Annotated in this window: 105 protein-coding genes and 1 pseudogene (2 of these 106 running past the window's edge); 39 read left to right on the top strand and 67 right to left on the bottom strand. The window is 71.1% G+C overall.

Going from position 1 to position 113,779, the window contains the following annotated elements; all coding sequences use genetic code 11:
• The 9 genes from ACFZAM_RS24705 to ACFZAM_RS24665 all read left to right on the top strand — a co-directional run.
• A protein-coding gene (locus ACFZAM_RS24705; protein ID WP_391049364.1) for a hypothetical protein crosses the window boundary here: on the top strand, positions 1-288 show its 3' portion. Its footprint begins 69 nt before the window's first position; 288 of the gene's 357 nt are visible here — the last part of the coding sequence; the start codon falls outside the window, past its left edge; it ends in the stop codon at positions 286-288.
• Between the two features lie 82 nt (positions 289-370).
• Complete coding sequence (locus tag ACFZAM_RS24700) at positions 371-1,234, top strand: DNA ligase (RefSeq protein ID WP_391049362.1); 864 nt, start codon at positions 371-373, stop codon at positions 1,232-1,234.
• A 446-nt stretch (positions 1,235-1,680) separates the two neighbouring features.
• On the top strand, positions 1,681-2,289 hold the full coding sequence (locus tag ACFZAM_RS24695; RefSeq protein WP_391049360.1) for a sigma-70 family RNA polymerase sigma factor: 609 nt from the start codon (positions 1,681-1,683) through the stop codon (positions 2,287-2,289).
• Positions 2,286-3,002, top strand: coding sequence for a hypothetical protein (locus ACFZAM_RS24690; protein ID WP_391049358.1), 717 nt, complete (start codon positions 2,286-2,288; stop codon positions 3,000-3,002). The genes ACFZAM_RS24695 and ACFZAM_RS24690 overlap by 4 nt, the downstream gene beginning before the upstream one ends.
• A gap of 744 nt (positions 3,003-3,746) precedes the next feature.
• The gene (locus ACFZAM_RS24685; protein WP_391049356.1) at positions 3,747-4,058 is read left to right on the top strand and encodes a hypothetical protein; all 312 of its coding nucleotides are present in this window, start codon (positions 3,747-3,749) and stop codon (positions 4,056-4,058) included.
• Entirely contained in the window at positions 4,055-4,741 is a 687-nt protein-coding gene (locus ACFZAM_RS24680; RefSeq protein WP_391049354.1) for a hypothetical protein, read from the top strand. The genes ACFZAM_RS24685 and ACFZAM_RS24680 overlap by 4 nt, the downstream gene beginning before the upstream one ends.
• A 564-nt stretch (positions 4,742-5,305) precedes the next feature.
• Entirely contained in the window at positions 5,306-5,722 is a 417-nt protein-coding gene (locus ACFZAM_RS24675; RefSeq protein ID WP_391049352.1) for a hypothetical protein, read from the top strand.
• Between the two features lie 660 nt (positions 5,723-6,382).
• A complete protein-coding gene (locus ACFZAM_RS24670) occupies positions 6,383-7,531 on the top strand; it encodes an AAA family ATPase (protein ID WP_391049350.1) in 1,149 nt (382 codons plus the stop codon).
• Positions 7,528-8,541, top strand: a complete 1,014-nt coding sequence (locus ACFZAM_RS24665) for a ParB/RepB/Spo0J family partition protein (RefSeq protein WP_391049348.1) — start codon at positions 7,528-7,530, stop codon at positions 8,539-8,541. Before ACFZAM_RS24670 ends, ACFZAM_RS24665 begins: the two co-directional genes overlap by 4 nt.
• A gap of 520 nt (positions 8,542-9,061) precedes the next feature.
• Here ACFZAM_RS24665 and ACFZAM_RS24660 read toward each other — a convergent pair.
• The 22 genes from ACFZAM_RS24660 to sigE all read right to left on the bottom strand — a co-directional run bounded on the left by ACFZAM_RS24660 (position 9,062) and on the right by sigE (position 22,665).
• Positions 9,062-9,250 (bottom strand): hypothetical protein, encoded by a 189-nt coding sequence (locus ACFZAM_RS24660; protein WP_391049346.1) that lies wholly within the window; start codon positions 9,248-9,250, stop codon positions 9,062-9,064.
• An 18-nt stretch (positions 9,251-9,268) separates the two neighbouring features.
• Positions 9,269-9,781, bottom strand: a complete 513-nt coding sequence (locus tag ACFZAM_RS24655; protein WP_391049344.1) for a hypothetical protein — start codon at positions 9,779-9,781, stop codon at positions 9,269-9,271.
• A 3-nt stretch (positions 9,782-9,784) separates the two neighbouring features.
• Positions 9,785-10,735 carry a histone-like nucleoid-structuring protein Lsr2 gene (locus ACFZAM_RS24650; RefSeq protein WP_391049342.1) on the bottom strand — a complete coding sequence of 317 codons (951 nt, stop codon included), beginning with the start codon at positions 10,733-10,735 and terminating at the stop codon, positions 9,785-9,787.
• Between the two features lie 8 nt (positions 10,736-10,743).
• Positions 10,744-10,965 carry a hypothetical protein gene (locus ACFZAM_RS24645; protein WP_391049340.1) on the bottom strand — a complete coding sequence of 74 codons (222 nt, stop codon included), beginning with the start codon at positions 10,963-10,965 and terminating at the stop codon, positions 10,744-10,746.
• The gene (locus tag ACFZAM_RS24640) at positions 10,962-11,495 is read right to left on the bottom strand and encodes a WhiB family transcriptional regulator (protein ID WP_391049338.1); all 534 of its coding nucleotides are present in this window, start codon (positions 11,493-11,495) and stop codon (positions 10,962-10,964) included. The genes ACFZAM_RS24645 and ACFZAM_RS24640 overlap by 4 nt, the downstream gene beginning before the upstream one ends.
• Entirely contained in the window at positions 11,492-11,725 is a 234-nt protein-coding gene (locus tag ACFZAM_RS24635) for a hypothetical protein (protein WP_391049336.1), read from the bottom strand. Before ACFZAM_RS24635 ends, ACFZAM_RS24640 begins: the two co-directional genes overlap by 4 nt.
• Positions 11,722-12,408, bottom strand: coding sequence for a diguanylate cyclase domain-containing protein (locus tag ACFZAM_RS24630; RefSeq protein ID WP_391049334.1), 687 nt, complete (start codon positions 12,406-12,408; stop codon positions 11,722-11,724). The genes ACFZAM_RS24635 and ACFZAM_RS24630 overlap by 4 nt, the downstream gene beginning before the upstream one ends.
• A 105-nt stretch (positions 12,409-12,513) precedes the next feature.
• Positions 12,514-13,209: a hypothetical protein gene (locus ACFZAM_RS24625; protein ID WP_391049332.1), complete on the bottom strand. Its 696-nt coding sequence runs from the start codon at positions 13,207-13,209 to the stop codon at positions 12,514-12,516.
• Between the two features lie 82 nt (positions 13,210-13,291).
• On the bottom strand, positions 13,292-13,639 hold the full coding sequence (locus ACFZAM_RS24620; protein ID WP_391049382.1) for an NUDIX domain-containing protein: 348 nt from the start codon (positions 13,637-13,639) through the stop codon (positions 13,292-13,294).
• 445 nt (positions 13,640-14,084) lie between these two features.
• On the bottom strand, positions 14,085-14,639 hold the full coding sequence (locus ACFZAM_RS24615; RefSeq protein ID WP_391049330.1) for a hypothetical protein: 555 nt from the start codon (positions 14,637-14,639) through the stop codon (positions 14,085-14,087).
• A 78-nt stretch (positions 14,640-14,717) separates the two neighbouring features.
• Complete coding sequence (locus ACFZAM_RS24610; RefSeq protein WP_391049329.1) at positions 14,718-15,377, bottom strand: hypothetical protein; 660 nt, start codon at positions 15,375-15,377, stop codon at positions 14,718-14,720.
• Between the two features lie 101 nt (positions 15,378-15,478).
• Entirely contained in the window at positions 15,479-15,913 is a 435-nt protein-coding gene (locus tag ACFZAM_RS24605; RefSeq protein WP_391049327.1) for a Pycsar system effector family protein, read from the bottom strand.
• Positions 15,914-15,964: 51 nt separating this feature from the next.
• Positions 15,965-16,126 (bottom strand): hypothetical protein, encoded by a 162-nt coding sequence (locus ACFZAM_RS24600; RefSeq protein WP_391049325.1) that lies wholly within the window; start codon positions 16,124-16,126, stop codon positions 15,965-15,967.
• A 23-nt stretch (positions 16,127-16,149) separates the two neighbouring features.
• Positions 16,150-16,524: an ATPase gene (locus ACFZAM_RS24595; RefSeq protein WP_391049323.1), complete on the bottom strand. Its 375-nt coding sequence runs from the start codon at positions 16,522-16,524 to the stop codon at positions 16,150-16,152.
• Between the two features lie 92 nt (positions 16,525-16,616).
• Complete coding sequence (locus ACFZAM_RS24590; protein WP_391049321.1) at positions 16,617-17,072, bottom strand: RRQRL motif-containing zinc-binding protein; 456 nt, start codon at positions 17,070-17,072, stop codon at positions 16,617-16,619.
• A complete protein-coding gene (locus ACFZAM_RS24585; RefSeq protein WP_391049319.1) occupies positions 17,059-17,559 on the bottom strand; it encodes a phage holin family protein in 501 nt (166 codons plus the stop codon). Before ACFZAM_RS24585 ends, ACFZAM_RS24590 begins: the two co-directional genes overlap by 14 nt.
• Positions 17,560-17,710: 151 nt before the next feature.
• Positions 17,711-17,884, bottom strand: coding sequence for a hypothetical protein (locus ACFZAM_RS24580; protein WP_391049317.1), 174 nt, complete (start codon positions 17,882-17,884; stop codon positions 17,711-17,713).
• A 35-nt stretch (positions 17,885-17,919) separates the two neighbouring features.
• Complete coding sequence (locus ACFZAM_RS24575) at positions 17,920-19,311, bottom strand: hypothetical protein (RefSeq protein ID WP_391049315.1); 1,392 nt, start codon at positions 19,309-19,311, stop codon at positions 17,920-17,922.
• A gap of 215 nt (positions 19,312-19,526) precedes the next feature.
• Positions 19,527-20,141, bottom strand: coding sequence for a hypothetical protein (locus ACFZAM_RS24570; RefSeq protein ID WP_355348177.1), 615 nt, complete (start codon positions 20,139-20,141; stop codon positions 19,527-19,529).
• 147 nt (positions 20,142-20,288) lie between these two features.
• Positions 20,289-20,786 carry a sec-independent translocase gene (locus ACFZAM_RS24565; protein ID WP_355348180.1) on the bottom strand — a complete coding sequence of 166 codons (498 nt, stop codon included), beginning with the start codon at positions 20,784-20,786 and terminating at the stop codon, positions 20,289-20,291.
• A gap of 173 nt (positions 20,787-20,959) precedes the next feature.
• Positions 20,960-21,901, bottom strand: a complete 942-nt coding sequence (locus ACFZAM_RS24560; protein ID WP_391049314.1) for a zf-HC2 domain-containing protein — start codon at positions 21,899-21,901, stop codon at positions 20,960-20,962.
• Positions 21,898-22,665 (bottom strand): RNA polymerase sigma factor SigE, encoded by a 768-nt coding sequence (gene sigE / locus ACFZAM_RS24555; RefSeq protein ID WP_355348341.1) that lies wholly within the window; start codon positions 22,663-22,665, stop codon positions 21,898-21,900. The genes ACFZAM_RS24560 and sigE overlap by 4 nt, the downstream gene beginning before the upstream one ends.
• A 212-nt stretch (positions 22,666-22,877) precedes the next feature.
• Here sigE and ACFZAM_RS24550 point away from each other — a divergent pair, with 212 nt between their 5' ends.
• Positions 22,878-23,513 (top strand): O-methyltransferase, encoded by a 636-nt coding sequence (locus tag ACFZAM_RS24550; RefSeq protein ID WP_355348344.1) that lies wholly within the window; start codon positions 22,878-22,880, stop codon positions 23,511-23,513.
• 86 nt (positions 23,514-23,599) lie between these two features.
• On the opposite strand, the gene ACFZAM_RS24545 is transcribed toward ACFZAM_RS24550, so the two are convergent.
• Entirely contained in the window at positions 23,600-23,767 is a 168-nt protein-coding gene (locus ACFZAM_RS24545) for a DUF3117 domain-containing protein (protein ID WP_069464762.1), read from the bottom strand.
• A gap of 268 nt (positions 23,768-24,035) precedes the next feature.
• On the opposite strand from ACFZAM_RS24545, the gene ACFZAM_RS24540 reads away from it, so the two are divergent.
• The gene (locus ACFZAM_RS24540; RefSeq protein ID WP_391049312.1) at positions 24,036-24,818 is read left to right on the top strand and encodes an enoyl-CoA hydratase-related protein; all 783 of its coding nucleotides are present in this window, start codon (positions 24,036-24,038) and stop codon (positions 24,816-24,818) included.
• Positions 24,819-24,915: 97 nt separating this feature from the next.
• Here the strand turns inward: ACFZAM_RS24540 and ACFZAM_RS24535 are convergent, their stop codons facing one another.
• Entirely contained in the window at positions 24,916-25,497 is a 582-nt protein-coding gene (locus tag ACFZAM_RS24535; protein ID WP_391049310.1) for a DNA-3-methyladenine glycosylase I, read from the bottom strand.
• Positions 25,490-25,852, bottom strand: a complete 363-nt coding sequence (locus tag ACFZAM_RS24530) for a DivIVA domain-containing protein (RefSeq protein WP_391049309.1) — start codon at positions 25,850-25,852, stop codon at positions 25,490-25,492. Before ACFZAM_RS24530 ends, ACFZAM_RS24535 begins: the two co-directional genes overlap by 8 nt.
• Before the next feature lie 128 nt (positions 25,853-25,980).
• Here ACFZAM_RS24530 and folP point away from each other — a divergent pair, with 128 nt between their 5' ends.
• Positions 25,981-26,793, top strand: a complete 813-nt coding sequence (folP, locus tag ACFZAM_RS24525) for a dihydropteroate synthase (RefSeq protein ID WP_355348347.1) — start codon at positions 25,981-25,983, stop codon at positions 26,791-26,793.
• A gap of 59 nt (positions 26,794-26,852) precedes the next feature.
• Here the strand turns inward: folP and ACFZAM_RS24520 are convergent, their stop codons facing one another.
• From ACFZAM_RS24520 to dapE, 3 genes are all read right to left on the bottom strand, one after another.
• Entirely contained in the window at positions 26,853-27,674 is an 822-nt protein-coding gene (locus ACFZAM_RS24520) for a TIGR00730 family Rossman fold protein (RefSeq protein WP_355348196.1), read from the bottom strand.
• A gap of 16 nt (positions 27,675-27,690) precedes the next feature.
• On the bottom strand, positions 27,691-28,776 hold the full coding sequence (locus ACFZAM_RS24515; protein WP_355348199.1) for an alpha/beta fold hydrolase: 1,086 nt from the start codon (positions 28,774-28,776) through the stop codon (positions 27,691-27,693).
• Between the two features lie 155 nt (positions 28,777-28,931).
• Positions 28,932-29,999, bottom strand: coding sequence for a succinyl-diaminopimelate desuccinylase (gene dapE, locus ACFZAM_RS24510; protein WP_391049307.1), 1,068 nt, complete (start codon positions 29,997-29,999; stop codon positions 28,932-28,934).
• Between the two features lie 137 nt (positions 30,000-30,136).
• On the opposite strand from dapE, the gene ACFZAM_RS24505 reads away from it, so the two are divergent.
• Positions 30,137-31,081: a heavy metal transporter gene (locus ACFZAM_RS24505; RefSeq protein WP_391049305.1), complete on the top strand. Its 945-nt coding sequence runs from the start codon at positions 30,137-30,139 to the stop codon at positions 31,079-31,081.
• A 285-nt stretch (positions 31,082-31,366) separates the two neighbouring features.
• Positions 31,367-31,840, top strand: coding sequence for an ATP-binding protein (locus ACFZAM_RS24500; RefSeq protein WP_355348208.1), 474 nt, complete (start codon positions 31,367-31,369; stop codon positions 31,838-31,840).
• A 185-nt stretch (positions 31,841-32,025) separates the two neighbouring features.
• Here the strand turns inward: ACFZAM_RS24500 and dapC are convergent, their stop codons facing one another.
• On the bottom strand, positions 32,026-33,171 hold the full coding sequence (gene dapC, locus ACFZAM_RS24495; protein WP_391049303.1) for a succinyldiaminopimelate transaminase: 1,146 nt from the start codon (positions 33,169-33,171) through the stop codon (positions 32,026-32,028).
• A gap of 84 nt (positions 33,172-33,255) precedes the next feature.
• On the bottom strand, positions 33,256-33,582 hold the full coding sequence (fdxA, locus tag ACFZAM_RS24490) for a ferredoxin (protein WP_355348214.1): 327 nt from the start codon (positions 33,580-33,582) through the stop codon (positions 33,256-33,258).
• 372 nt (positions 33,583-33,954) lie between these two features.
• On the opposite strand from fdxA, the gene ACFZAM_RS24485 reads away from it, so the two are divergent.
• Entirely contained in the window at positions 33,955-34,716 is a 762-nt protein-coding gene (locus tag ACFZAM_RS24485) for a GNAT family N-acetyltransferase (RefSeq protein WP_391049301.1), read from the top strand.
• The gene (locus tag ACFZAM_RS24480) at positions 34,713-35,537 is read left to right on the top strand and encodes a tetratricopeptide repeat protein (protein ID WP_391049299.1); all 825 of its coding nucleotides are present in this window, start codon (positions 34,713-34,715) and stop codon (positions 35,535-35,537) included. Before ACFZAM_RS24485 ends, ACFZAM_RS24480 begins: the two co-directional genes overlap by 4 nt.
• Before the next feature lie 17 nt (positions 35,538-35,554).
• Here ACFZAM_RS24480 and ACFZAM_RS24475 read toward each other — a convergent pair whose 3' ends face one another.
• Both ACFZAM_RS24475 and ACFZAM_RS24470 read right to left on the bottom strand, forming a co-directional pair.
• Positions 35,555-36,169: a response regulator gene (locus ACFZAM_RS24475; protein ID WP_391049297.1), complete on the bottom strand. Its 615-nt coding sequence runs from the start codon at positions 36,167-36,169 to the stop codon at positions 35,555-35,557.
• Positions 36,170-36,850: 681 nt separating this feature from the next.
• Positions 36,851-37,327 carry a hypothetical protein gene (locus tag ACFZAM_RS24470; protein WP_391049295.1) on the bottom strand — a complete coding sequence of 159 codons (477 nt, stop codon included), beginning with the start codon at positions 37,325-37,327 and terminating at the stop codon, positions 36,851-36,853.
• A 227-nt stretch (positions 37,328-37,554) separates the two neighbouring features.
• Between ACFZAM_RS24470 and ACFZAM_RS24465 the strand changes: the two genes are divergently transcribed.
• Genes ACFZAM_RS24465 through ACFZAM_RS24455 form a run of 3 tightly spaced genes read left to right on the top strand, consistent with a single transcriptional unit; the run spans position 37,555 to position 40,525 of the window.
• On the top strand, positions 37,555-38,508 hold the full coding sequence (locus ACFZAM_RS24465; protein WP_355348350.1) for an ABC transporter ATP-binding protein: 954 nt from the start codon (positions 37,555-37,557) through the stop codon (positions 38,506-38,508).
• Positions 38,505-39,245, top strand: a complete 741-nt coding sequence (locus ACFZAM_RS24460; protein WP_355348229.1) for an ABC transporter permease — start codon at positions 38,505-38,507, stop codon at positions 39,243-39,245. Before ACFZAM_RS24465 ends, ACFZAM_RS24460 begins: the two co-directional genes overlap by 4 nt.
• A 5-nt stretch (positions 39,246-39,250) precedes the next feature.
• Positions 39,251-40,525, top strand: coding sequence for a sensor histidine kinase (locus tag ACFZAM_RS24455; protein WP_366823736.1), 1,275 nt, complete (start codon positions 39,251-39,253; stop codon positions 40,523-40,525).
• 17 nt (positions 40,526-40,542) lie between these two features.
• Here ACFZAM_RS24455 and ACFZAM_RS24450 read toward each other — a convergent pair whose 3' ends face one another.
• The 4 genes from ACFZAM_RS24450 to ACFZAM_RS24435 all read right to left on the bottom strand — a co-directional run bounded on the left by ACFZAM_RS24450 (position 40,543) and on the right by ACFZAM_RS24435 (position 44,511).
• Positions 40,543-42,852 carry a hypothetical protein gene (locus ACFZAM_RS24450; protein ID WP_391049291.1) on the bottom strand — a complete coding sequence of 770 codons (2,310 nt, stop codon included), beginning with the start codon at positions 42,850-42,852 and terminating at the stop codon, positions 40,543-40,545.
• A gap of 153 nt (positions 42,853-43,005) precedes the next feature.
• Positions 43,006-43,365, bottom strand: a complete 360-nt coding sequence (locus tag ACFZAM_RS24445) for a DUF6113 family protein (protein WP_317453004.1) — start codon at positions 43,363-43,365, stop codon at positions 43,006-43,008.
• On the bottom strand, positions 43,362-44,249 hold the full coding sequence (mshB, locus tag ACFZAM_RS24440; protein ID WP_391049289.1) for an N-acetyl-1-D-myo-inositol-2-amino-2-deoxy-alpha-D-glucopyranoside deacetylase: 888 nt from the start codon (positions 44,247-44,249) through the stop codon (positions 43,362-43,364). The genes ACFZAM_RS24445 and mshB overlap by 4 nt, the downstream gene beginning before the upstream one ends.
• A 67-nt stretch (positions 44,250-44,316) precedes the next feature.
• Positions 44,317-44,511, bottom strand: coding sequence for a hypothetical protein (locus ACFZAM_RS24435; RefSeq protein ID WP_355348242.1), 195 nt, complete (start codon positions 44,509-44,511; stop codon positions 44,317-44,319).
• A 249-nt stretch (positions 44,512-44,760) separates the two neighbouring features.
• On the opposite strand from ACFZAM_RS24435, the gene ACFZAM_RS24430 reads away from it, so the two are divergent.
• Positions 44,761-46,911, top strand: a complete 2,151-nt coding sequence (locus ACFZAM_RS24430; RefSeq protein ID WP_391049286.1) for a prolyl oligopeptidase family serine peptidase — start codon at positions 44,761-44,763, stop codon at positions 46,909-46,911.
• A gap of 19 nt (positions 46,912-46,930) precedes the next feature.
• Here ACFZAM_RS24430 and ACFZAM_RS24425 read toward each other — a convergent pair whose 3' ends face one another.
• On the bottom strand, positions 46,931-48,277 hold the full coding sequence (locus tag ACFZAM_RS24425) for a hypothetical protein (protein ID WP_391049284.1): 1,347 nt from the start codon (positions 48,275-48,277) through the stop codon (positions 46,931-46,933).
• A 443-nt stretch (positions 48,278-48,720) separates the two neighbouring features.
• Between ACFZAM_RS24425 and ACFZAM_RS24420 the strand changes: the two genes are divergently transcribed.
• The 5 genes from ACFZAM_RS24420 (at position 48,721) to ACFZAM_RS24400 (ending at position 54,966) form a co-directional block, all read left to right on the top strand.
• On the top strand, positions 48,721-49,755 hold the full coding sequence (locus tag ACFZAM_RS24420) for an ABC transporter permease (protein ID WP_355348251.1): 1,035 nt from the start codon (positions 48,721-48,723) through the stop codon (positions 49,753-49,755).
• A 104-nt stretch (positions 49,756-49,859) separates the two neighbouring features.
• Positions 49,860-51,656, top strand: coding sequence for an ABC transporter substrate-binding protein (locus ACFZAM_RS24415; RefSeq protein ID WP_355348254.1), 1,797 nt, complete (start codon positions 49,860-49,862; stop codon positions 51,654-51,656).
• 99 nt (positions 51,657-51,755) lie between these two features.
• The gene (locus ACFZAM_RS24410; RefSeq protein ID WP_355348256.1) at positions 51,756-52,733 is read left to right on the top strand and encodes an ABC transporter permease; all 978 of its coding nucleotides are present in this window, start codon (positions 51,756-51,758) and stop codon (positions 52,731-52,733) included.
• Between the two features lie 10 nt (positions 52,734-52,743).
• A complete protein-coding gene (locus ACFZAM_RS24405) occupies positions 52,744-53,805 on the top strand; it encodes an oligopeptide/dipeptide ABC transporter ATP-binding protein (RefSeq protein WP_391049281.1) in 1,062 nt (353 codons plus the stop codon).
• A 27-nt stretch (positions 53,806-53,832) separates the two neighbouring features.
• The gene (locus tag ACFZAM_RS24400; protein WP_391049279.1) at positions 53,833-54,966 is read left to right on the top strand and encodes a dipeptide ABC transporter ATP-binding protein; all 1,134 of its coding nucleotides are present in this window, start codon (positions 53,833-53,835) and stop codon (positions 54,964-54,966) included.
• Between the two features lie 120 nt (positions 54,967-55,086).
• Here ACFZAM_RS24400 and ACFZAM_RS24395 read toward each other — a convergent pair whose 3' ends face one another.
• The 5 genes from ACFZAM_RS24395 to ACFZAM_RS24375 all read right to left on the bottom strand — a co-directional run bounded on the left by ACFZAM_RS24395 (position 55,087) and on the right by ACFZAM_RS24375 (position 60,833).
• Positions 55,087-56,139 carry a dipeptide ABC transporter ATP-binding protein gene (locus ACFZAM_RS24395; RefSeq protein ID WP_355348357.1) on the bottom strand — a complete coding sequence of 351 codons (1,053 nt, stop codon included), beginning with the start codon at positions 56,137-56,139 and terminating at the stop codon, positions 55,087-55,089.
• Between the two features lie 10 nt (positions 56,140-56,149).
• The gene (locus ACFZAM_RS24390) at positions 56,150-57,175 is read right to left on the bottom strand and encodes an ABC transporter ATP-binding protein (RefSeq protein WP_355348260.1); all 1,026 of its coding nucleotides are present in this window, start codon (positions 57,173-57,175) and stop codon (positions 56,150-56,152) included.
• Between the two features lie 11 nt (positions 57,176-57,186).
• Entirely contained in the window at positions 57,187-58,170 is a 984-nt protein-coding gene (locus tag ACFZAM_RS24385; protein ID WP_355348263.1) for an ABC transporter permease, read from the bottom strand.
• Positions 58,163-59,086 (bottom strand): ABC transporter permease, encoded by a 924-nt coding sequence (locus ACFZAM_RS24380; protein WP_355348266.1) that lies wholly within the window; start codon positions 59,084-59,086, stop codon positions 58,163-58,165. The genes ACFZAM_RS24385 and ACFZAM_RS24380 overlap by 8 nt, the downstream gene beginning before the upstream one ends.
• A 100-nt stretch (positions 59,087-59,186) precedes the next feature.
• Positions 59,187-60,833 (bottom strand): ABC transporter substrate-binding protein, encoded by a 1,647-nt coding sequence (locus ACFZAM_RS24375; RefSeq protein ID WP_391049275.1) that lies wholly within the window; start codon positions 60,831-60,833, stop codon positions 59,187-59,189.
• Positions 60,834-61,127: 294 nt separating this feature from the next.
• On the opposite strand from ACFZAM_RS24375, the gene ACFZAM_RS24370 reads away from it, so the two are divergent.
• Complete coding sequence (locus ACFZAM_RS24370) at positions 61,128-61,511, top strand: VOC family protein (RefSeq protein WP_391049273.1); 384 nt, start codon at positions 61,128-61,130, stop codon at positions 61,509-61,511.
• A gap of 70 nt (positions 61,512-61,581) precedes the next feature.
• On the opposite strand, the gene ACFZAM_RS24365 is transcribed toward ACFZAM_RS24370, so the two are convergent.
• From ACFZAM_RS24365 to ACFZAM_RS24335, 7 genes are all read right to left on the bottom strand, one after another.
• A complete protein-coding gene (locus tag ACFZAM_RS24365) occupies positions 61,582-62,658 on the bottom strand; it encodes a dipeptide ABC transporter ATP-binding protein (RefSeq protein ID WP_355348275.1) in 1,077 nt (358 codons plus the stop codon).
• Positions 62,621-63,649, bottom strand: a complete 1,029-nt coding sequence (locus tag ACFZAM_RS24360; protein ID WP_355348278.1) for an ABC transporter ATP-binding protein — start codon at positions 63,647-63,649, stop codon at positions 62,621-62,623. The genes ACFZAM_RS24365 and ACFZAM_RS24360 overlap by 38 nt, the downstream gene beginning before the upstream one ends.
• Before the next feature lie 11 nt (positions 63,650-63,660).
• Complete coding sequence (locus ACFZAM_RS24355) at positions 63,661-64,623, bottom strand: ABC transporter permease (RefSeq protein ID WP_355348360.1); 963 nt, start codon at positions 64,621-64,623, stop codon at positions 63,661-63,663.
• Position 64,624: 1 nt separating this feature from the next.
• Complete coding sequence (locus ACFZAM_RS24350; protein WP_188285682.1) at positions 64,625-65,548, bottom strand: ABC transporter permease; 924 nt, start codon at positions 65,546-65,548, stop codon at positions 64,625-64,627.
• A 140-nt stretch (positions 65,549-65,688) separates the two neighbouring features.
• Positions 65,689-67,332, bottom strand: a complete 1,644-nt coding sequence (locus ACFZAM_RS24345) for an ABC transporter substrate-binding protein (RefSeq protein WP_391049267.1) — start codon at positions 67,330-67,332, stop codon at positions 65,689-65,691.
• Positions 67,333-67,772: 440 nt separating this feature from the next.
• Positions 67,773-69,638 carry a translational GTPase TypA gene (gene typA, locus ACFZAM_RS24340; RefSeq protein WP_355348285.1) on the bottom strand — a complete coding sequence of 622 codons (1,866 nt, stop codon included), beginning with the start codon at positions 69,636-69,638 and terminating at the stop codon, positions 67,773-67,775.
• 186 nt (positions 69,639-69,824) lie between these two features.
• Complete coding sequence (locus ACFZAM_RS24335) at positions 69,825-71,582, bottom strand: ABC transporter substrate-binding protein (RefSeq protein WP_391049264.1); 1,758 nt, start codon at positions 71,580-71,582, stop codon at positions 69,825-69,827.
• A 365-nt stretch (positions 71,583-71,947) separates the two neighbouring features.
• Between ACFZAM_RS24335 and ACFZAM_RS24330 the strand changes: the two genes are divergently transcribed.
• The 6 genes from ACFZAM_RS24330 to ACFZAM_RS24305 all read left to right on the top strand — a co-directional run bounded on the left by ACFZAM_RS24330 (position 71,948) and on the right by ACFZAM_RS24305 (position 78,968).
• Complete coding sequence (locus tag ACFZAM_RS24330) at positions 71,948-72,235, top strand: hypothetical protein (RefSeq protein ID WP_355348291.1); 288 nt, start codon at positions 71,948-71,950, stop codon at positions 72,233-72,235.
• A 94-nt stretch (positions 72,236-72,329) separates the two neighbouring features.
• Positions 72,330-73,154, top strand: coding sequence for a hypothetical protein (locus tag ACFZAM_RS24325; protein ID WP_355348294.1), 825 nt, complete (start codon positions 72,330-72,332; stop codon positions 73,152-73,154).
• 1 nt (position 73,155) lies between these two features.
• Positions 73,156-75,123 (top strand): fumarate reductase/succinate dehydrogenase flavoprotein subunit, encoded by a 1,968-nt coding sequence (locus ACFZAM_RS24320; RefSeq protein ID WP_355348296.1) that lies wholly within the window; start codon positions 73,156-73,158, stop codon positions 75,121-75,123.
• Entirely contained in the window at positions 75,120-75,887 is a 768-nt protein-coding gene (locus ACFZAM_RS24315) for a succinate dehydrogenase/fumarate reductase iron-sulfur subunit (RefSeq protein ID WP_355348299.1), read from the top strand. The genes ACFZAM_RS24320 and ACFZAM_RS24315 overlap by 4 nt, the downstream gene beginning before the upstream one ends.
• Positions 75,888-76,071: 184 nt before the next feature.
• Complete coding sequence (locus ACFZAM_RS24310) at positions 76,072-78,126, top strand: TPM domain-containing protein (protein WP_391049260.1); 2,055 nt, start codon at positions 76,072-76,074, stop codon at positions 78,124-78,126.
• 125 nt (positions 78,127-78,251) lie between these two features.
• Complete coding sequence (locus ACFZAM_RS24305; RefSeq protein WP_391049258.1) at positions 78,252-78,968, top strand: PspA/IM30 family protein; 717 nt, start codon at positions 78,252-78,254, stop codon at positions 78,966-78,968.
• Positions 78,969-79,005: 37 nt separating this feature from the next.
• Here ACFZAM_RS24305 and ACFZAM_RS24300 read toward each other — a convergent pair whose 3' ends face one another.
• From ACFZAM_RS24300 to ACFZAM_RS24265, 8 genes are all read right to left on the bottom strand, one after another.
• Positions 79,006-81,549 (bottom strand): SpoIIE family protein phosphatase, encoded by a 2,544-nt coding sequence (locus ACFZAM_RS24300; RefSeq protein ID WP_391049378.1) that lies wholly within the window; start codon positions 81,547-81,549, stop codon positions 79,006-79,008.
• Between the two features lie 212 nt (positions 81,550-81,761).
• Positions 81,762-84,290 carry a SpoIIE family protein phosphatase gene (locus ACFZAM_RS24295; protein WP_391049256.1) on the bottom strand — a complete coding sequence of 843 codons (2,529 nt, stop codon included), beginning with the start codon at positions 84,288-84,290 and terminating at the stop codon, positions 81,762-81,764.
• Positions 84,291-85,043: 753 nt separating this feature from the next.
• A complete protein-coding gene (locus ACFZAM_RS24290) occupies positions 85,044-85,874 on the bottom strand; it encodes an alpha/beta fold hydrolase (protein ID WP_391049254.1) in 831 nt (276 codons plus the stop codon).
• 23 nt (positions 85,875-85,897) lie between these two features.
• Positions 85,898-86,290 (bottom strand): (deoxy)nucleoside triphosphate pyrophosphohydrolase, encoded by a 393-nt coding sequence (locus tag ACFZAM_RS24285; protein ID WP_355348313.1) that lies wholly within the window; start codon positions 86,288-86,290, stop codon positions 85,898-85,900.
• A gap of 59 nt (positions 86,291-86,349) precedes the next feature.
• Positions 86,350-86,544, bottom strand: coding sequence for an SPOR domain-containing protein (locus ACFZAM_RS24280; RefSeq protein WP_355348316.1), 195 nt, complete (start codon positions 86,542-86,544; stop codon positions 86,350-86,352).
• Between the two features lie 4 nt (positions 86,545-86,548).
• Positions 86,549-87,022, bottom strand: coding sequence for an RpiB/LacA/LacB family sugar-phosphate isomerase (locus tag ACFZAM_RS24275; protein ID WP_391049251.1), 474 nt, complete (start codon positions 87,020-87,022; stop codon positions 86,549-86,551).
• Between the two features lie 212 nt (positions 87,023-87,234).
• Positions 87,235-87,987: a GntR family transcriptional regulator gene (locus ACFZAM_RS24270; protein ID WP_355348321.1), complete on the bottom strand. Its 753-nt coding sequence runs from the start codon at positions 87,985-87,987 to the stop codon at positions 87,235-87,237.
• 77 nt (positions 87,988-88,064) lie between these two features.
• Positions 88,065-89,096, bottom strand: a complete 1,032-nt coding sequence (locus tag ACFZAM_RS24265) for a DUF4190 domain-containing protein (protein WP_391049248.1) — start codon at positions 89,094-89,096, stop codon at positions 88,065-88,067.
• Between the two features lie 92 nt (positions 89,097-89,188).
• Here ACFZAM_RS24265 and ACFZAM_RS24260 point away from each other — a divergent pair, with 92 nt between their 5' ends.
• Entirely contained in the window at positions 89,189-90,559 is a 1,371-nt protein-coding gene (locus ACFZAM_RS24260) for a glycoside hydrolase family 18 protein (protein WP_355348326.1), read from the top strand.
• A gap of 97 nt (positions 90,560-90,656) precedes the next feature.
• Here ACFZAM_RS24260 and ACFZAM_RS24255 read toward each other — a convergent pair whose 3' ends face one another.
• Positions 90,657-91,610 (bottom strand): GntR family transcriptional regulator, encoded by a 954-nt coding sequence (locus ACFZAM_RS24255; protein WP_391049246.1) that lies wholly within the window; start codon positions 91,608-91,610, stop codon positions 90,657-90,659.
• A gap of 467 nt (positions 91,611-92,077) precedes the next feature.
• Between ACFZAM_RS24255 and ACFZAM_RS24250 the strand changes: the two genes are divergently transcribed.
• Positions 92,078-94,174, top strand: a complete 2,097-nt coding sequence (locus ACFZAM_RS24250; RefSeq protein WP_391049244.1) for a hypothetical protein — start codon at positions 92,078-92,080, stop codon at positions 94,172-94,174.
• Positions 94,175-94,262: 88 nt separating this feature from the next.
• A complete protein-coding gene (locus ACFZAM_RS24245) occupies positions 94,263-95,153 on the top strand; it encodes an RICIN domain-containing protein (RefSeq protein ID WP_391049242.1) in 891 nt (296 codons plus the stop codon).
• 55 nt (positions 95,154-95,208) lie between these two features.
• Here the strand turns inward: ACFZAM_RS24245 and ACFZAM_RS24240 are convergent, their stop codons facing one another.
• Positions 95,209-96,615 (bottom strand): hypothetical protein, encoded by a 1,407-nt coding sequence (locus tag ACFZAM_RS24240; protein WP_391049240.1) that lies wholly within the window; start codon positions 96,613-96,615, stop codon positions 95,209-95,211.
• 92 nt (positions 96,616-96,707) lie between these two features.
• Positions 96,708-99,542 (bottom strand): hypothetical protein, encoded by a 2,835-nt coding sequence (locus ACFZAM_RS24235; protein ID WP_391049238.1) that lies wholly within the window; start codon positions 99,540-99,542, stop codon positions 96,708-96,710.
• A gap of 727 nt (positions 99,543-100,269) precedes the next feature.
• Here ACFZAM_RS24235 and ACFZAM_RS24230 point away from each other — a divergent pair.
• On the top strand, positions 100,270-101,013 hold the full coding sequence (locus ACFZAM_RS24230) for a hypothetical protein (RefSeq protein ID WP_391049236.1): 744 nt from the start codon (positions 100,270-100,272) through the stop codon (positions 101,011-101,013).
• Positions 101,014-101,219: 206 nt separating this feature from the next.
• On the opposite strand, the gene ACFZAM_RS24225 is transcribed toward ACFZAM_RS24230, so the two are convergent.
• From ACFZAM_RS24225 to ACFZAM_RS24210, 4 genes are read right to left on the bottom strand one after another with little or no spacing between them, the layout of a single operon-like run.
• Positions 101,220-101,546 (bottom strand): hypothetical protein, encoded by a 327-nt coding sequence (locus ACFZAM_RS24225; RefSeq protein ID WP_391049235.1) that lies wholly within the window; start codon positions 101,544-101,546, stop codon positions 101,220-101,222.
• Between the two features lie 40 nt (positions 101,547-101,586).
• Entirely contained in the window at positions 101,587-101,994 is a 408-nt protein-coding gene (locus tag ACFZAM_RS24220; RefSeq protein ID WP_391049232.1) for a hypothetical protein, read from the bottom strand.
• The gene (locus tag ACFZAM_RS24215; RefSeq protein ID WP_391049229.1) at positions 101,988-102,167 is read right to left on the bottom strand and encodes a hypothetical protein; all 180 of its coding nucleotides are present in this window, start codon (positions 102,165-102,167) and stop codon (positions 101,988-101,990) included. Before ACFZAM_RS24215 ends, ACFZAM_RS24220 begins: the two co-directional genes overlap by 7 nt.
• A gap of 59 nt (positions 102,168-102,226) precedes the next feature.
• A complete protein-coding gene (locus ACFZAM_RS24210; protein ID WP_391049226.1) occupies positions 102,227-102,649 on the bottom strand; it encodes a hypothetical protein in 423 nt (140 codons plus the stop codon).
• Between the two features lie 341 nt (positions 102,650-102,990).
• Between ACFZAM_RS24210 and ACFZAM_RS24205 the strand changes: the two genes are divergently transcribed.
• Together ACFZAM_RS24205 and ACFZAM_RS24200 are read left to right on the top strand one after the other, a co-directional pair.
• A complete protein-coding gene (locus ACFZAM_RS24205) occupies positions 102,991-109,185 on the top strand; it encodes an RHS repeat-associated core domain-containing protein (RefSeq protein ID WP_391049224.1) in 6,195 nt (2,064 codons plus the stop codon).
• Between the two features lie 346 nt (positions 109,186-109,531).
• Positions 109,532-109,993: pseudogene (locus ACFZAM_RS24200) on the top strand (RHS repeat-associated core domain-containing protein); the annotation flags it as partial.
• A 401-nt stretch (positions 109,994-110,394) separates the two neighbouring features.
• Here ACFZAM_RS24200 and ychF read toward each other — a convergent pair.
• Positions 110,395-111,483, bottom strand: coding sequence for a redox-regulated ATPase YchF (ychF, locus tag ACFZAM_RS24195; protein WP_355347978.1), 1,089 nt, complete (start codon positions 111,481-111,483; stop codon positions 110,395-110,397).
• Between the two features lie 229 nt (positions 111,484-111,712).
• Here ychF and ACFZAM_RS24190 point away from each other — a divergent pair, with 229 nt between their 5' ends.
• Positions 111,713-112,276: a DUF6542 domain-containing protein gene (locus tag ACFZAM_RS24190; RefSeq protein WP_391049220.1), complete on the top strand. Its 564-nt coding sequence runs from the start codon at positions 111,713-111,715 to the stop codon at positions 112,274-112,276.
• Here ACFZAM_RS24190 and ppgK read toward each other — a convergent pair.
• Both ppgK and ACFZAM_RS24180 read right to left on the bottom strand, forming a co-directional pair.
• Positions 112,197-112,934, bottom strand: a complete 738-nt coding sequence (ppgK, locus tag ACFZAM_RS24185; RefSeq protein ID WP_355347972.1) for a polyphosphate--glucose phosphotransferase — start codon at positions 112,932-112,934, stop codon at positions 112,197-112,199. The genes ACFZAM_RS24190 and ppgK overlap by 80 nt on opposite strands.
• Before the next feature lie 30 nt (positions 112,935-112,964).
• On the bottom strand, positions 112,965-113,779 hold the 3' portion of the coding sequence (locus tag ACFZAM_RS24180; protein WP_355347969.1) for a 4-hydroxy-3-methylbut-2-enyl diphosphate reductase. The gene runs 184 nt beyond the window's last position; 815 of the gene's 999 nt are visible here — the last part of the coding sequence; its start codon lies beyond the right edge, outside the window; it ends in the stop codon at positions 112,965-112,967.

The following is a 113,779-nucleotide window of genomic DNA, read 5'->3' as shown; positions in this document are numbered from 1 at the left end:
TCGTTCCACCTCCAGCGCACCCGCGACGAACTCGCCCGCCTCGAGCGGGCCGCCCGCCTCGAACAGCTCGCCGCCGAGCAGGCCGGGCGGCGCCGCCGCGCGCTGGCCGGGTGGACTCTGGAGCGGCGGTGGAACGGCGACGTCGTCCACCACGGCCCGTGCCTGCGGCGCACGGACGGCAGCTCGGCCCCGCTCGCTGGGCACGAGGCCGCCCGCGCCCTGCTGGACTCCGGCCGGGCGGCCTCGTGCCCGGCCTGCGCCGTGAAGGTTCTCGACGAACCGTCGTAGGCACACCCCGCGCGGTCCCGGCGTGCGGGGGCGAGGCCGGGTCCGGGGTGCCGGACCCGATGCGGTGGCGCAGGCTGGCGGTGTGGAGGACCCGATACAGGTAGCGCTCGCCGAGCCGGTGACGTCTCTGCCCGCCGGTCCGGGATGGTGGTTCGAGCCGAAGTACGACGGTCACCGGATGGTCATGCGCCGGGAGGTCGGCGGCGTACGGTGTCAGGCCCGCTCCGGCCGGGACAGCACCCGGTCCTGGCCCGACCTCGCGGCGGCCGGGACGGCACTGGAGCCCGGCACGGTCCTGGACGGCGAGGCCGTCGTCTTCACCGGCGGCGTCATCGACTTCAGCGCCGCGCAGAGCCGGATGGCCTCCTCCCCCGCCCGTGCCGCCGCCCTCGCCCACGACCTCCCCGCGTCGTACGCGGTGTTCGACATCCTCGCCACCGCCCGGCTCGGCGACGTACGGCCCTGGCCCTGGACACAGCGGCGCCAGCTGCTGCTCGACACACTGGAGCCGCTCGGGCCGCCGATCCAGCCCGTCCCGGCCACCGACGGCCGCGATGTGGCCCTCGCCTGGTACGAAACACTCCGCGCGCAGGGCATCGAGGGCCTGGTCGCGAAGCGCGGCGACGGACGGTACCGGGCAGGACGAATCTGGAAAAAACTCCGCCACTCCGACACCGTCGACCTTGCGGTGGTCGGCTTCACCGGGAGTCCCCGCCGGCCCCGCGCCCTGGTGGTCGAACTGCCCGACGGGCGCCGTGCGATCTCCCAGCGCCTCGATCCGCGCACCGCCGCCACTGCGGCCGCCCGCCTCCGCCCGGCCGGCTCCGGCTCGCTGGCCCGCTCCACCGCAGGAGACCCCTACACGCCGGTCGCTCCGGGCCTGACCGTGGAAGCCGCCGCGGGAACCACCCGCCACGCGGTCGTCACCGTCACCCGCGTGCGGTAGGACCGGAAGGACGTCCGACACGGACGGCGAGCCCGTGCACACGGTGCGCGGCGTCGCCGTCAGCGGCGACGCCCTTGGAGCGGCCCGTCAGCCACACGGTCGGGCTGGACGTGCGTGCGCATGAATGGTCTTTCTGGGCAATCTGCCCACATGATCATGATCCAGACAGGCCGGTCACTGTGTGATCCGGACCACTTCTGTCCCGGTTTTTGAACGTCTTCGCAATTGCAACTCGCATCCCGCCTGGTCACAGCGATGCCCCCCGCTTAGATACTACTAATTGTGCTCACTCATGATCATTCAGTGATTTTTTTCGGGGCAACGATGCGTGAGCGGCCCCCGAAATCGCTTGAGTGGTGCTGAGGCCAAACCTTCGGCACGGTGCCGAGGGCCCCGGGCCGACCCCCGTCAAGGAAGCACGATGACGTCTACGCACGGAGGCCGCTGTGAACGATGACGTTCCGGCCGCCGCACCAAGGAGCGGAGGCCAGCCCGTCGGCGCCCTCCACCCCCTTCCCCTGGAGTTCGAGGCCCTCTACCTGGGACACCAGGAGCCGTTCCACGAGTACGCGGAAGTCACCATCGGCAGCCGCCGCGAAGCCGAAGAGGCGGTCCACCGCGGATTCCTGGAGATCCTGGGCAACTGGGACGCCCTGCTGGGCGACGGCAACTTCGAACAGCAGGCATGGGCGATCATGCGCCGGACCGTGGTCCGGCAGCTGGAGGCCGAAGGCCGCGCGCCGGCCCTGGTCGACAACGGCCCGCTCTTCCAGGCGCTGTACACCGCGCAGATGGAGTCCGCCCGCGGCCAGCTCCAGTTAATGGACAGCAGCCAGGGCCTGTACGCGGCCATCGCCGACCTGCCCTCGCGCCAGTTCGACGTCATCGTGCTGCGGTTCATCCTCGGTTACCCCACCACCCGTATCGCCTGGCTGCTGGGACTGAAGAACGAGCGGACCGTCGACTACCACGTCCGGAAGGCCAAGGAACGCCTGCGCGTCCAACTGGGCCTGCCCGCCGAAACCGCCACCGCCCGGAAGGGAGCACGACAGTGACCTCCGCCGCCCTGAACAGCCTGCTGGACAACGCCTCCATCCCCACGTCCTCCCGCACCTTCGACGTCGGAGCGGGCCTGCGCCGGCTCGCCGCGGACGCGGCGACCGGCGGACCGACCCGCGAAGTCGTCCGCGCCGGACAGGCCAGGCAGCGCCTGACCGTCGTGTGCCGGTGGGTCCTGAACACCCCCGGCGCCGCAGCCCACGTCGACCGCCTCGCCCAGGTCGACGAACGGTGGGGCACCGACACCACCGTCACGATCCTGCCCGCGGCCGAACGCCGCTGCCTGGAGGAGATGCTCGACATCCAGGGCGCCGTGGTCTTCGCCTGCCTGCTCAGCCTGACCCACCAGCCCGAGAGCGCCCAGTTCTGGTGGCAGCTCGCGGCAGGAGCGGGCAGCCGGATCGCCGCCTACTGCCTGCACCTGGACCACCTGGTGCTCGGGGAGACCCGCGAGGCCCAGCACTGGTACCTCCAGACCATCCGCACCATGGAGGAAGCCTTAGACATCGCCCCCGACCGCGACTTCCTCGAGGGACTCGGTGTCGTGGCCCGCTACGTACGGCGCAACGGATCCGCCTCCAGCACAGCACCGCCCGACGGGCTGGAAGCCGAAGTCGACCGGCTCGCGTCCCGCGACCCCAGCGGCATAGTCAGCCTCCCCGACCGCCGCCTCGTCGACAGCCTCGCCGACTTCGCCAGCCGCCGCTGATCTCGATCGTCTTGGCCGTCGGTAGCGGAAGGTCGTCGAGCTCCTCGTCGGACAGCGAGACCAGCGTGCCGTCCGGCGCCTCCCACGCCCGGCCGATCGCTCCCTGCTCCAGACGCTCGCCGTCGGCGGGGCCGCCCGGCGTCAGCGGGCCGTTTGGGGGCGGAAGGCCGGGTTTCACCCGAACACGCCGAAGGGTCCGTACTCGGGAGCACGGACCCTCCGTGACGCAGTGGTCTGCGTCACATGTAAGGGGCGCCGGGCCAACGGCACCGCCTTGATCGACTTCGTCCCGCTTCAAGGACCGGAGTCATCAGGGAGTCTCGGCATTTAGAGCCCCTCCACCAACCTACTCGGACACCACCGGACAGTGAACCCTTGACCAACTGCGACCGCCGCTGGTCGGCGCGCCAGTAAGTGGTCTAGACACGAGGCTCCTGGACCCGGCTTCCGGACAGTTCCGGATGCTGCCGGACACCCCCGGACCTTTGATCATGCAATTGCGTCTGACCGGCCGCGCTGCTGCAAAAGCGCACCATCATACCCTCGCCCGCCGACACTCCGGGCGGCACATCCGCGCCCCTCAACTCATGTAGTAGGCACCGGTATCCGACCGGTCCGGAGCTACTTGTGTTCAGGATCAGACAGAGGAAGAGTGTTATCTGGTGGCCGTACTTTCAGGTCACTGGGGCGGCCAAGCCCCGCAATACCCCGTCCCGCTTCAAGACTTCACTCTGAGGAGTCGCCATGTTCCGGCGCCGCCAGTCCACTTCGTCGTACCCGCTTCCCGTCCCGGCCAGCACCTCCGCCGGGGGCGGATGCGTCATCGACGCGAACACCCCCAGGCCGGGCTTCGGCTTCACCCGCCGCGCCGTCCGCTGGCAGCTCGCCGCGCTGGCCGTCATCCTGCTGGCCACCATGGTCGTCCTCGGCTTCGCCGTCGAGGTGACGGCCGCGCTGCTGGCCGCGGTGCTGGCCGGCGTCGCGATCGACGCGATCACCGGCGCCGCCGGCAGCCGGACCGCCAGGCGTGCCGCGCCGGGCAGGAGCGCCCGATGAGCGTCAGCCCGACCGGCCGCCAGAGGGTCGGCGCGCTCTCCCAGCTGCTCGCGCAGCACGAGGTCAGCAGCATGGACGCGGAGATGGTGGGGATGACCACGCCGCACCTGCTGCTCACCTACATGCGGATCCGCTCCGGCCTCACGCCCAAGGCCATCGCGCTCAAGCTCGGCGAGATCGGCATCGGGATCAGCCCCTCCGGCGTGCAGCGGATGTTCAGCACGGACGTCCAGTTCGCCTGGCGCACTGTCTCGCAGACGGCGCAGATCCTCGGCGCCGAGCCCCTGGAGATGGACATGCTCCGCAGCGTCTGGGAGGGACAGCGCGCCCGCCTCAAGCTCGCCGCGGGGAAGACCGTCCGCGGACGCGAGCCCGACCCCATCGAGTGCTCCACCTCTGCGGAGTTCATCGAGAAGCTCAACGACGTCCTGGTCTGGGCGGGCGAGCCCTCGCTGCGCCAGCTCGCCGACGCCAGCGGGGGCCTGCTGCGCCGCAGCACGATCGGCGACATGCTCAACGGCTCGAACCTGCCCAGGGAGAACACCATGGTGCGCTTCCTGGAGGTCTGCGGCATCACCGACATCGCCACCTGGACCGTCACATGGCGGCGGCTGCGGATAAAACAGCGCAAGCGCGCCGCCGCCCTGCGCAACCTGCCGCCGCTCAGCGAACGCCTCCTCTGACCGCCGCGCACAGAACCGAGGCCCCGCACACCACCGTGTGCGGGGCCCCGACCGCGGGCCGGCCTTCGACCTGCTAGCTCCGGCCAGCCAGCACACTCCACCGCAGGAGACCCCTACACACCCGTGACCCCAGGCCTGACCGTGTGGCAGGCCTCAAGCTGCACGCCGCCGACGACCAGCTCGCCGTCACCGGCTACGACTATGACACCTCCGTCTACGCCACCCCCGCCGCCGCCCGCGCGTCACCGACCCGGGCACGGTCCTGGTCTCCGGCCGGCTGCTCACCGACATCGCCCGCACGCTGCGCAGCGACGTCTACTCTGCGCACCCTCCCGCCCGCGCCCCACTGCACTGGCCCCAGTGGGACACCACCGACCCCGAAGGCGCCGATCTCCGCAGCGCCGCCGTCGGCCAACTCAGCCTCCTGTACTGGATCAACCGCACCACTCAGCCGCCGCACCTGTACGTCCTCGACATCGTGTGGGCCGGCTGAATCGTCCGAAAACACGGTTCAACCCGGCTCGAAGCGTCTATAGCGTCCGATACGAGCGAAAGGAATGTCGGATGCGCACCTCTTTAGCAGCCCGCGCGCTCGCTGCTGCGGGTATCAGCACAACGCTGCTCATGTTGTCGGTGCCGCAGGCGCACGCTGAAGGCTATGTAAAGACCTACTGGAACAACGCGTGGGCTGGGAACGAGAGCCGGACGTGGACAGACAAGAACACTGATGGGACCTGGACTACCCTGCGGTTCACTTCTTGCCGGGTGAAGTATGCCACCAGCGTCACGGTCGTCGTGAAGCTGATGAAAGAACGCATCGGGCCAGATCAAAATCGCGGCAAGCGCACTTTCCACTGCGCCAGTTCATCCACGCAGAATTGGGGGCGCCAGCCGAAGGGCAAGTATCACTACACGATCGACAGCGTCAACGGCCGCGCTGATGTGACCCTGCGAAGCAGCACCGTGCAGTTTTGGTACTGATCTCACCCCGGAGGAGTCGGCAAGCCTAGATGCCTGCCCAGCGGGCGGAGACATACTGGGCAGGCATCGCCCGGCCGGTGCGTCATCCCCTCGGGCGTGATCGGCACGATGTCCAAGTCCGCGAGATCCAGCACCTCGAACAGCGCCGCCGCCACCCGGCTCTCACCCATGGGGTTGTCGCCCCAGTCCGCATCCGGGCTGATCTCCAGGAAGCCCGGAGTCTCGACGAAGACACGCTTCCGGCTCGCCTGGCCTTTGAGCTCGCTGAGGAGCCCGACCTTCCCACGTTCACGACGTAGTCGAACGGCAGCGCCTCTTCGGGCACGTTGTCGGCCCAGTCCTCGAGGCTGCCCTGAGGGTAGATGCCGGCCGCGACGACCGCGGCGTCCTCGAGCCACGCGGCCGACAGCCAGGCACTTGATCACCTGCCCGACCGTCTGCGGGACATGGTGCAGGCGTTCCTGCCGCACTGCGGACTTTCACGGGACAGCGAGTAGGCAGGGGCCGTACGGGACGTCAGAACCGTCGTCCTGCCCGGTGCTTCCTGGGGCAGGACGACGGTCTCGTCCGGCGGTCCTTCCAGGTATCGGGGTGTAAGAGCGGGTGAACGTCGGTGTGGGGCGGACAACCCTCGTCCACTACCTAGTAATGTTCGGCCACATGAGCATCCCGAACCCGCGAGGGGACCGAGAGAAGCTAATCACCTCTCTCACACCCCAGTTGCGCAGGCATCTGAAGATCCGTGCCTTCGAGCACGGCATGGACATCCAGGACGCCACCGAGCATGCAATCAAGGCGTGGTACGCGGCTGATGGTCTTCCCGAAGCCGAGACCGCCGGGGCGAAGACCTGGGGCACTTTCCTGCCTCCAGGCGAGCCGGACCAATTCAAGGCGGTGTGCGCGGACCGGGGCGTGACGTATGTACAGGGGCTCGCACAGGCGTTGACGCTCTGGCTCGACAACCACCCCTCCCCCACTGCGCCTTTGGTGGCTCAGCCGGTGGTGCGGGTGATAATTGCGAATCAGAAGGGCGGCGTCGGCAAGACGTTCCTGGCCTCCGGGATGGCGCAGGCTCTCGCGGAAGGCGGCCACCGGGTCCTGTTGGTCGACTACGACCCGCAGGGGCACCTCACCGCGGAGCTCGGCTTCGAAGACCTCATGTACGAGGACGACGTCGAAACGCTGATGATGCACATGGACGGCACCGCGAAGGGCGACATCCGCGACCTCCTGGTCGCGCTGGACGGGGACGTTTTCGGCGGCCGGCTTCACCTGCTGCCTGCATCCGACGACGCGTTCATGCGGGACGTCGCCCTGTCCAAAGTCAGCTTCAGCGAGGCCGCGCTCGAGCGAGCACTGGAACCACTCGAAGCGGACTACGACATCATCCTCATTGACGGGCCGCCCAGCCTCGGACTGAACATGGACACCGCGCTGTACTACGTGCGCCGGCGCGAAGGCGAGCTGGCGGACCGGTCCGGCGTCATCACGCCGGTGTGGGCGAACCGGGCCTCACACCGCGCGGTGAGGCTGCTGAAGAAGCAGAAGGACGACTTGTGCGCCAAGGGGCGGATCCAGGTCGACTACCTGGGCCTGATCATCAACGCCTACGACAGCCGCCGAGGGAAGCTCGTGCAGGAGAACCGTGAGCAGTGGGAGAAGAGCACCACTCCCAGCGTGCTCGCCGTCATCGGGGACTTGAAGGAGGGGCGTGAGGCGGCCGACGGGGAGATCCCGCTGCTGGAGTACGCGCCGGACAGTGAACACGCGCAGGCGATGCGCGATCTCGCGAGGGAGCTTGCCGTATGACTGACCGCCGACGCATCACCCGGGGCTTCGAGATCAGCGAAGAGGGCGAGGGTGGTACTCCCCCGCCGCGCAAAATCCGTACCCGTGAGCAGATCATGAAGGGCGAGGGGAAAAGGCCGCCGGCCTCGGTGAAACTGACCGTGTTGGCGCACAATCCGTTCAATCCGCGCGAGGAACTCACCGACGTCGAAGAGACCGCGGAGTCCCTGCGTGTTCGCGGACAGCTCCAGCCGGTGGCCGTGGTGCGCCGTGCCGCTTTCCTGTCCGTTCACCCGGATCAGGAGAAGGCGATCGGCGCGGTGGAGTACGTCGTCATCGACGGCAACCGACGCCTCGCAGCAGCAGCCTTGGCGGGCCTGCCGGAACTTCGGATCGACGTCAACGACGACCTCGCGACCAGCGCGGCAGACATGCTGGAATCGGCGCTGATCGCGAATATTCACCGTGTGGACGTGCCGCCGCTGGATCAGGCCCGTGCCATACAGGAGCTGCTGGCCAAGCACGGTTCGCAGGAGGAAGTGGCGCGTCGGCTGGGCAAGTCCGGGGCGTGGGTGTCACAGCGGCTGGCTCTCTTGTCTCTGCAAGGCGACTTGCAGGACAAGGTCGCGAGCGGGGAGCTGACGGTCAAGGACGGTCGGCGTATTGGACGGCTGCCCGCTGAAAAGCAGCGGACCGAGGCAGATGCGGCTCTTAACCGGGTTAAGGCTCCGCGGAAGCCGCGAACACGCATCGCTCCGCAGGAGGCGGTCGAGGCAGCGCCGTCCTCGGGTACCGGTCCCGCCACGAGCGTCGAGGTCGCGGATGTATCCGTGCCGACCCAGACGAGCGGAACGGATCGTGCTGGAGGCAGCAAAGCGTCGGGGCTTAACCCGGTTAACGGTGCCACTGTCGACGAGGCCGTGCCGGACCTTCCCTGGGACAACCCGGCATGGTTCGACCGCATGCTTCGTCTGTACATGGCTCCAGAACAGCGGGAGGCTCTGGCCTGGCTGCTCCAGGCCGACAGATAGGTCAGAACGGAGCACGGCACCGGACTCCCGACGCATCCGCCCCTGTCGCCAGCCTTAACCCGGTTAAGGCTGGCGTGCTTCCGGAAGGCTGTCCGTATCAAGGCCATCGGGGCCAGGCTTCGCGCTCCACACAAAGAGGCCCCGTCCTCAGCGATTTCGCGTCGCTGGGGACGGGGCCTTCGATGTGGTGCTCGTGTGATCAGGTTGCCCAGACTGCGGGTGCACCTGTGTCGGGGGCAGGGATGCCAGCCGCGGTACTCGGGGCGGCGGGGCGGCGCATGGCGCTGATCGGCACGGCGCCGGTGTCGGTCGTCTTGCCCATACTTCGCGGGCTGATGTTGGCGATGAGCACGGCGGGGACTCTCCTCATACGGTAACTACCTTCCGCATGTTGTTGGCAAGTCTCCCGCTTCCCGAGGACGGGCACCATGTCACAAGTTGCAACCGCGCAGCACCAAACCGGTCCTGAACGCACGAAAGGCCCCGGACCGCAGCGGAGTTGCTGCGGCCCGGGGCCTCGTCAGTGCCGACGTCGGACGCCGTAGAGCTTCTGCAGGGCGGTGGCGAGAGCTCGCGGCTTGCGGGCGATGTCGCCGACGTTGATCGCATCCGGGCGTACGGGGTCGGCTTGCTGTGGGATGTTGACAGGCGGCCCGGGGGCGGGGGCGCTGTCCGAGGGGTCGTCGGCGGCGCGCCTGATGGGGATCAAGGGTGTGCACTCCTTGGATCAGATGTCGCCGTAGGCGCGGCGCTGGTGGGTGTGGATGAGCGTGGTGGCAGTGTCGGGATAGACGGCTGTGCCGAGCAGGTCGCCGGCCTCGGTCCACACTGTGTCGGCGCACAGGTCGGGGTCGGACCAGACGACGTAGGGCCCGTACCGCTCGAGTCGACCGACGTCGGAGAGGGTGTCTCTGTCGACCGGGACCGCCGGGTCGGCGGCCGTCGTGGTGCAATCGTCGTCGGCCTGGTCGTCGCGGGCGTCGTCGTCCGGGAAGTCCAGGGGCGGGGTGTCCAGCAGTTCGAGGGTGAGCACCTGGAGCCACATCGGATGGTCGCTGATGCGCGGCAACCCGAGGTGTCCGGTGACGCGGACGTGGTCGCCCGGGCGCAGCTCGTGCAGGACGGCGGCGGTCAGTTCGGAGGCGCTGACGCTGCACGGCAGCAGCATCTCGTCAACGAGTTCGTCGGCAGCGACCTCTTCGTCCAGGTAGCCGTCCAGGACTATCGCGTCTGCCGTCATCGCTCAGCCCGCCTTCGCCAGTGTGGCCGGCTGCGGGTGGGCGGCGTCGTATGCCTCCACGATCGATGCTTTGATGACGCCGGCGACGCCGACGTGGTGGCCGTTGGCCCGGGCCCACGTGCGGATCGCGGTGAGTTCCTCGCGGGAGCGCTTGGCGGGCTGAGGGCGGATCGGGGTGGGTACCTCGATCGCCGCGGCGCGGCTGCTGGCCTTGAGCTGCCGCAAGTGCTCCTCTTCGGCCTGGAGGTCCGCCCGGAGTTTGGCGATACGGGCCTCGACCTCAGTGGTGGCCTTGTCAGCGGCGCGGCGCTGGTCCAGGTCGGCGAGGTCCTGGCGGATGCGGCTGGCTGTGGCGCGGACGCTGGCAAGCGTGTGCTGCTCCGCCCACAGCAGCAGCACGTCGACGTCGGTGACGTCCGGCACAGTAGGCGTGGGCTTCGAGGACGGGGACTCCGGGGTGGGGGAGACCGCGTCATACGTGGCGGTGTCGTGGGCGGGTTCGGTCGGCTTCCCGGCCGGGGCGGCGTCGACGTCGTCGGTGGCCGGTTCGGAGGTGCCGGTGAAGGCGACGATGAGGTTCTCGACTTCCTGGCAGGTCATGCCGGTTGCCTCGGTGATGGCGAAAACGTCGGCGCCGGCGTTGTGCATCGAGATCGCCATCGCCTCAAAGGCGTCGAGGCCGGTAGTCGGGGGCTGGTCGGGCATTGCGGGCTCGTCTCCTGTCGGTTCGGGGTCTGCCGGGGAGTCGTCGGCCGGGGCGGGGATGAGGGGGAGCAGGGCGGTGACGGTGTCGATGTCGTCGGGCAGGGCGAGGGCGGCCAGGAGGTCGGCCAGGTCGTCCTTGTCACGGGCGTGGCGGGCGGTCATGTGGGCGGCGGCGCCTTCCTCGGTGGCTCCGAACACGGTCAGGGGGATGGATTCGGCTGCTGCGTGGATGTCGAAGTTGTCGTACATCTCGCCTCCTACGCGCCCGGCTTGCGGCGGGCGCGGGGCGGGTCGGACACGAACCGGGTCTCACCCGGGTGTGCGGCGTTCCACGCTTCGGCGCAGACCTTGTGGACGTCTTCGCCGGAGTGGGACTGCAGGACGGTGTAGTGGCCGCACAGGACGCAGCGGCCGCCACCGGTGAAGTGACGGCCGTCATGCCAGTCCAGGAGCGCTCGCTGCTGGACCGGCCTGGTCATGCGGCCTTCTTCAGCCCTAGGGCTCGGGCGAGGGTTTGCCGGTTGGCCGCGGCGCGTTCGGGGGTGATCGGGGCCCGCCAGGGCTCGTACGGTGCGGGCCGGGTGGGGATGAGCTCGAGGGCCAGGCGCTCCAGGGCTTCGCTGCGTATCGGCGGCGGGTCGACCCGGGCGCGCTGCCGGCGCTCGGCACGGCGGCGGTCGGCGGCGGCGACCTTGGCGACCCAGTCCGGTCCGAGGCGCTCCACCTGACGCTTGCGCAGTGTGGTGCGTTCGCGCGGGGTGGTGGCCGCCCACACGCCGACCGGGGTCAGCGCCGGGTTGGCCAGCGCCCATTTCAGGCAGTCGTTCACCAGCGGGCACTGCGCGCAGTCCCGCTTGGCGCGGCGGATGTCGACCGCGGTGTCGGACGACCCGGTGGTGCTGCCCTTCTCGTGGGAGAAGCGGCCGGGGTTGCTCTGGCAGGCGGTCGGGCTGTCGCTGCGGGGGAAGGGGATCTCCGTCGCCGCCTCGGTGATGTCGCTGCTGCTCACGAGGTCGCCTCCCGGGTGGGGACGCGGAGGCGGGCGAGTAGCTGCAGGGCGCTGGTGCGGGAGGTGTACTCGGTGACGGCGGGCCGGTTGCAGACCCAGCAGTCGGTGTGCGGGCCTGCCCAGGTGACGGCGCAGTGGGCGCAGGCGTAGTGCCGGGCGCCGGGACGGCGGCGGCCCAGGGCGCGGATCTGCGCGGCGGCCAGCAGGCGGGCGGTGGTCGGCTTCGTCATGCCGCGACCTGCCCGCTGGTGTGGGTGCCGGGGCGGTCGGCGCGGCGGCCGTTGACGGTGGGGACGTCGCGGTGGCCGGGGCCGGCCAGGACGGTGCGGCCGCTGTGCTTGCCCGCGTACATCGCGGCGTCGGCGGCGCGCAGCAGGCCGGACAGGTCGCGGGTGCCGACCAGGTCGGGTGCGGCGGCGCCGACCGAGACGCCCGGGGTGAGGTGCGTGCCCTCCAGCGGCAGGGGGGCGGTCAGCATCGTGTCGAGCTGGTCGACGCGGATCTGGCGGCGACCGGCGCCGATGTAGGCGGCGACGGCGAACTCGTCTCCACCGAGGCGGCCGACGACACCGCGGGAGCCGGCCCACTGGGTGAGCCGGTCGGCGACGGAGGCCAGGAGCTGGTCGCCGCTGGCGTGCCCGAAGCGGTCGTTGACGGTCTTGAAGTCGTCGACGTCGGCGAGCAGCACCAGGACGTCGTTGCCGTAGGCGCGCACGAGCCGGTCGGCGCGGGTGGTGAAGTCGTCGCGGCGCAGCAACCCGGTGAGCGGGTCACGGCGGGCGGCGGCGAAGCGGCGGTGCCAGATGACGGAGTGGACGGTCCATCCGGCCAGCGGGACGGCCGCCGCGGTGACGGCGGCGGCCGCAGCCGGAATGTGGGCCATGCGGCCCGTGACGTGCACGGTGGAGGCCATACTGAGGCTCCCTCTCGTGTCGGTGATGCGGGGTGGGTGCCCGGGGCGGCCGGTGAGGTTGACGGCCGCGGCGGCCGTCCCGGAGCGCAGAGGATCTGGGAGCGGTCAGGAGCCGGCGGTGGCCAGGTGCTCCGAGAACCGCGGGGCGTCGGCGGTCGTCGTCCACTCGCCGTCGGTGATGAGCCGGCCCCTGGAACCGAAGCCGCGGCTGGGGGACTTGGCGGCGCCGTGGAACAGGTGGAGGACCGGGACGCCGCCGGACCAGTGGTCGAAGTGCTGCCAGGTGAACCCCGGGTGCTCCGGGTCGTCGTGGTAGAACTCGCCGGCGGGGACGTACGCCGCGGTGAGGTCGAAGACGGCACCGGTGTCGGGGTGGGTCCACTGGGTGCGGCCGATCTCGGTCTCGGGGACCGGGTGGCCGGCGGCGTCGACGCGGCGGTCCACCCACGTGACGGTGACCAGGCAGCCGGGGTGGTCCCAGGTGTTCGGGTAGGGCTTGCCGGGGTTGTAGTAGTCGATGTGGACGTCCCGGTCGGTCAGCGCCTGGCGGCCGCGCAGCTCGCTGCGGACCAGCCGGGCGCGGCCGGCCGGGACGGGCTCGGTGTACCGGTCGGTGACTGTGCCGGTGCCGGTGCCGTTGGCGAGCCAGCCGCGGATCGAGGCGTAGATCCGGCCGTCGGTGTCGGGGGCGTTCTCGGTGACCTGCCAGTCGGCGAGCACCATCGGCAGGTAGCCGGCGAAGACGAGCGTGCCGTGGTCGGTGTCGGCGATGTGGTGGTCGGGGGTGTTCCAGTCCTTCATGCCGATGTCCCTTCCGTCGTGCGGGCCGGGCTGTCCGGTCCTCCGCACCGCCCCGGCCGTGCAGGCCGGGGCGGCACAGGGGTCAGGCAGTTCGGGCGGTGACGGCGTCGGCGAGGATCGCGGCGTGATCGAACGCGAGGTCCGGGAGGTCGGCCAGGGGCCACCAGCGGGCGGCGGCCGCGTCGTCTCCGGCCGTCGGCTCGGCGAGGGCGGGCAGGGTCGCGGTGTAGGCGGCGGTGACGTACCGGCCGCGGGGGTCACGGCCGGGGGTGTCGTAGGTGCCGACCGGCCGGAGGTCGGCCGCCGGGACGGCGATGCCGACTTCTTCCTCCAGCTCGCGGACGGCGGCGGCCAGGGCGCTCTCGCCGATCGAGACGTGCCCGCCGGGCAGGGCCCACTGGCCCTTGTGCGGGTCCCAGCCGCGTTCGATCAGCAGGACGTGGTCGGCGGCGAGCAGGACGACGTCGGCGGTGTACCGGATCGTCTCGTCGGGGTCGGTGTACGGCGGTGATCCGGTCCAGGGAGAAGCGGATGCGCTCCGCGGCTGCCAGCACGTAGTCGCGGTGCCGGTTCTCGGTGTCGGTGCCGTCGTACCCGGCGGCTTCCTCCTGCGGGGTGCCGGCGTTGAGGGCGAGGCGCTCGAGGTGGAAGGCGGCGGCCGTCATCTCGGTGAGCATCGGCGTTTCAACGGCGGCGACCCGTGCGGCCAGGGCGCATTCGGGGCGGGTGCTGCGGGCCCGGCGGGCGGCGCGGCGGGCGGTCTGATCACTGGTGGCGCTGGTCACGGAGGGGGTGTCCCTTCATCGTGCGGGCCGGGCTGTCCGGCCCCTGCGCACCGCCCCGGCCGGGAGAGTCGGGGCGGCACGCGGGGGTCGTCAGTCCCGGGTGGCGAACTGCCCGAGCAGCTGCTCGGCTTCGTCCTCTTCGGCGCGGGCCTGCTTGAGGAGGTCGTCGTGGGCGCGCTTGGACAGCCGCCGGTGGTGCATCTCGTGGCGGACCAGGGCGATGCGTCGCTCGCGGGCGCCGTGGCGGATGAGCTGGTCGACCTCGATGAACGCGTAGACGAGCGTGGCGTCGGTCTCGGATGTGCGGCGCAGCCGGCTGCCGTTGAGGAGGATCCGCACCATGCCCTTGGGTGCGATCACGACGGCCGCGTACAGGTCGGACGGGCGGCGGGTGATGCTCAGGGGGTGTTGGTGCCACAGGTTCTTCGGGACTCCGGCGGCGGCGCCCTGCGCGGCGGCGGCGAGGTCGGGCAGGGCCTTGGGCTTGGCGATGACGAGGTGGATGCCGGCCAGGGGGCGGCGTTGGAAGTGGTTCTGCACGAGCCGGGCGGCGCCGGGCGCGCGGTCGGTGACGGTGCGCTGGGTTCGGCGGGAGGCGCCGACACGCTGGATCGTCATCCGGGAGCTGAGGGAGGCGGGCGGCATGGTGCGGGCTCCTGTCTGGTGGGCTGACGGGCGGCCGCGCCGTCCCGGCCGGAGGGGCCGGGGCGGCACGGTCACCGGTCAGGCCGCCTTGAGCGCGGTGTCGGTGTCGTCCTCGCTGTTGGTGGCACGGTCGGCGTAGTCCGCCATCAGGCGCTGGAGCTGCTGGACGTCGGTGACGGGGACGGGGTTGTCGGCCTCGCCGGTGACGAAGGTGAAGACCATGCCGGGGGTGATGCCGTCGGCGTTGCTGTCCCGCCAGTAGCGCAGGTACGCGCCGGGCGCGAGGTGGAAGGACGCGGTGCCGTCGGGGTATCCCTGCCACCGGTCGACGTCGGTCAGCAGCACCTGGCCGCGGTCGACGCGGTAGGCGTCGGCCGCCGCCCGGGACGCGGCGTCGGCGCAGGCCGCCTCCCGGAGCTGGATGAGTCCCTCGTGCGCGGTGGCCGCGGCGGTGGCCGGCTCCGTGCTGTACCGGCTCCCGGTCGGGCGGGTGTCGGCCAGGCGGCGCAGCGGTGCGACGACGTCGTCCAGGAGGTCCTCGAGGCCGACGGCGAAGGCGAGGGCGCCGATGCCGGCGAGGGCGGCCTTCCAGCCGGTCGCCCACGAGTCGGGGGCGGCGCCGAATCCGATGTAGCCGCCCAGGGCGGCGCCGATCCAGGTGAGGGCGTTGATGCCGAGTTCGGTGAGTGAGGCGCCGATCGCGCGGGCGATGCGGCGCGTGAGGCTGGTCTTGGTCATGATGGGGCGTACTCCTTCTGCTGGTTGGGGGAGTGGAACCCCGCGGGCTGGCCGGGTTTGGTGACCAGGCGGCCGGCCCGCGGGAGTTGAGGGTGAGCCGGTCACCAGGCCGCGCAGGCGGCGGCCAGGGCGAGCAGGGCGAGCGCGGCCAGGCTGACGTCGACGGCGCGCCGGAGCCGGGTGTACTTGCGCAGCGCGATCCCGGACAGTGCCCGCAGCCGGGTCTCCTTGGAACTGCTGGTGACGGCCGCGCGGACCTGGTCGTCACCGGTGAGCGTCGACCAGTAGGGGAAGCTGCCGTGGTCGTCGTCGCGCAGGTGCGGGCGGACCACCAGGAGCAGCAGCACGGCGGAGACGGACAGGGCACCGATCGCCGCGGCGCCGGCCAGCGTGCCGAGGACCGGCAGCGGGGTGTCGGCGACGGAGGCGAGGCCGGCCAGGGCGGCCCCGTCGAAGGCCAGCAGCAGCGATGCCTTGTTGCCGGTACGAACCCGCGCGTACTCCAATAACCTGCGCGTCAGTGTCGGCGATCGCACGGTCCAGGGCGGCTTCGAGGTCCGGCGCGAGAGCGCTCGGGGAAGCTGCGGTCACGTCAGCGGGATGGCGCGGCAGGCGGCGGCGTGCGCGTTGGCCTTCTCGCGGATGCTCGAGAGGGCCTCCCGCTCCGGAAAGCGCGAGGTGACGTACCGGATCTGGAGGTTGGCGGGGCGGTGGGGCTCGGTGAAAGCGGTGCGGACAGCGGTGTCCATGGCGGAAGTCCTCTCGGATGAGGTCAGCGGTGGACGACGGGGAGCGCGAGGTCGCGGTGGACCACGTCGACGGGCCAGTCCTGCTCGAGCAGGTCCCGGTAGACCTGGTCGGCGACGACGGGCGCGCGGTGCCGGCCGCCGGAGCAGCCGATGGCGATGGTGATGTCGGTGTCGCCGGTGATGAGCTCGAACGCGGCGGCGCGGGTCACGCTCTCGATGACCTCGGCGATGCCGGGCGTGGCCAGCACGGTGTCGACCACGATCTGGTCGTGGGCGGTGAGCTCGCGCAGCTCGGGGCTGACGTGCGGGTCGCGGTAGGGCCGTAAGTCGAAGGTCAGGTCGGCGACCGGCGGGGCGCCGTGCAGGAAGCCGAAGCTGACGAGCGTGATGTCGGGCACGGGGTTCCTTCCTCCAGGGCCGGGCTGTCCGGCTCTCCTCACCGCCCGGCTGGGCCGGGCGGATCGGGCAGCCGCCAGTGGGCGCGGTGTGGTCAGGCCGCCAGTCCGGGGGCAGGGCCGGGGGCGGCGAACATGACCAGGCGAGGGTCGAGGGGGATGCCGGAGTCGCACTCCAGGCAGCTGCCGAGGGTCTTGAGCGGCAGACAGCAGATGAAGCGGCGCTGGCACTTCGGGCAGGTCTGCCGCTTGGCCATCGCGGCGTCGAGTGCGATTTCCTTGGCGAGCGTCATCGGCCGTATCGGCAGGGCGAGGTCGACGCGGTACAGCCACGCCCACCGTGTGCCGCCGCGGCACTCGATCCGGGCGACGGGGGCCTGGCCGCCGGGGCGCAGCCGCTTGGCGCGTAACTGGCGGCGGGTCGCGAGGCCCTTGTAGCCGGCCTGTTTCCAGGGGAAGACCGGCAGGGAGCCGTCGCCGGGGTCGTACGGGTCGACGTCGACGACGGGACTGTCCGGCGGCTGGGCCGGGACGGGTTCAGCGGCGGCCACGGTTGTGGCCGCGGCCGGTGTGGATCTGGACGTTCGCGCGGCCGCGGGCGTTGACGCTGACGCGGGTGCCGCTGCTGCGACCGGCGCGGCTGACCGCGGACAGCACGGCGATGACGGCGGCACCGCCGGCCACGACCGCGATGAGCATGGTGAGCGCCGCGATGAGGGTGGCCAGCGCCATGGCGAGGAAGTAGATGCCGACACCGCCGGCGGCGAGGATGAACGCGGCGAGTGCCATCTTGGCCATCAGCGGGGAGATCAGCGGCTCGCTGGGGGAGGGGGCGGACTGGGAGTAGTAGGCGACGGGCCGCCCGTACTGGTCCGGTATGACGGTGACGCCGTCGATGCCCGAGGACGGCGGGTAGACCATCGTCGGCTGGGGGAGGGGGCGCTGCCCGTACGGCTGGACCGGGTCGTGGACGTACGGGGCCTGGACGGGCATCGGCTGGTAGTAGGCGGGCTGTGCGTCGTCGCCGTAGGACGGCATGATGGGGTCTCCTCTGTTGAGGGAGCCAGGCGACCCACTCGAATGCGACGCCTGGTTGAGGCTCCGGCCTCTTCACCGGCCTCCCGAGGTGCTTCATTCATCTCGGGGGGCCAGTGGAGCCGCCGGAACAGCTGCTCGGTGGGCTGCGTGCTCAGTCGGTCAGGGACCGGAAGCGGGTGGCGAGCATCGCCGGGTGCTCCGGGTCGCGGCGCAGGATCGTCGTCGGGTGGCCGGGGCTGGTGTCCGCCAGGAGCAGCGGCGGCCGGTCGCCGGGGACGAACCCGAACGTGAACGTGGGCGCGGTGTCGTCGGTCTCGAAACCCATGTCGTCGTCTTCTTCCGTCTCGCGCGGCCGGCCGCTCATGCGGCGCCGGCCGCGTCGTCGTTGGTGAACCCGTCCAGGGCGTTGGCGGCGCGGACGGCTGCCTCGAAGCCGGGCTCTTCCGACAGGCGCCGGCGGGCGGCACGCTGCCGGTCGCCGCACCAGGTGTCGGCCTTGCCGTAGAACTTCGCGAGTCCCTCGAGGTCGGGGGTGACGCTGTCCAGGAGGCACTTCGCGACGTACCGCTCGGCTTCGTCGCGCTGTTGCTCGCGCACATCGCGAGGCACCCGGCCACTTTCCGAGGTGGCCGTCTCGCGAACCGCGATGAGCGCGGCCCCACTTTGCGAGGCACTTTCCGAGGCGGCACCGCCAGAAATCGAGGTGCGGCGACCGCCACTTTGCGAGGCGGTTTCCGAGATGGTCCGGGTGCGGTTCGCGGCCCGCTCCAGGGCGCGCTGCTGCCGGGCCCGCTCTGCTTCCTCCAGGGCGCGGGCCTCGGCTGCTGCCTTCTCCCGCAGGGCCTGGGCTTCGGCTTCCGCCCTGATCAGCTCCGCCTGCCGGGCCGCCTCACGGTCCCGTTCGGCCTGTGCGATCTCGGCGTCGGTGCGGCGCCGGGCCGCCTCGATCTCTGCCGCGCGCCGCTCGCGCCCGGCCTCGATTTCTGCCGTCTGCGCGGCCAGGGCGACCCTCTCGCGTTCTGCCTCGATTTCTGCGGCGAGCCGCTCGCGTTCGCGCTGCGCCTCGCGTTCTGCCGCCTCGTTTTCTGCGATGCGGGCCGCCTCGCGTTCTGCTGCGGCTCGCTTTTCGGCGTCCTCGCGGTCGCGCAGTTCGCGGGCGCGGCGGACCTCGCTGTCCTTCTTCTCGGCTTCCGCGGCCGCGAACCAGTCGATGATGTCGGCCAGTTCGACGCGGCGGGCGGAGACGTAGCGGCGGTAGCCGGCGGCGGCCTCGCTCAGCAGGATGAGCAGGGCCGGTGCGACGGAGTGGAGCAGGATGCCGCCGGCGTCGGGATGCTGGGGGATCGGGTGGAAGCGGCCGTCGGGGTACAGCGACGTCCAGCAGTTCATGATCCAGGTGGACAAACCCGCAGCCCAGCGCAGCATGAACGGCCAGCCGGACGGCTTGTAGGTGCCGCCGTGCTCCACCAGGACGCCGTCGACGTACAGGACGGTGATCAGGGCGACGCTGGCCAGGGGGTCCAGCATCCACGCGATGTACGCCGGGATGTCGTGGCTGGTGGCGAAGCGGGTGACGTTGACGCAGGTGAAGACCAGTGCGCCGCCGCCAAGGGCGAGCAGGGCCTTGGTGACCAGGGCGCCGACGCGCTTGAGGTGGTCGATCGAGACGCGGGCGGCTTCGGCGTCCTGCTGGGTGACGGGGGCTCGGGGAGTGGACTGGCCGGGCGGGCCGGCCACGTGCGGCGCAGCCATGGCAGTTACCTTCCGTAGTGTTCGCGGGGAGTGTTCGGCGAACAGTTCGCCGGGGGCAAATCAGGATGTTCGCGACTTTTAGGCGCAGTGTTCTGGGGATTTCCTTAGGGACCCCCGGGGGGGGGGGGGGGGGGGGGGGGGGGGGCGGCCCCCCCCCCCCCCCCCCCCCGTCCGCGGAGCGCCGCAAAGGTGCCTGGAAGCGCCCTGAGGGCGCCTCAGACCTCGTACAGGGTCACGTCCTTGACCACGGCCAGTCCGAGGCCGTACGCGCTCATGCCGCGGCCGTACGCGCCGAGGTGGACACCGCGGGCCGAGCCCGCCATGACCCAGCCGTACTCGGACTCGCGGTAGTGGAACGGCGTCGGGTCGCCGTCGACCGGAAGGGTCAGCGTCGACCAGCCGCTGCCCGCCAGGTCGTCGGCGAGTTCCCACGCGGTGGCGGTCTGCTGGTCGAGCCAGTCCTGGCGCAGGGCCCGGTCCATGGTGGTGGGCCAGGTGCAGGACAGCAGCCCGGACCCGGCGAGCCAGGCCGCGGAGGAGACCGAGGTCGCCTCCAGTACGCCGGTGCCGTCGGAGCTGCGCCGTCCGGGTCGGTTGGCGAGGGTGACGACCGCGGTGAACCGCAGCCCTTCCGCGTCCGCCGGAGCCGCCTTCAGCGAAGGCTCGTCACCATGCCCTATTGAGCCGTGCTCGACCGTGCCGTCCCCGCTCACGCCGACCGTGCCCAGCCAGCGCCGTCCGGTGAACGCCTCGTCCAGCCCGTACCAAGGGAAGTCGGCCATCAAGTAGCCGTCGACCGTCCCACGAGCACTGCCGGTCTTCGTCTCCATGCGGTGTTACGCCTCCTCCGTGCCCATCTGGGCGACTCGCCATCTTGCCCGACCCTGGGTGGGTTCGGGAGCCGAACCGGCTCACGGTGACGGCGAACACACGGACAATAGCCACCTGGAGGGGTGAAAAGGCGTGATCTGGTTGACTCAGGTCGCGTCGGAATCGAACGGCGGAGCCTCGCCGGGCTCCAGGCCGTCCTTCTTGCGGAGCCTGTCGGGGGTGGCCGAGGAGCCGCCGCCGGAGGTCGGTCCCGGCACGCCGGAGGACGAACCGGCCGCGCCGGACGAGCCGTTGGCGGCGGAGGCGGGCTCCACGCCGTTGACCGCGTCGGTGACCTCGGCCATCTCCTTGCGGAAGTCGAAGCCGTTGCGGATGTCCTTGAGGCCCAGCTCGTCCATGTCGCTGTCGCTCATCAGATTCTTCTTGATGAACGTCTTCGGATTGAGGTCCTCGAACTCGAAGTCCTTGAACTCCGGACCCAGCTCCCGCCGGATGTCTTCCTTGGCGCTGTCCGAGAACTCCCTGACCTTCCGGATGAAGTTCATGGTGTCCTGGATGACCTTCGGCAGCTTGTCGGGGCCGAAGACGAGGACGGCAAGGACCACGATCGCGACCAGCTCCAGCGGGCCTATGTCGAAGAACACCTTGCAGCTCCTTGGGACGTCCACAGCCGGGAAGGCAGGGTCCGGCGGACTTTACGGTACCTGTCCACGCGGGCGGTGCGGGAGTGGCTCCGGCTAACAGTACGTCGCCAGGGGGTAAAGGGTCAGCCCCCGAGCCCGCTCCGGTGACCGGCCGGAGACCGGCCGGTGGCCGGTCAGCGCCGTATCGCGGGGGCCTGGGGGCCGGGCGACGCGGGGGAAGCGGCGGGCGTCACAAGCGGCAGGGCGCCGGGCGCCATCAGCGGCCGGGTCACCGAAACGGGTGTCACCGAGGTGACCGCGGCGGGCGCGCGGAGCATGCGCCGGTCCCCGGCGTCGAGCACGCCGCGCGGGGTGACCCCGCGGGTGTCCGGCACGGAGTTGGCGCTCAGCGGGCTGACCGCGGGGCCGTCGTCGGGGCGGGCGCCGCCGTCGACCGCGGCTTCCATGGGCAGGGCGCTGCCCAGGGCGATGGCCGCCATCGAGAAGGCGCCCGCGGCGGCGAAGGCGAACCGCCTGCCGCGGGAGGCCGCGGTGCCGGAGCCGCTGTGCGCGGGGGCCTCCGGCTGCTCCCGGTCCTCGGGGCGCCCGTCGGCCGCGGCGGCGCGGGTCAGCTCATGGATGCGGAAACCGCGACCGCCGGAGCCGCCGGGCACGAGGTCGCGGCCCGGTGTGAGGTACGAGAACTCCTCGCGGCGCCGTGAACCGCCGCCGCCGAACACGCCGGAGCCGAGCAGACCGCCGTCGAGGGGGCCGCGCCGCTCCTGGTCCCGCCCGCCGGCGGCGCCGGGGCCGTGGCCCTCGTCGTCCCGGTCGCGCCAGTCACGCGTACGGTCGGCGTCCTCGGTCCCGTCGCCGGTCGGTGGTAGGCCGGGAAGGCCCTGGAGCCGGGCCAGCAGCCCGGCGGAGAGCATCGGCTGCTCGGAGGCCGCCACGACGCTCTTGAGACGCCGCTGCTCGCTGGCAGCGGCTTTGCACTGCGGACAGGTCACCAGATGGGCGAGCACCCGGTCCCGGGTGTCGTCGCCGAGCTCGCCGTCGACAAATGCGGCGAGCCGGTCGCCAAGGTGCTGCTCGGCAGGCGCTGCACGTTGTTCGCCTGAACCGCTACTGCTCACGTTCTCCCGCCCTCCTGGCCAGGTTTCTGTGTGGCGGCAGCGAGCGCGGGAGCCGGCCGGGCGCCGGGCGCCCGGTGTTCCAGAGCCTTGCGCAGGTGGGAGCGGCCACGGTGAATCCTGCTCCGCACCGTGCCCAGCTTCACACCCAGCGTCGCGGCGATCTCCTCGTACGACAGTCCCTCGATGTCGCAGAGCACCACGGCGGCGCGGAACTCCGGGGCGAGGGTGTCCAGCGCCTGCTGGACGTCCGCGTCGAAGTGCGTGTCGTTGAAGTGCTGCGCGGGGGACGGCTCGCGGCTGGGCAGCCGCTCGGCCGCGTCGTCCCCGAGGGCGTCGAAGCGGATCCGCTGGCGGCGGCGCACCATGTCCAGGAAGAGATTGGTCGTGATGCGGTGCAGCCAGCCCTCGAACGTGCCGGGCGTGTAGGTGGACAGGGAACGGAAGACCCGCACGAAGACCTCTTGGGTGAGGTCCTCCGCATCGTGCTGGTTGCCGGTCAGGCGGTACGCCAGCCGGTACACGCGGGCACTGTGGGTACTGACGATCTCCTCCCAAGAGGGAGGCGTCCACGCCTGAGCGTCCCCGTCGGTGGCGAACGTCGCGGTCGCGGGAGTGTTTTCGCGTGAACGGTCATCAGCAGTGTTGGTCACGGATTTCGGCTGTCCGGCGGACCGGAGAATACGCCTGAGCGTTCCTCCCTTGTCACCGGCCGCAGCCGCACCTCCCCTGTCGGCTCTGGTGGTGTCCAGTAGAGCCCCTACCATATCCACCTCGCCCGTTAGCTCCGGATAAGTGCGCTGTTGCCATTGACTTCCCAGGACTTCCACTCGGCGGGGAGAGCCGGGGCCTTCTCCCGCCGGTAGCCGTCCTTACGGATAACGCACAGTCCCATCAGCGGGTTCCCGCCCCCAGCGGATACAGTCGCCGGGCGGGCTGCACCTACGACAGGGATCGACCCGGGGACAGGGAGAGGGACATTACCGGCAACCGGCAGGCGAGCTGGGCGTTCGCCGACGCGTTCGTCGCCGAGGACGACGCCCTCATACGCGCCCGCGCCCGGTCCCACGCGGCCGGTCTGCGGCCCGTCTCGCCCGGCACCGGTGCGGCCCTGCGGCTGCTGGCCGCCACGGGGGACGCGAAGTCCGTCGTCGAGATCGGCACCGGCACCGGGGTCTCCGGCATCCACCTGCTGCGCGGCATGCGCCCCGACGGCATCCTGACCACCGTCGACACCGAGCCGGACCGCCTTCAGCTCGCGCGCGAGGCGTACCGCGAGGCCGGTTTCGCCGCCAACCGCTCCCGCGTCATCCCCGGCCTGGCCCTGGACGTGCTCCCCCGGCTCACCGACGGCGGCTACGACCTGGTCTTCTGCGACGCCGACCGGCTGGAGTACCTGGACTACCTCGACGAGGCGCTGCGGCTGCTGCGGATCGGCGGCCTGGTCTGCTTCGAGGGCGCCTTCGCCCGCGGGCGCGCGCTGGACGCCGCCCACCAGGACGCCGAGTCGGTGCGGCTGCGCGAGCTGATGCGCGCGGTCCGGGACAGCCCCCGGCTCTCCCCCGTCCTGCTGCCGACCGACGACGGTCTGCTGTGCGCGGTGCGCCGGAAGTGACGCGGCGGCGCGCGTAGGAAAACGACGGCGGCCCCGTACACGACATTCCGTGTACGGGGCCGCGACGATTTATGGGACCGCTGGTCTCAGGCGATGGCCTTCTTCAACGCGTCGCCGAGGGCATCCGCCTCGTCCGGGGTCAGCTCGACAACAAGCCGCCCGCCGCCCTCAAGCGGAACGCGCATGATGATGCTCCGCCCCTCCTTGGTCACCTCGAGCGGGCCGTCACCCGTCCGCGGCTTCATGGCCGCCATGCTCGTTCCCCTTCCTGAAACCAGCTCGGACTCGAACACATTGGTTCTCGGCCATTATCCCGCATCTATCGACCCGATGACCAACATCGGTCGCACTACGTTCAGCATGGGCCCTCCCCAAAACCGGCCAATTCGGCGAGTGGACAGTGATCGACCGGGTTCCCGAAGGGTATCGGTTCGGTCGGACGTTTGACGTACGTCACATGTCGGGGTGCCGTGAAGTCCGGCATTCTGGCCAGGACCGATGCCGCGACGAAGGGGTTCAGCCATGGCCGACAGCGTTCTGTACGAGGTGAGCGACGGGCTCGCGACCGTCACCTTCAACCGTCCCGAGGCGATGAACGCGCTCGACACGGACACGAAGAACACCCTGCGGGACGCCTTGCGGGAAACGGCCGACGACACCGCGGTGCGGGCGGTGCTGCTCACCGCGACCGGGCGGGCCTTCTGCGTCGGACAGGACCTCAAGGAGCATCTGGCGACGCTGGCGGCGGGCGGCGGGCTCACGACGGTGGCCGAGCACTACAACCCGATCGTCACCGCGATCGCGACGATGCCCAAGCCGGTGGTGGCGGGGGTGAACGGGGTCGCCGCGGGCGCCGGGGCCGGGTTCGCCTTCGCCGCGGACTACCGGATCGTGGCGGACACCGCCGCCTTCAACACGTCCTTCGCCGGGGTGGCGCTCAGCGCGGACTCGGGTGTGTCGTGGACGCTGCCGCGGCTGGTCGGGCACAGCCGGGCCTCGGATCTCCTGCTCTTCCCGCGCTCGGTGGGGGCCGCGGAGGCGTACGACCTCGGGATCGCCAACCGGGTCGTGCCCGCCGCGGATCTTCCCGCCGAGGCCGTCGCCGTGGCCCGGCGGCTGGCCGAGGGGCCGACCGTCGCCTACGCCGCCATCAAGGCGTCCCTCGCCCACGGGGCCGCCCACTCCCTGCTCTCCACCCTCGCCAAGGAGGACGAGCTCCAGACCCTGGCCGGAGCCGCCGAGGACCACCGCATCGCGGTCAACGCCTTCGTGGCCAAGCAGCCCCCGCGCTACGTGGGCCGCTGACGCGGGACGCCCGTCGCCGCTCCGGCCGGTCCTCGATCGCCGGACGGGCTGAAGGGGACGCGGGTCCGGCGCGGCCCCCGGCCCGTCCGGACCGGCCCTAGCGGGCGGAGCAGTCGGCGAGGTGGTCGTTGACCAGGCCGCAGGCCTGCATCAGGGCGTAGGCGGTGGTGGGGCCGACGAAGCGGAAGCCGTGGGATTTGAGCGCCTTGGCGAGAGCCACCGACTCGGGGGTGGTGGCGGGCACGTCGGCGAGGCGGCGCGGCGCCGGGCGGGTCGCGGGGTCGGGCGCGAAGGACCAGATGAGGGCGTCGAGCCCGCCGTCGTAGCTGTCGCGCAGGGCCTGCGCGGCCCGCGCGTTGGCGACGGAGGCGGCGATCTTCGCCCGGTTGCGGATGATCCCGGGATCGAGCAGCAGCCGCGCCTCGTCCTGCGCCGTGAAGCCCGCGACCGCGTCGATCTTGAAGCCGTCGAAGGCGGCCCTGAACCCCTCGCGGCGACGGAGGATCGTGATCCAGGACAGCCCGGACTGGAACGCCTCCAGGCAGGTCCGCTCGAACAGGGCGTCGTCCCCGTGCACGGGCCGCCCCCACTCGGTGTCGTGGTAGGCCACGTAATCCGGCGCGGACAGCCCCCAGGGGCAGCGCGCGAGTCCGTCGGGCCCGACGATCGCGTCACTCACCGGTGTCGTCCCGCGGCGTCTCGTCCTTGTCCAGGGACGGCGTCACGGGGGCGCCGACCGCGCCGGCCCGCGCCCCGGCCAGCACGGCCTCCAGGTCGGCGATCCTGGCGTCCCGCTCGGCGAGTTCCGCCCCGAGCCGGTCCAGCACCTCGTCGACGTCCAGCATGCGGTAGCCGCGTACGGCGATCGGCAGCCGGACGGCGTCGATGTCGGACCTGATGAGCGGGCGGTCGGCGGGCAGCCGGTCGTCGATCCGGTCGGGTTCGGAGTCCCGCAGGGTGCCGCCGTCACCGAGTACGGCCATCGCGACGGCGGCGACCACCGCGACCAGCGCGATGAGCATGAACCAGAACAACTCGATCTCCCGGGGTCCGGCCTACGTGTCAGGCACGATCGTGCCACGATCGCATGAGTCTGAGATGAGGAGCGGCAGTGGCACTTCGGTTGGGGACCCGCGAATTCGGCGAGCGGGAGCCGGTGATCATGGCGATCGTGAACCGTACGCCGGACTCGTTCTACGACCAGGGCGCCACCTTCACCGACGAACCCGCGCTGGAGCGGGTCGCGGGCGCCGTCGCGGAGGGCGCGGCGATCATCGACATCGGCGGGGTGAAGGCGGGCCCCGGCGAGGAGGTCTCGGCGGCGGAGGAGATCCGCCGCACGGTCGCCTTCGTGGCGGAGGTGCGCCGCCGCCACCCGGATGTGGTGATCAGCGTGGACACCTGGCGGCACGAGGTCGGCGAGGCGGTGTGCGAGGCGGGCGCCGACCTGCTGAACGACGCGTGGGGCGGGGTGGACCCGCGGCTGGCGGAGGTCGCGGCGCGGTACGGCGTGGGGCTGGTGTGCACGCACGCGGGCGGCGCCCAGCCGCGGACCCGGCCGCACCGGGTGGGGTACGAGGACGTGATGGCCGACATCCTGCGGGTGACGGTGGGGCTGGCCGAGCGGGCGGCGGCGCTGGGCGTGCCGCGTGACGGGATTCTGATCGACCCGGGTCACGACTTCGGCAAGAACACCCGGCACTCGCTGGAGGCGACCCGGCGGCTGCCGGAGATGACGGCGACGGGGTGGCCGGTGCTGGTCTCCCTGTCGAACAAGGACTTCGTCGGGGAGACGCTCGACCGGCCGGTCAAGGAGCGGCTGATCGGCACGCTGGCCACCACGGCGGTGTCGGCGTGGCTCGGGGCGCGGGTGTACCGCGTCCACGAGGTCGCCGAGACCCGTCAGGTGCTGGAGATGGTGGCCTCGATCGCGGGCCACCGCCCGCCCGCCGTGGCCCGCAGGGGCCTGGCCTAGGGGCCCGCTGGGCGGGGGCCAGGGGTCTGCGAGGCGGGGGCCAGGGGCCCTGCGAGGCCCTAGGCGCTCTCCTTCGTCACCCGCGCCACGGCCTCGTCCACGTCGTCCGTGACGTGGAACAGCTCCAGGTCGGCCGCGGACGCCTTGCCGCCCGCGACGAGCGTGGAGCGGATCCAGGAGACCAGGCCGCCCCAGTACTCGGTGCCGAAGAGCACGATCGGAAAACGGGTGACCTTCTTGGTCTGGACGAGGGTGAGCGCCTCGAAGAGTTCGTCGAGGGTGCCGAAGCCGCCGGGGAGCACGACGAATCCCCGCGCGTACTTCACAAACATCGTCTTTCGGACAAAGAAGTAGCGGAAGTTCACGCCGATGTCGACATAGGAGTTGAGGCCCTGCTCGAAGGGCAGCTCGATGCCGAGGCCGACCGAGATGCCGCCCGCTTCGAGCGCGCCCTTGTTGGCGGCCTCCATCGCGCCGGGGCCGCCGCCGGTGATGACGGCGAAACCGGCCTCGGTCAGGGCGCGGCCGATCCGTACGCCCGCCGCGTACTCACGCGAGTCCACCGGGGTGCGGGCGGAGCCGAAGACGCTGACGGCGGGGCCGAGTTCGGCCAGGGCGCCGAAGCCCTCGACGAATTCCGACTGGATCCGCATCACACGCCACGGGTCGCCGTGCACCCAGTCCGACTCTCCTCGACTGTCCAGCAACCGCTGATCGGTGGTCCCCGCCTGCACCTGGCCGCGCCGCCGTACGACAGGGCCCGTGTGCCGTTCCGGCCAGCCCTTGCCGGTCAGCACGGTCTCCGCCGCCTCGTTGGCCGCGGCAGCCGCCTCCTGCGCGTCCGGACTCTGCCCGGCCGCTCCCGTGTGTGAGTCAGTCATACGGGAAGCGTACGCATCATGGTGCGGCGGACGGCGCCAATGGGACCGCCCGGGGCGCTTCGAGGCGGGCGCTGACCCAGGTGAAGGCCGCGGGGAACATTCCGCCCCAGGTCTTCCAGTTGTGCCCGCCGCGGTCGATCCGCAGCGTGCTGACCGAGGTGGGCGGCCGGACGGCGGCGGTGATCCAGTCGCCGAATTTCGGCGGGCTCTCCGGGTCCTGCTTGCTGGACTCGATGAGGATGTGCACGTCGGGGCGGGTGTTCTGGGCCAGCCACAGCGGCGAGCGGACACCGCGGGCGGACTCGGCCGGATTGTCCGGGGCCATCGCGGCGGCGGCCACGAACCGGTCGGGGTGCTCGAGCGCCATCCGCACCGCGCAGTAGCCGCCGGTCGATATGCCCATCACGGCCCAGCCGCGCGGCGCCGGGAGCGTACGGAAATTGTGCGCGATCGTCTGCGCCACGTCGTCGGTGAGCCAGGTGCCGACCTTGCTCTTGCCCGGCACGTCGGCGCAGCCGGTGTTGGCCCGGTCCGGGGTGATGGTGGGCAGCACGAGTATCGCGGGCTCGGCGCGGCCGGCGGTGATCTCGCCCTGCATGATCTGGCCGAGCCGCATGCCGCGCAGGAAGCTGTGCGGGGTGCCGGGGATGCCGTGCAGGACCTCTATGACGGGGAAGCGGGTGTGCGCGAACTCCTTCTTCTTGTACTGCGGCGGCGTCCAGACGATGACGTCGCCCTTCGTCCCGGACTTCCAGCCGCGCACGGTGGCCTTCTCGAAGCCTTGGGAGTACGAGGCGAATTTGACCCGGTAGTCGGGCTTGGTGGGGGTGGGCGTGGCGGTGGGGCCCGCGACGGACTTGCCGCCGCTGTTGGCGTTGCCGAGCAGGTCGTCCCAGGACGCGTAGAAGCCGTAGTCGTTGTTGACCGTGACCATCACCACGAAGATCGCGGTGACCTGACAGAGCACGATCATCCCGACGCGGGCGACGACCCGTACCGGCCGCGGGCCCCGTACCCGCGGCCAGAGCAGCACCGCGCCCGCCACCGCGGCCACCGCGACGACGAGGAGCAGTACGGCGAATCCTCTGCTGGTCAGTCCCACGACACGCCTCTTCCCCCAACCGATCCCTACGGCTCCGATCACACCATGCCGCGAGGGAAGACCGATGGGCACCCCTGTTCGGTTGCTCCGCCTTTCGCCGGATCAGTCGGACGAGTGAGGCGGGGCGGTCGCCGGGGCCGCGGGATCGGGCCCGGTCAGTCGGTGAGCCAGCCGCGCAGCCGCTCCTCGGCCTCCAGCACGGCGGCGACCGCGACGTGCTCCTCGCGGGCGTGGGCGAGCTTGGGGTCGCCGGGGCCGTAGTTCACCGCGGGCACGCCGAGCGCGGAGAAGCGGGCCACGTCGGTCCAGGCGTCCTTGGGGGCGGGTTCGGTGCCGATGGCGCGGACGAAGGCGGCGGCGGCCGGGTGCGCGAGGCCGGGCAGGGCGCCCGGCGCGCTGTCGGTGAGCACCACGGTGAAGCCGTCGAAGACCTCCTCGGCGTGCGCGAGCGCCTCGGCCTCGCTCCGGTCGGGCGCGAAGCGGAAGTTGACGGTCACCGCGCAGGAGTCGGGGATCACGTTGCCCGCGTGGCCGCCCTCGACCCGCACCGCGTTCAGTCCCTCGCGGTACTCCAGGCCGTCGATGACGACCCGGCGGGGCTCGTACGCGGCGAGCCGGTCCAGGATCGGCGCGGCCTTGTGGATGGCGTTGTCCCCGAGCCAGCTCCGCGCCGAGTGCGCCCGGCGGCCGGTGGTCTCGACCCGGATCCGCAGGGTGCCCTGGCAGCCGCCCTCGACCTTGCCGTCGGTCGGCTCCATCAGCACCGCGAAGTCCCCGGCCAGCCACTCGGGGTGCCGCTCGACCAGCCGCTTGAGTCCGTTGAACTCGGCCGCGATCTCCTCGGCGTCGTAGAAGACGTAGGTCAGGTCGCGGTTCGGCGCGGTCAGGGCCGCCGCCAGCCGCAGCTGCACCGCCACGCCCGCCTTCATGTCCGAGGTGCCGCAGCCCCACAGCAGGCCGTTCTCGTCCAGCCGCGACGGCAGGTTGTCCGCGATCGGCACGGTGTCGATGTGGCCCGCGAGCACCACCCGCTCGGCGCGCCCGAGCCGGGTCCGCGCCACCACCGCGTCGCCGTCCCGGTCAACCGTCAGGTGCGGCAGCCCCCGCAGTGCCTCCTCCACCAGATCCGCCAGCGCCTTCTCCTGCTGGCTCACGGACGGCACGTCCACGAGTTGGGCGGTGAGCCGAGCGGCATCCTGGCTGAGGTCGAGTTCGCTGCGCATACGCCGAGCGTAGGGCCTCGGGCCCGGATGCCCCGAAGGCCCCGGCCGCCTGCCCCGTTCACGCGCAAGGAGGAGAAAGCCGAAGGCGGCGCCGTCGTAGGTCATTCGGGACCCGCCGCCTTCGGTACGCTCGGCGCGTGCCCAGCTCCCCCCCTCAGAAGCCCCCCAAGCGCAAGCGCCGGGGCCGCAGGATCGCCACAGCGGCCGTGGTGTTGCTGGGGCTCGCCACCTATGGCCTCTACCGCGCCGCGGAGGAGAACAAAGCGCCGGAAAGCGCGGACTGCACAGTGACGGCGGACGGCGACACGCTGGACATGAGCCCGTCGCAGGCGGCGAACGCGACGACGATCGCCGCCGTGGCCACCTCGCGCGGGCTGCCGGAAAGGGCGCTCACCATAGCCCTGGCCACGGCGTTGCAGGAGTCACGGCTGGACAATCTCGATCACGGCGACCGGGATTCGCTCGGCCTGTTCCAGCAGCGCCCCTCGCAGGGCTGGGGCACCGCGCAGCAGGTCCAGGACCCGGTGTACTCGACGAACGCCTTCTTCGACGGCCTGGTGAAGATCGAGGGCTATTCGCGGCTGCCGCTGACCGTGGCGGCGCAGCGCGTGCAGAAGAGCGGCTTCCCCCAGGCGTACGCGAAGCACGAGGCGGACGCGACGCTGCTGTCGGCGGCGCTGTACGGGCGCAAGGCGGGCGCGTTGAGCTGTACGACGGGCTCGGACACGCCCTTCAGCGCGGGCGGCAAGCTGGGCAGTACGTCGCAGGTCACGGCCAGGCTGACGCGGGAGTTCGGCAGCCAGGTGAAGCCGGTGGCGGCCGACGAGCCGCGTACGGTCGCGGTGCCCGCCAGGCCCGCGGGCGGCGCGGCGGAGGGCGACGGCACCCGGCGCGGCTGGGAGCTGGCGCAGTGGGCGGTGGCGCACGCGCAGGACCTGAAGGTCGAGCAGGTGACCTTCGGCGGCCAGAAGTGGGCCGCGGCGCAGTCCGGCAAGGGCTGGCAGAAGCAGAAAGCGGGCGGCGCGCAGGGTTCCGCGGCCGTCAAGCCGGACGGATACGTACGGATCACCGTCGCGCAATAGTGCGCGCATTCACTCGGAAGTGCCCGCTCCCGCGGTCAAACGCGGGCTGCGGGAAAACCGCTCGACCGGATGGCAATTCCCTTGCCGCAGCAGGGATGTGACGTTTCATCAAAGTCATATGAGCTGTCCGCTATATCCGATCTGTCGGATTCCTATAATGCGACACATTGCCAACTCTTTACCTCGAACGACCGCAACCTTCGGGCTCCTTGAGCGGTAGTCACGACGTCCGCCCGGCGGACGCAATACGTCCCCTCACGGAGCCAACTCCGTAAAAGGAGCACCATGTCCCTCCCCCTGACCCGCCGCTTCGCCCAGGCCGCCCTGCTGATCGGCGCCGCCGCCGCGCCGCTGATCGGAGCGGGCGCCGCGCAGGCCGCCGCGCTGCCGCCGACGGACCTGGGCGGGCTGAGCAATCTGGACGGCGCCAATGTCGGCAACACGCTGGACAGCGCTTCCCAGCAGGCCACCGGGGTGGCCGGGCAGGCCGGTACCCAGGCGATGAAGACCACGCTCCCGGCCACCGGCCGCATCGTGGGCACCGCGAGCAGGACCGCCGCCCCGGCCGCGCAGAAGGCCGCGGGCGACGCCGCCGACTCCGCGGGCCGGATCGTCGGCCAGACCGCCGAGTCCGCCGGTGGCGTCGCCCCGCACACCGAGACGCTGCCGGTCTCCGCGCTTCCCAACACCGGCCAACTGCCGGCCGGCGCGCTGCCCACCACCGACATGCTGCCGCTCAAGGGCCTCCCCCTGGGCTGATCGCCGAACCGCACGCGCGCGGGGGCCGGGAGCGACCGCTCCCGGCCCCCGCGCGCGTCTGCCGGGCAGGGCTCTCAGACCAGCGAGGCGGCCTCAGGCCGGCCTGGTCGGGTCAGCCCAGCGGGTCAGCCCGGCGGGTCAGCCCGGCGGAAGCGGTTCAGCGGGAGGGATTCAGCGGGAGCGGTTCAGCGCAGCCGCTCGACGGCCGCCGCCACCCGCTCGTCGACCGCCGTGAAGGCGATCCGGACGAACCGCTCGCCCGTCGGCCCGTAGAACTCGCCGGGCGCCACCAGGATGCCGCGCTTGGCCAGGTCGCCGACGGTGTCCCAGCAGTTCTCCGCGCGGGTCGCCCACAGGTACAAGCTGGCCTCGCTGTGCTCGATCCGGAAACCCGCGCCCTCGAAGGCGGTCCGCAGGGCGGCGCGGCGGCGCGCGTACCGCTCCTTCTGCTCCACCGCGTGCTCGCGGTCGTCGAGCGCGGCGACCATCGCGGCCTGTACGGGCGCGGGCACGATCATGCCGACGTGCTTGCGGACCTCCAGCAGACCGGCGACGACGGACGCGTCACCGGCGAGGAAGGCGCCGCGGTAGCCCGCGAAGTTGGACCGCTTGGACAGCGAGTGGACGGCGATCAGCCCCTCGTGGCTGTCCCCGCACACGTCCGGGTGCAGGACGGAGACCGGCTCCGCACCCTCCCAGCCCAGCTCGATGTAGCACTCGTCGGACACCACGAGCACCCCGTGCTCGCGCGCCCACGCCACGATCCGGCGCAGCTCGGCGGCGGACAGCACCCGGCCCGTGGGGTTGGACGGGCTGTTGAGCCAGAGCAGCTTCAGGCCGTCCGGGTCGAGTTCGGTCACCGGGTCGTCGTACGTGACCGGTTCCGCGCGGGCCACCAGCGCGCCGATCTCGTACGTCGGGTAGGCGAGCCGCGGGTACGCGACCCGGTCGCCCGCCTCGATGCCCAGCAGCGTCGGCAGCCAGCCGACCAGTTCCTTGGAGCCGAGCAGCGGCAGGATGTTCGCCGGGTCGGCGCCGCTCACGCCGTGCCAGCGGCTGAGATATCCGGCGGCGGCCTCGCGCAGCGCGCGCGTGCCGTACGTCAGCGGATAGCCGGGGCTGTCGGCGGCGGCGGCGAGCGCGCGCCGGATCACCTCGGGCACCGGGTCCACCGGGGTCCCCACCGACAGGTCGACCACACCGTCCGGGTGCGCGACGGCCGTCGCCTTGTAGGGCTCCAGGCGGTCCCACGGGAAGACCGGGAGGCGGGCGGAGATGCTCACGTGCTCACTCTCGCTTGTCGATCGATGGTCCGTGATCGAAATGTCCATGACGGACGTACGCCGCGGCCCCGCACAGCGCCGAGCGTGGCTCGGTGCGCCGTACGGGGCCGGGCGGAGACTGCCCGACCGGGATCAGTGGTCCTGGCTCTGCGGGGGCAGCGCTGCGATGAAGGGGTGGTCGCGCTCGATGAGACCGAGCTTGGACGCGCCGCCGGGCGACCCCAGTTCGTCGAAGAACTCCACGTTCGCCTTGTAGTAGTCCTTCCACTCCTCCGGGGTGTCGTCCTCGTAGAAGATCGCCTCGACGGGGCAGACCGGCTCACAGGCGCCGCAGTCGACGCATTCGTCCGGGTGGATGTACAAGGACCTGGAGCCCTCGTAGATACAGTCGACCGGGCACTCTTCGATGCACGCCTTGTCCTTCAGGTCGACACAAGGCTGCGCGATGACGTAGGTCACGCTGTCGTTCCTCCTCGATAGGGCTCATCTCGCGCGGGAGCGCGGCGTCGTCGATGCCCGCACCTAGTATCTCCGTTCCTGAGCACGATCCGAACAGGAGGGGCACGCATGGCAGGGGATTTCTCTTCCGGAGCGCGGCTCGTGATCCGGATTACCCCGTCTGACGTGGGAAAACGCGTATCGGTACGGCAGGTTCTGGAGATCACCGACGGGCATCCTACGTTCACCGATACGGTCGGTGTTCTCGTATCGTGGGATGCGGGAGTGGTGTGCGTCACGCGGAGGTCCGGGGAAACGGTACGCATCGCCGAATCGCTCCTCGTCGCGGGGAAGGTGGTGCCGCCCACCCCGTCGGCACGGAGAATGTCGCGTGTGACGTCCGCGTCCCCCGAGGAGCTTGAGGCGTTCGCCTCGCGCGCCTGGCCCGCCACCGAGACCGAGCCGCTGGGCCGGTGGACACTGCGCTCGGCCGTCGCGGGCGAGCGAGAAGCGGAGCAGGACAAGGGCGGCGGGCGGCGGGAGGGCTTCACCCGCCGCGCCAACTCCGTCCTGGTGGACGGCGATCCCGACCGCCCGCTGGACGCCGCGCTCGACCACGTCGTCGGCTGGTACGGGGCGCGGGGCACGACACCGTATCTCCAGGTGCCCGACACCTCGCCCTACGCGGCCGAGTTGGAGCGCCGCGGGTGGGTACGGGAGGCGGACACGCTGGTCAGGGTCGCGCCGCTGGCGCCGCTCACCCGGCTGCCGGGCGCGGACGCCGTCACGCTGTCCCGGACGCCCGACGCGGCGTGGCTGGCCGCCTACCACCGCACCGGCTCGCTCGCCGACGCGGCGCTGAAGGTGGTCTCCGGCGGGCCCTCGGTGTGGTTCGCGACCGCCCCCGGCGCCATCGGGCGGGCCGTGGTCGACGGGCCGTGGGTGCTGTTCGGCGCGGTCGAGGTGGCGCCTTCGCACCGCCGCAGGGGCCTGGCGACCGCCGTCATGGGCGCGCTCGCCCGGCGCGCCGCCGACGAGGGCGCGAGGAGCGCGTACCTCCAGGTGGAGGCCGACAACGAGGCGGCCCGCGCGCTCTACGACGGGCTCGGCTTCACCGACCACCACGGCTACCACTACCGGCGCCCCTCGGTATGAGCGCGGACGTACGGGAACGGTTCGCGGCGGCGGCGCGCGAGGAGCGCCCCGACCTGGCCGAGCTGTGCCTGCTGATCGGCGCGGAGGCCGACCCGGCGCTGGACGGCGTCGCGATCGACGCGGCCCAGATCGAGCTGGACCGGCTCGCCGGGATGCTCCCGTACGGCCTGACGACGCCGCTGGAGTGGGCGAACGCCCTGCACCGGCTGCTCGGGGCCCGGCTGGGCTTCCACGGCGAGCCCGGCGACTACCAGAAGCTCTCGTCGTCGCTGCTCCAGCAGGTGCTGCGGCGGCGGCGCGGGCTGCCGATCCTGCTGTCGGTGGTCTGGACGGAGGTCGCCCGCCGGGCCGGCGCGCCGGTGTACGGGGTCGCGCTGCCCGGCCACTATGTCGTCGGCTTCGGCGATCCGGCGGGCGCGTACGTCCTGGTCGACCCCTTCGAGGGCGGCCGGGTGCTGTCGGGGCCCGACGCGGAACTCCTGGTCGCGGGCGCGACCGGCGCCCCGCTGGCTCCCGGCATGCTCACGCCCGCCGATCCGCTGGACACCGTGCACCGCGTCCTGAACAACATCCGCGCCTGGGCGTCCGCCCGCCTCGAACAGGCCGCCGTCGAGCTGTGGACGATCGACCTCGCCTTGCTCCTCCCCCGCCACCCGGCCCGCCTGCGCTACGAGCGCGCCCAACTCCTCGTCCGCCTCGGCGACTTCACCGGCGGCGCCGCGGCCCTCGACGAGTACGCCGAACTGATCGGCGGTTTCGACCCGGAGACCGCGGAGAAGATCCGCCGCAAGGCCCGCGCGGCGCGGGCACTGCTGAACTGAGCCCCGGCGGACAGGCCCTAGAGCCAGCCCTTTTCGCGGGCGATACGGACCGCCTCCGCGCGGTTGCGCGCGCCCGTCTTCTGGATCGCGGTCGACAGGTAGTTGCGGACCGTGCCCTCCGACAGCAGCAGGCCGCGCGCGATGTCGGCGTTGACCGAACCATCGGCGGCGGCCCGCAGCACCTCCCGCTCGCGGGCCGTCAGCGGGTCGGCTCCGTCGGCGAGCGCCGCCGCGGCCAGCGTGGGGTCGATGACGCGCTCGCCGCGCAGCACCCGCCGTACGGCGTCGGCCAGTTGGGCCGCCGGAGCGTCCTTGACCAGGAACGCCTCCGCGCCCGATTCCATCGCTCTGCGCAGATAGCCGGGGCGGCCGAAGGTCGTGACGATCACGATTTTGACCTCCGGCAGCTCTTCGCGGAGCCGCGCCGCCGCCTCGATGCCGGTCAGGCCCGGCATCTCGATGTCCAGCAGCGCCACGTCCGGGTGGTGGGTCCTGGCCGCCGCCAGCACCTCGTCGCCGCGGGCCACCTGGGCGACGACCTCGAGGTCCTCTTCGAGGCCGAGGAGCGTCGCCAGTGCTTCTCGCACCATCGACTGATCCTCCGCGAGCAGCACCCGGACGCTTCTCCTCATCCCCCCACCCTAGGGCTCCGCCCTACGGTTCCCCGCCCGGTCGCCCGCCCCCCTTCCAGGGCTCGCCCCCCAGACCGCTCCCTCACCAGGCCGGTGGGCCGATTCTTTCTGGGCGCGCGGCCCCGAGACGGTCCTCCTGCCGGGGCGGCTGGCCGATCTTTTCAGGGGCGCCCCGAGGCGGTCCTTCCGCCAGGGCGGTGGGCCGATCTTTTCAGGGGCGCGCCCCCGGGCGGTCCTTCCGCCAGGACGGCTGGCCGATCTTTTCAGGGGCGCGCCCCCGGGCGGTCCTTCCGCCAGGACGGCTGGCCGATCTTTTCAGGGGCGCGGGGAACTGCGCGGCCAGCCCCCACCGGGCTTTCAGCCCGAAAACAACCGCATCTGCCCCGCTGGGGCCGGTTCTTCAGCCGCGTCACCGCGCGGGCTGAGCGCGCAGTTCCCCGCGCCCCTTCGGGGCCCGACCCGCCGTGCGAACACCGCGCCACCGTCGTGGCGGGCCGCGCAGTTCCCCGCGCCCCTAAAGACACGTGGCTGGCCCCTCGGCAGAAGAACCGCCCGGGGCCGCGCACCGAAAGATCGGCGGACCGCCGCCCGCGAGCGCGGGTGCAGGGGCCGCGCCCCGAAAGATCGGCCCGCCGCCCCGCAGAAGAACCGCCCGGGGCGTGGGGGAACCCCGCGGCGGGGTTAGCCGAGGGCTTCGGTGAAGCTGGTGGCGCCCATGGCAGAGGTGACGGTGGCACGGTATTTGGGGCAGGAGCCCAAAGCGGCAGCGTCAAGATCGGCGGCGGTGCGCGGCTTCTGATCGGGATGCTGCTCGATCCAGTTGGCGAGGTCGATGGCGAAGAACGCCTTGGCGCCCGCGGGGGCGCCGGAGTCCTTGATGCGGGGCCCCTCCTTGGCGAGGAAGGCGCAGAAGGTCGGCCCGTCGACCGGATTGGCACCGCCGGAGCCACCGGAGGCGGAGGCTGAGGCTGAGGCGGAGGCTGAGGCGGACGGAGAGGCGGCAGAAGCACTGCCGGTGGCCTTGCCCGACCCCGTGGCGGACGGCCTGGAACCCCCCGAGCCCCCGCCGCAGGCGGCCAGCAGGAGCACTCCGGCCACCGCGACCCCGGCCGCCGGCACCGTACGTCTGATCACCCGTCTCGTAGCGGAACGCGTCACGTCGACTCCCCCCAGGAAGGCGCCACGGCGGCGCCCGGTGGCCGGACCGTACCGAGCGCGGAGGCCCGGCGTCCCACCCCCGGCACGGATGGTTACAGCGTGAGGACCCGGCGGTGACAGCCGGACCCGGACGCGGACCGCCGTATGACATCTGTCATGGGGAAGACACGACTCGCGGCACTGCACGGGCGAGGGGCGGGCGGGCGAAGCTTGGTGGCATGAGCGCGATGGGGATGACGACCGCGAACGGGCCGGGGGCCGCCGTCAAGGGCGAGCCCGTGGTCGCCTTCAGCGATGTGAACAAGAGCTTCGGGCCGGTGCGGGCCGTCGCGGAGCTGAGCCTGACGCTGCACCCGGGCGAGACGGTGGCCCTGCTGGGCCCGAACGGCGCGGGGAAGTCGACCGCGCTCGACCTGATGCTGGGGCTGCGGAACGCGGACAGCGGGAGCGTGCGGCTGTTCGGCACGACCCCGGCGCAGGCCATCGCGGCGGGCCGGGTGGGCGCGATGCTCCAGAGCGGCGGCCTGATGGAGGACGTGACCGTACGGGAGCTGGTGAGCCTGGCGTGCGACCTGCACCCGAAGGCGTACCCGGTGGACGAGGTGCTGGCCGGCGCCGACATCGCCGACATCGCCGACCGCAAGGTCAACAAGCTCTCCGGCGGTCAGGAGCAGCGCGTACGGTTCGCGCTCGCGACGGCCGGGGCGAACGACCTGATCGTGCTGGACGAGCCGACGGTCGGCATGGACGTCAGCGCGCGGCAGGCGTTCTGGGCCACGATGCGCGGCCAGGTGGAGCAGGGCAGGACCGTGCTGTTCGCCACCCACTACCTGGAGGAGGCGGACGCCATCGCGGACCGCGTCCTGGTGCTGCACCGGGGGCGGCTGATCGCCGACGGGACGGCCGCGGAGATCAAGGCGCGGGCGGGCGCCCGCCGGATCACCTTCGACCTGGACGGCACGCCGGACGAGCGGGCGCTCGGCGCGCTGCCGCACATCGTCGGCCTCGACATCACCGGCCCGACCGTCCGCATCCGCTCCGACGACGCGGACGCCACGACGCACGCCGTGTACGCGCTCGGCCTGTACCCGCGCAATCTGGAGGTCTCGGGCCTCGGCCTGGAGCAGGCCTTCCTCGCCATCACCGACGCAGCGTCCGCCGAGGAGGCGGAGAACCGATGAAGACCCTGGTCAGACTGGAGATCGTCCGCACCCTGCGGAACCGCAAGTTCATGTTCTTCTCGGTGCTCTACCCGGGCCTGCTCTTCCTGATCATCACGGCGGGCGCCGACAGGACGAAGAAGATCGACGGCCTGAATCTCACGCTGGTCGCGTACTACATGGTCGCGATGGCGGCGTTCGGCGCGATGACGGCGGTGCTGATGGGCAACGCCGAGCGGATCGCGCGGGAGCGCGAGAAGGGCTGGGTGCGGCAGTTGCGGCTGACCGCGCTGCCCGGCCGCGGCTACGTCACCGCGAAGATCGCCTCCGCGGCGACCGTCAGCCTGCCGTCGATCCTGATCGTGCTGATCCTCGGCGCGACCGTGAAGAACGTCCGGCTCGACGCCTGGCAGTGGATCGCGATCCTGGGCGCGACCTGGGCGGGCAGCATGGTCTTCGCGGCGCTCGGCGTCGCCATCGGATACGTGGCCACGGCCGACGTCGCCCGGCCGGTCTCGATGCTCGCCTACTTCGTCCTGGCGATGCTCGGCGGTCTGTGGGTGCCGATCACCACCTTCCCGCACTGGCTCCGGACGACGGCCGACTACCTGCCGGGACGGCCGTACGCGGCGCTCGGCCAGTCCATCGAGTTCGGCAACGCGCCGCACGCCCGTGACATCGCCGTCCTCGCCTTCTACCTGCTGCTCTTCGCGGGTACGGCCGCCTGGCTGTACCGCAAGGACACGCAGAAGGCGTGACGCGGATGGCGAAGGAGGAGCAGGCGCGGCGGACACGGGCACAGGCACGGGCGGAGGAGCAGGCGCGGGCGCGGGACCGGCCCTGGCCGCCGTGGCGGCAGGCGGTGGAGGACGCGGACACCACCGCCGTGGGCCGCGCCCCCGAGACGCGCGGCCAGGCGTTGGTCAAGCTGATGTGGATCGGCATCTGGCTGCTCTACCTCGGCTCCCCCGTCAGCGACCTGGCCGACGGCCACCACGGCGCCCTGGTCACCGTCGTCGCCGGCTGCGGCCTGCTCGTCTTCGTCGTCTCCTACCTCGCCGTCGTCTTCCTGCGCACCAACACCGCGTACATGCAGGAGCGTTGGGTGTACGGGGTGCTCGCCGCCCAGCTCGCGCTCGCCTTCACGCTGTCCGCGACGCTCGGCAAGGACTGGCTGGTGATGTTCGTCTACGTGGCCGTCGCCTGCGGGGCGTCGCTGCCGGGCACACAGTCCCGGTGGGCGATTCCCGCGGTCACGGCGGCACTCGCCGGGGTCGGCGCCTGGGTCGACAGCAGCGGCGACCTCTACCCGGCACTGGTCATCCCGGCCCTGCTCGGCGGCTTCGCGATGGTGGGCGTGCGGCAACTCGTCCGGACCATGCGGGAGTTGCGCGAGGCGCGGGAGACGGTGGCGCATCTGGCCGCCACCGAGGAGCGGTTGCGGCTCGCCCGTGACCTGCACGACCTGCTCGGGCACTCGCTGTCCCTGATCACGCTCAAGAGCGAACTGGCCGGGCGGATGCTGCCGGACCGGCCGCAGGACGCGGCGCGGCAGGTCGCCGACATCGAGAAGGTCAGCAGGCAGGCGCTGGTCGACGTACGGGAGGCGGTCAGCGGCTACCGCCGCCCGACGCTGGCCACCGAACTGGCCTCCGCGCGCTCCGCGTTGGCCTCCGCCGGGATCGCCGCGCGCGTCCACCAGCCGGACCGGCTGCCCGGTCTCGCGCCGGACGGCGAGGGCGCCCTGGCCTGGGCGCTGCGCGAGGCGGTGACCAATGTCGTCCGTCACAGCGGCGCCCTCACCTGCGTGATCGCCCTGGGCACCAGTGCGGACGGCGCCGCCGCCACCCTCACCGTCTCCGACGACGGCCGCGGCCCCGCTCCCCACCACACCCCGGGCAACGGCCTCAACGGCCTGACCGAGCGCCTCATCCTGGCCGGCGGCACCCTGCGCACCGCGCCCTCGGGCGACGGCGGCTTCCGCCTGACGGCGACGGTGCCGGTCGGCGCCGACGAGACGAGTCCGACCGGCGTCTGAGAACCCCTGGGGCCGTCTCAGCCCGCCACGTTCGGCAGGGTCACATCGCGCTTGGCGCCCGTCGCGTCCAGCGCGGGCAGCAGGGCGTCCGCGACGTCCTGCGGGGTGACGGCCCTGGTGGAGCCGTCCTTCGCCTTGAGCTTGACGGGGTCGAACGTGCCGCCGTAGAGCCCCTTGAGGACCGCGAGGTCGATGTGCGGCTGAAGCTTGCCGTCCGCGTCCGGCACCATCGTCAGGAACTTCGGGATCGACTTCATCGGCCCGAACTTGATGGACTTCAGGCCCGCCCGGACGACGACGAAGTCGGACATGGCCCGCTTGCCGAACCCGTTGACGGCGGCGTCCAGTTCGGCCTGGGTGACCTTCGGCGGGGTGGTCGTGACCGGCAGCGCGATGGCCGGGTTGGAGCCGGTCTCGGCGCGCGTACGGTACGCGGCGGCGACCTTGGCCGCGGCGGCGTTCACGTCGAAGGACTGACCGGACTTGCCCGCCACCGGGACGGCCTTGCCGTCGGCGAAGCGGACCATGCCGTCGGAGCCCGAACCGCTCTGGCCCGCCAGTGACTTGAGCGCGACCCGCAGCTTGTCCTCGTCGACGACTATGACCGGGTCGGCGACGCGGCTGCCGCCGAAGAGCGAGCCGACGACGGAGACCGGGTTGTAGTCGGAGTGCGCGACCCCCCGGACCGTCGCGTCGGTGTCGACCGACAGGCCCGCCACCGACGGCTTGAGGCTCAACTTGCGGTCGCCGATGGTCAGTTCGAGCGGCGCGGTCTTGCGGTCACCGAGCGCGGTGTCCAGCATCTTGACCGCGTCGCCCTTGTTCTGGTTGCCGATGTCGACGCCCACCACGGTGGTGCCCTTCGGCACGTCGCCGTGGGTCATCAGCAGTCCGGCGCCGTACGCGAGCACCGCGATGGTGCACACCCCGACGCCCAGCAGGGCCACCTTGGAGCGGCCCTTCTTCTTCGCGGGCGGACGCGGCGCGGCGGGCGCGGGCTGCGCCGCGCGCGGCTCGGCGATGACGGGGGCGGGCACGGGACCGGCGCCGGGGCCGCCCGGCACGGGCGCGGCGGGGCCCGGCGCACGCGGCGTGCGCGCTCCCGGACCTCCGGGCTGCACGGCCGGAATACCGCTGACCAACGTGTCGTCCGACAGCCGTCCGCCCGGGCCGTCCGGCACGACGGGCGGCCGGAAGCCGCCGCTGGTGTCCTCGGGACCGAGCCCGTCGCCGGGAGGCGTCGGGGCGCGGAAGCCGCCGCTGGTGTCCTCGGGGCCGGGTCCGTCGCCGGGCGTCGGCGGGCGGAAGGCGGAGGGGGCGGACCGGCCGCGCTGGTCGGCGGCGGGCGGCACCTGCATGTGGCCGGTGACCGGGCCGGTGGTCGGCCCCGCGGGCGGCTGGTACTCAGGGAAGGGGCTGTTGGGTCCGTCGGCGGGCGGCGCGTAGGGGGCCGCGGCGGCCTGGGCGCCGTACGGGGTGCTCAGCGGATCGGGACCCTGCCCCTGGCCCTCGCCCTGGTCCTGGTCCTCGGGACGGCCGTACGGGTCGGGTCCGGGGAAGGTGCCCGAGGGCCGCGGCACTCCGGGCGGGAACGCGTCGATGCCGTACGGCGGCTCCGGCTGCGGCTCCGTACCGAATTCCGGGCCGAACTCCCCGGCGAAGAGCGACGGGACACCGGCGGCCGGGGTGTCGTGCGGGCCGCGCGCGGAAGGGTCGCCGCCCTGCGGGGTGCCGACCGGCGGCGGGAGGTACGGCGTGGACGCCGTACCGGGCGCGGCGGCCGACGACGGGTACGGGCTCGAACCGGTACGGGAGTCGGAGCCCGCACCGGAGCCCGCACCGGCACCGGCAGCAGGACCGGCGCCCGTACCGGAACCCGCGCCGGAGGCGGGAGCGGAGCCAGGACCCGGCTGCCCGGCCTGGGACTTGCGCGGCGCGAACCAGTCGCTGGTCTTCTCCGGCTGCGGCTCCGGCTCGCCCGACGCCTCGGCGGCGGCCGGTTCCGCGGCGGGCGCGGGCTCGGGCGCGGGCGGCTCGGGCGCCGGGTTGTTCTCGTCGACCGGCTTGCGGACCACGACCGGCGGGATCGGGCGCGAACCGGGGATGTTGATCCGGATGCGCGTCGTCAGCGTCGTCTCGGTCTTCGGCTCGTCGGCCGGCGGCGGTTCGGGCGCGGCGGCCGGCTCGGGCGTACCGCCCGGTCGCGGACGCTCCTGCGGGTGCAGCGAAGGAAACGGGCGCGAGCCGTACGGCGGAGTGCCCGAGGGGTACGCGGCACCGCCGCGGCCCTGCGGCCCGGACGACGAACTGTCAGTTTCACGACTCAAAGCAGGCTCTCCCGGTTAGCTTCGCCACCCGTCACGGTTCTCCGCGGGCGGCTCGCCGGCGCGCACCACCATACCGACCGGCGTGTAACGACGACTCTGGTCCGGCGGAACGCTCGGTCTCAGCCAACCACGAGCCCGCCCCCGCCCGCCAAGTCAGGCGGTATTCGGCCCGGATGGGGGCAGTTGGGGCAGGGTGGCGCAGATCACGCCCGCCATGGCCCCGCCGAGCAGGTACACATACGGTCCGAGTCCGGCCGCGAACAGGAAGTCACCTTCGGGCCGGGTGGTGCTCAGCAGCATCACGCACACCAGCCAGACCCCGGCGGGCACGACCGCGCCGAGCCGGGTGCGGGTGAGCGTCACCCCGCCGTAGAAGACCGCCACGCAGCCCGCGAGGCCCAGCAGCAGCCCGCCGGGGAACCAGCCCGCCTGGACGAGCGCCCCGGCCGCCGCGACCAGCGCTCCGAGCACACCGAGGACGACGTACGCGACCACGCGCAGCGGCTGGCTCACCGCGCACCGCCGTCGGAGTCGGGACCGCCCTCGGCGGGGAAGAGGTCGTCGCCGCGGCCCTCGGTCAGGGCCTCGCCGCGCACCTGCCGGTAGTGCTCGGTGGCGAAGAACGGCTGGCCGAGGTCGTTGGAGAGCGCGAAGAAGGGGCCGTCCACGGCGATCTGGCTGGCGTGCGCGCGCATCGCGGCCGTCTTCTGCCCGGTGTAGTCGGCGCCGTCGACGGTGACGGTGACGAGGTCGTCGTCGACGACACCCGGCACGTCGTCCACGGAGGCGATCCCGCCGAAGGGGAAGTCCTTGCCCGCCGCCGCCAGCCGCGCGAAGCCCGCCTCGACGATCGAGCGCGGGGTGCAGATCTCGTAGACCCGCGCGATCCGGTGGCCCCGCTCGGCGGCCAGTTCGTAGCCGCGCAGCGCGACCCGGTGCGCCTGGATGTGGTCGGGGTGGCCGTAGCCGCCGTTGCTGTCGTACGTGACCAGCACCTGCGGGCGCGTGTCGAGGATCACCTCGGCCAGGTGTCCCGCCGCCTCGTCCAGGTCGGCCTGCCAGAAGCAGTCCTCGCGGTCGTTCTGGGAGACGCCCATCATCCCGGAGTCGCGGTAGCGGCCCGCGCCGCCGAGGAAGCGGTGGTCGGTGACGCCCAGCTCGGCCATCGCGGCCGCGAGTTCACCGATGCGGTACTCGCCGAGGGTGTCGTCGCGGTCGGCGGCCAGGTGCGCCAGCTCGGGCGGGATCACCTCGCCCTCTTCACCGAGGGTGCAGGTGACCAGGGTGACAAGGGCGCCCTCTGCCGCGTACTTGGCCATGGTCGCGCCGTTGTTGATCGTCTCGTCGTCCGGGTGGGCGTGGACGAGCAGCAGACGCCGCGCGGGAAGATCGGTCATGAGGGAAGCCTACGGCTCCCCGGCGTACCGCTCTTCCCCGCAGCTCACCGAGCCCGGCACGGGCCGCTCAGAACTTGATGTCCGAGATCATCCCCGCAACGTTGTTGGTGAGGTCTGTGATCTGTGGCGCCCAGGTTGAACTCGCCAGGTAGAAACCGAGCAACGTACAGGCGATCGCGTGCCCGGCTTTGAGCCCGGAACGGCGGATCAACAGGACGACGACGATCAGCAGCAGCAGCACCGCCGAAATCGAGAGTGCCACAGCGGCTCACCTCCCAGTACGCAGGGTCATGTCAGTTGCCACATGCTTATTACCCACCCACGGCTACTGATCATAACTTTCCGTGCCACCGCATATGTCGGGGCACGGAAGCACATGGGGGCGCATGACCAGATCCAGCCACCGGGCGCGGTCCTCGCGGTGGTGCTCCGGCGCAGGTGGGGAGGTACGGCGGCGGCCGGTCCCCGGGAAGAACGGCGAGTGTCGGACGTACGGCCTAGTGTCACGGATATGACGCAGCTCTCATTCCCCCGACAGCACGCCCGTACGCAGCGGTTCACCCTCGGCGCCCCGCGCTCCTTCACCGTGTCGCCCGACGGCGGCCGGGTGGTGTTCCTCAGATCCCGCGCAGGGGACGACCCGTCACATCTGCTGTGGGTCCGTGACCTGCGGGAAGAAGGGGCGGGCGAGGGCGCGGGCACGGAGTACGCGGCGGCCGACCCCGCGGCGCTGCTCGACGGCGGCCAGGAGGAGCTGTCGGCGGCCGAGCGGGCGCGCAGGGAGCGCAGCCGGGAGGGCTCCGCGGGCGTCGTGGGCTATGCGGTGGACGACACGGTGTCGCTGGCCTCCTTCGCGCTCTCCGGGCGGCTGTTCACCGCCGGGCTGCTGCCGGGGGCCGCGGGGGCACGGGAGTTGACGGTGCCGGGTCCCGTGGTCGATCCGCGGCCCTCGCCGGACGGCCGGTGGGTGGCGTACGCCTCGGGCGGCGCGCTGCGGGTCGTGGCGGCCTCGGGCGCGGACGACAGGGCGCTGGCGGAGCCGGACGGCGAGTCGGTGTTCTGGGGGCTGGCGGAGTTCATCGCCGCCGAGGAGATGTCGCGCAGCCGCGGCTTCTGGTGGGCGCCGGACAGCTCCGCGGTGCTCGCCGCGCGGGTGGACGAGTCACCGGTCGGCCGCTGGTGGATCTCCGACCCGGCGCACCCCGAGCGCCCGCCGGCCGAGGTGGCCTACCCGGCCGCCGGTACGGACAACGCGGTGGTGACGCTCGCGCTGCTCGGCCTGGACGGCTCCCGGGTGGACGTGGAGTGGGACCGGGAGCGCTACCCGTACCTGGCGGCCGTCCACTGGTCGGCGGCCGGTCCGCCGGTCCTGCTGGTGCAGGCCCGCGACCAGCGCGAACAGCTCTACCTGAGCGTGGACATCGCGACCGGTACGACGCGGACGCTGCGCACGGAGGAAGATCGAATTTGGCTGGATCTCTTCCCCGGCGTCCCCGCCACCACGTCCGACGGCACCTTGGTGCGGATCGCCGACGAGGGCGACGTACGGGTGCTGATGGTCGGCGACCGGGCGCTGACCGGTCCCGAGTCGCATGTGCGGGCGGTGCTGGACGTCGGCGACGAGGACGTGCTGATCGCCGCGTCGGCGGGCGCCGCCGCCGCCGAGCCGGAGATCGGCGAGCTGCATGTGCTGCGGGTGAGCGAGCGGGGCGTGGAGCGCGTCTCGACCGAGCCCGGCGTGCACACCGCGACGCGCTCGGGGCGGGTGACGGTGCTGCACTCGGCGACGCCGGACCGTCCGGGGCGCACGGCGCGGGTGCTGCGCGACGGCGAGCAGATCGCGGAGATCGCCTCGTACGCGCAGACGCCGTCGCTGACCGCCAGGGCGCGGCTGACCGAGGCGGGCGAGGACCGCATCCCGGCCGCCGTCCTGCTGCCGAGCGGATACGCCGAGGGCGACGGGCCGTTGCCGGTGCTGCTCGACCCGTACGGCGGCCCGCACGGCCAGCGGGTGCAGGCGGCGCACAACGCGCATGTGGTCTCGCAGTGGTTCGCCGACCAGGGCTTCGCGGTGATCGTCGCGGACGGCCGCGGCACCCCGGGGCGCTCCCCCGGCTGGGAGAAGGCCATGGCGGACAAGCTGATCGAGGTGTCGCTGACCGACCAGATCGCCGCGCTGCACGCGCTGGCGGGGACGTATCCGCTGGATCTGGGCCGGGTGGCCATTCGCGGCTGGTCGTTCGGCGGCACGCTGGCCGCCGCGGCGGTGCTGCGCCGTCCGGACGTCTTCCACGCGGGCGTCTCGGGCGCGCCGTTGACCGACCAGTGGCTCTACGACACGCACTACACCGAGCGTTACCTGGGGCAGCCCGGCGAGCGGCCGGGCGTGTACGAGGCGAATTCGGTGGTCACGCGGGACGGCATCACCGAACTCGCCGAGCCCGCCAGGCCGTTGATGATCATCCACGGCCTGGCCGACGACAACGTGATGGTGGCCAACAGCCTGCGGCTGTCCACCGCCCTGCTCGCCGCGGGCCGCCCGCACGAGGTGCTGCCGCTGTCCGGCATCACGCACATGACGCCGCAGGAGCAGGTCGCGGAGAATCTGCTGCTGCTCCAAGTGGACTTCCTGAAGCGGTCCCTGGGCCTGGACAAGAGCTGAGGTCCAGCCGCGCGGGTGATCAGCGTCCGTCGCCGCCCGGCTCCCGCGGGAAGCCGGGCGGGGGCGGCGGGTAGCCCGGCGGGGACTGCGGCGGAAACTGCGGCGGCGGGCCGAACCCCCCGCCCGCGGGCGGCTGTTGAGGCGGCTGGGAATAAGGGGACGCGTGGGGCGGCTGACCCCAGCCGCCGGGAGCGGGCGCGGAGCCCGGTGCCGAACCCGGTGCCGGGCCCGGCGTTGACCCCGGCGCGGATGCGGGCACGGACCCCGGCGCCGCGCCGTACCCCAGCGGCGGCGGACCCCAAGCGGGCACCGGCCGCGGGCCGTCCGTACTCCTGCCGGGCACCGCCAGCAGCAGGAGCACCACCAGCCCCACCGCCAACTCGACGACCAGGAAGACCTGCTGACTCTTCTGATACAGCGGCAGGTGGTCGAACTCGAACAGCTGGTGGTAGCTGTGCCAGTTGTCCAGCGCGACGACGCAGAAGACGACCGCCGCGAAGCCGAAGGCGACGCCGAGCGCCCTGGAAGCCGCCGACTTCGCGAAGGCGACCCAGGCGACGAGCAGCGCGAACACGACCCGCAGCCAGCCCGCGTAGGCGACCGGCATGCCGAGCAGCGTGGTCAGCGTGCCCTCGCCGGTCAGCAGGTGCCGGTAGAAGTGCGGCGGAAAGTCGTTGGCCGTCGTGTACTTGTGCGTCTCGAAGATCTGCCAGCCGGCCCCCTCGATCGCGAGCAGCACCAGCAGCACCCCCGCGGCCACCGCCGCTCCGCGCCGCGGCCCCACCGGCGCGGCGCCGGGCCCGCTCGACGGCGCGGTGTCCGACGGCGCACCGCTCAGCGGCACATCCCCGACCGGCGCGCCGCCCCGCACCGGGCGCCTGCCCGCGAGGCCGATGACCACGAGCGCGATCCCGCCGAGCGTGAAGGCGACCGCGGTGGCCAGCGCCCGGGTGTGCATCTGCGCCCCGGCGGTCCAGTCGGACTGGAAGATCCACAGACCGGGCAACCGATATCCGAACGCGAAGACCCCGGCGGTCACGAAGGCCCACCCGGCGGCGGGCCGCGCGGACCACACCAGGGCGCCGAGCAGGACCACGAGCAGTACGCCGTCCAGCGCCGCGGTGGCCAGCAAAGCGTGCTGGTAGACGGCGTGGTCGAGGCCGAGCCAGGCCCAGAGCGTGTCGTGGAATCCGACGTGCTTGATGTCGCGGACCGTCCAGGCGATCTCCACCGCGACGAGAACCGCGCAGATCAGCGCCCCCGCGATCCGCGCTCCCGGCGCGAGTGTCCGCGGTCCGACCGGACCGGGCGGCGTGAAGCCGGACCCCTGCCCGTACGGCGACTGCTGCTGCATACCCTGCTGCATGGCCTTCTCCCCCATGGCCCAGTGTTCCCTCAGATATACCCGTGCCACTTGGGGTAGGAACAGTCGGTTCGCGAACCAGGAGGAGACTGCGGGGAGTTGACGAGCGGCCGGCCGGGGTCGCTCGCGACGCCCGGCCGGCCTACGGCACCCGCACGGCCGTACGTTGTTCAGACTGCTACGTCCGTATATCGGAGTTGCGACGGCTAAGTTGCACGCATGTTAACGCGCTTCGCCTGGATATATCCGAAATGCCCGATGTTTTGGATCACTGTCAAGCACGTACGGAGGACGATCTGCAAAATCTTCGCTCAAGATGCCAAACAACAAGCTTTCTTCCCTCCTTCCCCCCTTGACTGAAGGTTGATTCCATTGCGAAAGTCCGCTCAACCCGCGACGCACAACCCCGTCGCGTCGACCAGACTCCTGCTGCGGGGGCAATCGCGATGACGAGTTCCACATCGACCACGGTCACCGAGCCGATCGGTGACCCCGGCGACCCCGGGAAGGAGGGGGCAGCGGCCACGAAGGTGGACCCCGAGTTGGTCGGGCGGTCACCGGGCCAGCTCATGTGGCGGCGGTTCAGGCGCGACCGAACCGGTGTCATATCGGCCTATGTGGTCCTGTTCTTCTTCGCGATAGCGATCTTCGCTCCCTTGATCGCCAAGCTGTACGGCAAGAACCCGTACACTCTCTACGGGCAGAACAGTCCGGACCTGCTCAACGAGTTCGGCTACCCGGTCGCGCCCAACGGCGGTATCAGCAGCCACTTCTGGTTCGGCATCGAACCCACGCTGGGCCGCGACGTCTTCACCCAGCTCCTCTACGGCATCCGCACCTCGCTGGCGATCAGCATCGCGGTGACGATCATCGTCACCATCACCGCGATCATCCTCGGTGTGGTCGCCGGATACATGGGCGGCAAGACGGACTACTTCATCGGCCGGATCAGCGACCTGCTGATGGCGTTCCCCGCCCAGCTCTTCTTCGTCGCTTTCATGCCCGTGGTCACCGCGCTTCTGGTGTCGCCGTCCGACGCGACCCCCACCTACATCCGCGTGATCGCGCTGATCGTGGTGCAGTGGTTCCTCGGCTGGATGGGTCTGGCCCGCTTGCTGCGCGGCCAGGTGCTCACGCTTCGGGAGCGTGAGTTCATCGAGGCCGCCCGGGTCACCGGCGCCTCGCCCTGGCGCATCGTCCGCCGGGAACTGCTGCCCAACCTGGTCACCCCGATCCTGGTGCAGAGCACGCTCATGCTGCCCGGGTTCGTGACCGCCGAGGCGGGCCTGTCCTTCCTCGGTGTCGGCCTCGTGGAGCCGACCCCCGACTGGGGACGGATGTTCGCCAGAGCCGGTGAGATCTACCAGAACGACCTCACCTACATGTTCTTCCCGGGTATCGCCATGGTGATCTTCATCGTCGCGTTCAACCTGCTCGGGGACTCGGTCCGGGACGCGTTCGATCCGAAGACCGCACGCTGAGGAAGCACAGCAACAGGGGGTGGCTGCCGCCCCTCTCACCAGGAGAGCCAGGCAGCTAACAGGTAACAACGAACAGGGGTGCATTCACCGCTATGAACCTTTCCATGCGTAGAACCCGGGCTGCGTTGGTGGCGGTCGCCGCCGGTGCGCTGGTTCTCACCGCTTGCAGCAGCGGCGGCGGGGGCGGCAAGGGCGAGAACAACGACGCCAAGCAGAAGCAGGACAAGAGCAAGACCCAGCTTCAGTCGCAGATCACCTTCGGTGACGCCGCGGCCTCCACCGGACCGGCGGAGCCCATCGCGGGCGCCGAGCAGGGCGGCACACTGCACGCCCTGGAGCGCGACAGCTACACGCACCTCGACCCGGGCCAGATCTACGTCAGCAACGAGGGCCAGCTCGCCACCCTGATCCACCGTGGTCTGACCACGTACAAGCTGGACAGCAAGGGCAACTACACCGTCGTCGGCGACCTCGCCACGGACAGCGGTGTGGAGTCCGACGGCGGCAAGACCTGGACCTTCAAGCTGAAGGACGGGATCAAGTTCCAGGACGGCACGCCGATCACGGCCACGGACATCCGCTGGACCGTTGAGCGGCTGTTCGCCCCGTTCGTCACCAACGGCCCGCAGTACCTGCAGCAGTGGCTGGCCAACACCAGCGGCTCGGACTTCCGCAAGCTGCTCCCGGAGGGCCCGTACAAGGGCAAGCACCTGCCGGACAGCCTGCTGTCGACGCCGGACGACAAGACCATCGTCTTCCACTTCCCGAACCCGGAGCCCGACGCTCCGTACCTGTTCGCGATGCCGGGCTACTCGGTGGTGGACCACGCGAAGGACACCAAGGAGAAGTACGACAAGGCGCCCGTCGCGTCCGGTCCGTACATGATCAAGACCTTCGACACCGGCAAGTCCATGACCCTGGTGAAGAACCCCGCCTGGGACCCGAAGACGGACGCGGCGCGTCACCAGTACGTCGACACGTACGACATCACGTTCAACCACCAGGCCGAGGACTCCACCAAGCGCCTGATGTCGGACTCCGGTGACAACCAGACCTCGCTGAGCTTCGCGAACGCGGTCGACCCGGACGACACCCCGACCGTGGTGGGCACCCCGTCGATCTACAAGCGCACGGTGGCCGGTTACCAGCCGTTCGTGGGTGAGATCAACTTCAACATGAACAAGATCAAGGACGTCAACATCCGCAAGGCGTTGGCGCTCGCGATCCCGACCAAGCCCGTGTGGCAGGCGCTCGGTGCCTCCTACGGCGCCGAGTACGCGGGCGGCTTCATCAGCCCGACCCTCGCCGGTTACCAGAAGGCCGACCCGCTGGGCAAGGTCGCCAAGCCCGACGGTGACCCGGTGGCGGCCAAGAAGCTGCTCACGGACGCCGGCAAGGTCGGCATGAAGATCACCTACGCGTACATCAACACCACCGCCGGCCAGCAGTACTCCCTGGCGATCGCCAACACGCTGACCCAGGCGGGCTTCAACGTCCAGCGCAAGGAACTGCCGTCGGACACGTACTACGACCTGATCGGCAAGGTCGACAACCCGTACGACATCTACGCCTCCGCGTGGGGTGCCGACTGGCCGTCGACCCTGACGGTGATCCCCCCGGTCTTCGACGGCCGGACGATCGCCGACCAGGCGCCGAACTACTCGCACGTGAACGACCCGCACATCAACTCCGAGATCGACCGCATCAAGAAGATCACGGACCCGAAGGAAGCGGCTGACGCCTGGTTCCAGCTCAACACCTACATCACCACCAAGGTGATCCCCGGTGTTCCGACTGTGTACTACAAGCAGCTCCAGATCTTCGGTTCGAAGGTGGGCGGCGTTGTCTACAACAACGTCACCTCGGGCATCGACCTGACGAAGCTGTACGTCAAGAAGTAAGCACCCTCGCGGCCTTCGGTGGGGCCGGGCAGCCGCCCGGCCCCACCTGGGGTGCGATCACCCGCCCACCGCCGCCGTCCTCTGAGAGCTGCGACCGCCATGCTTCGATTCCTCGTCCGCCGGACGCTCGGCGCTCTGGTCATTCTTTTGTTCATCAGCGCCTTCACGTTCTTCCTCTTCTTCGCCATTCCGCACGACCCCGCGCTCCTTTCCTGCGGCAAGAACTGCACGCCGCAGAACATCGCGCTGATCCACCACAACCTGGGTCTCGACCACCCGGTGCCGGTCCAGTACTGGAACTACATGGTGCGGATATTCACCGGCCACAGGTTCAGTGCCGGCAACTGCCCCGCGCCCTGCCTCGGTTACTCGTTCGCCACGAGTGAGCCGGTCTGGCCGACCCTGATGAACCGCCTGCCCACGACCATCTCGCTCGCCGCGGGCGGCACCGTGGTCTTCCTGCTCGTCGGTCTCGGCTCCGGCATGCTGGCCGCCTGGAAGCGCGGCACGTTCATCGACAAGATCTTCAGCTCCGCGTCGCTGGTTCTCAGCTCGATGCAGATCTACTTCCTCGGCCCGATCGTGCTGGCCCTGCTGGTCTACAACAACCAGATCCTGGATCAGCCCAAGTACGTGCCGTTCACGCAGAATCCGCTCTCCTGGTTCAACGGACTGCTCATCCCATGGTGTGTGCTGTCGGTGATCTTCACCGCCAACTACACGCGTATGTCGCGCTCGACGATGATCGAGCAGCTACAGGAAGAACATGTACGGACCGCGCGTGCCAAGGGCATGTCGTCGGCGTACGTCTTCTTCCGGTACGCCTGGCGTGGCTCGCTGATCCCCATCGTCACGATCCTCGGTATCGACCTCGGCTCGCTGTTCGGCGGCGCGATGATCACCGAGTACACCTTCCAGCTCGCCGGGCTCGGCCGACTGGCGATCGACTCCGTGATGAAGACGGACCTGCCCATGCTCATGGGCGTGATGCTCTTCAGCGCCACCTTGATCGTCCTGTTCAACATCATCGTGGACGCCGCCTACGCGTTCATCGACCCGCGCGTGCGACTGTCCTAGGAGAACGTCAGTGACCACCATGACCAAGCCCGAGGAGGGCACGCACAAGGGCGGGTCGGACTCGTTCTTGTCCGTACGCGACCTGTACGTCCACTTCTCCACCGAGGACGGCACCGTCAAGGCCGTCGACGGTCTCTCCTTCGACCTGGAGCGCGGCCAGACGCTCGGTATCGTCGGTGAGTCCGGCTCCGGCAAGTCGGTGACGAACCTGTCGATCCTCGGGCTGCACAATCCGGCGACCACCGAGATCGCCGGGGAGATCATCCTGGACGGCCAGGAGCTGACCGGTGCGAGCAACCGCACGCTGGAGCGGCTGCGCGGCAACAAGATGGCGATGATCTTCCAGGACCCGCTGACCGCCCTGTCGCCGTACTACACGGTCGGCCGGCAGATCGCGGAGCCGTACCGGAAGCACCTGGGCGCCAGCAAGCGCGAGGGCCGGGACCGGGCGATCGAGATGCTGGAGAAGGTCGGCATCCCGCAGCCCAAGCAGCGCGTGGACGACTACCCGCACCAGTTCTCCGGCGGTATGCGGCAGCGCGCGATGATCGCGATGTCGCTGGTGTGCAACCCCGATCTGCTGATCGCCGACGAGCCGACCACCGCGCTCGACGTGACCGTGCAGGCCCAGATCCTGGACCTGCTCAAGGACCTCCAGCAGGAGTTCGGGTCCGCGATCATCCTGATCACCCACGACCTCGGTGTGGTCTCCAAGGTCGCCGACGACCTGCTCGTGATGTACGCCGGGCGCGCCGTGGAGCGCGGTTCGGTGCGGGAGATCGTCAAGGAGCCGCAGCACCCGTACACCTGGGGTCTGCTCAGCTCGATGCCGCGCCTCAGCGGCAATGTCGACGACCCGCTGACGCCGATTCCGGGCGCTCCGCCGAGCCTGCTCAGGCCGCCGACCGGCTGCCCGTTCCACCCGCGCTGCGAGTTCCCCGCGCTGGTCGGCGGCGACACCTGCGTCACGTCGCGGCCCGACCTGCCGGCTGGTCGCGGTTCCGCGTGCCATCTGACCGCGGAACAGCGGCAGTCCGTATTCATCGAGAAGATTCAGCCCCGGCTGGGCTGACCGGTCACCAGGGGCAGGCATACCACCATGAGCAACGACACCAGCGCTACCGTGACCGAAACGGTCCCGGAACAGCGCGACAAAAGGCCCGTCGGCGAGAAGCTGCTGGAGGTCAAGGACCTCACCAAGCACTTCCCGATCTACGGCGGCTTTCCGTTCAGGCGCCAAGTGGGCGCCGTCAGGGCCGTGGACGGGGTGGACCTGGAGGTCCACGCCGGCGAGAGCTTCGGCCTGGTGGGTGAGTCGGGCTGCGGCAAGTCGACGACCGGCCGGCTGATCACCCGGCTGCTGGAGCCGACCGGGGGCAGCGTGCTGTACCGGGGCCAGGAGATCGCGCACTCCTCGCGCAAGGAGCTGGCGCCGATCAGGTCCGAGATCCAGATGATCTTCCAGGACCCCTACTCGTCGCTGAACCCGCGCCAGACGGTCGGCACCATCATCGGCGGCCCGATGGAGATCAACGGGATCAACCCGCCCGGCGGGCGCGAGAAGCACGTGCGCGAGCTGCTGGAGACCGTCGGTCTCAACCCGGAGCACTACAACCGCTTCCCGCACGAGTTCTCCGGCGGTCAGCGGCAGCGCATCGGCGTGGCACGGGCGCTGGCCCTCAAGCCGAAGCTGATCGTGGCGGACGAGCCGGTGTCGGCGCTCGACGTGTCGATCCAGGCCCAGGTCGTCAACCTCCTGCAGAAGGTGCAGGAGGAGATGGGCATCGCGTTCCTGTTCATCGCGCACGACCTGGCGATCGTGCGGCACTTCTCGCAGCGCGTCGCGGTGATGTACCTGGGCAAGGTCGTGGAGGTCGGCGACCGCGACTCGATCTACCTGCGCCCGCGCCACCCGTACACCCACGCGCTGCTGTCCGCGGTGCCCGAGGTGGACGTGGACCACGCGGACGACCGCGAGCGGATCCGGCTGGCCGGTGACGTGCCGTCGCCGATCAACCCGCCGTCCGGCTGCCGCTTCCGCACCCGGTGCTGGAAGGCGCAGGACAAGTGCGCGACGGACGAACCGCCGCTGGTCCAGATCGACGGGAACACGGACGGGCACCTGACGGCCTGTCACTTCCCCGAAGAGCCGACGATCGCGGCGCGGGACGAGGACATCGTCCTCGACCCCGCGCTGGCCGCGATCGAGGAGGCGGCTGACAAGACCCTTTGACCCGGGCTCAGTTCAGCCTCCGCTCGGAAACGGTCCGTACCCGGACACCCCAGCACCACCCGGGTACGGACCGTCTCGCGTTGCCGGCGCCCGTCACACGCTCCCGGCCGCGGCGCGCGCTCAGTCGTTCGGGACGACCTGCTTCTCCTCCGCGAAGTGGCACGCCGAGTCGTGCTCGGCCGGGCCCGCCGTGCCGCGGAAGGCCGGGGGGACCGCCAGCAGCGGCTCCTCCAGGGTGCAGCGCTCCTGGGCCTTCCAGCAGCGGGTGCGGAAGCGGCAGCCGGAGGGCGGGTTGGCCGGGGAGGGCACGTCGCCGGAGAGGATGATCCGCTCGCGGTGCTCACGCGCGGCCGGGTCCGGGACCGGGACGGCGGAGAGCAGGGCCTGGGTGTACGGGTGCGTGGGGTGCTCGTAGATCGCCTCGTCGCCGCCGATCTCGACGATCTTGCCGAGGTACATCACGCCGACCCGGTCGGAGATGTGCCGGACGATCGACAGGTCGTGCGCGATGAACATGTAGGAGAGGTTGAACTCCTTCTGGAGATTGCCCATCAGGTTGATGACCTGGGCCTGCACCGACACGTCGAGCGCGGAGACCGGCTCGTCGGCCACGATGATCTCGGGGCGCAGCGCCAACCCCCGTGCGATGCCGATGCGTTGCCGCTGGCCGCCGGAGAACTGGTGCGGATACCGGTTGATGTACTCGGGGTTGAGGCCGACCACGTCCAGCAGGTCCTGCACGCGCTTGCGCCGGTCGCCCTTGGGCGCGACCTCGGGGTGGATCTCGTACGGCTCACCGATGATGTCGCCGACGGTCATACGGGGGTTCAGCGAGGTGTACGGGTCCTGGAACACCATCTGGATGTTGCGCCGGACGGCCTTCAGGGCCCGCCCCGACAGCTTGGTGATGTCGTCGCCCTTGTACAGGATGCGTCCGGCGGTGGGCACTTCGAGGTTCATCAGCAGCCGGGCGACGGTCGACTTGCCGCAGCCGGACTCGCCGACGATGCCCAGCGTCTCGCCGGGGAAGAGGTCGAAGGAGACACCGTCGACGGCCTTGACCGCGCCGATCTGCTTCTTGAACAGGATGCCCTGGGTCAGCGGGAAGTGCTTGACCAGGTCGCGTACTTCGAGGATCGGCTCGTGCGCCGCCTTGACCGGGTCCTTGTGCATGACGGGCTGTTCACTCACCGAGCGTCTCCTTCCAGAAGTGGCAGGCGCTCGCCCGGTCGGGGCTCACCTTCGCCAGCGGGGGCACATCGGTGCGGCAGATGTCCTGGGCCATCGGGCAGCGCGGGTTGAAGGCGCAACCGGGCGGAATGTGCAGCAGGTTGGGCGGCAGCCCCTTGATCGCGTACAGCTCCTGGCCCTTCTGGTCCAGCCGCGGGATCGACTGCAACAGGCCCTTGGTGTACGGGTGGGCGGGCCGCTTGTAGATCTCGTGGACCGGCGAGGTCTCCACGATCCGGCCCGCGTACATCACGGCGATCTTGTCGGCCACGTCCGCGACGACGCCCAGGTCGTGGGTGATGAGGATCAGGCCCATGTTGAACTCCCGCTGGAGTTCGGCCAGCAGATCCATCACCTGCGCCTGCACCGTCACGTCGAGCGCGGTCGTCGGCTCGTCGGCGATGATCAGCGCGGGTTCCAGGGCCATCGCCATGGCGATCATCACGCGCTGCCGCATACCGCCGGAGAACTGGTGCGGGTACTGCTTGACGCGTTCGGCGGCGGCGGGGATGCGGACCCGTTCCATCAGCTCGACGGCCTTGATCCGCGAGTCCTTCTTCGACATGCCCTGGTGGGTGGTGAACATCTCGCCGAGCTGTTCCCCCACGGTGAGCACGGGGTTGAGGGACGACAGCGCGTCCTGGAAGACCATCGCCATCTTCGCGCCGCGGACCTTGCGCCGCTCCTCGCCGACCATCGTCAGCAGGTTCTTGCCCTGGAAGACGATCTCGCCCTTGGTGATGAAGCCGGGCGGCGAGTCGAGGATGCCCATGATGGCCTGCGCGGTCACGGACTTGCCGGAGCCGGACTCGCCGAGCACGGCCAGCGTCTCGCCCTCGGCCACCGAGTACGTGACGCCGTTGACCGCCTTGGCGACCCCGTCCCTGGTACGGAATTCGACGTGCAGATCGTGGACGTCCAGCAGGTTGCCGCTGGGCGGGGCGCTGGTGTGTTCTGCGGCCAGGTACTCGGTGCTCATGTACGGGCTCCTCAGCGCAGCTTGGGGTCGAGGGCGTCGCGCACCGCGTCGCCGAGCATGATGAAGGCCAGCACGGTGATGCTCAGCGCGCCCGCGGGCCACAGCAGCATGTGCGGCGCGTTGCGGATCTGCGAGGACGCGTCGGAGATGTCGATGCCCCAGGAGACGGTGGGCGGTTTGAGGCCCACGCCGAGGTAGGACAAGGTCGCCTCCAGCGCGATGTACGTACCCAGCGCGATGGTGCCGACGACGATGACCGGCGCGACGGCGTTGGGCGTGATGTGCCGCAGCAGGATGCGGGAGTTGCCCGCGCCCAGCGCCCGCGCGGCCTGCACGTAGTCGTTCTCCCGCGAGGTGATCACCGAGCCGCGGGCGATACGGGCGATCTGCGGCCAGCCGAGCAGCACCATGAAGCCGATGACCGGCCAGACGGTGCTGTTGGTGACCACGGACAGGAAGACCAGGCCGCCGAGGATGACCGGGATGCCGAAGAAGATGTCGCTGATCCGGGAGAGGACCGCGTCCCACCAGCCGCCGAAGAACCCGGCGAGGCCGCCGAGGACGCTGCCGAGGAGGACCACGCCCAGGGTCGCGCAGACGCCGACGGTGACCGAGGCGCGGGCGCCGTAGACCACGCGCGTGTAGACGTCGCGGCCCTGCTGGTCGTAGCCGAAGGGGTGGCCGGGGCTCGCGCCCTGCTGGGCCTTGGACAGGTCGGCCTTCAGCGGGTCCTGGGTGGCGATCAGTCCGGGCCAGATCGAGATGATCACCAGGAAGAGGATGATCAGCGCGGCGATGATGAAGATGGGGTTGCGCCGCAGGTCGCGCCAGGCGTCCGACCACAGGCTGCGCGGCTTCTCCGCGGGGTCGCCGCCGTCGGGCCCCGGCCCCTTCTCCAGTGACCCGGCCTCCTCCGCCGCCAGGTCGAAGCCGCCGCCACCGCCCGCGGCCGAGACGGACTGGCCGGGGTCGAGCGGGTTGCTCTGTTCAGGCATAACGAATCCTCGGGTCCAGGACCGCGTACAGCAGGTCGACTAGCAGATTCGCCAGCAGGAAGACCAGCACCAGGATCGTGACGAAGCCGACCACCGTCGGCGAGTTGTTGCGCAGGATGCCCTGGTAGAGCTGGAAGCCGACGCCGTGGATGTTGAAGATGCGCTCGGTGACGATCGCGCCGCCCATCAGGCCGCCGATGTCGGTGCCGATGAAGGTGACCACCGGGATCAGCGAGTTGCGCAGCAGGTGCCGGAAGATCACCTTGCGGCGTGGCAGGCCCTTGGCGACGGCGGTGCGCAGATAGTCGGCGCGGGTGTTCTCGGCGATCGAGGTACGGGTCAGCCGGGTGACGTACGCGAGCGAGACCAGGGCGAGGACCAGGCCCGGCAGGATCAGTTCGTTGAACGGGGCGCTGGGGGAGACCGAGGGGCTGACCCAGCCGAGCTTCACGCCGAACAGGTACTGGAGCACGTAGCCGGTCACGAACGTGGGCACCGAGATGACGACCAGGGTCATCAGCAGCACCCCGGTGTCGATCGGCTTGCCGCGCCGCATGCCGGTGATCACGCCGAGCAGGATGCCGATGATGATCTCGAAGATGATGGCGACGATGGTGAGCCGGATGGTGACCGGGAAGGCGCTGCCCATCAGGGAGGTGACGGACTGCCCGTTGAAGGCGGTGCCGAAGTCGCCGCGGAAGATGTTCCCCATGTAGAGCAGGTACTGCTTCCACAGCGGGTCGTTCAGGTGCAGGTCCGAGCGGATCTGGGCAGCGGTGGCGGGGTCCGGTGCGCGGTCGCCGAAGAGCGCGGCGACGGGGTCGCCGAGCGCGTAGACCATGAGGAAGATCAGGAATGTGCTGCCGATGAACACCGGGATCATCTGGAGCAGCCGCCGGATCACATAGCGTCCCATGCGGTGCCTTCCGAAGGGCCTTCCGAGCAGTGACGGGGAGGGGCGGGAAGCGGAGCGGCCGGAGGCCGCACCGGGTTGCCGGTGCGGCCTCCGGCGGACGTCACTTGACCTTGATCTCGTTGTAGACCGGGACGCTGAACGGGTTCAGCTCGACGTTGGTGATCTTGTCGGAGTACCCGGCGCTGCCGTTCTGGTACCACAGCGGGATCGCGGGCATGTCCTTGACGAGCTGGCGCTCGGCGTCCTGGAAGAGGCCGACGGCCTTGGCGGTGTCGGTCTCGGCGTTGGCCTGGTTGACCAGCTTGTCGAAGTTGGCGTTGCTGTAGTGCGAGTCGTTGGACGACGCGTTGGTGTAGTACAGCGGCTGGAGGAAGTTCTGGATCAGCGGGTAGTCCATCTGCCAGCCGGACCGGAACGGGTTGTCCATCTGCTTGTTGACGATCTTGTTGCGGAAGTCGGCGAAGGTGCCGGTGGGGCTGCCGACGCACGCCTTGTTGTTGCCCAGCACGTTGTTGATGCTGTTGCAGACCGCGTCGACCCACTCCTTGTGGGAGCCGGTGTCCGCGTTGTAGCCGATGGTGATGCTGCCGCCCGGCAGGCCGCCGCCCTCCTGGATGAGCTGCTTGGCCTTGGCCGCGTCGTACGTGCACTCGGTGCCGCACAGGCCGGCCTTGTAGCCGCCGGACGCGCCCAGCACCGGGGAGGTCCAGTCGGTGGCCGGGGTGCGGGTGTTCTGGAAGATCTGCTGGGTGATCTGCTGGCGGTTGATCGCCATCGACAGGCCCTGCCGGACCTTCGCGGAGTTCGCGGACGACCAGCGCGAGTTGTACAGCGGGAAGGCGAGGGTCTGGATGATGCCGGCGGGCTGGTTGATGTAACGGTCGCCGAGGTCGCTCTTGACGTTCTTGAGCTGCGAGGCCGGGATGTCGTCGACCAGGTCCAGGTTGCCCGCCTGGAGGTCGGTGTAGGCGGTGTTGTTGTCGGTGTAGACCCGCAGGTCGACGCCGCCGTTCTGGGCCGGGTCCGGGCCCTTGTAGCCGTCCCACTTGCGCAGGCTCATCTGCGAGCCCTTGCTGTACGACTGGATGGTGTACGGGCCGTCGCCGATCGGCTTCTTCAGCCAGGCGGCGTGGTCGTCGAAGAACGCCTTCGGCAGCGGGTAGTACGCCGAGTACCCGAGGGTGTCGGGGAAGGTGGAGAACTTCTGGTTGAGCTTCACCTTGAACTCGGTGTCGCTGACCTTGGTCAGACCGGAGAGCGTGGTCGCGGAGGACTTGGCGCCCGCGGTGTCCGGGTGGACCTTGTCGTACCCGTCGATGTACTGGAAGAAGTACGCGTTGATCTGGGCGTTCTTCAGCAGCGCGCCGTAGTTCCAGGCGTTGATGAAGGAGTCGGAGGTGACCTTCTCGCCGTTGCTGAAGGTCCAGTCCGACTTGATCTTGATGTCGAAGGTCTGCGAGTCGGTGGTGGTGATCGAGTCGGCGATCATGTCGGTCGCCTTGCCGGTCTTCGGGTCGTACTTCTTCAGGCCGCGGAAGACCATGTCGAGCACCTTGCCGCCCTGCACCTCATTGGTGTTGGCGGGCTCCAGCGGGTTCTGCGGGTCGCCCCAGGAAGCGCGCACGACGCCGGAGCCGCTGCCGCCGCCGCCCCCACCGCTGTTGTTGCTGCTGCTGCCGCAGGCGGCGGCTGCCAGGGCGACGGCCGTCGCACAGACGGCCCACTTCAAGCGCGTGGCTCCGCGCATCGCGTGCCTCCTCATGGATCACAAATGACACTTAGTCACCCATGACACCGCAATAGAGCCAAAGTCGCACTTCTACTACTCCGTGTCGGCATGTCCAATGCGTTGGCCATGGCGCAACGCACTGTCAGAAAGCCGTGTCACGGCCCGCATGAAGTGACCTGTCCGCGTCAAAAATGGAGGCGGCCGCGCCCGCTCGCCCGTCCGGTCCCGTGCGGTGGGAGAGCGGCACCGTCCGAGGACGTGACCGGCGGATACCCGGTGGCGCCGGGCGCCGGGATCGGGAAGGCTCGGGCCATGGTCTCGGTAGTGCAGAACGTGGCGATCGACTGTGCGGACGCCTACAGCCTGGCTCTCTTCTGGAGCGGCGTCACCGGCCGTCCGCTGGATCCGGAGGACCGGCCGGGCGACCCGGAGGTCCAAGTGCTCCTCGCGGACGGCCCCCTGCTCCACTTCAACCAGGTGCCCGAGCCCAAGACGGTCAAGAACCGCGTCCACCTGTGCCTGCGCCCCGACACCACCCGCGACGAGGAGGTCGACCGCCTCCTCGCCCTCGGCGCCACCCTCCTCACCGACCGCCGCAACCCCGACGGCACCGGCTGGGCCGTCCTCACCGACCCCGAGGGCAACGAATTCTGCGTCCTGCGCAGCCAAGCCGACCGCGAGGCCGCCCACGCCTGACGGCCACGCCTGACGCGCGCGAGAGGGGCGCCCCCCGGGGTGGGGGGCGCCCCTCTGGGGTGGGGGATCGTCAGGCGGCGCCGACGACGTCCTTTTCTTCGGCGAAGTGGCAGGCCGACTCGTGGGTGGCCGGGGTGGAGCCGCCCTGGAAGCGGGCGGGGATCGCCAGCAGCGGGGTCTCCTCGGCGCAGCGGGACTCGGCCTTCCAGCAGCGGGTGCGGAAGCGGCAGCCGGAGGGCGGGTTGGCCGGGGAAGGCACGTCGCCGGAGAGGATGATCCGCTCGCGGTGCTCACGCGCGGCCGGGTCCGGGACCGGGACGGCGGAGAGCAGGGCCTGGGTGTAGGGGTGGGTCGGGTGCTCGTAGATCTCGGTGTCGGTGCCGATCTCCGCCATCCGCCCGAGGTACATCACGCCGACGCGGTCGGAGATGTGCCGGACGATCGACAGGTCGTGCGCGATGAAGAGGTAGGAGAGGGTGAACTCGTCCTGGAGCTTCTCCATCAGGTTGATGACCTGGGCCTGCACCGAGACGTCGAGCGCGGAGACCGGCTCGTCGCAGATGATGATCTCCGGGTTGAGCGCCAACCCCCGTGCGATGCCGATGCGTTGCCGCTGGCCGCCGGAGAACTGGTGCGGATACCGGTTGATGTACTCGGGGTTGAGGCCGACCACGTCCAGCAGGTCCTCGACACGCTTGCGGCGCGACCCCTTGGGAGCCACCTCGGGGTGGATGTCGAAGGGCTCACCGATGATGTCGCCGACGGTCATACGGGGGTTGAGCGAGGTGTACGGGTCCTGGAACACCATCTGGATGTTGCGCCGGACGGCCTTCAGGGCGCGCCCGGTCAGCTTGGTGATGTCCTCGCCCTTGTAGAACACCTCGCCCGCGGTGGCCTGTTCGAGGTTCATCAGCAGCTTGGCGACCGTGGACTTGCCGCAGCCGGACTCGCCGACGATGCCGAGCGTCTCGCCCCGGTAGAGGTCGAAGGAGATCCCGTCGACCGCCTTGACCGCGCCGACCTGCTTCTTGAACAGGATGCCCTGCGTCAGCGGGAAGTGCTTCACCAGGTTCCGCACCTGGAGGATGGGTTCACCCCGGTTCGAGAGGTCACTCACCGAGCGTCTCCTTCCAGAAGTGGCAGGCACTGCCGCGCCCGTCGCCGATCGTGTGCAGCACGGGCACCTCGGTCCGGCAGATGTCCTGGGCCATCGGGCAGCGCGGGTTGAAGGCGCAGCCCGACGGGATACGCAGCAGGTTGGGCGGCAGCCCCTTGATCGCGTACAGCTCCTGGCCCTTCTGGTCCAGCCGGGGAATCGACTGGAGCAGGCCCTTGGTGTACGGGTGCGCCGGGTTCTTGTAGATCTCGTGGACCGGCGAGCTCTCGACGATCCGGCCCGCGTACATCACCGCAATCTTGTCGGCCACGTCCGCGACCACACCCAGGTCGTGGGTGATCAGGATCAGGCCCATGTTGAACTCCCGCTGGAGTTCGGCGAGCAGATCCATCACCTGAGCCTGGACGGTGACGTCGAGCGCGGTCGTCGGCTCGTCCGCGATGATGAGGTCGGGTTCGAGGGCGAGCGCCATCGCGATCATGATGCGCTGCCGCATACCGCCGGAGAACTGGTGCGGGTAGTCGTTCACCCGCTCCTTCGCCGCCGGGATGCGCACCCGGTCCATCAGCTCGACCGCCTTGGCCTTGGCGGCCTTGCGGGACAGGCCCTGGTGCACCCGGAACATCTCGCCGAGCTGGTAGCCCACCGACAGCACCGGGTTGAGGGACGACAGCGCGTCCTGGAAGATCATCGCGATCTTCCGGCCGCGCAGCTTGCGCCGCTCCTCGCCGGACATCGTGAGCATGTCGCGGCCCTGGAACAGGATCTCGCCCTGCGGGATACGGCCGGGCGGCATGTCGAGGATGCCCATGATCGCCTGCGCGGTCACGGACTTGCCCGAGCCGGACTCGCCGAGCACGGCCAGCGTCTCCCCGGCGTTCACCGAGTAGTTGACGCCGTTCACGGCCTTGGCGACACCGTCGCGGGTGTGGAACTCGACGTGCAGGTCCCGTACTTCGAGCAGCGGAGCCGTCGGCACGCCGGGCGCCGGGGCGCTCGCGGTCTCATCGATGACAGTCAACGCCGTACCTCCTAGCGCAGCTTGGGGTCGAGGGCGTCGCGCACCGCGTCGCCGAGCATGATGAACGCCAGCACCGTCACGCTGAGCGCGCCCGCGGGCCACAGCAGCATGTGCGGCGCGTTGCGGATCTGGGTGGACGCCTGGGAGATGTCGATGCCCCAGGAGACGGCCGGCGGCTTGAGGCCCACGCCGAGGAACGACAGCGTCGCCTCCAGCGAGATGTACGTGCCCAGCGCGATCGTCGCGACCACGATGATCGGGGCGAGCGCGTTGGGCGCGATGTGCCGCAGCAGCATCCGCGCGTTGCCCGCGCCGAGTGCCCGCGCCGCCTGCACGTAGTCCTGCTGCTTGGCCGTGATGACCGAGCCGCGCGCGATACGCGCGATCTGCGGCCAGCCCAGCAGGATCATGAAGAGCGAAACGGTGGTGACGCTGCCGCCCTTGACCACGGACAGGAAGACGATGCCGCCGAGCAGGATCGGGATGCCGAAGAAGATGTCGCTGATCCGGGAGAGGATCGAGTCCCACCAACCGCCGAAGTAACCGGCCAGGCCGCCGAGGAGCGAGCCCAGCACGGTGACGCCGAGGGTCGCGAAGATGCCGACCGACACCGAGGCGCGCGCGCCGTAGACGGTGCGGGTGTAGACGTCGCAGCCCTGCTGGTCGAAGCCGAAGGGATGCCCGGAGGTCGCCCCGTTCTGCGACTTGGCGAGGTCGCAGGAGAGCGGGCTGCCCCCGGCGATCAGGCTGGGCCAGATCGAGATGACGACCAGGAAGAGGATCAGCAGCCCGGACACGTAGAACATCGGCTTGCGGCTGAGGTCGTGCCAGGCGTCGTTCCACAGGCTGCGCGGCTTCTCGCGCTCCGCGTCACGCGACGGCTTCGACGGCTCCCCCGGGCCGCGCGGTCCGTCCACGGGCAGCCCGGCGGGCGCTGTGGATATCGCGTTCGCGGCGCTCCGGGCGTCGGACATCTCAGACATAGCGAATCCTCGGGTCCAGGACCGCGTAAAGCAGGTCAACGAGCAGGTTGGCGGCCAGGAAGACGATCACCAGGATCGTCACGAAGCCGACGACGGTCGGCGGATTCTGCCGCAGGATGCCCTGGTAGAGCTGGTAGCCGACGCCGTGGATGTTGTAGATCCGCTCGGTGACGATGGCGCCGCCCATGAGCGCGCCGAGGTCGGTGCCGAGGAAGGTCACCACGGGTATCAGCGAGTTGCGCAGCAGGTGGACGGTGACCACCCGGCGCTTGGGCAGCCCCTTGGCCACGGCCGTGCGCAGGTAGTCCGCGCGGGAGTTCTCCGCGACCGAGGTACGGGTCAGCCGGGCCACATAGGCGAGCGAGACACCGGCCAGGACGAGTCCCGGCAGGATCAGGTCACCGATCGGGGCGCCCTCGGCGACCGCCGGATTGGCCAGGCCCCACTTCACGCCCACGAAGTACTGGAGCAGGAAGGCGGTCACGAAGGTCGGGATGGACACGACGAGCAGCGTGAACGCGAGCACGCCCGAGTCCGCGAACCGTCCGCGCCGCAGCCCGGCCAGCAGGCCGAGCCCGATGCCGACGACCGCCTCGATCGCGAAGGCGACCATGGTCAGCCGGATGGTGACCGGGAAGGCCGTGCCCATCAGCTCGGTGACCGGCTGCCCGGTGGCGGCGGTACCGAAGTTGCCGCTGAGGATCTGCCACATGTAGTGCCCGTACTGCGCGGGCAGCGAGTGGTCCAGATACAGGTCGTGCCTGATCTGGTTCGCCGTGGCGGGGTCGGGCGCCCGGTCGCCGAACATGGCGGCCACCGGGTCGCCGAGCGCGTAGACCATGACGAAGATCAAAAAGGTGGTTCCGATGAAGACCGGAACCATCTGGAGCAGTCGTCGAATGACGTAGCGCCCCATCTGTCCTCCAGGGATCGGGGCAGACGTGAGCCGGGGCTTGTGACCCCGGCCGACCTCCGCACCGCGAGCGGTTGCTGTCAGTTCCCCCCGAACGCGCGCCCGCCACGGGGTGCCATGGCGGGCGCGCTTACCGCATCAGGTCAGTTGTTGACCGTGATGTCGGTGAAGACGGGGACACTGAAGGCGTTCTCCGTCACGTTGGACACCCGGGACGACCAGCCGGCGCCACCGTTCTGGTACCAGAGCGGGATGACGGGCATGTCCTTCATCAGGATCTTCTCGGCGTCCTGGTAGAACCCGATCGCCTTGGCGGTGTCCGGCTCCGAGTTCGCCTGCTTGATCAGCGAGTCGAACTGCGGGTTGCTGTAGTGCGAGTCGTTCGAGCTGGCGCCCGTCACGTACAGCGGCGTCAGGAAGTTGTCGATCAGCGGGTAGTCCATCTGCCAGCCGGAGCGGAACGGCTGGGTCATCTCACCCTTGGTGATCTGGTTGCGGAAGTCCGCGAACGTGCCGGTGGGGGCGCCGACGCACGCCTTGTTGTTGCCCACCACGTTGTTGATGCTGTTGCAGACCGCGTCGACCCACTGCTTGTGCGAGCCGGTGTCGGCGTTGTACCCGATGGTCATGTGACCGCCGGGAATGCCGCCGCCCTCCTGGATGAGCTGCTTCGCCTTGACCGGGTCGTACGTGACCGACTCGCCGCCGACGGAGTCGCTGTAACCGCCGGCCGCGCCCAGCACCGGGGAGGTGAGGTCGGTGGCCGGGGTGCGGGTGCCCTGGAAGATCTTCTCGGTGATGGTCTTCCGGTCGATCGCCATGGACAGGCCCTGGCGGACCTTCTCCATGCCGGGGGCGCTCCACGCCTTCTGGTTCAGCGGGAAGGAGACCGTCTGGATGATGCCGGCCGGCTGGTTGAGGTAGCGGCCGCCGAGGTCCGACTTCACGTGGCTGAGCTGCTCGGCCGGAACGTCGTCCAGGACGTCCAGGTTGCCCGCCTGGAGGTCGGCGTAGGCGGTGTTGCTGTCGGTGTAGACCTTCAGCAGCACGCCCTTGTTCTTCGGCTTGCTCGGGCCCGTGTAGTTCGGGTTCGGGACCAGCTTCATGCTGGAGCCCTTGCTGTACGAGTCGATCATGTACGGGCCGTCGCCGACCGGCTTGTTCAGGTAGCCGGCGTGGTCGGTGAAGAACGACTTCGGCAGCGGCGCGAACGCCTTGTAGCCGAGGCGGTCGGGCCACGTGGAGAACTTCTGGGTGAGCTTGACGGTGAAGGTGGTGTCGTCCACGACCTTCAGACCCGACATGGTCTTCGCGGTCGGGGCGGCGCCCTCCTTGTCGGGGTGCACCGCGGCGTAGCCGTCGATGTCCGCGAAGAAGTACGCGTTGAGCTGCTTGTTCGTCAGCAGCGCGCCGTAGTTCCAGGCGTCGACGAACGAGTTGGCGGTCACCGGGGTGCCGTCGGAGAACTTCAGGCCCTGCTTGATCTTGATGGTGAAGTTCTGCTGGTCGGTCGTGGTGATCGAGTCAGCGGCCTCAAGGTTGGCCTTCCCCGTCTTGGGGTCGTACTCCTTGAGGTTCATGAAGATCATGTCCAGGACCTTGCCGCCCTGGACCTCGTTGGTGTTCGCCGGCTCCAGGGGGTTCTGGGGGTCTCCCCACCACGCCCTGACGATGCCGTCGTTGGAACCGCCGGCCTTGTTGTCCGAATCACCGGAACCGCAGGCGGTTGCCGCGAGGGCGACGACTGCCGCGCCTATGACCCACTTGGCGCTCTTGGCACCGCGCATGGGTTTGCCTCCTCAGGAGTCACTGTCGATACGTGAAAGGAAGGCCGGTCGCCGCTGACACTCCTGACACCCCTGACAGGAGAAGGGCCTGGCCTTCCGTGCTCGTGAGTCGGCGCTCCCCATCAGCGCGTGACCCATTGACCCGAGCTCAACTTCGTCCACTATCGGGCACGTTTGAGGTCGCTCGGAACAGGGTCTGGTTTCGCTTCGGTCACGATGGGCAGAGGATCCTGCTCAAAATTCGGACAATCTGGAACGTACACAGACAGGTTCGAAACGGACAGTGTGATCTTTCTTACGCCGCTGAGCGGAGATGAACGTCCGGATAACGGACAGTGCGAAAAACCCAAAAGGGGCGCGGAGAGCGCGTGACCGGTCCCCGCCGTCCGGCGGCGGAGTCTGGTCGCGCGGCTCCCCGCGCCCCTACGGGCGCTGCGCGGTCAGCGCTTGGCCCGAGCGGCCGAGCGTCCCCGCTCCTTCTGGTCCAGGACGACCTTGCGGATGCGGACCGTCTCCGGGGTCACCTCGATGCACTCGTCCTCGCGGCAGAACTCCAGCGACTGCTCCAGCGAGAGCTTGCGCGGCGGCACCACGTTCTCGGTGTTGTCCGCGGACGCGGCGCGCATGTTGGTGAGCTTCTTCTCCTTGGTGATGTTCACGTCCATGTCGTCGGACCGCGAGTTCTCACCGATGATCATGCCCTCGTAGACCTCCGTGGTCGCCTCGACGAAGATCACGCCGCGCTCCTGGAGGTTGATCATGGCGAACGGCGTCACGACACCGGCGCGGTCGGCCACCAGGGAGCCGTTGTTACGGGTCCGCAGGTCGCCGAACCACGGCTCGTGGCCCTCGAAGATGCTGTGCGCGATGCCGGTGCCGCGGGTGTCGGTGAGGAATTCCGTACGGAAGCCGATCAGGCCGCGGGCCGGGACGACGAACTCCATGCGGACCCAGCCGGAGCCGTGGTTCGTCATGGTCTCCATGCGGCCCTTGCGGGTCGCCATGAGCTGGGTGATCGCGCCCAGGTACTCCTCGGGGCAGTCCACCGTCATCCGCTCGACCGGCTCGTGGATCTTGCCGTCGATCACCTTGGTGACCACCTGCGGCTTGCCGACGGTCAGCTCGAAGCCCTCGCGGCGCATCTGCTCGACCAGGATGGCCAGCGCCAGCTCGCCGCGGCCCTGGACCTCCCAGGCGTCGGGGCGCTCGGTGGGCAGCACGCGGAGCGAGACGTTGCCGATCAGCTCCCGGTCGAGGCGGTCCTTGACCTGGCGGGCGGTGACCTTGTGGCCCTTGCCGCCCTTGCCGACCAGCGGCGAGGTGTTCGTACCGATGGTCATCGAGATCGCGGGCTCGTCGACCGTGATGAGCGGCAGCGCGACCGGGTTCTCCAGGTCGGCCAGCGTCTCGCCGATGGTGATCTCCGGAATACCGGCCACCGCGCAGATGTCGCCGGGGCCCGCCATCTCGGCGGGCTTGCGGGTCAGCGCCTCGGTCATCAGCAGTTCGGTGATCTTGACCTGGCTGACCGAGCCGTCGCGCTTCATCCAGGCGACCTGCTGGCCCTTGCGCAACTCGCCCTCCTCCACCCGGAGCAGGGCGATACGGCCGAGGAAGTTGTCCGCGTCGAGGTTGGTGACGTGCGCCTGGAGCGGCGCGCCCTCGGTGTACGTGGGGGCCGGGACGGTGGACAGGATCGTGGAGAAGAACGGCTCCAGGCTGTCGCTGTCGGCCGGAACCGTGCCGTTCTCCGGCTTGGTCAGCGAGGCGATGCCGTCCCGCGCGCACGCGTAGACGATCGGGAACTCGATCTGGTCCTCGGTGGCGTCCAGGTCCAGGAACAGGTCGTACGTCTCGTTGACGACCTCGTCGATCCGGGAGTCGGGGCGGTCCGTCTTGTTCACGCAGAGGATGACCGGCAGGTTCGCCGACAGCGCCTTGCGGAGCACGAAACGGGTCTGCGGCAGCGGGCCCTCGGAGGCGTCCACCAGCAGCACGACCGCGTCGACCATGGACAGGCCGCGCTCCACCTCGCCGCCGAAGTCGGCGTGGCCCGGGGTGTCGATGATGTTGATCGTGATGACATCGCCACCGCCCTTGGGGTGGTACTTCACGGCGGTGTTCTTCGCGAGAATGGTGATGCCCTTCTCGCGCTCCAGGTCGTTGGAGTCCATCATCCGATCGTCGAGATGCTGGTGGGCGGCGAATGCGCCGGCCTGCTTGAGCATCGCGTCGACGAGGGTCGTCTTGCCGTGGTCGACGTGGGCGACGATGGCGACGTTACGAATATCGTGGCGCGTGGACATGCTGCGGCGCTTCTCCCGGAATCGTGGATGGACGTCGCGTTCCTCGTTGACGCGCTCGCCTGCCGGGCAAGGTCACGCCGCGGCCTTACCCCATGGTACGGGCCCCAACCCCCCTCGGCCGCCGATGGCTGGCTTCAGAGGGGATTTGGGGCCCGTAATCGCACGGTTTTCCACGACCGCGCGCGCCTACTTGCGGAAGCCGAGGTTCTGGTAGTCGGGGGTCTGGAAGCCGAAGGCGCCCGCGTTGGCGACGGTGGTGCGCAGCGCGACCAGGCCGGGGCGCTGGTAGAGCGGGATGGAACCGGCCGCGGCCCAGATCCGGGCGTCGGCCTTGGAGGTCAGGTCGCGGGCCGCGGAGGTGTCCAGCTCGCCGCCCGCCCGGTCCAGGAGCTGGTCGATCTGGTCGGTGCCGACCCGCGTGTAGTTCTGCGCCACGGTCAGCGAGCCGTCGGGGGCTGGCACCGGCTTGGCGAAGATCGGGGTGTCGTCGGTGGCCGGGTAGGCCGTGCCGGGCCAGGAGTAGAGCGCCAGGTCGAAGTCGCCCGAGGCGATGTGGTCCTGGAAGTAGCTGTCGCCCGCGACCTTGGTGATCTCGGTGCGGATGCCGATGCCGGAGAGCATCGAGGCGATCCGGGTGCCGACGTCGTCCAGCGTCGGGGAGTCCGCCGGGAGCACGAAGCGCATGGTGAGCTGCTTGCCCGCCTTGCTGACGGCGGCTGCGGGCTCCACGACGGTGACGGCTCCGGAGGCCGCGGTACGGCCGGGGCCGCCGGCCGCCTGGTCGCCGGTCTTGGCGTTGCTGCGCGTCCAGCCCGCGTCGGCCAGCAGCGCCTGGGCCTGCTGCACGTCGTTGGTGCCGAGCGCCGAGCTGTTGTCGCGGTAGCCGTCCTGCGAGGGCAGCACCAGGTGGTTGCCGAGCGCCTCGTCGGGCAGCCCGAGCGGCCTGAGCACGGCGGTGGCGATGGCCTTGCGGTCGATGGCGCGGGCCACGGCGTGCCGGATGCGCTCGTCGGCCAGCGGTCCCGTACTGCCGTTGATGGCGAGCTGCGCGTACGCGGCGTCGGGCGCCTTCCGTACGGCCAGGCCCTTGGTACCGGTCACGGCGGTGACCGCGCCGGGGTCGATCTCGGCCAGGTCGAGGGCGCCCGCGGCGAGCGCGGCGGGGCGCTTGTCCACCGGCACGGCGGTCAGCACGATCCGGTCGAGCTTGGCGGGCTCGCCCCACCACGCCTTGTTGCGGTCCAGCGTGACGGTGCCCTTCTTGGTGTCCACGGCCTCGACCGCGAAGGGGCCCGCGACGACCGGCAGCTTGGTGCGCACGCCGTCGTTGAAGGTGTCCGCGTCACTGGTCACCGACGTCGGGTACAGCGGGCTGAACAGCGACTTCCAGTCCGCGTACGGGCTGGCGAAGGTGACGTCGACCTGCTGGGCGTCCTTGCCCTGCCGGACGTCGGAGATCCGGTCGTAACCGGCGTTGCGGGCCGTCCAGAAGGCGCTGTTCTTGCCGTTCAGCGCCTTCCACTGGGCGACGAAGTCGGCCGCGCCGACCGCCTGGCCGTCGCTCCACTTCGCCTTGGGGTTCAGGTGGTACGTGACCACCTGGCGCGGTGACTGCGCGACGTCCGCGCTCGCCAGGAAGTCGCTGTCTGCCCGCGGGGAGCCGTGGCCGTCGAGCCGGTACATCGCCGGGAGGGTGGCCCCCGCGATCGTCAGCGTGTCGGCGTCCGCGTCCGCCTGGTACGCGTTCAGCGTGCGGGGCAGCTCATCGGTCGCCCAGCGCAGCGTGCCGCCGTCGCGGACGCCCGCGCGCGAGACGGTCGCGATGTCGGTGCCCGCCGTCCCGGCGGCGCCGCCGCCCGAGGAGCAGGCGGTCAGGGTCATGGCCGCCCCGGCGGTCAGCGCCACGGCGGCGCGCAATACGGGTGGGTTCGCGCTGCGGTTCATGGATCGGACACCTCCGGCGGCCCGGCATAGACCGGGGACATACTCATTTGGCCTGATTTCCGGGTAATCACTTCCCAGTGGAGGGGACGAGGAGCGGCTCTCCGCCCCGACACGACCGCAATGCCCCGCTCTTCCACCCGGACGGCCCCTTGGCGCGGGGGGCGGCCCATGAGGGGCGCGGGGGACTGCGCGGGGTGGCCGGGCGGGGTGGCCGGGCGGGCGGCGCGCCCGGAGACCGGCGAACCGCCCGGAGGTGAATTGGTGCACGCGTCTTCCCAACCGAAGGTGTGACGCGCGACACTTCCAGGCGCGGCAGCGTCATCAACCGCATCACCCCCGCACGGCGGAGAAGGTGAGGCATCCGTATGTCCCTGCAAGACGATCTGACGTCGGTCACCCGGCGGCTCGACGATTTGATGCGCTGCGTCGGGCGGCTGGACGAGCACGTGGGCGACAGCCTGGACATGCGCAGGGTGCGGGCCGACGCGGCCCATCTGCGGGAGAGCCTGGCTCTGCTGCACGAGGCCGTCCCGACGACCGCGGGCATCCGCAAGGTCGAGATGGTGACGATCCCGGACGCGCCGTACGACCGCGGCCTGTGGGCCGACGCGGAGGACGAGGGGCTGGGCTCGCCGCACCGGCACGCGCCGTAGCGCGCGGCACCGGCCCGCGGCGGCCGTACCACCCCCGCACCCCTCGGCGCCCGCACCCGGCGGCGTCCCCTCCCCCGTTCCTTCGGAGTCCTCCTTGGCCACCGGAACCACCCCCTCCCCCACCGCGCGCCGCGGCGTCCTGACGCCGGGGCGCGCGGCCATTTCCGAACGGCATCTGCGGACCGACCGGTGGTGGGTGCCACCGCTGGTCACCGCGCTCGGCCTGGCGGCCTTCGTCGTCTACTCGACCTGGCGGGCCTTCGCCAACAGCCACTACTACGCGGCGCCCTACGTCTCGCCGTTCTACTCGCCGTGCCTGGCGTCGAACTGCGCGGACATGAAGGGCGGCGCCAACTGGCCACTGTTCGGCGACTGGTGGGGCCTGTCACCGGCCCTGCTGGTGCTGGTCTTCCCGCTCGGCTTCCGGCTGACCTGCTACTACTACCGCAAGGCGTACTACCGGGGCTTCTGGGCCTCGCCGCCCGCCTGCGCGGTCGCCGAACCGCACGCGAAGTACACCGGCGAGACGCGGCTGCCGCTGATCCTGCAGAACGTGCACCGCTACTTCTTCTACTTCGCGCTGCCGGTGGCGGGCATCCTCACCTACGACACGGTGCTCGGCTTCCGCGACGAGCACGACCGCTGGGGCCACATGGGTCTGGGCACGGTCGTCCTGCTCGTGAACATCATCCTGATCTGGGCGTACACGCTGTCGTGCCACTCGTGTCGGCACATCATGGGCGGCAAGCTCAGGCACTTCTCCGCGCACCCGGTGCGCTACCGCCTCTGGGGCTGGGTCGGCGTCCTCAACGGCCGTCACATGCTGCTCGCCTGGTCGTCCCTGATCAGCGTCGGCCTCACCGACCTCTACATCTATCTGGTCTCCAGCGGCGTATTCGACGATCCGAGGTTCTTCTGAGATGACACAAGTCGAACGGCACGCGTACGACGTGGTCGTGGTCGGCGCGGGCGGCGCCGGGCTGCGGGCCGCGATCGAGGCCCGGGAGCGGGGCATGCGTACCGCCGTGATCTGCAAGTCGCTGTTCGGCAAGGCCCATACGGTGATGGCCGAGGGCGGCATCGCGGCCAGCATGGGCAACGTCAACTCCGGTGACAACTGGCAGGTGCACTTCCGCGACACCATGCGCGGCGGGAAGTTCCTCAACCACTGGCGGATGGCGGAACTGCACGCCAAGGAGGCTCCCGACCGGGTCTGGGAGCTGGAGACCTGGGGCGCGCTGTTCGACCGCACCCCCGACGGCAAGATCTCACAGCGCAACTTCGGCGGCCACGAGTACCCGCGGCTGGCACACGTCGGCGACCGTACGGGCCTCGAGCTGATCCGCACCCTCCAGCAGAAGATCGTCTCGCTCCAGCAGGAGGACTTCGCGGAGACCGGCGACTACGAGTCGCGGCTGAAGGTCTTCCAGGAGTGCACGGTCACCCGCGTGCTCAAGCAGGACGACAAGGTCGCGGGCGTCTTCGGTTACGTGCGCGAGTCCGGGCGGCTGTTCGTGATCGACACGCCCGCGGTGGTGCTGGCGACCGGCGGCATCGGCAAGTCCTTCAAGGTGACGTCCAACTCCTGGGAGTACACCGGCGACGGGCACGCGCTGGCGCTGCTGGCCGGGGCGCCGCTGATCAACATGGAGTTCATCCAGTTCCACCCGACGGGCATGGTCTGGCCGCCGTCGGTGAAGGGCATCCTGGTCACCGAGTCGGTGCGCGGCGACGGCGGGGTGCTGCGCAACAGCGACGGCAAGCGGTTCATGTTCGACTACGTGCCGGACGTCTTCAAGGAGAAGTACGCGCAGTCCGAGGAGGAGGCCGACGGCTGGTACTCCGCCCCCGACACCCACCGCCGACCGCCGGAGCTGCTGCCCCGCGACGAGGTGGCGCGCGCGATCAACTCCGAGGTGAAGGCCGGGCGCGGCACCCCGCACGGCGGCGTCTTCCTCGATGTGTCGACGCGGCTGCCCGCCGAGGAGATCAAGCGGCGGCTGCCGTCGATGCACCACCAGTTCAAGGAGCTGGCGGACGTCGACATCACCGCGGAGCCGATGGAGGTCGGCCCGACCTGTCATTACATGATGGGCGGCGTCGACGTGGACCCGGACACGGCCGCGGCGCGCGGGGTGCCGGGGCTCTACGCGGCGGGCGAGGTCGCGGGCGGCATGCACGGCTCCAACCGGCTGGGCGGCAACTCGCTCTCCGACCTGCTGGTCTTCGGCCGCAGGGCCGGGCTGCACGCGGCGCGGTACGCGGCCTCGTTCGTCGAGGGCGCGCGTCCCGTCGTACCCGAGGAGCAGATCGACACCGCGGCGGCCGAGGCGCTGCGGCCGTTCAGCGCGGAGGACGCGGACGCGGCGGAGGCCGCCGGGGGCGCGCAGGCGGGCGGGGCGCGGCCCGCGGAGAACCCGTACACCCTGCACCAGGAGCTCCAGCAGGTGATGAACGACCTGGTGGGCATCATCCGGCGCGGTCCCGAGATGGAGGACGCGCTGAACCGGCTGACCGGGCTGCGGGCCAGGTCGCGGCGGGCGGGCGTCGAGGGGCACCGGCAGTTCAATCCCGGCTGGCACCTGGCGATCGACCTGCGGAACATGCTGCTGGTCAGCGAGTGCGTGGCGCGTGCCGCGCTGGAGCGGACCGAGAGCCGCGGCGGCCACACCCGCGACGACCATCCGGAGATGGACCGCGCCTGGCGCAAGGTCAATCTGGTCTGCGAGCTGACCGACCCCACCGGGGGCCTGGCGGCCACCGACCCCGACCACGGCCAGATCGGTCTGCGCCGGCGCGCGACGGACCCGATCCGGGGCGACCTGCTCGACCTCTTCGACAGGGACGAGCTGCTCAAATACCTGACGGACGAGGAGCTCGACGGGTGAGTTACGAAGCGCACTTCAAGGTGTGGCGCGGTGACGCCGAGGGCGGCGAGCTGCGCGACTACCAGGTCGAGGTCAACGACGGCGAGGTCGTGCTCGACATCATCCACCGCCTCCAGGCCACCCAGGCGGGCGACCTGGCGGTCCGCTGGAACTGCAAGGCGGGCAAGTGCGGGTCGTGCAGCGCGGAGGTCAACGGACGGCCCCGGCTGATGTGCATGACCCGCATGTCGGTCTTCGCACCGGAGGAGACGATCACGGTCACCCCGATGCGGACCTTCCCCGTCGTACGCGACCTGGTCACCGATGTCTCCTTCAACTACGACAAGGCCCGGCAGGTCCCGGCCTTCGTGCCGCCGAAGGGGGTCGCGGCCGGGGAGTACCGGATGCAGCAAGTCGACGTGGAGCGCTCGCAGGAGTTCCGCAAGTGCATCGAGTGCTTCCTGTGCCAGGACACCTGTCACGTGGTGCGCGACCACGAGGAGAACAAGACGTCGTTCGCCGGGCCGCGCTTCCTGATGCGGATCGCGGAGCTGGACATGCATCCGCTGGACGCGGCCTCCGAGGCCGGTCTGACCCGCGCCTCGTCCGCGCAGGAGGACCACGGGCTCGGCTACTGCAACATCACCAAGTGCTGCACCGAGGTGTGCCCGGAGCACATCAAGATCACCGACAACGCGCTGATTCCGCTCAAGGAGCGGGCGGTGGACCGTAAGTACGATCCGCTGATCTGGCTGGGCAACAAGATCCGCCGCCGCGGCGAGTAGTTCCCCCTCTCCCCTGCCTGCCCGCCCCGCACGGGGCGGGGAGGGGAGCAGGCGGGCTGGCGGGCTGGCGGGCTGGCGGGCTGGCGGGAACGGAACTCCGAGTCGCGCTCCGGACACACCGGACATAGCCTCCGAAAAGGAGCACGCGGCAAGCGGCCGTGGCGCGGCGAAGGGCGCGGTACGCATGCGGCGACTCGCGGGAATCGTTGCGGCGCTCGGCGCCCTGATGCTGCTGTCCGGCGCGCCGTCGGCACGGGCGGACGACCCGATCACGCTGTCCAGGTCCGGCCAGATAACCGACAAGGTCGGCGCGCTGGGCGACCGGAAGCCGCAGGTCGTCACGGCGCTGGACGGCCTCTACCAGAAGCAGCGCGTCCAGCTCTTCGTGGCGTACGTCCGCACCTTCTCCGGCCGCGCTCCGCAGGACTGGGCGAACGCGACCGCGACCAAGAACGGCCTGGGCCAGCGGGACGTCCTGCTGGCGGTGGCCACCCACGACCGGCAGTACGCGGTCTCCGCCGACCAGGACTCCGGCCTGACCGCGGCCCAGCTCAACGAGGTCAGCAGCCAGGCCGTCGAGCCCGCGCTGCGGCAGAACGACTGGGCGGGCGCCGCGATCGGCGCGGCCACCGGCTACGACGCGGTCCTCAGCGGCCTTCCGGTGACCGTCCCCTCGATCACCCCCGGCACCGCGGACCCGGGCGGCAGCGGAGCGCCCCCGGGCGACTCCGCGGCCGACCTGTGGATTCCGGTGGTGGCCGTCGGCGCCGCGGGCGCGGTCGGGGTGTGGGCGTTCCGCAGGAAGCGCGGCCCGCGGCAGCCCGCCCGCCCGGCGCCCGGCGAGCGCGGCTGGGGCGCCCCGCAGCCGACCCCGCTGCCCGAGCTGGACTCGCAGGCCAAGCATCTGCTGGTGGAGACCGACGACGCGGTCCGCACCAGCCAGGAGGACGTGGGCTTCGCGGCGGCGCAGTTCGGCGAGGAGGCCGCGCGGCCGTTCGCCGAGGCCGTCGAGTACGCCAAGACCGAGCTGACCGCGGCCTTCCGGCTGCGGCAGCAGCTCGACGACGCGATACCCGAGGACGACGCGACCCGCCGGCAGATGCTGGACGAGATCCTGTCCCGCTGCACCCAGGCCAACCGGCGGCTGGACGCGGAGTCCGAGGCGTTCGACCGGCTGCGCGCCCTGGAGGCGAACGCGCCGGAGGTGCTGGAGCAGGCCGAGGCGAAGGCGGCGGCGCTGCCGAGCCGGATCGACACCGCCGAGGCGTCCCTGGCGCCGCTGGCGCAGAAGTACGCGGACGCCGCGCTCGACCCCGTCACCGGCCACCCGGCAGAGGCCAGGGACCGGCTGGAGTTCGCCCACGCCAGCCTCGTACAGGCCAGGGCCGCCGTCGGCACCGACCACGGCAAGGTCGCCGTGTACGTACGGGCCGCCGAGGGCGCGCTGGACCAGGCGGTCATGCTCACCGACTCCGTCACCCGAAGGGCCCAGGAGCTGGCGGAGGCCGACGGGAAGCTGCGGGACGCGCTGACCGAGGCCGACACCGACCTGGCCGAGGCCCGCGGCCTGCTCGGCGGCACCGCCGCCGGGGTCTCCACCGCCGACCTCCAGGGCAGGATCGCCCGCGCCGAGACGGTCGTGGCCGACGTACGGCAGGAGCTGGCGGCGGGGCGCTACGACCCGATCGCCGGGCTGCGCCGGGTCGAGGAGGCGGACGCGGCGCTGGACGAGGCGCTGGCCGGGGCCCGCGAGCGGGAGGTCAGCGAGCAGCGGGCGCGCGGGCTGCTGGACCAGGCGCTGCTGGGGGCGCGCAGCGAGGTGGCCGCCGCCCGCGACATGGTCACCACCAACCGCGGCGCGGTCGGCAGCCAGGCCCGTACCCGGCTCACCGAGGCGGAACGGCGGCTCCAGCAGGCCGAGGCGCTGGCCGGTTCCGACGCGGCGGGCGCGCTGGCGCACGCGCAGGAGGCGGACCGGCTGGCCCGGCAGGCGCAGGACGCGGCCCGGCGGGACGTCGGCGGGTACGGCGGGGGCTTCGGCGGGCCCGGCGGCCGGCGCTCCGGCGGCGGCATGGGCGGCGCGGTGCTCGGCGGGATCATCCTCGGCGAGATCCTCGGCGGCGGGCGCGGCCGGGGCGGCGGCGGCTTCGGCGGGGGCTTCGGGGGCGGCGGCTCGGGACCCGGCAGCTTCGGCGGCGGCCAGACCCGCGGCCGGATGGGCGGCGGCGGCCGCTTCTGAACTCCCCTGACGCCCCTTCTATCCGGCCCCTTCCTTTCCGGCCCCCTACTTTCCGGCCCCTACTTTCCGGCCCCTCTTTCCGGCCCTTTCTGGCTCACGGATACGGACACGCAAGGAGTACGACCATGACGAAGCAGACCGTCCTCGGCCGGGTGACCCAGCTCGCCAAGGCCAACATCAACGCCCTCCTCGACCAGGCCGAGGACCCGCAGAAGATGATGGACCAGCTCATCAGGGACTACACCACCAACATCCGCGAGGCCGAGGAGGCGGTGGCCACCACCATCGGCAATCTGCGGCTGATGGAGCAGGACCACGCCGAGGACGTCGCGGCGGCCAAGGAGTGGGGCGACAAGGCGCTGGCGGCCAGCAAGAAGGCCGACGAGCAGCGCGCCTCGGGCAACGCCGCGGAGGCCGACCGCTTCGACAACCTCGCCAAGATCGCGCTGGGCCGTCAGCTCCAGTCCGAGAAGGAGGCGCGGACGGCCGAGCCGACGATCGCCTCGCAGAACGAGATCGTGAGCAAGCTCAAGTCCGGCCTGGACTCGATGAAGGCCAAGCTGGGCGAACTCCAGGGCAAGCGCGACTCGTTGGTGGCGCGCGCGAAGTCCGCGCAGGCGCAGAACCAGATGATGGACGCGGTCAAGAACATCGACGTGCTCGACCCGACCAGCGAGCTGGGCCGCTTCGAGGACAAGGTGCGGCGCGAGGAGGCCAGGGCCAAGGGCAAGGAGGAGCTGGCCGCGTCCTCGCTCGACGCGCAGTTCGAGTCGCTGGACGCGCTCGGCGACAGCGCGGAGATCGACGCGCGACTGGCCAAGCTCAAGGACCGCGCGGCCTGACCGCCGAGGGCCGTCCGCCTGCCGCGCGCGGCAGGCGCTAGAACATGCTCAGCAGTTCGTCCACCGAAGGACCGCTGGAGTGGGACTGCTCGCCGGGAAGGGCGAGTTCGAACCAGACGGTCTTGCCGCGGTGGGTACGGCGGCTGCCCCAGCTCTCGCTGAGCATGGTGACCAGTTGCAGGCCGCGCCCGCCCTCGTCGGTGTCACGGGCGCGGCGGCGGCGCGGCTGCACCAGGGCGCTGTCCCACACCTCGCACACCAGGGTGCGGTCCAGCAGCAGCCGCAGTCGTATGTCGCCGTAGCCGTGCCGCAGCGCGTTGGTGACCAGCTCGCTGACCAGCAGTGCCGTGGTGTCGACCAGGTCGCCGAGCCCCCAGCTCAGCAGTTGCTCGCGGGCCAGCTCGCGGGCCCTGGCCACCGACGTGGGGCGCGGCTCCAGCGTCCAGTCGCCGACCTGCTCCGCGGGCAGACCGCGGATTCTGGCCATCAGCAGGGCGATGTCGTCCTCGCCGTGCGCGGTGTCCAGGGTGGCCAGTACGTGGTCGCAGATGTCCTCAAGGGGTCTCGGCGGCCCGGCCAGCGAGTCCCGGAAGGCGTCGAGGCCCTCGTCCAGCGGGTGGTTGCGGGACTCCACCAGACCGTCGGTGTACAGGGCGAGCAGCGCGCCCTCGTTCAGCTCGACCTCGATCTCCTCGAACGGCTCGCCGCCGACGCCCAGCGGCACTCCCCTGGGCACTTCGAGCAGCAGCGGCGACTCGCCCGACTCCACGACGACCGGCGGCAGATGGCCCGCGTTGGCGATCGTGCAGCGCCGGGTGACCGCGTCGTAGACCACGTAGATACAGGTGGCCAGGTAGACCTCGGACAGGTCGGCGCCGCCGCGGTCCTTGGCCCGGCGGGTGCGGCCCTGGTTCGGGGAGCCGAGGCCGTTGGCCACTTCGTCCAACGCGCCCAGCACTTCGGCGGGTTCGAGGTCGAGCGCGGCCAGGGTCCGTACGGCGGTGCGCAGTTCGCCCATCGCGACGGCGGCGCGCAGGCCGCGGCCCATCACGTCGCCGACCACCAACGCGGTGCGGTGGCCCGGCAGTTCGATGACGTCGAACCAGTCGCCGCCGACCTCGGTCTCCATGCTGCCCGGCAGATAGCGGCAGGCGATGTCGAGGCCCGCGGCCTCGGGGTCGTCGGGGGGCAGCAGGCTGCGCTGGAGGATCAGCGCGCGCTCGTGCTCGCGCCGGTAGAGCCGGGCGTTGTCGATGAACACCGCGGCGCGGGCGGCCAGTTCCTCGGCGAGCATCCGGTCGCGGTCCACGAACGGCTCGCTGCCCTTGGCGCGGGAGAACTGCACCAGCCCCAGTACGGTGTCGCGGGCGACCATCGGCACCACGAGCGTGGACTGCACGAGGGTGCCGCCGAGGTCGGGCCCCCCGTCGCCGTCGATCACCTGCGGCTGCGCGGTGCGCAGCGCCCGCGCGCTGGCGGAGCTGAAGCGGTAGCGGTGCACGGCGCCGACCGCGACCGGGCCGTCCGCCACATCGTCGTCGTCCCCGGCCATCGCTATCGGCGCGTCCGACACGGAACTGGCGAACGCCACCCGGCGCACGTCCCCGCTGCCGTCGGTGGTGCCCGTCAGATCCTCGGCGCCGGACAGCAGGGCCTGGTAGAGGTCGACGGAGGCGATGTCGCAGAAGTGCGGGACGGCGACGTCCAGCAGTTCGCGCGCGGTGGTCTCCAGGTCGAGCGAGGTGCCGATACGGGCGCCCGCCTCGTTGAGCAGCGCGAGATTGCGGCGGGCGTGCGCGGCCTCGCGCTCGGCTCGCTGACGTCCGGTGACGTCCATCGCGAGTCCCGCGACGCCGATCGGCCGCCCGGTGCCGCTGTGCAGCCGGTACAGCGACATCGACCAGCGCCGCCGCCCCGGATCGCCGGGCACGGTGCCGACCAGCGGCATGTCCAGGACGGGCTCGCCGGTCTCCAGCACCTGGCGCAGCGCGGCGCTGAGCCGGTCGGCCTCGACGCGGGAGAGGAAGTCGTGCGGGCCGCGGCCGTGGTTCTCCTCGGCCTCACGGCCGAAGACGGTCGCGAAGCGCTCGTTGACCCGGATCAGCCGCAGGCTGGTGTCGAAGAGCACGAAGCCCATCGGCGACTGCCCGAACACCGCCTGGGAGGCGGCCAGATCGGTCTCGATCTGGCGCAGCGTGGCGACGTCGACCGCGATGCACAGCGCGCCGTGGTCGGCGGGCATCACGTAGACCTCGGCCAGGCCCTGGCCGCCCGAGGCGTCCCGGTACGGCACGAGTCCGGTCCACTCGTGGCCGTCGAGGATCTCCGCGAGGCGCTCGTGCGCGCGCTCGCGTACGTGCTCGGGCGCGAAGGCGTTCACCGGGTCGCGGCCGAGCGCGCGTTCTGCCGGTACGCCGAAGAACTGCGCGGCCCGCGCGCTCCACTGGTCGATCCGGCCGTCACCGTCGAGCGAGAACGACGCCACGCGTATGTAGTCGTAGAGCGAACCGGGCGGACTTGACTGCCAGACCGCGTCGACCGCGTCCGTGTCGTCTCGGGGCGGTACCGCCCTCGCTGGCATGTCGCTCACTCGCCCGACCCCTCCAGCTCAGCACACATGGACCGGTTGGAGCCGAGTATTCAGCATGAGGACCGTCCAGCACACGGTCTTGTCGATCACAGCATCATCTCGGCTCCTGGGGTACGGGGACCGTCCCCGGGACAGCGCGGTCACACCCCTCGCTCCCGCGTCTTCGGCATACCCGGCACAGCTCCCGTGAATCATCGCGCGCGTCACGGCAGAGCCAGTTCGAACCAGACGGTCTTTCCGAACGGTCCGTGACGCGTTCCCCAGCGCCGTGAGGCCCGTGCGACCAGTTGCAGACCACGGCCGCCCTCGTCCTCCAGGGTGGCGATCCGCTCGCGCGGCGGGTCCGGCAGCGGGTCGGAGACCTCCACCAGCAGCGAGCCGCCGCGCACCATCCGTACACCGATCGGTCCGTGCGCGTACCGCAGCGAATTGGTGACCAGCTCGCTGACCAGCAGCATCGTGACGTCGGTGAGCTGCGCGAGACCCCATTCGACCAGGGTGTCACGGACCCGGCGGCGCGCCAGCCGGACGGCGCTGGGCTCGGCGGGGAACGTCCAGGAGGCGGTGGATCCGGCGGGCAGCCCGCCGAGCCTGGCCATCAGCAGCGCCACGTCGTCGGGCTCGCGGCCCGGCTGCATGATGGCGAGCACGTCGTCGCAGGAGTCCTCCAGTGAGGGCAGCGGGCGGCACAGCGTCTGGCGCAGCCGTTCCAGGCCCTCGCCGATGTCCTGGCCGCGGGTCTCCACCAGGCCGTCGGTGTAGAGCACGAGGACCGCGCCGTCGGCGACCGCCAGCTCCGTGGTCTCGAAGCGGACGCCGCCGACGCCCAGGGGGACGCCGGAGGGCAGCTCGACCAGCCGGGCATGGCACTCGTCCGGGTGGGCATCGGGTTCCTCGCCGCCCGGCGCCCGCGTGACGGGTTCGACCAGGACCGGCGGCAGGTGGCCCGCCTGCGCGATGGCGATCCGGCGCGTCGAGGGGTCGTAGACGGCGTAGACGGCGGTGGCCATCCAGCCCTCGGCCTGGCCCTGCGCGAGGTCGTCGCCCAGCTCGTTGACCCGGCGCAGCAGCTCGTCCGGCGGCATGTCGAGCCCGGCGAGCGTCCGTACGGCGGTACGGAGCCGGCCCATGGTGGCCGCCGCGCCCAGGCCGTGGCCCATCACGTCGCCGACGACGAAGGCGACCCGGCCCCCGGCCAGCGGGATCACGTCGAACCAGTCGCCGCCGACCTCCGCGCCGCTGCTGCCGGGCACGTACCGGAAGGCGACGCCGACGCCGGGGGGTTCCACGACGCTCTGCGGGAGCAGGCTGCGCTGGAGCATCAGGGCGCCCTCGCGCTCGCGGACGTAGAGCCGGGCGTTGTCCAGGGCGGCGCCCGCGCGGTTGGCCAGCTCCATCGCGAGGGCCAGGTCGTCGTGGTCGAACGGCTCGCGCTCGCGGGCCCTGCTGACCACCAGCAGGCCGAGGACGACGCCGCGGGCCCGCAGCGGCAGCACGAGCAGCGAGTGGACGCCGAGCGCGATGGCCGCGCGCACCTTCGGGTCGCCGGGGAAGGTGGTGGCCAGCAGCTCCTCCTCCGAACTCACCATCCGGGGCTGCCCGGTGGTCAGCACCGTGCCGAAGATCGACTTGCGGGTGAAGCGGATCGGCTGCCCGGTCAGGATCATCCGTTCGACCTCGGGCCCCCAGCGCACCGCGCCCGTGCCGAGCTGCCGCATCGGGGTGTTGTCGCCGTACGGCGCGGTCGGCAGCTCGCCGCCGTCGGCGACCTCGGCGTGCAGGATCACCCCGGAGTAGTCGCTGAAGGTCGGCACGACGGCGGCGGCCAGCGCCTCGGCGCACCGGTGGACGTCCAGCACGTTCGCGATCCGGGTGCCCACGTCGTTGAGCAGCGCCAGCCGCCGCCGGGCCCGCTCGACCTTCGCGGCGGCCTGCACGCGCTCGGTCACGTCGATGACGGTGGCGCTGATCCCCAGCACCCGCCCGGCCCGGTCGACCAGCCGGTGGTACGACAGCGAGCGGTGGCCGCGGCCGTGCGGCGCGTACGTGACCAGGTCGATCACCGGCCGCCCGGTGGCCAGGACGTCCCGCTGGAGCGCGGTGAGGTCGGCGGCCGAGCGCTCGTCCAGCACCTCCCGCACGGTGTGGCCGATGTGGTCGGCGACGGGCCTGCCGTTCATCGCCGCCAGCGCCTCGTTGAGCCGTACGTAGCGCAGGTCGCGGTCGAAGATGGCGACGCCGAGGGGTGAGGAGTCGAAGAGCGAGTCGAGGGCGGCGAGGTCGTGCTCCAGCGTCCGCAGGCGGCTCGTCTCGACCATCGAGGCCAGGACGAAGGGGCGGCCGTCGCCGTCGACCAGCAGCGAGGCGCGGGTCTCCACCTGGACGGTGTGGCCGTCGCGGTGCCGCAGCGAGAGGATGCCGTCCCAGCGGCCCCCTCGCAGCAGGTCGGCGAGGATCTGCTCGGCGGGGCTGGGGTCCGGCATCCGCGGGATCTCGTCCGGCCCGCGCCGCGGGGACCGTCCCGGCGGGCTCTCGGGCGGCCCGAACAGCCCGCCCACCCGGCGGCCCACGATGTGCTCCCCCGCCCAGCCCAGCACTTCCTGTGCCAGGGGGCTCCACAGCAGCACCCGCCCCGACGTGTCCAGCATGACGACCGCCACCCGCAGCGTGTCGAGCAGCGTCCCCGTGCTCTTTCCCCGCCCCTCACCCCACGACTCCGGATCGGGATCCATATCCGGATGATGATGCCGATGCGGCCGCCCCACCGTCGGCTCCCCCTCCCCGGCCCGGTGGCTCTCCCCCGCCGGGGGGCTCTCCCCTGCGGGGACCTGGCCGCCTGCGGCGGGGACCTGGCCGCCTTCCGCAGGGGCTGGGCCGACCTCAGCGGGACCGCCGTCGGCGGGGTCCGGGGCGCCCTCGGCGGGAGCCTGTCCGCCTTCCGCGGGACCGCCTGCGGCGGGGTCCGGGGCGCGGTTCGGGGACGCCTCAGGGCCATCGCCGCCGCTGGCGCTCATGCGTCACCCCCGACCGGGTCGGGCCGGTTCCGCCCCGGCCACTGTCAGTGGGAATTATCCCTCTTACCCGATATTCTCCCAAACACCCCGATACCGCGCGGGCCACGGGGAGACGGCGTAGCGGCCGGGGCCAGCCGGGGGCGACCGTGAGGCCGGGGCCAGCGGGGAGCGCGCGCGGCGCGGCGCGGGCGGCAGAGGCGACCGGGGTCCGGGGTCGGCCGGAGCCGGGAGCGCCAGGCGCGGCGGGGGCGAAGCCAGCGGCGCGGGAAGCGCCTGGAGCGGCGCTAGCGACGGGAGCCCGAGGTCGGGAGTCGGCCGGGGCCGGCTGGAGGCCGAGGGTGGCCGGGTTGGCCAGGCGCAGGCGCCAGATGCGACCAGGGGTCGGGGTCGGTGGCACGGAAAGCCCCGGACGCGGCGGGGGCCGCGCCGGGGCAGGTGCGGCGAGGGCGGGCCGGGGGGCGGGCGGGGCCGTCAGGCTAGGGCTAGGGCTTGGGTGAGGGCGGCGGCCAGGGCGGCGGGGGCCTGGACGTGGGCGAGGTGGCCCTGGCCCGGAATGACGTGGACGCGGGCGCGGGGCATGGCGCCCGCGATGCGGGCGAAGGGCTCCCAGTAGGGCCCGACGCCGTCGTCGTCGCCGCCGACCAGCAGGGTGACGGGCATGTCGAGCTTGCCGTAGGCGGCCAGGTCGGCGTGGTGCTCGTTCAGGGCGGTCAGCTCGCGCCCGAGCGGCGCGGCGAGAGGCCGCAGCACCTGCCAGGCCGGGCTCCGGCGCAGCTCCGCGACGTACTCGGCGGAGAATCCGGACACGTCCCGGTTGACGATCTCCACGGCCCGGTCCAGGTCACCGGCCGCGTCGGCCGCGCGCAGCGAGTCCAGCACCTGCGCGCCGAAGGGCCGCACCACCGGCTCGTAGAGGGTCAGGGAACGCACGCCGGAGTGCCGCGTCGCGGCCTCCAGCGCGATCAGGCCGCCGTAGCTCCAGCCGAAGAGGTCCACCCCGCCGTCGCCGCCGTGCCGCCCGGCCACCTCGTCGAGCACCCGCCGCAGATCCGCGACCTCGGTGCCGACCCCGTATCCGTCACCCAGCTCACCGCTGGGCCGTCGGCCGCGCCGATTCAGTACGTACACCGGCCGGCCGGCCGGAAGCGCGTCCACCACCGGCTGCCACGACACGGCGTCGGCCATGACCCCGGGAACGATCAGCAGCGGCCTGCCCTCGCCCACCCGGTGGCCGAGCACCAGCACCACACCGTCGCGTTCCACCTGCACCAGCATCGAATCCCCCGTCTCGGTCGCGGACACCGAAAAACCCTACCCTCAGGCCGTCAGCCGACCAGAAGGCGTGTCGCCCACTCGACCGCCGGGCGGTCCTGGTCGAGCCAGTCGACGTCGGAGGTCTGCGCGGGGAGCAGCCAGCGCAGCTCGTCGTGGTCCTGGAGGGGGCGGGGCGTGCCGCTCACCAGGCGGGCGGTCCAGACGTGCAGGGTGAGGCCGTTGGCCAACGGCCAGGCGCCGGGGACGCGTTGAAGGGGCTCCACCGTGACGCCCAGCTCCTCGCGCAGCTCGCGCACGAGCGCGTCCGGCGGGCTCTCCCCCGCCTCGACCTTGCCGCCCGGCAGTTCCCAGCGTCCCGCCAGCGCGGGCGGCGCGGTCCGCCGCGCGGCCAGCAGCCGTCCGGCGTCGAGCACGGCCCCGCCCACCACCACACGTTCGGTCATGCGACGCAGGATACGTAAGACGGAGACCCGCGACCCGCACAGCGCGCGGCGCGAACCCGTTACGAGGACTGCACGGCGCGCGGCGTCAACCGCTCGATCACGTAACGCCGTTGCTGCTGGTCCCGGTTGAGGCCGGGGCCGTTCAGCGTGGCCGCGACGCGCTCGGCCTCGGCGCGGGTGGCGTAACGCCCGACCCGGTACCGGTTGCCGCTCTCGTCCTGCCGTATGAGGAGCCATACGAGGTCGGTCGTCATCAGCTCAGGCCCCCTCAGGCGAGGTCGCGGCAGCGGAACCGGCTTCCAGGTCCGCCAGGTGCGCGACATTGTCCCGGTCGTCCGCCGCGTCACTCGCGGCGCTGTCGAACCAGGCGTCCAGGATCTCGCCGAGCACGGCGCCGGACACCGAACGCAGGCTCAGCGCCAGCGCGTTGGCGTCGTTCCACCGGCGGGCACCCCGCGCGGTGTACGCGTCGGCGCACAACGCGGCCCGGACGCCCGGGAGTTTCTTCGCGGCGATGGACGCGCCGGTGCCGGTCCAGCAGCAGACCACCGCCTGGTCGGCCGCGCCCTCGGCCACCGCGCGGGCCGCCGCCTCCGCGCTCCAGGCCCAGTCCTTGCGGTCTCCGGGGCGCAGTGCGCCGTAGGCGAGCACCGTGTGACCACGGTGACGAAGCTCGTCGACGACCTGCCTGGCCACCGGTTCATCCATGTCCGAGGAAACGGCGATGCGCATATGCCCGACCCTACGCCCGAGGTTCACGGCGCGGGCACGGAATGACACGAAGAGGTACCGTTCCGGCCAGGTGTTCGACCAGAAGTTGACTGTAGGTCACACGTGTCCGACGCCCCCGGCGGTCACGCCGGGCGCACGCCGGAGTGGGCACCGGCGCCCGTACCGCCCGGACCATCCGTACCGCCAGGCGCCGTAAGGGAGTTGACGGCGGGTCAGCGTACCGGCAGGTGGTAGACGGCCCGGTACCGCTCCGCCGGGATGATGACGTCCGCGGTCTCCACCGGCTGCCCCGAGCAGTAGTACGTGCGCTGGATCTCGATGACGATGTGCCCCGGCACTCCGCCGAGCGCCGCCGTCTCCTCCGCGAGCCCCGGCCGGGCGCCGACCTCCTCGGCCATGTGGTCGACCACCAGGTCGATCGCCGCCATCCGCTCCACGACGCCCTGGCCGCCGACCGGCCCCTCCTCCGGCAGCAGCACCGGTGTGCGGGCGGTCAGCGCCAGCGGCTCCCAGGAGGTGGAGAGCATCGAGGGCTCACCCTCGGTGCGGAAGAGGTAGTGGGTGCGCATCACCCGGTCGCCGGGCTCGATCCGCAGCCGCTCGGCGACGGCGGGCGAGGCGTGGTCCTGGACGCTGCGCGACTCCCAGGTGCCCTTGCACCCCTCGTCCCCCTGCTCCTGCCGGAACGGGCTGGCCGTCCCGGCGGGCCGGTAGCCGCTGCGGACGATGCGCCGCGGCCTCGGCCGCTCCCGTACGTACGTGCCGGAGCCGGACCTGCCCTCCACGAAGCCCTCGGCCATCAGCACCTTGCGCGCTTCGAGCGCGACGGTGTCCGAGACCCCGTACTCGGTACGGATCCGGGCCTGCGAGGGCAGCCGCGCGTGCGGCGGGAGCGTCCCGTCGAGGATCTTGCGCCGCAGATCCTCGGCGACGCGAAGGTAGGCGGGCTGCTCACCGAAAGGCACGTGCCCCTCCCAAGGGGTTGACTGTCTGCGACAGCTTGACAACCGTCGGTGCCCGTCCGCAAGCCCTCCCCCGAGCATCACACTCCGAATCCGGAGTTTGTGCCTCCGTCCTTCACCGAGCCGGTCATCGAGCCGTGCGTGGCGCCGAAGAAGCAGGTCACCTTGTGGTCGCCGCGGCGCCAGCCGTCCGCCGGCGGCATGTAGTAGTAGACGTCGGCGCTCTTCTCCCAGGGCGTGCCGTCCGCGTAGTCGTCCGCGTAAGAGGCGCACTTCGACTCCGCGACGGCCGAGATGCGATCCGTTCCGGGGTAGCCGCCGTCGTCCGCCGCGTCGACGGTGAAGATCGCGTACGCCTCCGCGTCGTGCTCCTCGGAGCAGTCGACGACGTCCACGGTGGTGGAGCGCGCGCCGTCGCCGCCGTAGTCGCCCAGCGAGCTGTCGACCGTGTTGAAGCACTGGCCGACCCTGATCCGGTCGACGCGGGTGTTGCCGTCGTCGAAGGCGCCCGCCACGCCGAGCGCGATGAAGACCGCGAGAAGCACCGTGGCGACGCCGTTGAGGATCAGGCCCGCGACGGCCAGGCCCTTGCCGCGCTCGCCGCGCTTCTTGATCTGGCTGAGCGCGACCAGGCCGAAGATCACCCCGAGGACGGGGATGCAGGTGAAGCCCACCACGAGCGAGGCGATGGCCATGCCGTTGGTGTTCGCCTGCGGGTTGTACCAGCCGGCGGTCTGCGGATAGCCGGGATACGGCTGGGGACCGTACGGATTCTGCCCGCCGTACGGATTCCCGCCGTAGGCGGCCTGACCGCCGTACGGGGCCTGGCCGGGATACGGGGCCTGCCCGCCGTAGGGCGGCGGGGAGCCGGGGGGCTGCTGTCCGCTGTAGGGCGGGGGCACGGAGCCGTAGGGGCCGGGCCCGCCCGATGACGGGCCGCCGTACGTCGGCTGTCCCGGACCGCTGTACGGCGGTCCGCCCTGCTGGTCGTACGGCTTCTGCGGATACGAGGGCAGCCCGGCGTACGGCGAAGTGGGGGCGTCGTGCGGCGGCTGGGACGGGGGCGCGTCGTCGGAGGACGGCGGAGGCGGGGGCGGCGGCGGTATGTCCACTGGGGGATCCTACGGTTCTGCGCCGACGGGTTGTGAACGGGTTGTGCCGTCCCCCTTGACCCTTATTGGTCCAGACCAATACCTTCACGCGCATGCGTCGAAGAATTCTCGGCCGTATGGCCGCAACCGCAGCCACCCTCTCCCTGGTCGCCGTCCTGCCCGCCGTCACGGGCGGCTCCGCCGCCCAGGCGCACGGCCGCGACGACCACGGCTCCTCCGCCTCGTCGTACAAGAGCGTCGGCTACTTCACCCAGTGGGGCGTCTACGGACGCGACTACCAGGTGAAGAACGTCCAGACCTCGGGCACCGCGGCCAAACTCACCCACCTCAACTACGCGTTCGCCAACATCGGCGCCGACGGCAAGTGCTTCGAGGCCAACGTGGCCGGCGAGGGCGACGCCTGGGCCGACTACCAGCGCCCGCTCGACGCCGCCTCCTCGGTCGACGGCACCGCGGACACCGCCGAGCAGCCGCTGGCGGGCAACTTCAACCAGCTCCGCGAACTGAAGGCCGCCAACCCGAAGTTGAAGGTGATGATCTCGATCGGCGGCTGGGGCTGGTCGACGCACTTCTCCGACGCGGCCCGCACCGCCGCCTCGCGCAAGGCGCTCGTCGCGTCGTGCCTGGACATCTTCGTCAAGGGCAATCTGCCGCTGCTCGACGGCAAGGGCGGCCCCGGTTCGGCCGCCGGGCTCTTCGACGGCGTGGACATCGACTGGGAGTGGCCCGGCTCCTCCGGTGACGTCGACACCGTCTACCGGCCCGAGGACAAGCGGAACTTCACCGCGCTCGCGGCCGAATTCCGCGGCCAGCTCGACGCGTTGGGCCGCAAGGCGCACAAGCACTACGACCTGAGCGCCTTCCTGCCCGCCGCACCGGCCAAGATCGACGCGGGCTTCGAGGTCCGGAAGATCTTCAAGTACCTCGACTTCGGCACCGTCCAGGGCTACGACTTCCACGGCCCCTACGAGGCCACCACCAACCAGCAGTCCGCGCTCAAGGCCCCGCGCAACTCGCCCGTCCCGCACGACTTCAGCGACACCCAGGCGGTCGGCGACTGGCTCAAGCGCGGCGCACCCGCCCGGCAGCTCGTCCTCGGCGTGCCCTTCTACGGCCAGGGCTGGACCGGTGTCCCCGACGGCGGCACCGCGGGCCTCTTCCAGCCGTCCACCGGCCCCGCCCCCGCCACCTGGCAGGCGGGCAACGAGGACTACCACGCCCTCAAGGCCCTTGCCTCCTCCGGCACTTACACCGTCCACCGGGACGTGCGGAACGGCTTCGCCTGGCTCTACGACGGCACCAACTTCTGGACCTACGACGACCCGCAGGTCATCGCCCAGAAGACCGCCTACATCAAGCGGGCCCACCTGGGCGGCGCGATGGTCTGGTCCCTGGACGGCGACACGGCGGACGGCGAGCTGATCAACGCCGTTCACCAGGGTCTCGCCGCGCACCACCGGTGACCCGGCTCCTCGGGTAATCCCGCCCCTCACGCCCGGTGCTCCCCAGCCCTCCCTCTCCGCGGGGGAGCACCGGGCCTCCCCACGCGCGGCGGATACGTCAGCCGCGCGCGGCGGAGGCGGCGGCCCGTTTGGCGGCCAGCTTGGCCGCCTGCATGTCGCCGACGACCTGCGTCACCATCCGGACGGACGCGGCGTCCAGCACATTGCCGAACTCGACCACCTCGACCCGCTCCTCGAAGCGCGCCTTCAACTGCGGCATGTCGCTGGGGATCACGACGAGGTCGAGGTCCCCGACGTCCTCCCCCTCGTCCCCGTGCAGCACCCTGACATTGCTGATCCCGGACTGCGTCAGGGAGTCCCGGATGCTGACGGCCTGGCCGTAGGTGGAGTAACAGATGCCCACCGTGCCGCTCCTGGCGGCGGAGGCGATCCGCACCAGCGTCTGCACATGCGGCGCGGCGACGATGGCGACCACCTCGGTCGGCTCCCCGCGCCACAGCCGCCGCACCTCGGCCAGATGGAAGAACGTGGTGAGGGCGAGGTCGTCGTGCTCCTCCTCGGGCGAGAAGTCCCCGAGCACCAGGGGCTTGACCTTGAGACCGAGGTGCAGGCCGAGTTCGCTCGCGAAGTAGCCGGCCCGGTCGGCGTTGCACTCCACGAACGCGACCTTGAGGACGTCGTCCTCGGCACGCAGGGCGAGGCTCGTCACGAGTGACTGGATCTCGACGGCGGACAGGCCGAGCGCGACGCACTCCCTGGCCGCCGCGTCCAGTACCGCCCACGCCCGGTCCCTGGCGGGCGAACTCGTACGCGCCAGGCCCGTACCGACCACGGTCGTCCCGCTGCGGCCCCGGCTCTCGACCAGGCCCAGCTCGCTCAACTCCGCGTACGCGCGGGCCACCGTGTTGCGGTTGATCTGGAGGTTGTCGGCCAGCAGCCGGGCGCTGGGAAGGGTCTGGCCGACCGCGAGATCGCCGGTCTCGATCATGAACGACACCTGGGTCACGATCTGCCGGTAGATGGGTACGTCCGAGTGACGACTCACCTGCACGTCGCTGTCCACCAGGTGCCCGGCCTTCCCCGTTGCGCATCTCAGCCAAACCACCTTATCCACGCGGGAGGCAGTCAAGCATGCCCCGTGCGCCCTCTTGTCTTCGGCTTGAATTGGCCCAACCGGCTAGGCAGAAAGCACGTCAGGCCGCCCCGCCCCGGCGGAGATCGACAGCGCCCGCACCCCGCTTCGCCTGCGCAAATGCACTGCAACAGCACAACGGGACATATATCTCTGGCCGTCGCCCGTCCGTGTATCGATGGGTCTAACATCGACCCACCAGGGTAGGCAGTACCCCGCCGCCGAGTGACGGCCCCGGTCGCGCCGGCCTGTGGCGCCCACCCCCATCCGCGACGGGAGCGATGAGTGACCCTTCTCGTTCGAGCCCACGGCACCGGCGACCGACGCGGGGCCGGACGTCCCGGCGCCCGGGGGAACCGCACCCGCTCCCGAGGACTCATCAATAGATGATGCGCATATCCCCCACACCCCTGCCGGCCGACTCCCACGGGTACACGCTGGCGGCCCGCAGGAGAGCGGTGTTCACCGGCAGGACCGCGGAACTGCGGCTGCTGCGGGACCTGATGCTCAGCGACCGGCGCTCCTGCTTCGTGGTGTGGCTGCACGGCATGGGCGGCTTCGGCAAGAGCAGCCTGCTGCACCGGTTCGCCGACGAGGCCGAGGCGCACGGCAGGACGGTCCGCACCGTCGACATGCGCGCCACGGCCGCGACACCGGAGGCGTTCCTGGCCGCCCTCGACGCGCAAGGCCCTTCGCAGGAAGCCCAGTTGCTGCTCATCGACTCCGGTGAGGCCCTCGGGCCGCTGGAGCAGTGGCTGCGGGACGAGTTCCTGCCGCGGATGCCCTCGCACCTGTTCCTGGTGGTCGGCAGTCGGCGGCCCCCGTCGGCCGAGTGGCGGGCCGACGTGCAGTGGTGGCAGGCGCTGCGCAGTGTCGAACTGCGCGGCATGGACACCGCGGAGGCCACGAAGCTGCTGCGCAACCGGGACGTGCCGGAGGCGGACATCCCCGACATCGTGCGGGCCGCGCACGGCGTGCCGCTCGCGCTGGCGCTCTTCGCCGACGCGCGCGAACGCGCCACGGACTCCGTGCAGCCGCGCACCGCCTGGGAGTTGGCCGACTCCCCCGACCTGGTGGGCGAACTGCTGCACCTGCTGCTGCGCGAAAGTCTGTCGCCCGGTCAGGCGGAGGCGCTGCACGTCCTGGCGCTGGCCCGGGTCACCACCGAGGATCTGCTGCGGCACACGCTCGACGTGCCGTCGGCGGAGGCCGGAAAGCTTTGCGCCTGGCTGCGCGGACTCTCCTTCATCCGCAGCACCGCCGAGGGCCTGGTCCCGCACGAGCTGGTCCGCGAGGCGCTCCTGGTCGAGCTGCGCTGGCGCGACCTGTCGGCGTACGAACGGCTCTTCACCCGGCTGCACGCGCATCTGGCCGAGCAACTGGCGTGCCGCACCGGCAGCCGCTGGGCGTTCGGCGCGGGCCTGGCCTATCTGGGGCGCTCCGGCCGCTTCCCGCGGGAGACGGTCGACTGGCGCGGTACGGACCGGCTGCGGCTGCGCACCGCCCGCCCGGAGGATCTGGACGAGGTGCTGGCCGCGATCGGCAAGGAGCACGGCGACGAGGCCGCCGCTCTGGCCCGGCAGTGGTGGGACCGGCAGCCGGGCGCCTTCTGCGTCGCCGAGGACGGCCGCCGCGGCGTCACCGCCGCCCTCGTCGCGCCCTGCCTGGACCCGGGGGCCACCGGGCTGCCCGACGACCCGACGGCGCGTGCCGCGCTGGAGTACACCGCCGGCCGCCGGCCGCTGCGGCGCGCCGAGCGGCTGCTGCTGGCGCGCTGGAGCACCGGCGGCGCCGCCGCCGCGGCCTTCGCGCTGACCACGCTGTGGGCGACCACGCCGAACCTCGCGGTGAGCTGGACCTGCGCGGCCCCTGACCGGCCGGGTCTCGCCTCGCTGCTCGACCTGTACGGGCAGCAGCGGGTGGCACCGGCCGAAGGACCGTACGGGGAAGGACCGTACGGCGAAGGGGCTTACGGCGAAGGGGCTTACGGCGAAGGGATGTTGGCCTTCGTGCAGGACTGGCGCAGCGCGCCCTTCGACCGGTGGGCGGTGGATCTGCGGGTCCGGCTGCTGGCCGACGAGCCCGCGCCGGGCCCGGCGCCGGTGACCGTCACCGCGGAGGCCGCCATGCCGTGGCCGGAGTTCGCCGAAGCCGTCAAGCACGCCTACCGCAGCCTCCAGGACGCGCGGCAGCTCGCGGAGAGCTCGCTGCTCGGCACCCGGCTGGTGGCGCCGGACGGGGACGCGGCGGCGCTGCGCGAGGTGCTGACCGAGACGGTGGCGTACCTGCGCGCGCAGCCGGGACGGCGGCAGTTGGGCAACGTCCTGGAGATCACGTATCTGAGCGGGCCGCGCAGCCAGCAGGCCGCCGCGAGCCGGGCGGGACTGTCCTTCAGCACCTACCGGCGCCGCCTGTCCACCGCGCTGGCGACGGCGGCGGAAGTGCTGCGCGAGCGCGAGCTGTACGGATCGGCGCCGCGGTGAGCCGCGCCCGTCCCGGTCGGCGTGGGCGGGTGGCGCGAACGCATCCGCTTACCTTGTCAGTTGAACCTTCCGCGAGTGGGGAGCGGCGTTGAGCGAGAGTGACCACGACGAGGCGAAGCGGCGGCAGCGGGCGCGGTTCGTCGAGGCGTTGACGACGCACACCCGTCAGCCCGGCGAGCACTCGCGTGTGGGCAGCAGGGTCGCGGGCGCCGTGGCCGTACTGGCCCTCGTCGCGGGCGCCACGCTGGGCATGGGCGCCTGGCGCAGCCACCAGGCGGACGAGCACGACAAGAAGCGGGACCTGGCGGCCCAACGGACCGCCGCGTACAAGAACATCGCGCACTCCGCGTCGCCGTCGCCCACCCCGAAGCCGACGAAGACCGTGCCGAAGCGGACCGGGAAGCCCGTCCCGCACACCGCCTCGCCCAAGCCGCACAGGACCCCTTCCACCACGCCGACGCCGAAGCGGACGGCCGGGTCGGGCGGCAAGGACCCGCGGGCGCTGACCGCGCACGACCGCAAGGTGCTGATCATGAACGCCTACAGCGGGATGTGCGTCGACATCCCCTACAACGGACCGGGCCAACTGGGCCTGGAGATCGACCAGTACCACTGCGACGGCACCGACCAGGACAACCAGTTCTGGAACATGACGGTCAAGCTCCCCGCGAGCGGCCCCGGCGGCACCGATCTCGTGCAGTTCTCCAACACGATGGACGGTCTGTGCATCGACCCGCCGGAGCGCGGGGCGCAGCCGTCGGGGACCGAGCTGTCCGAGGCGAACTGCACCGGGACGCTGGCGGACAACCAACTGTGGTGGCTCGCCCCGGCCGGGGGCGACACCGTGTGGATACGCAACTACGCGAGCAACCATCTGTGCCTGCGCGTCGAGGGTGCCGACAAGAAGGCGCCCTCCGCCCGGCTCGTGATCGGCTCGTGCGGCACCGACGACGACAGCCGCTGGCGGCTGCTCGGCTGACCCGGACCGTCGGCGGACGGCCGACGCACGGCCGTCCCCTGCCCGCCGGCGCCCGTCAGACGGTGAACCGCACCGCGTCCAGCCAGCGCGTCTCGTCCAGCGTGCCGCCGAAGATGTAGTTGTCGGCGGTCTGCGGGGTGTCGCAGGCCATGCTGCCCCACGGTCCGCCGCGGCTGTACGTGTTCTGGCAGACGGTGCCCGTGGCCCTGCCGACGCTGATGCCGAAGCCCGAGATGTTGGGCGCGTCCTGCCTGGCCGCGCCGAGGGTCAGATCGGCGCCGTCCTCCACGGTGACCCACGACTTGTTCACCCACCCCTTCGCCTGGAAGTAGGCGTTGGCGGAGGTGCCCTTGGTGCCGGACACGGCGATCTGAATGGCCTTGATGCTCCGCGCGTCCACCTCGGAGCCCGCCACGGACCCGTCGCAGACGGCGAGTTGCCAGCCGAAGGTCGCCACGTAGACCCGGTAGCAGATGTGGCGGCCGGGTTCGCGCGCCGCCAGCCGGAGGACCGTGGCCGAGGCGGTCCTGTCGTCGCCGGGCATCTGCGGGCCGGGGCCGAGGTACGGGGTCGTCGCCTTCCTCGTCGGTGTCGCGGTCGGCCGGGCCGTCGGGCTCGGCGGCGCGGGCGGGCGCGGCGCCACGGCCTTGGTCCTGGCCTTGGGCTTCGTCGTGGGCTTGGCGGCGGGCGACGCCGAGGACTTCTGGGGCAGGGGGATGTGCGGGACGGTCGCGGGCGGGTCGGTGATCCGCTCGGCGGTGCTGGCCGCCGTCGTCAGATGGTCGTTCTTGTGCCCGGAGCCGCTGGTCGCCCAGGCCACCAGGGGCACCGCGAGGATGACCACGCCGACCAGGCCGACGGCGGCGAGCAGCGGCTTGCGGGACGGGCCGGAGGGCGGTCGCTCGGCCGGGAGCGCGGCCCCGGGGCCGGTCTCGCGGGTGAGTTCGCGGGTGGCCTTCGCGTCGGGGGTCTCGGCGGGTGTTTCGCCCGCTTCGGTGGTGGGGGCCGATGCGGTGGTCGGCGCCGTGGTCGGGGCGGAGGCCGAGGCGGTGGCCAGCGCCGTGGTCGGGGCGGAGGCCGAGGCAAGGGTCGGGGCCGGGGCAGGGGTTGGGGCCGGGGCCGGGGTCTGCTCGGCCGATCCCTTTCCGGGCAGCGTCGGCTCCTCGGACGTACCGCCCGCCTCCGCCGTACCGCCCGCCACGGGCTCAGGCCGCGCGGCGGCGGCCGTTACCGGGGCGGACGACGTACCCGGGCGCGAGGAGGTGTCGGGGGCCGAGGGCGCCGCCGCGCCGGTGGTCCGCGGCACCGCGGGCGTCAGCGCCTCGCCCGGATCGGCCGCCACGGGACCCAGCGTGACCGCCCGGCGCACGGACGAACCGCCCCTGGAGGAAGCCGAGTTCGCGCCGCCTTCGGTGGCGCGGGGCGTTCCGTCGGGATCGGGTCGGGTCTGACGGCTGCTCATGGTTCTCCTTCGGCCTGGTGGTCAGTCGGTCGTGCGGCGCGGTGTCCTGCCCTGCGTGCCGGGCGTGCGGCCCGGATGTGCGATGCGGGCGGCTACCCGCTGCCGCCCACGGGCCCGACACAGCGCTCGGGCCAGCTCCGGCCCTCCTCGGCGGGCGGACCACCGGCGAGCGCGTCCTTCAGTTCGGCGAGCGCGGTGAGGTCCCGTGGGCTCAACTCCCGTGCTCCGTCCATGTACGTGGTCGCGTGCGCGGGCAGTTCCCGCAGCAGTACGACCGGGGTCCCGGCGGGTGCGGTCCACGTCCCCAGCACGCGGAATCCGGTGCCCGGCGCGAAGACGATCTCACCGTCCGCCGCCGCCAGCTCACCCACCTCGCGGCCGGTCGTCGACCAGATCGCGTAGCGCACGGCGGTCCCGCCCGCCGCCGGAATCCGGGCCAACGCCCCTATCGGCGCCGGGTCCTGGAGCAGCGCGCCCAACCTCGGCTCGGCACCGCCCGCCGCGCCGCCGCGCAGGGCCACGCCCCGGTACGACGGCAGCCGCCGCAGCCCGGACGCCAGGCACCCGGCGTACGCCTGCGACCGCGCCTCGCCCGCCCGCAGGCCCATCGCCAACTCCCGCTGGCTCAGCTGCCCTTCGTCAGCCGACAGATACGCGCGCACCGCGACCAGATCGAGCCGCGCCGCCTCCCGCTCGTCCCCGCGCAGCGCGAGCTTCCGCTCCAACAGCCCGTCCACCGCGGCGGCGTGCCCCTCCCAGCCGTCCCCCACCAGCTCGCGGAACGCCGCCCGTTGCGCGGCGGTGCTGACGTGTCCGGGCAGCACCAGGCGGGGCTCCTCCCGCCTGACGGCCAACGGGGCCGTTGGCTCGGGCTGTTCGGGCCGTTCGGACTGTTCGGGCTGAGCGACGGGTGCGGGGTCGGGCTCGGGGGTGGGGTCAGGCTCGGGGCCGGGTGAGACGACGAGTGCGCGGACGAGTGCGGAGCCCCGCAGGGGCGCGGTGATCGCGGGTGCCGACCGCGTCGGACCGGGCCCCCGGCTGTTCGTGCGCGGGCCGGGGGCGACCGTACGGCCCGCCTCGGCCGTACCGTCGGGCCGTTCACCGCCCCGCTCCCCCGGAGCGCCCGGCGCGGAACGGTCGCGCGCGGCGACATCCGTCTCCGTCGTCGGCGTGCGGACGAGCGTTCCGTCGGCGCCGCTGTCCCCGGCCGGGGACGCGCTGTCGGTGGGCACGCTCGCGGCGGCCGGACGGCGTACCGGCTCCGCCCCCGGCGCCGGAGCCGGTGCCGGTGCCGGTGCCGTACCGGTCAACTCCCTTACAGCGGGCGGTCGTTCACGGCGCGCGTCGGGCGGTACGGCCACGGGCGCGGGTGGGCGCGGGGACGCTGCCGGTCCCGGGCGGTCCGGTCCCGGGCGGTCCTGATTCGGGCGGTCAGGTCCCGTACGGTCCTGGTTCGGGCGGGGCGGGGTCTGCCAGGGGGGCGGGGCCGGGCGGGCGGCGGTGACGTAGCGGATGCCGCGTACGCCGTGTTCCGCCGCCAGACGGCGCAGTTCGGCCTCGCCGCTGGTGAGCCGTCCTCGCACGAGGAGGGTGGTCCTGGCGCGGGCCGTGGCGCCGAGGCCGGTGAGCAGGCGGGCCAGCGCGGTGAGCAGGGAGGCGTCCAACCGCTGTCCGGGCGCGCCGAGTTCGATGGCGCAGGTCTCGGGGTCGACGGCGGTTCCCACGAGCGGGGGGCGGGGCGTGCCCTGGGCCCACAGGGCGAGGCCGGAGCGCGTCACCGTCGCCTGCCAGCCGTCCGTGAGCCGTACGGTGCCCGGTTCTGTGCCGCCGGGGAGCCAGTCGGGCGGGAGGCTGCCGAGCAGCCGGGGCAGGGGCGTTCTGCCCCGCGCGTCGGTCGGGAGGCACGCGACGGCGGTGACGTACGGCTGCCAACTCGGTTCGCCGTCACGGCCGATCAGGGTCGGGCGGGGTACGGCGCCGGGCGGCGCGTGGTCGGCGAGCAGCGGCAGGCCCGTCAGGACGTCGACCCGGCTGTCCAGCGTGTCGGCGACCGTGTGGGCCAGACGCAGCAGGTCGGCCTGTCCGCCGGGTGCGAGGCACACGCGGGCGCGGTGTTCCGCCGGGAGCGCGGACAGGACGGCGGCGACCTCGTCGGCGGCGACGTCCTCCGCGTGCGGGGCGCCGACCAGCACGACGGCGTGCGCGGAGTCGAGCGGCACCGCGAAGCACAGGTCGTCGGGGCGCGGCCCGGGCGCGTCGGCGGGGCGGATCACCAGGCCCGCCGGAATCTGCTCGACCACGCAGCCGCCCGATGTCCGCGTGGGCACGCGGCCGACGGCCTCCTGCCAGGCCGGTGCGGGCGCGCGGGGGCCCAGCTTCCGGGGTGCCTCGCCGGGCGCGAAGCGCCACCAGCATCCCTCGGGACGGTCGTCGCCCCGGACGAAGAGGCTGCCGCCGGGCGTGATGAGGACGACGCCGTCCGGCGCGAACACCTCGAAGCCCCAACCGTCGGCGATCCTGCGGGCGGTGCCGGGGCGGCCTGGCCGGTCGTCGCCCGCGCCGGACAGGACGAGGCGGACGCGGCGGGTGCCCTGCGCGCGCAGCGAGTCCAGGAGGGTGACCAGGCGCGGCCAGTGGCCGCCGCCATTGCCCTGCCCAGCGCCCTCCGAGCCGACCATGACGGTGACGATGTCCGCCTCGGCGCCGAAGGTGTGGGCCACTTCGGCCAGGACGGCCATCGGGAAGGAGTCGTCGTCCACCGAGCGGACCAGGAGGACGCCGTCGATGTCCTCGACGAGGGGGGCGGGGACGGACTCCGCCGCACCGGCGCCGCGGCTCGTACCGGCCGTAGCGCCCGTACGGGTCGCGCCGCCCGTACCGCTCGCGCCGCCGCCCTTGCGGGACAGGCGGGAGGCCCAACGGCTCATGCCTGGCCCTCCCCGTGGTCCCCGTACCGTGCCGTCGTGCGCGACGGCGACCGCGGCCGTCCCGCGCCCTGCTGGCTCATCACTGTCCTCGTTCGGTGAGTCGTTCCCGGCCGGTCACGCGAGCCTGCGTGCGCCGGCGGGTCTCCGCGGACCGGGCGGATGCGTCCTCACCTCGCGCCACGAGAGACCGGCCCGCTCGGTGTCAGCGCGGGAGCGACGGGACAACGATGTCCGTCACCTCGCGCCGTACCGGACGCGTACCGCTCGCGGACGTGTGGGAGACACCCCACCACCTGCCCTCCCCTGCCCAATCCCGGCCGACCGGAACGACGTTGCTCGGCGGCCGGTGCACTGCCTATCCCTGTGGAGCGATAATCGGCCCTATTGGTTGGGTCATTCAGGCATCCAGATATATCAGACCCCAATGGCACCACGGTGTCGGACCGGCCAACGCCGCGTGGCCGCCCACCGTATGACCCGGCCGGGAGCACGGCGGCCGACCGCGGCCGACGGCCCTGCCGGCCTTCCGGCCCTTCTCCCGCCTGCCGCTCCGGACGCTCAGCACGGGGCCCGATCGTGCTCAGACGGTGACCAACCCATGCTCAGCCACGGGGAATCGGGGATCGCCGTCAGTAACATCGCGTCCCGTCCCCCGCCTCCCGCACCCGAGTGCCGTCCCCGGCTCCCGTGACCGTCCACAGGAGAGGTCCGTGTCAGCGGCATTGCCATGCCTATTGACCTGTTTGGCGAGAAGTTAATTCGCTCCGTCCCGGCCGAGGAGCAGTTCACGTATCCCGTGAGCGTCGTTCTCTCGCTGCACCGCGAGCGGACCCCGGCCCTGCTGCGCGCCCTGCGCACCCACCACGTACTGCCCGCGCTGTGCCACCCCTGGGGTTCGGAATCCGCCTACCGCACGCTGCTGCGCAGGGCCGGGACCCCCCTCACCGTGCTGGACGTCCCGAGCCCGCGCGGGACCGGTGATCTGGGCCAGCGCGTCCACGCCCTCAGCCACCTGTCGTCCGTGGTGGTGCTGGTGCCCGACCGTACGGACTCCGCTGACCTGCTGCTGGCCGGCGCCGCCAACGTCATCCCGCGCGACACGGACCCCCGTGAACTGGCCGACCGCATCCTCGCCGAACGGCGCTGGCTCGACACCAGGTCCTCGCCCCGCCGGCCGCCGGAAGCACCGCGCCACGGATCGCCGCGCCCCCAACGCGGCACCCAGCAGGTCCTGTTCGACATCCTCCGCACCACCGCGCGCCCCTGGTGCTGCCACGACCTGTGCCTCCTGCTCGGCGCGGCCGACGAGCCGATGACCCGCCGCGCCTTGCAGGCCCGGATCGTACGGCTCAACGAGCGCTTGGCGCCTGACGGTATATCAGTCGACTGCGCCTCCCAGTGGGGCCGCACCACCTTCAGGGGCCTCACCGCCGAACCGCCAAGAGCGGAAGCCCCATTGAGGCCCGCGTGAGGCCCGCGTGAGGCCCTGACGTCGTGGCCCAGGCGGTTAAGGACGATCCCTCCCTGCGTAATCTCGCGGGTTACGCCTTCCTCGGCGGGGTCTTCTTCCTGGTCTCCGCGCTGCGCCTCGAGCGCGTGGGCTCTCCCGCCTGAACGCCCCTGGCCCGGCTGCGCGTTGGCGCTCCTGCGCGTTTTCCTGCCAACGCGTCGCCGCGGCTACGCGTCGTCGCGCCGTGCGGCCAGGATTCCGATCAGGCGCGCCCGTTCGGCCTCGGTCGCCCCCGGCAGCGTGATGCGGTCCCCGCCGACCTCCCACACGACCGTCGTGTCCGGCCGTTGCCGCGCCGGCCAGCCGCTGACCGCCGTGATCAATGTCGTCAGCACTCCCCCCGACGCCGCCGGCGTGATCACCGGCGCCGCCCACGAATGCGCGTCCCCCTTCGCCCCCTCCGGCGCCGCCTCGCCCCGCGGGCGCACCTCCCGTACCCCGTCCTCGTCCCCCGCCAGGAGCTCCGCCCTCAACCCCCGAGCGGCCCGCTCCACTTCCCCGCCATCCGCCCCGTCCCCCGGCCCACCGGCCGAGTCACCGCGAGTGCGAAGCGAGCGAAAGCAGCAGATGCGAGGACTCCGGATGCTGGAAGTCCGAGTGCGCCCCGGCGGGCGACAGCCGGGTCCCCCAACCACCCCGGTAGAGCCATCCCGCGTCCACGTTCACGATGCGGTGGTCGAGATCGTCCAGCCGGTACGCGGTGCGCGTCGTCCGCAGCCGGATCGAGGACTGCGGTACGGGCGTCCTGCCGACGCCCGAGTGGCCGATCCCCGACGCCCCTTCCGCCCGCAGATGCCAGAAGCCCGTCGCCCGGTCCCAGCGGGAGTGGGTGAGGACCAGCGGCCCCCGCAAGGGCGCGCCCGCCCGGCCGGGGGCGGGGAACAGCGAGGTGAAGGAGTCGGTGAACGCGTCGCGCGGCGCGGCCATCTGGAAGATCAGCATGCTGTCGACGGTGAAGGGCCGGGCACCCCGTAGGACAGCCCGGTGACCGGCGCGTAGACGCCCCGGGCCGCCGTCTCGTACGGATCGATCTCCTCCCACCCCCGCCACGGCTGCCCGCTGGGCTCCGGGTCCACCGCGAACGTGCCCCGCGCCATGAGCACCGGGAGCTGCACCGCGTTCCCGTACCTCTGATACGCGTCGACCGGCAGCTCAACTTGCGATACTGAGGCGGTCAGCTCACCGCCACATCCCGCGCACGCAAAACGAACAACCACCCTGCAAAACAGCCGCATCGTCGCATTTCAGCGGCAACCGCCTCACCGGTTTTCCGCGCCGCGACGGCCGCCATGCGGTGATGCTCGCTTGCCGCTCGCAAGCGGACTACGGGAGGCGGAGAGATAGCCTTTTCGGCCTCAGCCGAGCCGTTCCAGGCGAAGAGTGCGTGGTGCGCGAGAACGTCCCGGATGCCGCGCTGCGACGCGCCGTCCTGGGTGGCGCCGCCGAGGCGTTGCCCAGGACGGTTTCGAGGCCGCAGCCATGGCGCGATGAAGGGCAGTGCGCCGCACAGCAGAACGGATAGCTCCCGGCGTCCGAGGAAGTGCCCGGCTTCTTCTGCGGAGGTACAGCGGGGCGGCGAAGGTGTGATGTCGCTCACTTCGTCAAGTGTTTCAGGTGCGATACGCGGCTTTTAGTTGCTACGCAAGCGGTGATTCGTGACGGTCTGCAGTTATTTGGCGAGCCGACTGAGCCTTCGGCTCACTCAAGTCGTCTATGCCTGCCCTTTAGCTCCACATGGCAGTTCCTTTGAACTACTCCCCTCCGTGTGATGGATGTGTGAAGATCCGACCGTTTTCTAGTCGCGGGGGCAGCTCTGCGCCTTGGGGGTTCTGACGAGGAGGGGTCGTGGGGATGTTCTGGGGGGGTGCTCGGCGTTCCGCGCCGGGCGGTCTGAGACACGCACGTTCATCGTCTTGCTCGTCGTTGTGGTTGCGGCGGGTGTCGGTGCTTGTGGTGATGGCGCTGGCCGTTGAGGCGGCGACGGTCGCGGCGGATTCGGGGGTGGCGTTCGCCGCTCCTCGGTCCGAGGGGGAGGGGACGGTCGCGTCGGCGCCGTCGTACGGGGTGGCGGAGGCGCGGGATGTGCTGTCGGCGCGGCTGATGGCACGGTTGCAGGGCCGGCGGATCGAGGCGTTGAGCGAGCGTACGGATGCTTCGCAGACGTTCGTGAACGCCGACGGAACGGTGACGTACACCGCGTTCGCGGAGCCGAAGTGGACCCAGCGCGGCGGCTCGTGGGTGAATCTGGACCCCACGCTCCAGTTGCGGGCCGATGGCAGTGTCGTGCCGGTGGCGGCCGAGACGGATCTGGTGCTGTCCGGCGGTGGTTCGGGGCCGTTGGCTTCGTTGACGGTCGACGGCAAGAACCTGTCGCTGACGTGGCCGACGGCGTTGCCGATGCCGGTGCTGTCCGGTGCGAAGGCGACGTACGCGAACGTGCTGAAGGACGTGGACCTTGAGTTGACCGCTTCGCTGAAGGGCGGGGTGGAGGAGACGCTGGTGGTCAAGTCCGCCGAGGCGGCCTCCGGCACGGGGCTGTCGGATCTGGTGCAGAGCGTGTCGACCAGCAACGGCGTCATCGCGGCGACGGACGCGGGCGGGAATCTGACGGTGACCGACGGCACCGGCCGTCTGCTGGTGAACTCTCCGGCGCCGGTGATGTGGGACTCCGCGACCAGTACCGAGCCCGCTGTGGCGGGCGGCGGGAGCAGCACCGCCGGGCTCGCGCCCGCGGAGGCGGACAAGGCGAAGCCCCGCGCGGGCACCCGTTCCACCGCCCAGGGGCCGGGTTCGCACGCCCACCATGCGGCGGTGAAGACCACGTTGAAGGACCGCAAGCTCCATCTGACGCCCGACCGTGGGCTGTTGACGGCGAAGAGCACCGTCTTCCCGGTCTACATCGACCCCGCCTATGTGCCGCACCCGGCCAGTGGCAGCCGCCTGCACTGGAACGAGGTGCAGCAGGCGTACCCGAACACGTCGAACTACGACTCCAGCCCATCGAACGGCAACGGTGTCGGGTACCAGGGGTTTTCCTCGCCGAAGGGAATCGAGCGGACCTACTACCGCGTCAGCATTCCCTCGGCGATCTGGGGTGGCACGGTGCTGAGCGCCGACATGAAGATGACGGAGAGCTATTCCGCGTCGTGCGGCACCACGTCCTACGGTGTCCAGGCGTGGTCCACGAATGTCTTCGACGCCTCCACCACGTGGGCCAACGCGCCGGGGAAGGTCGCCCAGCAGAGCTCGGTGAACTTCGGTCCAGCGTGTACGTCCAGCCCGTCGGGGACGTTCAGTTTCATGAACCAGGTCACCAACGCCGCCGCGAACCACTGGCAGACCATCTGCTTCGTGCTGGTCGCCAGCAGTGAGACCAACGAGGTCCAGTTCAAGCGGTTCTCCAGCGCCGCGTCACTGTCGATCACGTACAACACCCCGCCCACCACGCCGACTTCGCTGGCGGCCTCGCCGACGGCGACCGACGGTTACGCGGCCAGTGCGACTCCGACGCTGTCGGCGAAGGCCACCGACGCCAACAGTGACACCGTGCGGCTGGACTACCAGGTGCTGTCGGGTACCACCGTCAAGGCTTCGGGGAGTTCGGCGTTCGTCAACTCCGGCACTGCTGGTACGTGGAAGGTGTCCACGGCTCTGGCGGACGGTTCCTACACGTGGAAGGTCAGGGCGTACGACGGCCGCGACTATTCCGCGTGGACGGCGGCCAAGTCCCTGATCATCGACACCACGGCACCGGCCAACACCACCGTGTCCTCCACCGCTTTTCCGGCGGGGGCCTGGTCCGGCACCCCAGACGCCTCGGGGAACTTCACCGGCTCCTTCACCTTCACCCCACCCAGTACGGACGTGGGCCTGGTGGCCTGGCAGCTGGACGATGGCGCCTGGACCTACACCTCCACCACAGGCGCCGCGTTCACCAAGTCATTGACGTTCAGGGCGGGTAAGCACACGCTGATCGCGAAGACCCACGACAAGGCCGGGAACCTCGCCTCCGGTACGTACTACGTCTTCTACGCCGGATCCGGTGCGGCGCTGCTGACCCCGGCGCAAGGTGACCGGCCAGCCCGCCGGGTGGCATTGACCGGGCAGGGCAAGCCCGCCGAGACCGGTGTGACCTATCAGTACCGGATCGGTGAGACCGACACCTGGCACAACGTGCCCACCGCCCATGTGACCGTCCGTTCATCCGGTGCGCCGGTCGTTTCCTGGCCGCTGGCCGCGCCGGGCGGAGAACCGGTCGCGCTGACCTGGAACATCACCGACACGTTCACGCAGGACGGTCCTGTCGATGTCCGGGCGGTGTTCACCGACGGCACGACGAGCGACAACTCGCCCGTGAACACCGTTACCGTGGACCGCAACGCGGGCACCGCCCCCTTGCTGAGCGCGGGTCCGGCCTCGGTGAACGCCCTGACCGGTGACGCCTCGCTGTCGGCCACCGACGCCTCCGGGTTCGATCTCACCGTCACCCGTAGCGCCTCCTCCCGCCGTCCCACGAACGGGTCGGCGCAGGAGGGGCAGGCGGCGATCTTCGGTCCGCAGTGGACGGCGGGCACCACCGCCGAGATCACCGGCTCGGACTGGTCCTACCTCCGTAAGGCGTCGGACAGGTCGGTGGCGCTGGTCGATGCGGACGGTGATCCGACCGGGTTCACCGCGGCCTCCGGCGGCGGGTGGAAGCCCGAACCGGGCGCGGAGGACCTGACACTGACCGGCTCCCTGCTCACCGGCACCTTCACCCTGAAAGACAGCGAAGGCACGACCACCACGTTCGCGAAGGTCGACCCCTCGGCCACGACGTGGCAGGTGACCTCGACGTTCCTGCCGACCACCAACTCCACCACCCAGGTCGTCTCGGAGAAGATCCCGGTCGGCAACACGTTCCTGGCCCGCCCGAAGTACGTGATCGCGCCGACGTCCGCGGTGACGCAGTCCACCTGCGCCACGACTCCCGGAACCAAGGGCTGCCGCGTACTGGAATACGTGTACGCCACGGCCACGACCGCGACCGCCTCGGTGTTCGGGAACTTCAACGACCAGGTCTCCCAGATCAGACTGTGGGGAACCGACCCCGGCGCGTCCGCGGCGACCGCGGTCACGGTCGCGCAGTACGCCTACGACACCACCGGCCGCCTGCGCCAGCAGTGGGATCCGCGTATCAGCCCGTCGCTGAAGACGGCTTACGACTACGACAGCGCGGGCCGGATCACCACGCTGACCCCGCCCGGTGAACTGCAGTGGACGTTCGCCTACGGCAGCGCCGGGAACACCGCGACGGCGGGCGACGGGATGCTGCTGTCGGCCTCCCGGCCGACGCTCACCCCCGGAAGCGCCACCCAGACCAACGGCACCGCGAGCACGAACCTGGTCTACGACGTGCCGCTGAGCGGCGGTAAGGCGCCCTACCCGATGTCCGGCGGCGACGTCACCGCCTGGGGGCAGAGCGACGCGCCCTCGGACGCGACGGCGCTGTTCCCCTCGGACGCCGTACCCGCGTCGCACGACGGCGCCGCGCTGACCGCCAACGCCTACCAGCGCGCGATCATCGCCTACACCGACGCCTCGGGCCGTCAGGTCAACACCGCCAACCCCGGCGCACACATCACCACCACCGAGTACGACCGGTACGGTCACACCGTCCGTGAGCTGACCGCAGCCAACCGTGAACTGGCCCTCGCCACCGACGGCGACAGCCTGGCCGAGCAGCAACAACTCGGCATCGACGCTCTGCCGTCCGCCGAGCGGGCTCAACTGCTGTCGACCGTATCGGTGTTCAACACCACAAGCGTGGCGGCCGACGCCGGTACGAACAAGGACACCGACCCGGCCAACGCCGGCCAGCGGGAGCTGGAGAAGTCCGGCCCCCTGCACATGGTCACCCTTGCCAAGGCCCTGCCCGCGACCGCGGGCGGCACCAGCCTGCCCGCAGGGTCCTTCGTCCCGGCACGTGCGCACACCGTCACCGCGTACGACCAGGGCCGCCCGACCAACGGCACCCCCACCGTGACCAACCAGCCGACCACCGTCACCATCGGCGCCGACGTCCACGCGGGCGACGCCTACACCAGTGACGGTGACACCCGGACCAGCACCACCGGATACGACTGGACCAAGGGCCTGCCCACCACTACGGTCACCGACCCGGCCGGACTGAACCTGGTCAAGACCACCGCCTACGACGCTCAGGGCCGCGTCATCAAGACCACCCTGCCCAAGTCCACCGGCACCGACGCGGGGGCCACCGTCACGACCTACTGGTCCGCCACCGGCACCGGCGCCTGCAACGGACGACCTGAATGGGCCGACCTGCTCTGCTCGACCGGCCCGGCCGCCGCGATCACCGGCGGCGGCACCAACCCGTCGCAACTGCCCACCACAACCACGACCTACGACCGGTGGGGCAGCGCCGCCACCGTCACCGACACGGCAGGCAGCAGCACCCGCACCACCACCACGAGCTATGACGCGGCCGGACGTACCATCGGCACCTCGGTGACCGGAGGAATGGGCACCGCCGTGCCTGGTGCCACGACGTCCTACGACCAGGCGACCGGCAAGCAGGCCACCATCACTGCCGGCGGCCACACAGCCAGCCAGACCTACGATCTCCTTGGTCGGCAGATCTCCTACAGCGACGGTGCGGGTAACACGGCCACCACCTGGTACGACGCCCTCGACCGGCCCATCAGGGTGACCGACTCGGCCCCGTCGACCACCACCTACACCTACGACACCGCCCGTGATCCGCGGGGTCTCGAAACCGGCCGCGCCGACTCCGTCGCAGGCACCTTCAACGCCACCTACGACTCCGACGGCCGCCTGGCCACAGAGGCCCTGCCAGGCGGTTACACCGTGACGTTCACTCGGGACGAAACCGGCGCCGACACCTCACGCACCTACGCCAGTGACAACGACGGCCTGATCGTCACGGCTGACTCGGCCACCCTGACTGTCCATGGCCAGCAGGTCACCCACACCACCGACACCGGAAACCAGGCCTACACCTACGATGCCGCAGGCCGGCTGACTGACATCGAAGACGTCCAAGACGCCACCATCACCCACCGCGCCTACGCCTTCGACAAGAACACCAACCGCACCAGTCTCACGACGACAGTCGACAACCCCGACGGCACCGCCGGAACCCCGGCCACAGTCAACTACACCTACGACAGCGCCGACCGTCTCTCCACAGCGGGCACGGTCTACGACGCACTGGGCCGGACCACTGTCCAGGCCACCGGCGCTACCCTCGGCTACTACGCGAACGACGTCCTCCAGCAGGAGACGATCGGCGGGAAGCGCGAGCGCTGGAGTCTCGACGCTGAGAACAGGCTTTCTCTGTCCACCGTGGAAACCCAGCAAACAGATGGCAGTTGGACAGCAACGAGCAGCACGGTCAGTCACTTCGGCTGCGGTTGTGACAGCCCAACCTGGTCACAGAGCGGCGGCACTATCGCCCGTAACGTTCAGGACTTGGAAGGTCGGTTGAGTGCCATCACTACCGCGACCGGTGGTGTGAGCCTCCAGCTCACCGATTTGCACGGCGACGTCACTGTCCAGCTTCCCTTGGACGCAAGCCAATCGCTCTCGGTTTACCGTTACGATGAATTCGGCAACGCCATCGGAACATCCGCAACCCCAACCTACGGCTGGCTTGGCGCTTACGAGCGGGGCAGCGATCACATCGGGGGCGTGATGCTTATGGGCGTGAGGGCGTACGACCCCTCCACGGGTCGCTTCCTCCAGACGGACTCCGTGCCCGGCGGCAACGCGAACGCCTATACCTACCCTTCGGACCCGATCAGATCCTTTGACCTCACAGGCCAGTTCAAGGTCACCTGGGGGTGGGTCAGCGGGACGATCTACCTCAACAGAAGGGAAACCAAGAAGGCGGGCCGCGCCGCCACCGCGGCCACCATCGTCAATGCGGCGTCCACAGTTCTCGTTGGCTCGGGTGTCGGGGTCATCGCGAAGTGGGTCTTTATGAACGCCGGGACCATCGCGGTGAAGGCCCAGTGGGCATACGCGGACCACAAATGCCTCAAGCTGAAGTGGCCTTTTGGATATCCTGGGTTGATTCCAGGTAGCTACAAAAAGGGGTACTGCAAGTAACATGCGCAATCTGAGTGCATTCAGCATGCTATTGAGCGGCCTCGTCCTCGTAATCGCGACAATCGCCATGATCACGACGGACGACATGTGGGTGCGTACCGGGTTCGGCGTGGCGGCGGTGTTCGTCGTGGTAGGCACCGTGCGGGAGATTCGGAACTCTCGACGAGACCGATAAGCCATCTCGGCCAGGTGCCGGGTCACGCCCACATGGCGTGACCCGGCATTCGGTAAGTTCGAAGACCCGCTATGCGCCGCCGCGATCGACCAACGCCTCGCCTACGACGAATTCGGCAACCCCGAAACCCCCACCACCCGATACGGCTGACTCGGCGGCAAACAACGCTCCAGCGAAACCCTCACCGCCGCCACCCTCATGGGCGTCCGCCTCTACGACCCCACCACCGGCCGCTTCCTCCAAACCGACCCCATCCCCGGCGGCAACGCCAACGCCTACGAATACTGCAACGGCGACCCCGTCAACTGCTACGGCCTCGACGGTAAATTCGGCAGTTGGCACTGGCGCAACCCGATCCACGTAAGCCGCTGGAGCCCTCTCCACCGCGACTGGGGAAGCGTTGCCAAGAATTCCTGGAAATGGACGAAGCAGCGCACTCGTCACTATTCCCCCGCACCCTTTAATAGTGCCCTGCGCTATACAAGCACAGTTTTTCGAAATCACTATTTCCGGGCCTGCCTCTGGGGCGGAGCCTCGGGAATAGGTATTTCCGCAGTGACCAAGGTGGCCAAAAAACTTCTGCCAGGCGCCCTGCTGGTTGGCCGTGCGGTCGGAGCAGGGCAATATCGATAAAACTAAAGAGGGCCAATCGTATGGAAAATAAGCAAAGCAGAAGTCAGGGGAGGTGGCGGGTGAATGAACCTCTGAATTTCATCGGGTTCACCTGCTGCATGGTGTCCATGGTGGTCATACGGGCAGCGTGGCCGCGTTCTCCCGAATGGGTACCTCCGCTTGCCTCAGTGGCGATTGGCTACGTCTGCTGGTTGACGTATCGCCTACTGAGAAGGAGAGGGGAATGAAAGAAGAGCGAGAATTCGGAACTCTCGACGAACGGACCCGCGCCGCCGTCGGCAAGGCGTACACGGACAGCCCCGACGAGGGCGACGAGATGTCGGTACGCCTGCGGATTCGGTGCGGGCCCTGGGGCCGCGCACCTCCTCCGCCGCAGGTCAGACGGCCCTCCGCGCAAGCGGCTACACGTTAAAGCGGAATTCGACCACGTCGCCGTCCTGCATCACGTATTCCTTGCCCTCCATGCGGGCTTTGCCCTTGGCGCGGGCTTCGGCCACGGAGCCGGTGGAGACGAGGTCGGCGAAGGAGATGACCTCGGCTTTGATGAAGCCCTTTTGGAAGTCGGTGTGGATGACGCCGGCGGCCTCGGGGGCGGTGGCGCCGCGCTTGATGGTCCAGGCGCGGGATTCCTTGGGGCCGGCGGTGAGGTAGGTCTGGAGGCCGAGGGTCTCGAAGCCGACGCGGGCGAGGGTGGCGAGGCCGGGCTCCTCCTGGCCGACGGACTGGAGGAGTTCGAGGGCTTCGGCGTCGTCGAGCTCGACGAGGTCGGACTCGAGCTTGGCGTCGAGGAAGATCGCCTCGGCGGGGGCCACGAGGGCGCGCTGCTCGTTCTTGAAGTCCTCGTCGGCCAGCTCGTCCTCGTCGACGTTGAAGACGTAGAGGAACGGCTTGGTGGTGAGCAGGTGCAGCTCGTGGAGGAGGGTGCCCTGCTCGGTGCCCTTGGTGATGCCGCGCGAGAAGAGGGTGTCACCCGCGGCCAGGATCTCCTGGGCGGCCTCGGCGGCGGCGAGGACCGCGGCCTTCTCCTTCTGGAGGCGGGCCTCCTTGGTGAGGCGCGGGATCGCCTTCTCGACGGACTGGAGGTCGGCGAGGATCAGCTCGGTGTTGATCGTCTCGATGTCGTCCTTGGGCGAGACGCGGCCGTCGACGTGCACCACGTTGTCGTCCTTGAAGGCCCGGATGACCTGGCAGATCGCGTCGGACTCGCGGATGTTCGCGAGGAATTTGTTGCCCAGGCCCTCGCCCTCGGAGGCGCCGCGGACGATGCCCGCGATGTCCACGAAGTCGACGGTGGCGGGCAGCACCCGCGCCGACCCGAAGATCTCCGCGAGCGTGCCGAGGCGGGCGTCGGGGACGCCCACGACTCCGACGTTCGGCTCGATCGTGGCGAACGGGTAGTTGGCCGCCAGCACGTCGTTCTTGGTCAGGGCGTTGAAGAGCGTCGACTTGCCGACATTCGGCAGACCGACGATTCCGATGGAGAGCGACACGTGGAGACTTCCCGGAGCGGTGGGCTGGTGGGTGTTCGGACGGCCACTAGTCTACGGGCCGCCGCCGTACCGCCCGGCCGCCCGTCGAACACCGGCCCGAGGACGTCACCGCACCCGGTACGGGGACCGCTCCGAGGACGCGCGCGCCAAAAAGCCCCGCCCCGCCCCGGAGGGGCAAAGCGCGTGTCCCGCCGTGCGATCACCCGACTGCCGTGCCTACTGTAAGTAGGTGGACCAACACAGTGCGCGTTCAGGTGCCGCTCCGGGACCCGGCGGAGAGGCCACAGTCGGGGTGTACCGCGCCCCGCGCCCCCGGCAGGCCGTCATGGCCACCGCGGTACGGCAGACCGTCCACCGGCTGCGTACCGCCCAGCGGCCCAGGCCACGGCTGACCGGCCTCGGCACCGGGCTGCTGACCACCGCCGTGACGGTCGCGGGCGGCGGGATCGACGTCCTGCTCTTCGACGGCCCCGGCGTCTTCTTCGGCCTGGTCTTCGTCGCGGTGTGCGTGGCGGCGGCGGTGTACGTACGCCCGTACGACCTGGTGGCGGCTCCGGTGGCGGCGCCGATCGCCTTCGCCGTGGGCATCGCGCTGACCGCCGACAGCGGGGGCGGCGGCCTGGCCGGTCATCTGCTCGGCGTCTTCACCGGGCTGGCGCTGATGACCGGCTGGCTCTACGCCGGGACGGTGCTGGCCGCCGCGATCGTCGGGATCAGAGCTTTGCGGCTGCCATCGCGGCGCCGACGATCCCCGCGTTGTTCTGCAGTTCAGCGGGAACGATCTCGGCGCTGATCCCCTTCACCAGGGGCAGGAACTTCTCCGACTTGCGGCTGACGCCGCCGCCGATCACGAACAGGTCGGGCGAGAAGAGCATCTCCACGTGCGCCAGGTACTTCTGGAGCCGGTGCGCCCAGTGCTCCCAGCTCAGGTCCTCGTCCTCGCGGGCCTTGACCGACGCCTTCTTCTCCGCGTCGTGCCCGTGCAGCTCCAGGTGGCCCAGTTCCGTGTTGGGCACGAGATTGCCGTCCACGAACAGGGCGCTGCCGATGCCGGTGCCCAGCGTCAGCATGATGACCGTGCCGCCCCGGCCGCGGCCCGCGCCGAACGTCATCTCCGCGACACCCGCCGCGTCCGCGTCGTTGAGCACCACCACGGGCAGGCCGAGGCGGTCGCCGAGCATGCCGCGCGCGTCCAGGCCGACCCAGCCGCCGTCCACGTTGGCCGCCGTACGGGTGGTGCCGTCCACCACCACCCCGGGGAAGGTCACGCCGACCGGGCCCGACCAGCCGAAGTGCTCGATGACCTGGTGCACCCCGTCGATCACCGACTCCGGAGTCGCGGGCTGAGGGGTGTCGATCTTGTAGCGATCGTCCGACAGGGCGCCCTGGTCCAGATCGACCGGAGCGCCCTTGATTCCCGTACCACCGATGTCCACACCGAACATATTCATGGCCCCCAGGTTAGAGGTGACGGGAAAAAGTCACCTCTTGGCGGATTCCCCGGCGGCGGCCTCGGCACGCAGATCGCGGCGCAGTTCCTTGGGCAGCGAGAACTGGATGGACTCCTCGGCGGAGGTCACCACCTGCACATCGGCGTAGCCGCGCTCGGCCAGCCAGTCCAGGACGCCGTCGACCAGGATCTCCGGGACGGACGCGCCGGAGGTGACGCCGACCGTGGTGACGCCGTCCAGCCACGCCTCGTCGCACTCCTCGGCGAAGTCGACCAGGTACGAGGCGCCGGCGCCGGACTGGAGGGCGACCTCGACCAGCCGGATGGAGTTGGAGGAGTTGCGCGAGCCGACCACGATCAGCAGGTCGGCGTCGGCGGCGATCTGCTTGACCGCGACCTGGCGGTTCTGCGTGGCGTAGCAGATGTCGTCGCTGGGCGGCGAGAGCAGGTTGGGGAAGCGCTCCTTGAGCGCGTCCACGGTTTCCATCGTCTCGTCCACCGACAGGGTGGTCTGGGAGAGCCAGACGACCTTGGACTCGTCGCGGACCGTGACCTTGGCGGCGTCGGCGGGGCCGTCGACCAGGTGCATGTGGTCGGGCGCCTCGCCCATCGTGCCGACGACCTCTTCGTGGCCGTCGTGGCCGATCAGCAGGATGTCGTAGTCGTCCTTGGAGTAGCGGACGGCTTCCTTGTGGACCTTGGTCACCAGCGGGCAGGTCGCGTCGATCGAGGCGAGGCTGCGCTGGGCGGCCTCCTCGTGGACGACGGGGGCCACGCCGTGCGCGGAGAAGATCACGATGGCGTTCTCGGGCACCTCGTCCGTCTCGTCGACGAAGATCGCGCCCT

Source organism: Streptomyces sp. NPDC008079 (assembly GCF_042957385.1).
Taxonomy (GTDB): Bacteria; Actinomycetota; Actinomycetes; order Streptomycetales; family Streptomycetaceae; genus Actinacidiphila.
Note: the sequence above shows the minus strand (reverse complement) of the source record. Positions and strands in the feature narration are given on the sequence as shown.

What these genes read in the sequence shown, in the direction of transcription:
- ACFZAM_RS24615 (WP_391049330.1), bottom strand. Translation starts at nt 14,639, where the DNA reads ATGCCGCCCGCCTCCCTCAGCTCCCGGATGACGATCCAGCGTGTCGGC.
- ACFZAM_RS24275 (WP_391049251.1), bottom strand. Translation starts at nt 87,022, where the DNA reads ATGCGCATCGCCGTTTCCTCGGACATGGATGAACCGGTGGCCAGGCAG.
- ACFZAM_RS24600 (WP_391049325.1), bottom strand. Translation starts at nt 16,126, where the DNA reads ATGGACACCGCTGTCCGCACCGCTTTCACCGAGCCCCACCGCCCCGCC.
- ACFZAM_RS24630 (WP_391049334.1), bottom strand. Translation starts at nt 12,408, where the DNA reads ATGGCCTCCACCGTGCACGTCACGGGCCGCATGGCCCACATTCCGGCT.
- typA (WP_355348285.1), bottom strand. Translation starts at nt 69,638, where the DNA reads ATGTCCACGCGCCACGATATTCGTAACGTCGCCATCGTCGCCCACGTC.
- ACFZAM_RS24665 (WP_391049348.1), top strand. Translation starts at nt 7,528, where the DNA reads ATGACTGACCGCCGACGCATCACCCGGGGCTTCGAGATCAGCGAAGAG.
- ACFZAM_RS24410 (WP_355348256.1), top strand. Translation starts at nt 51,756, where the DNA reads ATGCTTCGATTCCTCGTCCGCCGGACGCTCGGCGCTCTGGTCATTCTT.
- ACFZAM_RS24390 (WP_355348260.1), bottom strand. Translation starts at nt 57,175, where the DNA reads ATGAGCACCGAGTACCTGGCCGCAGAACACACCAGCGCCCCGCCCAGC.
- ACFZAM_RS24380 (WP_355348266.1), bottom strand. Translation starts at nt 59,086, where the DNA reads ATGGGACGCTATGTGATCCGGCGGCTGCTCCAGATGATCCCGGTGTTC.
- ACFZAM_RS24350 (WP_188285682.1), bottom strand. Translation starts at nt 65,548, where the DNA reads ATGGGGCGCTACGTCATTCGACGACTGCTCCAGATGGTTCCGGTCTTC.
- ACFZAM_RS24670 (WP_391049350.1), top strand. Translation starts at nt 6,383, where the DNA reads ATGAGCATCCCGAACCCGCGAGGGGACCGAGAGAAGCTAATCACCTCT.
- ACFZAM_RS24370 (WP_391049273.1), top strand. Translation starts at nt 61,128, where the DNA reads ATGGTCTCGGTAGTGCAGAACGTGGCGATCGACTGTGCGGACGCCTAC.
- ACFZAM_RS24680 (WP_391049354.1), top strand. Translation starts at nt 4,055, where the DNA reads ATGAGCGTCAGCCCGACCGGCCGCCAGAGGGTCGGCGCGCTCTCCCAG.
- ACFZAM_RS24400 (WP_391049279.1), top strand. Translation starts at nt 53,833, where the DNA reads ATGAGCAACGACACCAGCGCTACCGTGACCGAAACGGTCCCGGAACAG.
- ACFZAM_RS24675 (WP_391049352.1), top strand. Translation starts at nt 5,306, where the DNA reads ATGCGCACCTCTTTAGCAGCCCGCGCGCTCGCTGCTGCGGGTATCAGC.
- ppgK (WP_355347972.1), bottom strand. Translation starts at nt 112,934, where the DNA reads ATGAATATGTTCGGTGTGGACATCGGTGGTACGGGAATCAAGGGCGCT.
- ACFZAM_RS24320 (WP_355348296.1), top strand. Translation starts at nt 73,156, where the DNA reads ATGACACAAGTCGAACGGCACGCGTACGACGTGGTCGTGGTCGGCGCG.
- ACFZAM_RS24300 (WP_391049378.1), bottom strand. Translation starts at nt 81,549, where the DNA reads ATGCCAGCGAGGGCGGTACCGCCCCGAGACGACACGGACGCGGTCGAC.
- ACFZAM_RS24375 (WP_391049275.1), bottom strand. Translation starts at nt 60,833, where the DNA reads ATGCGCGGAGCCACGCGCTTGAAGTGGGCCGTCTGTGCGACGGCCGTC.
- ACFZAM_RS24280 (WP_355348316.1), bottom strand. Translation starts at nt 86,544, where the DNA reads ATGACGACCGACCTCGTATGGCTCCTCATACGGCAGGACGAGAGCGGC.
- ACFZAM_RS24330 (WP_355348291.1), top strand. Translation starts at nt 71,948, where the DNA reads ATGTCCCTGCAAGACGATCTGACGTCGGTCACCCGGCGGCTCGACGAT.
- ACFZAM_RS24230 (WP_391049236.1), top strand. Translation starts at nt 100,270, where the DNA reads ATGCCTATTGACCTGTTTGGCGAGAAGTTAATTCGCTCCGTCCCGGCC.
- ACFZAM_RS24240 (WP_391049240.1), bottom strand. Translation starts at nt 96,615, where the DNA reads ATGAGCAGCCGTCAGACCCGACCCGATCCCGACGGAACGCCCCGCGCC.
- sigE (WP_355348341.1), bottom strand. Translation starts at nt 22,665, where the DNA reads ATGGTAGGGGCTCTACTGGACACCACCAGAGCCGACAGGGGAGGTGCG.
- ACFZAM_RS24570 (WP_355348177.1), bottom strand. Translation starts at nt 20,141, where the DNA reads ATGGAGACGAAGACCGGCAGTGCTCGTGGGACGGTCGACGGCTACTTG.
- ACFZAM_RS24625 (WP_391049332.1), bottom strand. Translation starts at nt 13,209, where the DNA reads ATGAAGGACTGGAACACCCCCGACCACCACATCGCCGACACCGACCAC.
- ACFZAM_RS24305 (WP_391049258.1), top strand. Translation starts at nt 78,252, where the DNA reads ATGACGAAGCAGACCGTCCTCGGCCGGGTGACCCAGCTCGCCAAGGCC.
- ACFZAM_RS24355 (WP_355348360.1), bottom strand. Translation starts at nt 64,623, where the DNA reads ATGTCCGACGCCCGGAGCGCCGCGAACGCGATATCCACAGCGCCCGCC.
- ACFZAM_RS24415 (WP_355348254.1), top strand. Translation starts at nt 49,860, where the DNA reads ATGCGTAGAACCCGGGCTGCGTTGGTGGCGGTCGCCGCCGGTGCGCTG.
- ACFZAM_RS24685 (WP_391049356.1), top strand. Translation starts at nt 3,747, where the DNA reads ATGTTCCGGCGCCGCCAGTCCACTTCGTCGTACCCGCTTCCCGTCCCG.
- ACFZAM_RS24250 (WP_391049244.1), top strand. Translation starts at nt 92,078, where the DNA reads ATGATGCGCATATCCCCCACACCCCTGCCGGCCGACTCCCACGGGTAC.
- ACFZAM_RS24610 (WP_391049329.1), bottom strand. Translation starts at nt 15,377, where the DNA reads ATGACCAAGACCAGCCTCACGCGCCGCATCGCCCGCGCGATCGGCGCC.
- mshB (WP_391049289.1), bottom strand. Translation starts at nt 44,249, where the DNA reads ATGACCGATCTTCCCGCGCGGCGTCTGCTGCTCGTCCACGCCCACCCG.
- ACFZAM_RS24480 (WP_391049299.1), top strand. Translation starts at nt 34,713, where the DNA reads ATGAGCGCGGACGTACGGGAACGGTTCGCGGCGGCGGCGCGCGAGGAG.
- ACFZAM_RS24545 (WP_069464762.1), bottom strand. Translation starts at nt 23,767, where the DNA reads ATGGCGGCCATGAAGCCGCGGACGGGTGACGGCCCGCTCGAGGTGACC.
- ACFZAM_RS24635 (WP_391049336.1), bottom strand. Translation starts at nt 11,725, where the DNA reads ATGACGAAGCCGACCACCGCCCGCCTGCTGGCCGCCGCGCAGATCCGC.
- ACFZAM_RS24235 (WP_391049238.1), bottom strand. Translation starts at nt 99,542, where the DNA reads ATGAGCCGTTGGGCCTCCCGCCTGTCCCGCAAGGGCGGCGGCGCGAGC.
- ACFZAM_RS24520 (WP_355348196.1), bottom strand. Translation starts at nt 27,674, where the DNA reads ATGACTGACTCACACACGGGAGCGGCCGGGCAGAGTCCGGACGCGCAG.
- ACFZAM_RS24430 (WP_391049286.1), top strand. Translation starts at nt 44,761, where the DNA reads ATGACGCAGCTCTCATTCCCCCGACAGCACGCCCGTACGCAGCGGTTC.
- ACFZAM_RS24260 (WP_355348326.1), top strand. Translation starts at nt 89,189, where the DNA reads ATGCGTCGAAGAATTCTCGGCCGTATGGCCGCAACCGCAGCCACCCTC.
- ACFZAM_RS24295 (WP_391049256.1), bottom strand. Translation starts at nt 84,290, where the DNA reads ATGGATCCCGATCCGGAGTCGTGGGGTGAGGGGCGGGGAAAGAGCACG.
- ACFZAM_RS24385 (WP_355348263.1), bottom strand. Translation starts at nt 58,170, where the DNA reads ATGCCTGAACAGAGCAACCCGCTCGACCCCGGCCAGTCCGTCTCGGCC.
- ACFZAM_RS24475 (WP_391049297.1), bottom strand. Translation starts at nt 36,169, where the DNA reads ATGAGGAGAAGCGTCCGGGTGCTGCTCGCGGAGGATCAGTCGATGGTG.
- ACFZAM_RS24500 (WP_355348208.1), top strand. Translation starts at nt 31,367, where the DNA reads ATGTCCCTCCCCCTGACCCGCCGCTTCGCCCAGGCCGCCCTGCTGATC.
- folP (WP_355348347.1), top strand. Translation starts at nt 25,981, where the DNA reads ATGGCGATCGTGAACCGTACGCCGGACTCGTTCTACGACCAGGGCGCC.
- ACFZAM_RS24585 (WP_391049319.1), bottom strand. Translation starts at nt 17,559, where the DNA reads ATGCCGTCCTACGGCGACGACGCACAGCCCGCCTACTACCAGCCGATG.
- dapC (WP_391049303.1), bottom strand. Translation starts at nt 33,171, where the DNA reads ATGGACATTTCGATCACGGACCATCGATCGACAAGCGAGAGTGAGCAC.
- ACFZAM_RS24455 (WP_366823736.1), top strand. Translation starts at nt 39,251, where the DNA reads ATGGCGAAGGAGGAGCAGGCGCGGCGGACACGGGCACAGGCACGGGCG.
- ACFZAM_RS24650 (WP_391049342.1), bottom strand. Translation starts at nt 10,735, where the DNA reads ATGTACGACAACTTCGACATCCACGCAGCAGCCGAATCCATCCCCCTG.
- ACFZAM_RS24575 (WP_391049315.1), bottom strand. Translation starts at nt 19,311, where the DNA reads ATGGCTGCGCCGCACGTGGCCGGCCCGCCCGGCCAGTCCACTCCCCGA.
- ACFZAM_RS24395 (WP_355348357.1), bottom strand. Translation starts at nt 56,139, where the DNA reads ATGCACAAGGACCCGGTCAAGGCGGCGCACGAGCCGATCCTCGAAGTA.
- ACFZAM_RS24655 (WP_391049344.1), bottom strand. Translation starts at nt 9,781, where the DNA reads ATGACGGCAGACGCGATAGTCCTGGACGGCTACCTGGACGAAGAGGTC.
- ACFZAM_RS24420 (WP_355348251.1), top strand. Translation starts at nt 48,721, where the DNA reads ATGACGAGTTCCACATCGACCACGGTCACCGAGCCGATCGGTGACCCC.
- ACFZAM_RS24465 (WP_355348350.1), top strand. Translation starts at nt 37,555, where the DNA reads ATGGGGATGACGACCGCGAACGGGCCGGGGGCCGCCGTCAAGGGCGAG.
- ACFZAM_RS24540 (WP_391049312.1), top strand. Translation starts at nt 24,036, where the DNA reads ATGGCCGACAGCGTTCTGTACGAGGTGAGCGACGGGCTCGCGACCGTC.
- ACFZAM_RS24345 (WP_391049267.1), bottom strand. Translation starts at nt 67,332, where the DNA reads ATGCGCGGTGCCAAGAGCGCCAAGTGGGTCATAGGCGCGGCAGTCGTC.
- ACFZAM_RS24285 (WP_355348313.1), bottom strand. Translation starts at nt 86,290, where the DNA reads ATGACCGAACGTGTGGTGGTGGGCGGGGCCGTGCTCGACGCCGGACGG.
- ACFZAM_RS24310 (WP_391049260.1), top strand. Translation starts at nt 76,072, where the DNA reads ATGCGGCGACTCGCGGGAATCGTTGCGGCGCTCGGCGCCCTGATGCTG.
- dapE (WP_391049307.1), bottom strand. Translation starts at nt 29,999, where the DNA reads ATGCGCAGCGAACTCGACCTCAGCCAGGATGCCGCTCGGCTCACCGCC.
- ACFZAM_RS24580 (WP_391049317.1), bottom strand. Translation starts at nt 17,884, where the DNA reads ATGGGTTTCGAGACCGACGACACCGCGCCCACGTTCACGTTCGGGTTC.
- ACFZAM_RS24335 (WP_391049264.1), bottom strand. Translation starts at nt 71,582, where the DNA reads ATGAACCGCAGCGCGAACCCACCCGTATTGCGCGCCGCCGTGGCGCTG.
- ACFZAM_RS24460 (WP_355348229.1), top strand. Translation starts at nt 38,505, where the DNA reads ATGAAGACCCTGGTCAGACTGGAGATCGTCCGCACCCTGCGGAACCGC.
- ACFZAM_RS24220 (WP_391049232.1), bottom strand. Translation starts at nt 101,994, where the DNA reads ATGCTGATCTTCCAGATGGCCGCGCCGCGCGACGCGTTCACCGACTCC.
- ACFZAM_RS24645 (WP_391049340.1), bottom strand. Translation starts at nt 10,965, where the DNA reads ATGACCAGGCCGGTCCAGCAGCGAGCGCTCCTGGACTGGCATGACGGC.
- ACFZAM_RS24425 (WP_391049284.1), bottom strand. Translation starts at nt 48,277, where the DNA reads ATGCAGCAGGGTATGCAGCAGCAGTCGCCGTACGGGCAGGGGTCCGGC.